Here is a 115343-nt window from a genome sequence, read left to right on the forward strand (position 1 = left end):
GCACAACCTTTCATTTGTCATTTTACTAACTTTTTAATTCAACCAACGGGTTACTTACTATCTATTATTAGAGATATAAAGAAGGTAGGTAATATAGATTCGCATAAAATGCGAACACACTTAAAAATGATACTTAAATTGGATTCTTGGAGGGCCTAACCTCCTGAAAGACAAGACAAAGATAAGTAAAATTTTTGTATTTTGCAAATATTTTGGCGGTTATTTTTCTGTAAATCAGAGATTTATAGTAAGAAATATTTCAGTAGATTTTCCTCGGTTTTTGGGATTCTCAGCGGGCCGTGCTTTTTGAATCCCATTGGATTTTTTCCCTTTATAAGGTAAATTTTAGGTCTCTCTACCAAGAATAGAGCTTTCAACAGGCTTACTGATGCACGCTGTTTGATAGTCTTGTGAAGATGGTATTTTACTATTGGAGCAGTCAGCTCTTGTATTTCCGAGGCTTTATATTTTCTGCCGATCTTGAATACCCTGAGTAAATCCCGTTTGAATGGGTGCTTATCATCCAGGGCCCAGAATACAGCGGCATTTTGGAGGTTTTTATAGGCTCTCTTATCGCTATGGCGAATTTCCCATAGATGGTCAATAAGGGTGTTTGCATCTACATATTTTTGAAGAGAATAGAATCTGTTCACAAATGCCGAGCACCCTTTACGGGATTGAAAGGTTTGTTTTTCTCCTGCTGTCAGGTGTCGAGATTTAGTGATCTCTCGTACCTCATCAATTATTTCAGCAAGTCGCCTGTCAACAGTTACTTGTAATTCTTCCTTGTTTACTTGTTCTATCTTTTTCTGTTGCTCGGACAGGGGGAATGTTCCATATCTATTCTCGAATGTTACCTTGTGCCCTTGCGCTTCCAAAGCCAGTTGCAAGTGAGCGATCGAATCATAGATGGTATTACTCAGCTTCTGACGTTCTACAAGGTAGTCAATATTCATATATGCAACCACATCCTTGCTGAAATAGTCTCTGCGAGTTAACTGGATAGGTCTCTCTCCAGAAATAGAAATCGCTCCTTTCTCCCGGATTGCAGTTTTAACTATCTCGAATAAGTCCAGTAAATCTTTATCTTGTTCTGCTAACTCGGAGGCTGATTTTTGTAGGTGAAGAAGAGCGTCAGCCTGTTTGAGCAGGGTGGCTTGGTAATCTCCATCTGCATTCTGTCGCCACTTTTCACGGGTGTTGTAAATGATGGTGTCGCTCAATATCCCATTCGAGAATCTGCATCTTCCATGTATCTGCGTCAATTTATCCGGGGAAAGCATCTAATAGTTCTGTCGGGCGTTGGAAACCGTAATAAGGTGATAGTAGTCCTCAATGTCCACTCCTGCAAAATAGCAGCTTGTGATGAAATTGATTCTTTTAGGCAGCTTGTTCCCTTCGGCCAATTCCGCATAATATGTCCCGGCTTCCTCTACAGATGAATCACTACACAGAATAGCACAATCCTTTAGGTGTTCATCGGGCAGCAGTTTGATGATATTCCTGCAATGCCGGATAGAATTGTAGGCAATCACTATCTTTTCAGTCGGAGGTAAAAATTGTATCTGCTGTGATGTCAGCGCATCCAGATTATCCGTGTAATAGAGTTGTATCTTGCGTTTGGGTGCATCTTTCCATGATAAGTTGAACTTGCATTCCTGTTGCAACTGAGGATTGGAAAACTCCCTCATAGTTGCGGTTACAAGGCATCTGTTCTTGGGTGGAAATTCAAAGTAATGGTCTATAAGAGATTCCAAACTGGGCCTGTAATTACTCTCCGACTGAATCATGTCCACCTCGTCAATCATCAGAAAATAATCCTTATAGTGCTCTTTTCCGATGATCTGCAATAGTTTGTATAGACTGTCAGCCACTACAAGGAATTTCTTGTATACTACTTTATCGTCGGACAGATAACTTTGGATTTCTTTTATGCTCGTCGTATCTCTCTCGTCATTGATTTTTCCTCCGACATAAAGAAGTTTGGTCTTATTCCGCTGCCATTTGTTGTAGGCCAGAATCTTGGTCGGAAATACAATGATGGAATTTCTTTTTGAATCAATTTCCAATGAAGTTGCTCCAATGCCTGCTACCTGCTTATCCACTATACCGTGAGGCATCTTATCCATATAAAAAGATAGCTTCAATTGTACACTATTGCTTCCAACAGGAATGGGGACAGGTGTTCCCTGTTCAAGGGCATTCATTATTTCATCCACATTGCCTGGGAAGCCGATCTCCAGGGAAAGGTCCGATAGCTGATTTATCTCGTGATCCATAAGAGCCTCCTTGTCTTCAGCGGATGATATCCACCCATCCGCTGAATCATGCAGGTCTTTATAAGTATTAGGAACAGACTGCTTGGTCGTTACTGTCGGTGCAGAAAGTTGAGGTGTTGCCACTAAAATCGTCTTCTCCTCCTTTACTGGTGCGGCCTCATCAGGAAACTCCTGTAAAACAGAAAAATTCAAATTGGAAAGGTCTAAATTCCCATTTCCCATAATATCTGCAACCTCTGCTGCGATATCATCCAGATCTTCCAAATCAATCATATCTGCTCACTTAACATTTTAATACAAAACTTATCTATCTGAGCAAATATAGCAAAAGTTAAGGGGAATATTACCGTTCCCCTTAACTTTATACAAGATGTTGCATTGCCTCGTCAATCTGTTTATTTTCAAAACTATCCAGATAAATTTGGGTGACTTTTTCAGAACTGTGTCCCAAAGAGCTGCTGATAATAGAGGTTGCAACCCCAGCTCTTCTGAGGACTGTCGCATAACTGTGCCTTGCTACATAAGTGGTCAGTTTATTTGGGATTTTCAACTCCTCGCCGATTTGTTTCAGGGCCTTGTTGGTTTTAGCAAGGGCTTTGTGAATCCGGTTGAATTTCTGCAACTCTGTTTTGTGACTGCTGTTAAGGATTGGAAATAGATATTCAGACGTTGGATTCTGGTATCGTTGTATTATCTCCAATGCTTTAGGCATCAATTTGTAAGAGAGTAATTTCCCGGTTTTATGCCGCGTGTAATAGAGCCTCCCGCCTGCAATATTTTCCTGTTTCAGCCGTGCCATGTCACCGAAATTGATTCCGGCAGTATAGTAGCTGAAAAGAAAAATATCACGGGCCAATAGGATGTATTCTGTGTTAGTGCATTGTGGGGAGTAGTTTTCTATGAGGATAATGTGTTGTTTGGCAATAGCCCGTTTATGGGTGGAGGTCCACAATTTGCCTACCTTGAATTTGATGAATGGATTGGATTTAGGACAGAATCTACCCTCTTCAACAGCCCTGTTATAAGTGGCTTTTAAGATACTGAATTTAGTAGCTATGCTATTATTTCGATTGCCCCTATTTCTTAGAAATAGTTCAAAATCATTTAGGAATTGCGTATCTATCTCATCCAATCGAATAGGAGTGGATTTATATTGCCGAAGCAGAGATAAGGCCACTTTGTGTTTTGATGCAGAGTTATATTTCCCAAAGGCTTCCAATCGCTCAATAATTTGTTCCAAGCACTCATTCATCGTAGAAGCGATAATTTCTATCTTTTTCTCATCGAGCAGGGTATTCAATATGAATTCTTTATCCAAACTGTCCAAAAGAACATGAACAATCCATTTAGGAACTGAAACTCGTGTCTCCCCATCCTCCATCCATATTTTCCTAACCCGCCCCCATGGCCCTGTATACATTTCATCCTCCATTTGATATAAAAAATTAAATGATCATCAGTAAATATAATAAAAGCCAAGGGGAAAACTTACTATTCCCCTTAACTTTATATAAGATGTTGCATCGCTTCATTCATCCGTTCATTTTCGAAACTGTCCAGATAAATTTGGGTCACTCGCTCAGAACTGTGCCCGAGAGATTCAGAAATAATAGAGGTAGGAACACCAGCCCTTTTCAGCACCGTGGCATAGCTATGCCGAGCTACATAGGTTGTGAGTTTAATCGGTATTTTCAACTCCCTGCCTATCTCGGCCAAAGCCCGGTTTACCTTGGTAATGACCTTGTGATGCCTGTTTAATTTTTGTTGGATCGTTTTATGTTCCTTTGAATAGATAGGGAACAGGTAGATGTTCCCGGAAGCATAACTTTCAATAATCTCCATAGCCCGGCTGTGAATAGGCAGATTCAACAATTTCCCGGTTTTCTGCCGCCTGTAAACCAATCTGCCATCCACAATGTTCTGCCGAGTGAGATTAGCCATGTCTGCGAAATTAATACCGCCCATCAAATAGGAGAAACTGAAAAGGTCAATGGCAAACCGGGTATAAAAATCCCGCCCCTCACATGGGAAATCCATAACGGCTTTCACCTCTGTCTTGGATATGGCACGTTTTGGAGTTTCTGCGTGCAATTTACCCACTTTGTAACTCTTGAATGGGTACTGCTCCATCTTGGCATATCCACGCTCTATGGCCTGATTAAAGACCATTCTCAGGGTTCTGAACCGGACACCTATGGTATTCTCAGCTCTACCCTGCCTGCGGAGCCACAATTCATAGCGTTTCAGCCACAAATGGTCGATGTCAGAAAAATAGACACTCAGGTGCTTATTGAATTTGAGCAACGACCGATAAACTTGCTCCACAGAGGTAGCATAACCTGTCCTGCGTTCATCCTGCAACTCCCGGATGATCTGTCCAAAGAGTTCTCCGACAGTCACGGCCTTCACAGGTTTGGAGATTTGTTCTTTAAGGGTTGTTGCGGTAAATTCCCTATTCTCGGATTTCAATTCCACAACCTTGCCTTTACACTCACATAATTTATTGGCAATCAGTTTCTCCAAATATTCCCTGTCAGGGCAATCCAATGTGGGCTGATTTCTATCAAAATCCCAATACTGAGGTGCAACAGACACTCCAAGGCTGATATACTTGGTCTTGCGGTCTTTTGTAATGCGTATTCTTAAAGGAAATTCATTGTTTTTGAGAGGCTTGTATTTGAAGCATACCACCTCGATAGTTGTGCTCATGGGTAAAACACTGGGTAAAACAAACCCTGCTTTTCGCCCGTTTTACACCAAAAAGAAAGAGAGTCACATTTCTGCAACTCTCTGATTTTTAAGTGGTACCACCAGGAATCGAACCGGGGACACAAGGATTTTCAGTCCTTTGCTCTACCAACTGAGCTATGGCACCATCCCGTCTGAATATAGATGCTATTCAGTGATTTACGCATAGCCCGTTCGCCCCTTGTTTCTGTCTTTTCGTCGCGGTTTAACTGACGGTTTAACTCTTGATTTAATCGAGATTATTAGTAATTGAATGAATTAGTATTATTGTAGTCAAAGGAAAACGCCGCATTTTTTCGGCCCTTTCTCCTTAACCTTTATAGATACGATGCAATTCAACTCCACCGAATTATTTTGCAAATTGCATCAGATAGTTTTCGCAGAATCCAGCTAACGGGAATTTCACCATCTCGTCCCGTCCGTCGGGTGTGGTGTATTGGAATAGGATTGTATCGGCTTTCACGTGGTAGTCGAACAAATTCACCTTTTCGCCCGTTCCCTCGATTTGTGCCTCGTTAGCCGTCATTGTGCCGATTATCCCGTCCATATCTTCGAGCTCGCATTTTCATCCGAATATGTATTGTCGGTTCTTTGTAAGGATAATTTCGACGGGCTTTGTTATGTCTGCCATATTAGGGGCAAACAAGTAGATAAATGTTTCGGGAAATATTTCGTCTTTGGGTTTTCCTACAAGCAGGACTATTCCCTCTGCTTGGCTCCATTTAACCGCCTTTTGGATTATCTGTTTATCCTCTCATGCGTCGGTCTTTCATTCTGTTTTCGGTTGTTTGTATCTGTTCATTTTAGCTAAAATTTAATCGTTATTTATCTTTATAAAGATAAGATTATTAGTGGAATAAACAAAATAAGAGAGTGACAAACTCTGCAAAAGGGTCTTATAGATTAACCTTTTCACAAAGTCTGTCACTCGATAGGTGGTGTATCTTATTTCTTTAGCAGACGCCTAATTTTATCTTGGTAGGCAATAATAAAATCTATTTTTTGCTGTGAGGTTAATTGTCCGAAATCAGAAGATAATCGGGCAAAGTAACTTTTAATATCTCTTGCAGGAACACCAAGTAATTTGATAATAGGGGATTTTCGCACTACCACTCTCCAGCAGGAATCATCCAATGGAATATCGTATTTATAAGCGATTTGTCGGGCTGTTTCAATCATGGATTGTGCTCCTATTCCCCGAATTTTCAAATCCTCTATGCGTTCGTACAATTCGTTAAAATCGGCCGATTGGGAAAGGCGATTGCAATTTGTTGATATAATGCGGCTCCACTCATCCCAAATTGCATTTGAAACATGTCGTAGATTATCCGTTTTGACCAACAATCCTAAATTTCCTCTGTTGTTGCAGTAAGAAATGTAATTTGCAATCAATTCTCGCCATTGGGCTTTATTTATCCTATTTTGCTTCATAGCAGTATCATTTGTCTTCGGGCATATTATCTTCTAACGCCATAAAGCTACCTTGCACGTCCCAAGAATAATTGCTCCAAAGTTTCTGATATGCATCTACATATAATTTCGGGACATATATTTTAACAGTCCAAGCATTGACGTAGTCGCCTTTTTTAAAGGGGAATCCTCCTTGGGGCGGTGTTTTTGTCCCAAAATAGAATGCAGAAGCAATATCTTCTTTGAATGTATTGTATCCAAGCGTTTCAACTTGAGTACAATGTTGCATATAAATAATCCCATCACGGTCTAAAGCGCGATAAAAAGCTTCATCTCCGACCGTTTTCAATTTCGACCCTTTTTCAAAAAATATGTAATCAAGAGATGGGTAACTCGTGACGGAATATGTCAAATTCGCAAATGCACTTTCCCCAATAGTTTCAAGTGATGCAGGAAATTTTAGAGAATATAAGCCCGAACAATGATAAAACGCCTCTTTACCGATAGTTTGTAATTTGGATGAAAAATGAAAATCCGAATGAATTTCGCTCATATAAAATGCCTTGTCGCCTATGGCAACTACTTCGTCAAACATTTGTACGGTTCTCGTTTCTGCCATATAGAACATTTCATTGCCGATTACTTTCAAAGAACGCGGTAATATAACATGGGAAATAAGGGAATTTGCAAAGGCTCTTTCAGGCAACTCTTCCAAATTTACGTCCGAAATATCCAAATAGTTCAATGTCAGCACGGATTTGAGAAATTTGAAATCCGTTTCATCGGGCTTGCCGTTAATTTTCAATTCCGTCGTTTCCAATAGATTTTGTTCTGTTAAGATTTGTTGTAATGTTCCCGCTTCGGACACAATGACGGTCGGAACAAATCCCTGTGTTATTTGTATTTCTACCGATTGTTCTCCGCTTTTGAGCGTGAATGCAGTTGAGCGGTTATCAGTTGTCGTATTGCTTGTTGCAGAAAAATCGACAGAAAAATATCGGTCTGTGCCGCTTCCGCTTTTCTGCGACGGTTCACACCAAGAAGCGCCACCCGAAAGTGTCCAATCTTGGGTGCTTTCAAAGGAAATGTATTGTGTGCCTCCCCGCCCGCTAAATTCCAGCGATGTTATATCGACGGAAAATATATCCTCTTCAGGAGGTGCAGGGTTTTCGTTCTTGGAGCATCCGCAAATCATCATTGCAGTAAGCACAAATAAAAATAATTTTTTCATAGTAAGATTTATTTAAGTTAAACAAGTGTTTCAAATCTTACCGTATCAACTCCTGCTGCGGTGGGTTATATGCAAAAAGAAAGTGTGGAGTTGTTCACCTATTTCGTCAGAGGCTCTGGAATGCCCGTAAACAAATAAGCAACACCCCACACTTGGGCAGATATATCGAAAGGATATAATCTACACAAGGTGAAGAGCGTTTGTAATGCTTATTCCTGTTTACGTGAAATTTTCCAGATTTCTGACGAGGAATATAGCGAAACACTTTCACTAATCAATATGTCTGCCACCTATTCGGTGACAATGCAAAGTTAGAAAATGTTTTTGAATTACAATGCTCTCCGTTGGGGTGTTGCCGTTAAATTTTGTTGCAAAGTTCTTGAAAACAAAGTTTCTATCCAATAGATTACGCTATGGAATCGAAACTTTGTTAGTTGTAAGTTGGGTTAATTGTTCCCGCAGATTTCTTGTATTACGCCGTCCATGTAAATCGCCTGCCCGCTGGATTGTCTGCCCCACCAGTAGCAACCGTATTCCTCGATGATAACCTCGCCTTGCGCTTTCAGTCGTTCTGCCAGCCAAGAATCAATCAGCCACCATTCCATGACATCATCCGCGAACGGATAAAGATATTCTTCGGAAATAAGGTTTGCCCGTATCATTTCCTCGATAACCGTGCTTTGATTCTTCAAAACACAATTCTGTACTATTCGTTGCGCATTCATATAATCGGTTGTTGCGAGTTCATGCGTATTAGCCATCGGTTTGCAAAATTTGTGTGGTCAGCCTGTCGTTCCTCGGCGCAATTCTCCATTCCGTTTTCTGTCGGGTACGCACTATGCGATTCAATGCGGAGAGTTTTGTTGCAGTAATAGTACGGGATAAACTGTTTTGTACTTGTGTCAAATGCAAAATTCATTTCTGTATTCTGCGCAAGTTTACCTTTAGCTTCGTAGTATTCTACCAGCGAAATAAGGTTGTACTTTCCATTGCGCCCAATCATTGCGGCACGTAAGCGTGTGTAAACTCCGTTTCCGTGGTCGATTCTGTAAGCCCGCACGGCTAACAAGGCTTGCAGAATATCTGTCGCCCTTTCATTTAATGTTTTCATGGTCTGTAAAGTTTAGAGTTATTCCCCATTACTTGTAAAAAGATAACTCCATTCATAATCAACTAAACAGGGCGGCATATCTCCATGTAAGAATAGCTTTCCGATTCTATATAATTCCGATAATTTTATGCTGTTATATGGTTTCGGGCATAAATAGGGGGTGGTCTGTTTTAGGTGGCTTCCTATTAAATGGGAGGGATGAAAATTCGGGTTTCCATCTGAAAAGGGGGAGGGGTGAAAAATAGGGAGTGTTGGCTTAAATAAGTGAAGAGGAGCTTAAAACCCCTCTTCACTTTAATCTAATTATTTTACTGACAATTAACTAGTGTCGTAATATCTGTACCTGGAAAGCCTTGTAATAGTCCGTTTTTCTGTAATAAATTATATAAATAATCAACCGAGGCTTTACGTCGTTTGTCAACAATAAATGTATTATCAGGTTGTTGGATAATATATTTCTTATCGATTAAATTATTGAATTCAGACATCCGTAGCTCGTGCCACTTTCGCTGGCCTTTGTTGTTTAGCGCTACAGAATTTTTCGATGTTATGTAACTTAAAGATTTATTGTATTTTTTTGTTAGTTCTTTATCGTTATATTTCAATGTGTTATGTATTTGTAATATTCGCTCAGCTCCATGTGCAATATAATCTTCCCTAACTATAAAATCAATTTGGGTTGAGCCTAAAATGTCTTTTAGAACTGTGGCTCTTTTTTTATTGGCTTTATAATTAGGAATCGCTTCTACGAAAATCCATAGGAGACAAATAAACAATACAAAAAACAATAAACCATAGAATAGGAATCTAATAATTTGCACATTCCATCTACCTGAAACAGCTTGATGAGATAAACTAGGGGCAATTTTAGTAATATTTTTTATATTTATCTTTTTCTGTCCTACAATTTTTCCTTCACTATCAAAGCCTGGAATTGAGTCATTATGATGAAGCATCCCAAATTTGATTATATAATAGTCATCTATATCTAAAGAAGTCCTAGGAATTTCAATAAATGCACTATCTCTTAACTTTAGTAAATCGGGATTAATCTTTCGTTGTAAATATTCTGTTGATGCAGAAATAAGAACAGGCGGTTCAATTACAAACCCATTGTGGAGATTCAGTCCAAAATTACCACTATCATATGATTCTGTGGAAATGTGCTTATCTCCATTATTCGTTATTTTAATCGTAAAGAAACTAATATTTGCATGGCTTTTTTGAACATCAAGACTATCAATAAAAATGCGCAATAGTGAAATATCCTCTTGATTATTAAATATGCTTGTTTCAGATAAGATTTCGTACTCAAAATTAGCACAATTCTTTTTTACGAAATTATCATAAAATATCCACACCACTCCAATAGTCGCAAAAATAAAAGCAACCCATTTCATAAAAGAGCTATCCAATATTGAGGTCACTGTTCTTTTTTCTTCCATTTTATATAACTCTACAAATGATTCACAAAGTTATATCTTTTTTGGTTCTTATAAAATATTGTAAAGTTTTATTTGTTATGATGTAGAAAATGAGTAAAAAATAGAGCTATTTTTGAAAAGTCAGCCAATTCTTTCCTGTTTAGACTGAATTAGTTTGATTGAAAGTAGACGATTCCATTCGCTACCCAATAAATGCCCTATTTCGCAATCATTCTGTCCCTGATAATTGTCACACACGCGGTCGGTTTACCCTCTATTCGTGTCGGTGCGTCCTTAATCTCGTATCATTGCGCAAGGTCTGTCGCTTTGGCTTTTCGTTGCAAACCCAGCGTGTCGTAAATCTCCTGCAAGCGTTCTTTGGCCTTGTTTTTGGGAATTGCTGTCTGCTTCTGAAATGCGGCGTTTATCATCTTCACGATTTTATAGTCGTCGCCGATTGAAAGTCCCTTTACCAACTCGCGGCGGATGTTGCCGACATGGTATTTCAACGCCTGCACTTTGGCCGTTCCCAACTCGTCGTAAGCCTGCTTCACCAGCGGATGCCGCTGTTCTATCACGGCGCATAGTTCGGCAGGACTTTCTACCACGAAAAATTGCTCGGTCATTGTTTTCAGTCGGCAGTATTCGTCGAACAACTCTTGAAAAGTAGTCCGCGCCGAGGGGTTCGCCGCAAGGTGTTCCACGACCTTGCTGTATGTCTGCACCGTTACCTTGTAGCCGTTTCGTTGCAGTTCGTCGGTAAGGTTTACATAGGTTGCGTAAATATGTCGGCTGATTTTGAAATTCACGATGTCCATATTGGCGAGGTTCTTTTCCACGACAAGGCGGTTATCGACTATCCGCACATATTGTTCGTTGATGTAGGGAATCTTCGACAAGGTTTTAACCCGTGTAGCTTCACTCAACGAGTTTATCTCGGCGGCATAGCTTTCGGCGTCTGCAAGCGTCCGCTGGGTAGCCGCAACAAACTCGTCGAGCGTTACGGTCTTGCTGTATTTGGTCGTAGAATAGACGTGCACGATTTGCGCCTTGTAACGGGAATCTCGGATGCGTCCGCATATCTGCGTGAAGAGCGTGGAAATATCCAACAGCGTGTGCGCCTTTCGTCCGTCGCTGACGATGAATGTAACGCCGTCGGGGTCGAAGATGTCGCACCCCTCGAAGCAGGTCGAGGTGTAAAAGTTTATCTTCTTCGCAGGGTCGGAGGGCTGGCCGATGGGATAGGCATTGCCTAATTTGCGCTGGTTTTCCTGCCTGCTCTCCCCGCTCGTGGAACAGACTACCTTAACGGCTTCGGGAGCGAGTTTGAGTGTGTCGATGACCTTTGCGATAAATTCCACGCTGTTGACGAAGATATGCAGGTTGTAGGGCAATTCGTCGCGCAGGACTTTGGCGCACTCCGACACGATGTATTTATCGGGTTTGTTGGTCTGCCGCGAACGCACCTTAACCTCCGTAAGGTCGGGTCAGTCGATTTCGCAGGTCGGCAGGTGTCGCAGTTCCTCCAACATGTATTCCCGTTCTATGGGCGTCGCCGTCATATATGTTGCCTTATCGAATTTAGCGGCTTCTGCAAGTAAATTCTTAATGGCATTATGTCGGAACGAATAGGAGTTGAACAGTACGTGCCACTCGTCCACCAGCAGGAACAGCTCTTTGTAAGGGTCTATCCCGATGCTCTGTAAAGCGGAAACGACACGCGGCAGGGAATCGTAAGTCGTGGCTATCTTTAAGGGGGAATGGGTACGGGCGAATTGCGTGATGTCCCACTCGGTAATGTCTTCGTAAACGCCCAGCACCTCTATATCGTCGGTGCGGCAGACGGTCTTGTTCTTCACCAATGCCACGTAAGGCATGGCGATAAGGGTGGGAATGGAATTGCGGATAGCCAGTTCGGTAGCCCCGCACCCCGTCTTTTTCTTGTTAAAAAGACAATTCACGGGAATTTCGGTCATAAAGTCCCGAAGTAAGTTTGCACCTTTGGGTGCGTCGATGGTTCAGTTTTGCATAAGTAATTCGTTTTTAGTAAAATAAAATCTGTAATTATTTTTAATCTTGTAATGTTATTATTAAAGAGATAGTCCATTTCGGAATCAAAAAATATTACACTCGGAAACAAGAAAAAGAGGTGCTGAAAAACACCTCCCGATTATGGACGGACTCGACATTAGGACTATTCCTTTTTCGTATTATAAAGATAGCACCTTTTTTATTGGGAACAAAGGGCGGACAGCAATTAATCCGAACATTTTTATCTATGTCTTAGATGGCATTATAGGGCTGTTTACGGGGTGGCGGAGTGTGTTCGACGGGGAAATTAATGTGCAAAATGTAGTATTAGCGGGTATTTTACATAGTCTGTTGTTCTAAAACACCTTTCGTGTCATGCAATTCAGTACTATTAGCGGTTCGGTACATGGTGCGGCTGTTCTGAAATTCCTCTCGAACATGTGTTTTAAGTGCTAATAGCGGTTTTTGCATGGTAAATAAGTGCGATGTACATGTAAAAAGCCGTAAATTTGGGTGTAAAACGCTATTTTATGAATGAAAAGGATGTCGATGCCATCCGTGAGAGTATGTATGAATCCTTACTGATGGATGAAAACGATAAGATTGTGCATTGGGATTTCGACCCGATGCGCCGTGAGTTGCGCGAGTATGTCGATATTGCCTGCGGATGTGATGAACAGACGTATGGAATCCGCACACCGCAATTCGAATATCGCTATTGTACGGGGAAGATTAAGATGCCCTTTGCCAAGTCGGATTATCTCGCTAACGACGATATAATCGCTACGGTTATGGGATTGGGGCTGGATGTCGAGAAATTCTGGTTTGCGCTGGTCTTTATTTACGATTATGTCGAAACCTCGTTTAAGAACTGCGGCCTTGTGAAACCCGCGTCTTTGGATAAGGCGGTGCAAAATCTGTTCAAAGAGTTGGGCGAGGATTTCACGGACGATGATATTGAAATAACCCTTAAAAAGAACAGAAAGAAAGTCGAGGTTCTGCCCGTTATAAAGCGTGGGATTTTGGACTGGCTGCGGGAAACCTATGAACGGGAATGCAAAGGCAGGAAGATTCACTATTACGGGATTGACACGGGTAATTTCGACGAAACCTATCCGAGTACGTCGTTTCGGATTTATCGGACTGTGGAGATGTATCGGGATATGCTGAACACCTTATTGGGGGACAACCGCCCGAAACAACCCGATAAGAGTGTTTCATTGAATCGGCTGTTGCTGATTTCGCGTATCTGCTACCTCTATGAATTTACCTATAACGACAGCTTTTTGTATAGCGACGATTCGTTAAAAGGAATAATTAAGTCCTGCAAAGGGCGCATGCCTGCAACTTATTCCGCTGTTTATCTGTAACTTGCAGAGGGAGAGTAAAAACGCCCTTTATTTCACTCCCCGTGTTTGGGGTGCGAAAAGTCAAATCTTTGTAGTGTCGAAAGGGATAAACCCGACGACCTGCAAACGCTTGGGCAAGGGATGCAGAATAATTTTAGCCCCTCCCGTAAGGGAGTACTTAAAAGATATGGCAAATGCTATCATTCCCGCAGCCGAGGTCGCTGCAACCAACCAAGTAACGGCTCCTGCCGCAACCATCCTGACTGCCCCTGCCACCGAGCAGAAAGAGCCGCAGACAAATTCGACCTCGCGCCGTCGTGCACCGAGTGCGCCGATTTGGTCGGCATTGACCGTCGCAAGGCGGATGTTCAACAACCTGCCGTCGGCCTTGCAGAACACCGAAACAAAGCGGATGTGCCTAAAAGAGGCCGCAGAACGCACCTACGGCGACCCCAAGCGGGCAAGTTACGACATTAAGAACGAAGCCCGCAAATTGACCAACCTAATGGATTTCGGGGAGTACTGCCGAAAGAACGGATTAAAGAGCGAAAACGTGGCCGAGCACGTGGTATTCGAGGGTAAAACCGTAATGCGCCGAGTGATGGAGTACGGCGTCGAGAGCGTCCTCGGCACGAAAATCCAAATGTTCGCAGAACCGCTGACCGACGGTAAGGAAAAGTCCGCCGAGAGTGAAGCAAATGCCGAGTAACGGTAAAAACAGAGGTTGCGTCAGCACAAAAAAGAATCGCAACCTTTCTCGCTTTACTCACGCAAGCAAGAGAGAAAAGGGGTGCCACGGCGAAGCCGGGCACCTCTTTTCTCGATAACGGCAGTCACAACAAGTTCTGCATCGCCGCGTCGATTTGAGAGTTCTCGAAACTATCCAAATAGATTTGGGTAACCTTTTCAGAACTATGGCCTAATGATTCACAAATTATCGACGTGCTTACACCCTCTCGTTTTAAGACTGTGGCGAAACTATGCCGCGAAACATAGGTCGTTAAGTCGATAGGTATTTCCAACTCTTTCCCTACCTCTTTCAGTCGCTCGTTCACTTTGGAAATGACTTTGTGAACGCGGTTACGTTGCTGTTGCTCGGTTTTATGAAATGCAGAAAGTATAGGAAACAAAAAGAGCGCACCATCTTGTCGGTAACGCTCTATAATCTCCTGCGCTTTGAGCTGTAAAGGTAGCCTAATCAACTTATGCGTTTTGCGTCGGGTGTAGATTAGTCGTCCATCCACGATATTATCGGTTTTGAGGTAGGCTATGTCCACGAAATTAATCCCGCCCATAAAGTAACCGAACGCAAACAAATCGACTGCAAATTGCTTGTAGAAATCATTACTGCGGTATTCGATAATCCGCATGATGTCCGCCTTACTTATGGCTCGCTTTGCCGTCGCTTGGTGCAGTTTGGAAACCTTGTAGGATTTGAACGGGTAATAATCCGCTTTCACACACTTTTCCTCAATGGCTACATTATAGACAGCCCGTAAAGTGCGGAATCGGCGACCTATTGTATTTTCTGAAAAACCTTGTCCCCGCAACCAAGTTTCATAGCGTTTCAACCAAACGGTATCAATTTCTGAAAAGTAGATATTCAGATGTCCGTTGAATTTCAACAAGGAATTGTAGACCTCTCTGTGCGAAAGCGCATAGCCCGTTCGCCCCGTTTGCTTCAAGTTCTCGATTTGTGATAAAAACACCTCGCCAACGGTGCGTTTTGCACGGGTGCCGTCTGTTAGATGTTCGGTTAGCGTTGTAGCCGTAAATTCTTTCTTCTCTGCTTTCAGTTCGATGATGCGCTCGGCAAACTCGCTACTCTTGTCCGCAATAATCTTTTCGATATATGCCTTGTTGGGACAATTCTTTTTCGGCTGGTTCTTCGTAAAATCCCAAAACTGCGGTAAAACAGACACACCAAGACTAACGTATTTCTTCTTTCCGTCTTTACAGACACGAATCATCAGCGGATGTGCGCCGTTGGCAAGAGTTTTTGATTTGTAACAGAGAATGTTAACACCTGCATCCATAGTGATTTTTGGTTTAACTCTCGGTTTAACTCAAAGCCTTAAACCACCGTAAAACCGCTACGGAAAAGACAAAAAGAAAACCACCTACATTGCTGTAAGTGGTTGATTTTCTTTGTGGTACCACCAGGAATCGAACCGGGGACACAAGGATTTTCAGTCCTTTGCTCTACCAACTGAGCTATGGCACCATCCGCGAAAAACGGGGTATTCCCTGTTATCGTGGTGCAAAGATAAGCAAAAAATTTAATACTGCAAATGCCTCATGCAATTTTGTCGGTAAATTTTTCCCGGCCCGGCAAAAAACGACCGACCCGGAAATCAGAAAAAAGTCCGCTGCCCAAACGGACAGCGGACTTGACAGGCATGATACAGAGACGCTTAATTCGTTTTATTCTGGTTCGCCTCGCCGATTTCCGGGTTGGCAATCACGACGGAACGCGGCAGCTGGAACCGCATGCCGGATTCGTTCTGCTCCCACATGGCTTTGTAAATGTGGTTGTTCGCAACGCCTGCCGCCGTCATCGCGGCATCGTCCCGACGATCAATCGGCATATTCAGACGCCGGCGGTCGAGCCACTCCAGAGCGCCCTCCATCCACATCTCGATACGTTTCTGAAGAATGATCTCCTCGACGACATCGTCGAGCGAAGCGGCCGTGATGTCATAACCCGGATCGCGGTAGGTCGTCACGTAATCCTTGAGCGTCTTCTTGGCCGCGGCGATGTTGCTGTGCGCCTCGGCTTCAGCCTTGATGAAGACGGCCTCTTCGGCGCGCATATAGATCAGATCGGTATTGTTCCAGTCGCCGTTGTAACTGCGGAACTTGACCGAGACGTACTCCGAACGCGCTTTCACGCCCGAAGCAAGCGTATTGGGCAGGTTGGAAGGCAGGAGGCAGGCATAACCGCTCGTCGCAGCGTCCGGGTCCGGATTGTCCGTCTTGTTGAGCCACCAGCCGCGACGCACGTCGGTCGGATTCAGACGCGCATAGAGGTAGGAGTGGATCGGACGCTCGGCCCACATACCCGCATAACCGCTCATGTAAGGGTCCATCTGCGAGCACCAGGTAGCCCATGTCTGGCAGTTGTCGGCCGTCATCTTGAAGCCGAAGATCAGACTCGGAACGTTCTCGATACGGTTGAAGCCGTTGTTGTAGTTCTCCTTGGAGACGAGCGTGTATTTGGCCAGAATATCGTCGGCCAACGAGACGGCTTTCCCCCAGTCCTCCATGACCAATGCGACACGGGCGCGCAGAATGGCGGCCACGCTGGCGTCGAAATCGGTCCGGGAACCGGTGTCGTCGTATCCGATCTCCTCGAAAATACGCAGCGCTTCGTCCAGGTCGTCGGTAATGCGTTTGTAGACCTGCTCCATCGTGGCGCGCGGCAGATTCTGGCCAAGGGTCTCCTCGGTGGCCAGAGGCACGCCCGGAAGGTCCTTGTTCGCCGCCGAGTAGGGATACTGGTACACGTTGATCAGGTGGTAGTAGCCGAACGCGCGGGAGGTCAGCGCACGGGCGCGGTAGGCCTTCATCGTCTCCGACTCGGCGGAAGCGTCGAGGGTCGCCGTCGCGAGAATCTCATTGGCCGTGGCGATCGGAATGTAGAACATGTTCCACACGTTGAAAGTCGGCGTATACTCCTCCTGCCAGTAGTCGTTGATGTACATGTAAAGGTTCATGCTGTGTTGCAGCAGCAGGGTCATGTCCTGCCCGGCCATGCCGAACGCAAGTTCGAATCCATTGAAACCGGTCAGCCACTGAAGGTCGTTCTTGTAATAGGTGGCATAGTGGGTGTAAATGGACGCCTCGATACCCTGAAGCACCTTGTCCGGGTCCTCCTTGGCCACCTCGTCACGGGTCTCCGAAGAGACTTTTCCCGAAGGGTCCACGTCGAAGATATCGTCGCTGCAGGATACCGCAACTGCCGCGCTCATTAAAAATATCAGTATTTTTTTCATATCAATGTCGCTGCTTAGAAGTTAATATTGAGACCTACCGAAGTGGTGCGGATCGGCGAATAATACGTACCGTCCACGCTGTTCAAAGCGACCGTCGCGCCCTGACCGCCCATGCTCGTACGGGGATCGTAGCCCTTGCGCTTCGATGCGAAGAAGACGTTGTCGCAGGCGAAGTACACGCGAACGCTCTTGATGCCGATCTTGCTCATCCAGTTCGCCGGGAAGGTGTAGCCCAGCGTGATGTTGCGCAGGTTGAAGTAGGTTTTGCTGATCAGGAAACGATCCGACGAAGCGTTGATGTTCGAGTCGTTCGTGTTCCAGATCGGCGCCGAACCTTTCCCGGTCTCCGGATTCCAGGCGTCGGCATAGTTCTTCAGACGGTTCATCGGGAAATTCGCACTGCTGAACGCCGAGAAGTCGTAATCGTAGCCGTAGCCGCCGAACTGGAAGTTGGTCATAATCGTCAGGTCGAGGCTCTTCCAACGCAGCGTGGTGTTCAGGCCGCCCGTGAAATCGGGAAGCGCGCTCTTCTCCAGCAGGTACTGCGTGGCCTCGGTAGCATCGCCGGTCGTGACTTTTTCCACGCCGACAACGTTGCCGGCGTCGTCCAGAATATCCTGATCCATGTACCAAAGCGAGTTGCCCTTCTCATCCAGACCTGCGAACTGCCGCATCTCCCAGCGGTAGATGTCCTTGCCTTCGTAAATGCGCTGGTTGCCGTTGGGCATGCCCGAGACTTTGTACTCGTCGGGCAGGTTGAGCATCTTGTTGGCATAGGTGTAACCGTTGACCGACATGTCCCAGTACCAGTCCTTTTTCTGGATGAGCTTGACGTTCAAGTCGAATTCGAAGCCCGAATTGCGCAGTTTGCCGACGTTGTACCAGTCGTAGGCGCGGCCCGTCGAAATATCCTTCGTACGCTTGAAGAGCAGACCGTCCGACACGCGGATGAAGTAGTCCATCGTCAGGTTGATGCGGTCGTTCAGCAGACCCACGTCCAGACCCAGATCGAACGTCCTCTGCTTCTCCCACGTCAGATCGGGATTGCCGTAGTAATAGATCTCCGTACCCAGCTTGCCTTCGGAAATGGTAACCGTATACTGGTCGGTATAGGGATAGTAGTTGGCCAGGTCCTCGTTACCCTGCGTACCGTACGTGGCGCGGAGTTTCAGCTCCGAAAGCCAGCTGTGCGTACTCTCCATGAACTTCTCGGCTCCGATGCGCCACGAAGCGCCGACGGACCAGAACGTGCCCCAGGGATTGTATTTGAAACGCGAGGTTCCGTCGCGGCGGATACCGCCCGAGAAATAATAACGGTTGTCGTAGTTGTACTCCAGTTTGCCGAAGAAACCCTGAATGCGCAGCACGTCCTGATAGCCGTTGATCGACCCCATCTCGCCGGCGTTGTTCAGCTGCGGATTCTTGGGATCGTAAATGTTCGTCTTCTCGACCTCGGCGTAATCGCGCACCCAGCTGTTGTACTCATGCCCGATCAGCGCATTGATATTGTGGCGTCCGACGGATTTTTTGTAATTGAGCATCTGGATCAGGTTCAGATCGTAAACGTCCGTAGACTTTTTGTTGATCCGGCCCTTGGAACCGCGTCCGTCGCCGATCGTGGGGTTATAGAACAGCAGTTCGTCGGAGGCGCGATAGCCCAGCGACATGCTCGAGGTGAAGGTGAAGTCGCGCAGGAAATAGATCTCCCCGTAAGCGCGGCCCTGCAAGTTGTTGCGTTTGATGTCGCGCGTGTCCATCTTCAGCGTGGCGATGATGTTCTGGCCCGAGGTTCCGGGACGGGTCGTCGTGCCGTCGGTCTGCCCCGTACCCAGGTCGTAGACCTTGTCGCCGTTTTCGTCATACTTGATTTTCCCCTCGGCATCGCGGGCGTAGACCGGAAAAACCGGCTCCCACGAACGCGCCGTGGCGAACGCCGACGAAGCGAGGCTGCTGCCCTCCAGAATGTTGTTCTGCACCGTGTGGGCATAGGAGAGGTTGGCGCCCACCTTGATCCACGTGCGGAGCTTGGTGTTGACGTTCACACGAGCGCTGTAACGCTCGAAATCCGATTCGATCACATAGGATTCGTCCTTGAGGTAACCCAGCGAGATGAAATAGTCGGACTTCTCGTTCCCGCCGCTGACCGAAACGTTCGTCTCGTTGCGGAATCCGGTCTTGAAGAGTTCGTCCTGCAGGCGCTCGCTGTACATGCGCCGGGCCGACGGGTCGAGTTTGCCGGTCGCAGGGTCGATCAGGTAGGTCGACAAATATTTGTAGGGGTTGTAATTTCCGTGTGCCCCCAGCACCTCCTGCGAGGCATAGAGCGCCGCGGCAGCCAGATCGCCGCCTCCCTCTTCGGGGCTTGACGCCCACTTCGTGTCGCGCATCGTGCGCCACTGCGCCTCGAGGTATTCGCCCGGATCGGTGATGATGTCATACTCGGGGACAGCGCGGGTGTTGATACCGAATCGCGTGTCGACGCTGATCGTGGGATTGTCCAGGCTGCCGCGCTTGGTCGTGATGAAAACCACGCCGTTCGCGGCGCGCGAACCGTAGAGCGAGTTGGCCGTGGCGTCCTTCGACACGGAGATCGACTCGATGTCGGCCGGGTTGATGTCGGACAGGCTGCCCTGATAGGGCGAGCCGTCGAGCACGATCAGCGCGCCGGTGCCCGCATTGAGCGAACCGACGCCGCGGACGTAGATCGCAGCGTCCGTACCGGGCTGGTTGGTGGCCGTAGTCAGCTGCACGCCGGGAACCGCTCCTTCGAGCATTTTCGAAACGGTCGAAACCTGACGCTTCGCAAGCTCCTCGCCGCGGATGGTGGCGATTGATCCCGTAAGGTCTTTTTTCGTCGTCGTGCCGAAAGCGGTCACCACGACATTCTCGATGGCCTGCGCATCTTCGTGCATCACGACTTCGACATGCGTCTTTCCGGCGACAGCCACTTTCCGGGTCTCGTAACCGATGAACGAAACCGCCAGCGTAGCGTCGGCGGGTGCGGCGATGGTGAATTTACCATCCGTGCCCGTGGTCGTACCGGTCGACGTGCCGTCGACCATAACGGTTGCGCCCGCGACAGGCTTACCCTCCGCATCGGCAACTTTACCGGAAACCTGCCGGTTTTGGGCGAATCCATATACACAAAGTCCCAAAACGGCAATTAACGATAGTAGAATTTTTCTTACCATAAGCGTTAATTTTAATAAAATTTTAAAATAAAAAACAATCGCCCCGGATTCCGGATAATAAACTGCTGGATATAGGATAATTACAGCGTTCCGGAACGCATTTTCCGAGAAATGCCTAATAGTTTGGTATTAAGCGTGTAAGATATACAGACGACACCTCCGCGCGTCCGGGTTGTGTTACCAGATAGTTACCGGACAAGAAGGGTTAAACCGTGCCGTATAAGCTATTTGGTCCAATTGATATACCGTTTGGCAGTAACTTTATCATTACCTTTATCGCGGTTTGTTTATTGTTTAAAAAAGGTTAGGAAGGGAATGAGAAACACGTTCAAAGTACTGTTTTACATCAAGAAGAATGCGCCTTTACGCAATGGAAACACGCCGATCATGGGACGCATTACGATCAACGGACAGCGAACGCAGCTGTCCACGCAACTATCCGTGAATCCGAATCTCTGGGATGTGAGTATGGGACGGGCGGCAGGGCGCAGCGCGGTTGCCTCACATGTCAACGAACAACTCTCGCAGATTCGTTTCCACATCGAAAGATGTTACAACACGCTGTTTTACGAGCATGCCCTGGTCACTCCGAAAATGGTCAAGGAGATGTATTTCGGCAACGACCAGCGCAACGAAACGCTGTTGGCCTTCTTCAGGCATCACAACGAGGAGTTCAGCCGGATGGTGGGCATCAGCCGCAGCAAAACGACCTACTATAAATATAGGTGTGTTTACAAGCATCTCGAAAACTACGTCAACGACAAATTCAACCGCAAGGATTTGCTGTTCAAAGAACTCGACAAAGAGTTCCTGACGGGGTTTCACCACTACATCGCACAGGAGTGCGGACACAAGAAAAACACGACGTGGATCTACATGATCGCGTTCAAGCACATCCTCATGCTGGCCCGAAGCCGGGGGCACATGGCCAAGGACCTCTTCGCGAATTACAAACTGCGCAGCGAATTCGTCGCGCGAAACTACCTGTCCATGACCGAAATCCGCAAGCTGATCCGTCTGGACCTCGACGACATGACCTTACAGTTGGTACGCGATGCATTTTTGTTCAGTTGCTTCACGGGACTCTCCTACATCGACCTCTGCACGCTGACCCCGCAGCATATCCAGCAGGACGGCAAACAGCTGTGGATCAGCACCACCCGCCGCAAAACAGGATCTGCGGTCAACGTGCGCATCTTCGCGATACCGTACACCATTCTGCTGAAATACAAACCGATGCAGCGGAATGCGCGGATATTCCGCCTGCCGAGCAACGGCTGGTGCAACATCTGCCTCGAACGCATTATGTCTCTGGCGGGCATTCCCCGGCACATCACGTTCCATTCGGCCCGGCACACCTTCGCCACGACGATCACGCTTTCGCAGGGAATGGCGATCGAAACGATCAGCAAGCTGCTGGGGCATAAGAATATACGGACTACGCAGATTTATGCGACCATCACCCACTCGAAACTCGACGGTGACATGGAGCGGCTCTCGAAACGCCTCGATACGCTGTACCGCGATACCGACCTGGAAAAAGTCCGGGAGCGCCTTTGAGGACCGATTCACATATACGCAGAAGTTCACGCAGCTAACACATTCGCTCAAAACACCCGAAAACACCCGAAAAGGGGATTACAATTTGTAATCCCCTTGAGATGATATTTTCAAAATCGTAACCGTTATCAACCAATCTTCTACACATATGTTATACTGGTAAATTATTTTAATAATTTATTTGTAAACGAGTTAGCAATTTCATACCTTTGCTTGTGAACTTTTTTTTTTAAAAAAAACTATTAGATTAACGCTTATGGTAAGAAAAATTCTACTATCGTTAATTGCTTTATTGGGGGGGGGAATATTACTCTCGCTGGCCCAGAGTAAGCAAATTTCCGGAACAGTCACCGGTCCCGACGGGAAACCGGTCGCCGGAGCAACGGTTATGGTCGACGGCTCGCATGTCGGCACGACCTCAAACGGAGACGGTAGCTTCACCATCACGGCTCCCGGAAACGGATCGCTGGTCGTATCCTTCATCGGCTATGAAACCCAGAAGGTGGCCATCGGAGGCAAGACCCGAATCAACATCTCGCTCAAAGAAGACGCACAGGCCATCGACGACGTGATCGTAGTGGCCTTCGGTACAGCCAAGAAAGACGCCTTCACCGGAGCGGCGAAGGTGATCAAATCCGACGATCTGATAAAAACGCAGTCTTCGAACGTCGGGGACGCCCTCGTCGGCAAAATCGCCGGCGTGCAGTTCTCCTCCGCCTCGGGCCGTCCGGGTTCCGGTCAGAAGATTTACGTGCGCGGCTACGGTTCGATGAATGCCAAAAACGACCCGCTCTGGGTTGTAGACGGCGTGCCCTACGAAGGTGACATCAACAACATCAACGCTGCCGACATCGAGTCGATCAGCGTCCTCAAGGACGCCGCGTCGAACGCCCTGTACGGCTCCCGCGGCGCGAACGGCGTAATCATGGTCACAACCAAGCGTGCGAAGGCCGGCGAGGCCACCGTGACTTTCGACGGCAAGTGGGGCATCAACACCCGTGCGTTGCAGACCTACGACATCGTGGAGGATGCGGGCGAATACTACGAGATGCACTACAAGTCGCTGTACAACTATTACACGCTCGACCAGAAGTACACTCCCCTGGCTGCCAACATCGCCGCCAACAAGCTGCTGACGTCGAACGATCCCGGCGGTCTGGGTTACAACGTCTTCACCGTGCCCGACGGCCAGAACCTCATCGGCGAAAACGGCCGTCTCAATCCGCGTGCGAAGCAGGGCCGCCTGGTAACCGACGCCAAGGGCCAGCAGTTCTACCTGCAACCCGACAACTGGCTCGACGAAATCTACAAATCGTCGTCGTTCCGTCAGGAGTACAACGTCAGCGTTTCCGGCGCGACGGACCGCGCCAATTTCTTCGCATCGCTCGGCTATCTGGACAACACGGGTATCGTCGACGGTTCGAGCAACGAGCGCTACACCGCCCGTCTGCGCGCGGACTACCAGGCCAAAAAGTGGCTGAAAGTCGGCGGTAACATGTCCTACACCCATTTCGTCTGGAACAACGGCAACCAAACCAACGACGACGGCGAAGGTCAGGGCGAAGGCAACGCCGACGGCGGAAACGCATTCGCCACGGCGATCCGCATGGCGCCGATCTATCCGGTCTACATGCGCGACGGCAACGGCAACATTATGATCGACGAGTACGGATTCAAGATGTACGATACCGGCGACGGCCGCAACGGCGGCGCACTGCGCACCAACGGCGGGAAGAGCAACGACCTGCAGGACATTCAGCTCAACAAATACATCAACGAGGGCAATGCCTTCATGGCCAACGGTTTTGCCGATTTCTCCCTGTACAAGGGCCTGAAACTGACCCTCAACGGAAGCGTGTCGCTCGACGAAACCCGCGGTACGCAGGTGTCGAACCCCTACTACGGACAGTTCGCCGAATCGGGCGGCGCCGTTTTCAAGAGCCACAGTCGGGAGATCGCCTACAACATGCAGCAGTTCCTGACCTACACCAACACCTTCGCCGACGTCCACAACCTCGACCTGCTCTTCGGCCATGAAATGTACAACCGCAAATCCTACGGTCTGTACGGCTCGAAGACCATGATGTTCTCGCCGGACAACACCGAACTCAGCGGCGCCGTCGTCGACTCGTCGCGGTCGGGTTCGTCGGTTCTGGAGTACAACAACGAGGGCTACTTCTTCCGCGGACAGTACGACTACGACAACCGCATCTATTTCTCGGGATCGTACCGCCGCGACGCATCGTCGCGCTTCCACCCCGACCACCGCTGGGGCAACTTCTGGTCGCTCGGCGCAGCCTGGATCATCAACCGCGAGAGCTGGTTCAACGCTTCGTGGGTCAACATGCTGAAGGTCAAAGCATCGTACGGTTCGCAGGGTAACGACAACCTCGGATCGAAAGCGGAATCCTACTACCGCTATACCGACTACCGCGAGATCCTGAGCAGCGGCGACGGCGTTACGAGCGTACTCTACCAGAAAGGCAACCCCGACATCACCTGGGAGACCAACGCCAACCTCAATGTCGGCGTAGAGTTCGGCCTCTGGGACAACCGTCTGTCGGGTAGCATCGATGTCTTCAACCGCAAGACCACCGACATGCTGTTCGAGCTGGCCACTCCGATCGAGTCGGGTTACACGACCATTTTCACCAACATCGGCGACATGGTCAACCGCGGTCTCGAAATCGAACTGAACGCAGACCTGATCCGGACCAAAAACCTCGTGTGGGACTTCTCGCTCAACATGACCCACTACAAGAACAAGGTGACCCACCTGCCGGAGCAGTTCAAAAACAACACGACGGCCGACGGCAAACACGTGGGCCGCTGGCAGGACACCAAATTCCTCACCGAAGGGGAATCCGTCTTCTCGTTCTACGTTCCGACCTACGCGGGAGTAGACCCCGAGACCGGAAAATCGCTGTGGTACACCTACAAGACCGATGATGCCGGCAACAAGGAGCGCATCAAGACCTCCGATTACTCGGTGGCCTCGCAGGAGGGCCGCGAAATGCACGGAGACGCCCTGCCGGACGTTTACGGCGGTTTCGGCACGTCGCTGCGCTTCTACGGCGTCGATTTCTCGATCGGCTTCACCTACCAGCTCGGCGGACAGGTTCTCGACCAGGGCTACAGGTTCTACATGAACTCCCCGGCAGGAACGTCGACCGGAAACAACTACCACCACGACCTGCTCAATTCGTGGACTCCCGAGAACTCCGGTTCGAACATTCCGCGTTTTGCTTACAACGACTCGAATCAGGCAGCCGTCTCGGACCGTTTCCTCACCAGCGCATCGTACCTGAACATCCAGAACATCACGCTCGGATATACGCTGCCCAAGCGTATCACGCGCAAGTTCCTCGTCGAGAATCTGCGTATCTACCTCGCCTGCGACAATGTATGGTACTGGTCCAAGCGTCAGGGTCTCGACCCGCGTCAGTCCATCAACGGAATCACGAACCCGTACTACTACGCCCCGATTCGCACCTTCTCGGGCGGTGTAACCGTAACGTTCTAATTTGTTAAACGACGAATATTATGAAAATGAACAACATACTGAAAACAACGGCGCTGCTTCTCGGTTCATCCGTGCTTCTTTCGGGCTGTATCAAGGAGACCTTCCCCGAAAGCGGATACGCCACCAGCGATCAGACTGCCGAATCTCCGTTCGCAAAGGAGGGTCTTATCACTGCGATGCCGACGGTGCTCATCACCAACTATATAGACCTCGGCGAGCACATCGACTTCGGCTACCCGGGCATCTTCGGCGCCACCGACCGCATGGTCGGCGAGGTGTTCCCCGTCAGCGGCAACCTGCCGGGCGGCAACCAGTACTACGACCGCTGGCAGGCATGGCTCTATCCGGGCAACTCGACCGGATTGGCAGCGAACGGCACGATGTCCCCGTTCTTCTACACCAACTATTACAAGTTCATCTTCACGGCCAATGAGGCCATCGACATCGCAAACCAGAGCGAAGGCGCAGAGGAGATGATGGGCATTGCCAAGACTTTCCGCGCGCTCTGCTACCTCGACCTGGCCCGTCTCTACGACGCGCTGCCGGCCAAGGCTCCCGAACGTCCCGCCTACGAGACCGAGCTGGAAGCCGTCAAGGGGCTGACCGTTCCCATCGTCCGGGAAGATACGAGCATGGAGGAACTGGAGAACAACCCGCGCGTATCGCGTGAGGAGATGTTCAAGTTCATCTTCGAGGACCTCAACACCGCCGAGACCCTGCTGGCCAACTATACGCCGGCAACGAAAAACCTGCCCTCGCTGGCCGTGATCTACGGACTCAAGGCCCGCGCCTACCTCTGGCTGGGCGGATTCACCGAATCGTATGCGGAAGTTCCGACCGGCGACGCCGCTTACCGTCTGGCCGCCGAATACGCCCGCAAGGCCATCGACGCTTCGGGCTGCACGATTATGACCGAAAGCCAGTGGCTCGACCCGAAGACCGGGTTCAACACGGTCAATTCGTCGTGGATGTGGGCCATGATCCAGACCACCGACACCGTGCTCAACAACCTGCTGTCGTGGTCGGCCCACATGGCGACCGAGGCTATCTGGGGTTACGGCTACGGAGCGCAGCCGGGTATCTCGGTATTCAGCTACAACCGCATTTCGTCGGGCGACTTCCGCAAAAAGAGCTTTGTCGGAGCCGACCGCTCGTTCGACGCCATCGCACCCTATACGACCCTGACCGAGGAGGAGTTCGCAACGATAGCCCCCTACGCATCGTTTAAGTTCCACGCGGCCAACGGCGAAAAACGAAACTATTCCACGGGTAACGTGACGAGCATCCCGATGATGCGTGTCGAGGAGATGTACCTGATCGAGGCCGAGGCTACGGCGCACTACGACGCCACCACCGGCAAGTCGCTGTTGCAGTCGTTCATGGCCAACCGCGATCCGGCCTATACGGTTCCGGCGGCCAACGACCTGATCGACGAGATCATTTTCCAGAAGCGGATCGAGTTCTGGGGCGAGGGCGTCATCTTCTACGACCTGAAGCGTCTGAACATCGGCATGCACAACGGCGACACCGGCACGAACGCTCCCCCGATGGCCCAGCTTTCCACGGACGGACGCGCCCCCTGGTGGAACTGCGTGTTCCCGCTGAACGCCGTACAGCAGAATAAGGCGCTTGCGGGCAAGAACAACCCCAACCCGACCCAAACGGTCAAGTCTGTTAAATAAAAAACATCGCTATTTATGAAAAGTATAAAAATATTCTTTCTGGCGACTGTCGCCATCGTCGCGGGGCTGTTCACGGCCTGCAGCGACGATGACTTCAAAGCAGGTCCCGAGGTCGACGGCGCACAGGTCTACTTCCCCGAGAATGTGACCACCCAGCATAGCATCAGCGACGACGTCTCCTCCATCGCCATCCCGGTAAAACGCATCGCCAAGGACGAGGCGCTGACCGTAGCGGTTCTCGCCAGCGACGAGTCGGGTCTGTTCACCATTCCGTCGTCGGTATCGTTCGCAGCCGGCAAGGAGACTTCCGAACTGCTGATCACCTTCGACCGCACCAAACTCGAAGACGGCAAGGAATACCCCCTTTCGTTCCTGATCAACGACGAGGACAACACGACGCCCTACGGCAACCGCAGCCTCGATATTACGGTTATGCCCTGGCCGTGGGTGAAAATGGGAACCGGCAAATTCCGCGAAGGCTGGTTGAGCGATGTATTCACCGGCAATATGTTCGAAATCGATGTCACGGTACACAGCCATAAGTCGAAAGAAGGTATCTACATGGTTGAAGAGATGCTCGGCTGGCCTTATATGACCGAATTCTTCGGAGCTACGCAAGAGGAGCTTTCGGAGCAGTTCAGCTACACTCCGTCCAATATCGTCATCGATTGCAGCAATGCGACTCAAGTGACGATTGAAGAACAATGGTCGGGTATTACCGAAAACAGTAACGGTTACGGAAACTTTATGATCGCCTCGGCGGAACCCGGCACATTGGTCAACGGCGTCATCACCTTCCCGAAGGACGGATTGACCGCAAAACTCGTCGGATTGGATCGCGAATTTCCCGCTAACAGTCAAGGTACGTTCCGCATCATGCTGCCGGGCGCCGAAATAGTCGACTATACGCTCTCCGCCGTATACGACGGCATGAAGGTCAGCGCCGACGGAGAGACGGCGAGCGCCGTCATCGACTTCACCTACGGCGCCGACGTTACGAACATCCGCTATGTTCTCGTCGAAAATGAATTGACCGAGGCCGAAACCGCTACGCTTGTCGCAGCGATCGCCGACGGATCAGCCGAGAACATCAACGAGTTGCAGGACTTCACCGTAGGCGGCGAGAAAGTCTCCGCCGAAGCCGTACTGCCTGGACCCGGAACCTATACCGTAGTCGCCCTGCCCCTTGACAAAGCGCAAAAACCGGTTTCCGGCGAAGCTTCCGCAGCATCGTTCTACTTCCCGGGCATAGGAGGGACCTCGGTTCCCAACGACATCGCCGGCTCGCTCTATAAAGTCAGCGCCTATCCCGATGCCGCAGCATATGTATCGGAGTATCCCGATTACTCATCGGCCGTGTACGAGATCACCGGCACGGAGATGAAGAAGATCAAAACCTACTTCAACAAAACTTCCATAATCGACAATATCGAGATTCAAACCGGAGGCCTGACCCTGCAGGATGTAGTCGATAAATACGGTAAAGAACTCAATGCCGATGCGATGGAAGAACTCGCAACGACCGGAAAATATTGGGACATAATGATCAATCTGACACCGGGCGCATCCTATACGCTGGTTGTCGAAGCAACGAACAACTACGGCAAGAAAAAACTGATCGTGTGCGAACCGTTCGTGACGGACATACCGCCCTATACCGGAGAGTTGATCATCGGGAAATACGGCATGTCCTACGCGGCCAGCGCTGAAGACACGTTCGAAAATGTATTCGAGGTAATACCTACCGTCGGAAGCAACACCGAATTTTTCGTGAAGGATTTCGCCGTAGAGGACGGCACCCAATGGTACGCAACCTATGACTCGGCCAAGTCGACGCTCACGATGAGCGGCGTGCAGCTCGGCCGGGAGGACAACGGCAACCTGCTCGGCAAATTCACGGAGGCGCTCACCCCGGACAAGTCCCGCGGTTACGGTATCTTCTCGTTCGCAACCGAAGAGAGCGAAGGCAGCGATCCGATCGTATTGACGATCGATCCGGCGTCGAAACAAGTTTCAGCGCTGACGACCGACGTCGAGGTTCCCGTTGCTGATTTCACCGTCAACAAGATCGTCGGAGCCTTGGCAGCATACTATGCCGACGGAACGACCATCACGAAGCAGAGCGGAACGACATCCGCAGCATCCGCAGCCAAAGTTCAGGGCGTCCGCACGAAGATCCCGTTCAGCAGCGTCCGTGTTCCGGCCCATATCGGGAAGTCGCTCGACAGCCGTGGTCTCCAGATGAACGCCACATTCGTCAGGAACAGCGACAACACGAACCACGGCGTCCGCACGTTAAGCGTGAAGACGGCGAAATGCGAGCCGCTGCCGAAACAGATCGGCCGCCGCGCCGATTTCAAAATCCGCGAAAACCTCCCGGTTTTGAAATAACCGACGCATATTGTTCCACACGACCCGACACAGTCCGAGCGACCGTGTCGGGTTCTGTGGTCCAATGAAACGAAACATCGGTCACGACATGCACTAATATTAGGATTATAAGATTATGACAAGGACAACAACTTTATGGAGCCTGCTGCTCCTGTCTGCGGCGCTCGCCCTGGGGTCGTGCACCAAGGATGCGACGGAGCAGGCGACGGGTCCCGAACCGGAAGCGAAAGCGGCCTCCAAACTCGTATTCTCGTCGGAGAACGCCGTCAGGGGCGAACTGCTGGTCTGCTTCGGCGAAGAGGCCGTAGCGGGCATCGAATCGTCGGTCATGCAGGTTACGCGTTCGGGCGGCGTCGCCACCCGTTCGGGCATCGCTGATTTCGACGCCGTGCTCGGCAGCATCGGGGTAAAGGCGTTACAGCGTCTGTTCCCGGTAGACGAACGGAACGAGGAGCGCACGCGCGCCGCCGGTCTGCACCGCTGGTACGTTGTGGAGTTCGACGCCGCCGCCGATCTCGACAAGGCGGCCCTCGACATGGCCCGGATCGCCGAAGTGAGCAAGGTGGAATTCAACCAGCAGCTGATGCACGTGCACGAAGGCCGGGTCATCCCGCTGGCCGAAACCGGCGCTGCGCCGCAGACCCGTGCGGCCGTCGGGTTCAACGATCCCCACCTGGGCAAACAATGGCACTACATCAACACCGGCGACAAGTCGATCTATTCGAAGATCAAGGCGGGAGCCGATGTCAACTGCGACGAGGCTTGGAAGCTCTGCACGGGCGACCCGCGCGTTATCGTCGCGGTCGTGGACAACTGCGTGCAGTGGGACCATCCCGACCTGGCCGCCAACATGTGGACCAACACCGCCGAGCTGAACGGCTCGGAAGGCCGTGACGACGACTCGAACGGCTATGCCGACGACATACACGGGTTCAACTTCGTCGACAATACGACGCTGACCATCAGCACCAAAGGCGATGCACCGGACCACGGCACGCACGTGGCAGGAACGGTCGCAGCCGTGAACAACAACGGCACGGGCGTCGCAGGCATCGCAGGCGGCTCGGGCAAAAACGACGGCGTGAAGATCATGTCCTGTCAGATTTACCACGACAAAGACGGCGGCGACGTGGCCATGGCGGCCAAGGCCATCAAATACGCCGCCGACAACGGCGCGGCGATCATCCAGTGCAGCTACGGCTACCCTGCCGGCTCGGTAACCTCCGACACGGCCTATTCCAGCGGCGCCAGCGCCGAGAAGCGGGCCATCGACTACTTCATCGCCAAACAGAACTGTGCGGCCGTCAGCGGCGGACTGGCCATATTCGCCGCCGGCAACGACATGACCGGCATGTCGAGCTACCCCGGCGCTTACCGCGACTACATCTCCGTAACGGCCATGTCGTGCGACTACACCCCGGCCTACTACACCAACTACGGTCCCGCCTGCAACATTGCGGCTCCCGGCGGCGACGCCTACCAGTCGTATCTGGAAAACATAAATACCGGAGCGTCCGAGGTGTTATCGACCGTCAACGGCGGAAAGTACGGCTACATGCAGGGCACGTCGATGGCCTGCCCCCACGTTTCGGGCGTGGCGGCGCTCGGGCTGTCCTATGCGCTGCAACTCGGCAAGACCTTCACCCAGAACGAATTCACGACGCTGCTGCTGACATCGGTAAACGACATCAACCAATACTGCACCGGAACGAAACAGTATTTCACAGACAAGGGCAGTCTGGCGACGCTCGACCTGTCGCAGTACAAAAAGGGAATGGGCACGGGTTACATCGACGCCTACCAGGTGCTGATGAACGTCCGCGGCATCACCTGCATCCCGATTCCCGTCGGCAGCCAGTACACGCTGAACCTGCAACCGTACCTCGGCGGCGGAAATCTGGACTTGAAGATTACGGAAATCTCCATTTCGGCCGAAGACATGAACCGGCTGGGCATTTCGGCGAACCCGACCATATTCGCCAACCAGATCATCCTCAAGTGCACCAAACCCGGTTCGGCGGTGGTCCGGATCAAGCTGCTCGCCGGAAACGGCAACAACAGCGGAATGAACGGCATGCCGATCACGAAGGAATTCGCCTTCATCGCACGTGAGGTTCATTCCCAGAACGGAGGTTGGTTATAAAACAAGGGCACATTATGAAAAACATCAAACTGTTATTGATCGGCCTCGCCGCGGCGTTCGCGCTGACCGGGTGCGGCGATTCGTCCAAGGATACGCCCGAACCCGAGGGCGACGGCAACGTCGTCGGCAGCTGGCATCTGGTTTCGTGGAGTTCGCTCCAGTCCGCCGACGTCTACCTCTCGTTCAGCGAGTCCGGTTCGTTCGACATCTACCAGCGGCTCTACAAGCCCGAATACGTCCATCTGGACGGCACGTATTCCTACGACAAACCCACGCTCAGCGGCCGGTACAGCGACAACACCCCGTGGGGAAGCGCCTCGTACCGGGTTTCGTTCAACGCGGACGGAACACGGATGACGCTGACCAGCACTTCGAGCACGAGCGACGTCTCGGTCTTCGTCAAGGCCGAAATCCCGTCGGAGATCATCTCCGGCGCGCTGGAGTCCACACCCCAAAGCAGGGCCGAAGATATGCCGCGGTTCCTCTGAACCGCCGTCCTGCCGGCATGCGCCGCAACCCTTCACCGGGTTGCGGCGTTTTGTTTCCGGGCGAAGGCCGCGCCGCGCACGGGACTCTTCCGCACCCCGGCATGCAACTTGCCGAAGCAATAAAAAAGCCGGCAGTAGCGCCGGAAAAATATTTTTCGTAAATTTGTGCCAAAACAAAACAAAAAAGGTTTATGGCAATTACCGAAATACTTCCCGGCATCCACTACGTCGGGGTCAATGACCGCACCACCACGCGCTTCGAAGCCCTCTGGTCGCTTCCGATGGGCGTGTCGTACAACGCCTATCTGGTCGCAGGCGAAAAGATCGCCCTGATCGACACCGTCGAAGAGTCCTTCGGCAGCCGCCTCGAAGCCAACATCCGCGAGGCCATCGGCGAAAGGAAGATCGATTATCTGGTCGTCAACCACATGGAACCCGACCACTCGTCGTCGATCGCGGCGCTGCGCCGCATCTATCCCGACATCGAGATCGTCGGCAATGCCAAGACGCTCCAGATGATCGAAGGGTTTTACGGCATCGCCGGGGGCACGGTCGAGGTCAAGGAGGGCGACACGCTCGATCTGGGCGGCAAGACGCTGTCGTTCCACATGATCCCGATGGTGCACTGGCCCGAGACGATGGTCACGTGGTGCGCCGGCGACCGGACGCTCTTCTCCGGCGACGCCTTCGGCACGTTCGGGGCGCTCGACGGCGGCATCACCGATTCGCAGGTCGAGACCGACCGCTACTGGGACGAGATGCGCCGCTACTACGCCTGCATCGTGGGCAAGTACGGCGGTCCCGTGCAGAAGGCGCTCCAGAAGGTCCGCACGCTGCCCGTCGGAACGATCTGTTCGACGCACGGACCCGTATGGCAGCGGCAGATCGCAAAGGTTCTGGATATTTACGACCGTCTGAGCCGCTACGAAGGCGAACCGGGCGTGGTCGTGGCCTACGCCTCGATGTACGGCAACACGGAGCAGATGGCCGAGCGCATCGCGCGCGAACTGGCCTCGCGGGAGGTCGGCCCGATCCGGGTCTACAACCTCTCCTACGCCGACCCGTCAGTGGTCCTGCGCGACGTTTTCCGTTTCGACACGCTGATCGTCGGCGGCCCGACCTACAACGGCAACCTGTTCCCGCCCGTGGCCGAACTGCTCGACCGCATCGCCGCGCGCGGCATTCCCCGGCGCAGATTCGGCTGGTTCGGTTCGTTCTGCTGGGCCGGAGCCTCGGTGCGCCTGCTCGCGGAGTTCGCCCAGAAGATGAAGTGGGAACCCCTGTGCGATCCCGTGGAGATGAAACAGGGCTACTCGCACGAGATGTGCGATCCCTGCGCAACGCTGGCGGAGGCTGTCGCCGGATGCAGGTGCGGAAAATAGAACGACGCAGGGGCGGTCTTCGGACCGCCCTTTTTCGTACTGCGGCGGGGATATTTCGAAAAAAAGACTATATTTACATTCCGAAAGAAAAAACTCCAGGAATTATGATGAAAATTGCAATCGTGGGAACGGGTTACGTAGGACTCGTATCGGGGGCCTGCTTCGCCGAAATGGGACTCGACATCACCTGCGTGGACATAGACGCCGAAAAGATAGAGGGTCTGAACGCAGGCGTTATCCCGATCTACGAGCCGGGACTTGAGGAGCTTGTGCGGCGCAACGTGGAGGCGGGACGCCTGCATTTCACCACCGACCTCACAGAGTGCCTGCCCCATGTCGAGGTGGTCTTCTCGGCCGTCGGAACCCCGCCCGACGAGGACGGTTCGGCCGACCTGAAATACGTTCTCGACGTGGCCCGCACCTTCGGTCGCCACATCCGGAAATACACCGTGCTGGTCACCAAGAGCACCGTCCCCGTGGGCACGGCGCAGAAGGTGCGCGCCGTGATCGAGGAGGAACTCGAGAAGCGCGGCTGCAAGGTCCCGTTCGACGTCGCCTCGAACCCCGAATTCCTGAAGGAAGGTGCGGCGATCAAGGACTTCATGTCGCCCGACCGCGTGGTCGTGGGCGTCGACAGCGAACGGGCGCGCAAGCTGATGGCCAAGCTCTACCGGCCGTTCCTGATCACCAATTTCCGCGTGCTGTTCATGGACATTCCCTCGGCCGAGATGACCAAATACGCAGCCAACGCCATGCTCGCGACGCGCATTTCGTTTATGAACGAGATCGCCAATCTGTGCGACCGCGTGGGCGCCGACGTGGAGATGGTCCGCAAGGGCATCGGCTCCGACGCCCGCATCGGCAACAAGTTCCTCTACCCCGGCTGCGGCTACGGCGGTTCATGCTTCCCGAAGGACGTGAAGGCGCTGGCCCACACGGCCCGGGAACACGGCTACACGATGCAGGTCATCGAGGCCGTCGAGCGGGTCAACGAGCAGCAGAAAGGGATTGTTTTCGAGAAATTGCAGACCGCGTTGGGCGACCTGCGGGGCAAGGTCGTCGCAATCTGGGGGCTGGCCTTCAAACCCGAGACCGACGACATGCGCGAAGCTCCGGCAACGGTGGTGATCGGCCGCCTGCTCGATGCCGGAGCCGAGGTGCGGGCCTACGACCCCGTGGCGATGCCCGAAAGCCGCCGCCGGATGGCCGACCTGCCGATCCGCTACGCCCAGACGATGTACGAGGCCGCCGAAGGCGTCGACGCTGTGGCCCTCCTGACCGAATGGAAGGAGTTGCGCATGCCCGACTGGACACAGCTGCGCGCGACGATGCGGGGCGACGCGGTCGTCGACGGCCGCAACATTTTCGACAAGCCCGAGGTCGAAGCGGCGGGATTCCGCTACTTCGGCATCGGAAAATAAAAAACCGGCCCGCGGAAGCGGGCCGGTTCTCTTTCAGATCACAGCATCGGAACCACCGTCACGTAGATCGCTGCGATGATGGCCGACGTGATGACGCCCATGATATTGGCTCCCAGCGCGTCGGGCAGGATCATCGACGAGGGGTTGTCGTGCGCGACGATCTTCTGCGCGACCTTGGCCGTCGTGGGCACGCAGCTGACGGCGGCGATACCGATGACGGGGTTGAAATTGCCCCGCTTGAAGAAATACATGAGGTAACCGCCCAAAATGCCCCCGATGCCCGAAATCAGCAGGGCAAGAATCCCCAGGACGAGCAGTTTGAGCACCGTGGGGTCGAGCAGCGTGTGCGCGTCGCACAGCACGCCCAGCAGGATTCCCAGGAAAAACGTCGAACCGTAGAGCATCGGTCCGCTGATGAAATCGTTCACATGCTTGAGTCCCGACTCCTTGATCACCACACCGATGAAGAGCGAGAAGAAGAGCGGAGCGGCCACCGGGAAGAGCAGGCACAGGATCACGCACATCACCACGGCGAACGAAATCTTGGTCGCGGCGCTGTACTGCTTCACCGGTTTCTTCGCCGGTTTCATCTTGATGGCGCGCAGACGCTTGGGGACCATCGCCCGCACCAGGTAGGGATAGCCGCCGTAGGTCAGGCCGAGATAGAGATAGGCGACGACGGTGATCGGCACGAAGATCTCCTTCGAGAGGTTGAGCGAAGTGAAAAGCACCATCGGCCCGTCGGCCCCGCCGACCATCGCGATCGAGGCGCTGTCGCTGGGACTCAACCCCATCGAATAGGCGATCGGCAGCACAGCGAACGTGCCCAGCTCGGCGCACAGCGCGAGGAACATGCTCTGCAAGGGCTTCGCCAGCACGAAATTGATGTCGAGCATCGTCCCGATGCCCATGAAAATCAGACAGGCTATCAGTCCGTTGCTGAACGTGAAGGTGTAGATCGGTTGCAGGAAGTCGATCTGCAAAATGTTCATCAGCTGGTCGGTTTCCGTGACCATGGGGTCCAGAAACAGGTTGCCGTGCATGCCGCCCGGAAAAATCAGCACCCCGGCGTTCACCGCCGCCATGCCCAGCCCCATCGGAATCATCACCAGCGGTTCGAGCACGCCCCTGCGCCCCAGGTAAACCAGCAGGATGCCCAACAGAATCAGCCCGATACGCGCATACATGATCGCGGAATCGGCTTGCAGCAGGGTCGAGATTCCCTGGAAAATATTGCCAAGATCAAACCGTTCCATGGTGCAGCTCGTATAAACGGGTCATCTCGCTGTCTTGCCGTGCGGCATCCCCGGGGGTGCCGAGGTGGTATTCGGCCAGAGCGTCCATCGCATGGTCCGCATCCGGATCGGCGGAAACGTCCCCGCCGATCCGGGCGACCGAACGGATGTAGCGGTCGGTACGCGCAATGTCCATGCGGTAGGCGCGGCCCCATATGCGGCCTTTTCTCAACAGCGCGGAGATCTCCGTTCCGTTAAGCCGGGAGAAGAAAAACGTCATCAGTTTGAGTACGTACGCGAAGGCCATTCCCACGATAAACGTGAAGCCCATCATCAGCGACGTCTCCCCGATCATATGCATCAAATCCATTTTTTTACATTCATCAAAGTTTTACCATCGGGTGTGCCGGAACATTCTGCGCATGCGGCAAAGCATGCCGAACGTCGTTCGCCGCACCGGCGTCGGTGCGACAGCCCGGAGTCCGCACACGGAAATCCGACGTACGATGCACGGACGGCATCATACGCTTGAAAGCGAAAGGATTTGACGGCTAAATGACCAGAACGCCGAACCGGAGGTAGTCGGCGCGATGGAAAGGCAGGGCGGTCTGCCCGCCGCGCAATAAAGAAGAGACGACGTATTTCGTGCAGCAGCCCTGCGCCAGCGGGAAATGCCGCCCGGAGCAGACGTCACGGTCGCCGCCCGACACCCGCTGCGGACCTTCCACCGGCTTGCGCAGCGACCGCACGGGGCAAGGCACGGCCGTCCGGACGGTCTCCGTCGCCACGCAGTCCCCGTATTTGAAACCGGCAAGGAAACATTCCGCCGTCTGCCGGACCGCAGCCGCAGCCGGCACTCCGGACTTCGCCCCCGAATCCATGACGGACGAGAGGGAGGAGACCAGCAGAAAGAGGAATATGAAGACCGATGTTTTCATAGCGTACGGAAATACCCGTACCACAAATTTAGTACAAATCCGGAAGACAAGCAAGTTCGCGGCGGTTTTCTTTCAATTCATTTCCGGCCAGAGGTCGGACGAAGCCGTTCTCCGCCCCCGACCGGCCATGCAGGCCAGCCGGACGGGCACAAAAAAGGCCGGGAAATCCCGGCCCGGAAGGTATGGACTGCGTCTACCTGCGCACCTTGACGATGATCTTGCGCACCGTGCCCTCGCCCACCATCGGGGCGTGCCCGTCCTCGGGGAAAAGCACCGTAAACTGCCCCGGACGCATCGTGTAATAGGTCTGCGGCACGTCGTCGAAGAGCTGGATGTCATTCTCGACGCTGAATTCGCCCAGCGGCTTCTTGAGCTCCCTGCGCTCGCTCCAGCCGAAGGACTCCTCCTCGCCCCGGATGAGAACCTGGATGTCGATGTACTCGTTGTGGATTTCGAGTTTGGCGTCGGGCTTCTGTTTCAGCTCGCGCTCCATGACGTTGACGTAGATGTCCTTGCCGTCGAGTTCGTGAATACCCGGTTCCATCGTCGTCCAGTCGGTCGAGGCGATCAGTTCGAAAGCCTGTTTCATGCGCGGGCTTACGCCGTAGTAAAGCGCGCTGTTTTTCAGAGAGTCTAAAATCATATTCTTTATTTGTTTTTCGGTTCTGCGTTCGTCCGCCGCCGAATTCTGCGACCCCGCGGAGCGAATACAAAGTTAACAAGATTTTTTGTTTTGACAAAGTGGCGGAAAAAGCATTATATTTGATGTCGGAACGTCTTACCGGACCGCACCCGATTCGGCTTGGACTCCACCCTGCTTTTGCGTACCTTTAATAAAAACATACCGATCATGGACTTTACGGAAATCAGACTTTCGGGCAAAACCCGTCGTGAACACGATCTGCTGGGCGAAATGGAAATCCCGGCGGAGTATTATTTCGGCGTGCAGACCATGCGCGCGGTGGAGAATTTCCACATCAGCCGCGTGCGGCTCAACTTCTTCCCGGAGCTGATCCGCGCCCTGGCCGACGTCAAGCAGGGCGCCGCGATGGCCAACCGTGACCTGGGACTGCTCGACCCGGCGATCGCCGACGCGATCATCCGGGCCTGCGAGGAGCTGCGCGCCGGGAAACTCGAGGAGCAGTTCGTCGTCGACATGGTGCAGGGCGGCGCCGGCACGTCGACCAACATGAACGCCAACGAGGTGATCGCCAACCGGGCGCTCGAACTCCTCGGCCATGAAAAGGGCGAATATCAGTTCTGCCACCCCAACAACCACGTCAACCTCTCGCAGTCGACCAACGACGCCTACCCCACGGCCGTGAGGATCGCACTGGTGCGCAGCATCGAGAAACTGGTGGCCTCGCTGCGCGAACTCATCGCGGCGTTCCACGCCAAGGGCGAGGAGTTCTCCGGCATCATCAAGATGGGCCGCACGCAGCTTCAGGACGCCGTGCCGATGACCCTCGGACAGGAGTTCGAAGCCTACGCCGCCAACCTCACCGAGGAGACCGAGCGGCTGACGGCCAACATGAAACTTTTCTTCGAGATCAACATGGGGGCCACGGCCATCGGAACGGGCATCAACGCCGACCCCGACTACGCCGGGCTTTGCACCCGTTACCTGCGCGAGATCACCGGACTGCCGCTCGTCGAGGCGTCGAACATGATCGAGGCCACGAGCGACACGGGCGCCTTCATTATGAACTCCTCGGCCCAGAAACGCCTTGCGGTGAAACTCTCGAAAATCTGCAACGACCTGCGGCTGCTCTCGTCGGGTCCCCGCTGCGGGCTGAACGAGATCAACCTCCCGCCGCGCCAGCCGGGATCGTCGATCATGCCGGGCAAGGTCAACCCCGTGATCCCCGAAGTCGTCAACCAGGTAGCGTTCCGCGTCATCGGCAACGACCTCACCGTGACGATCGCATCGGAAGCCGGACAGCTCGAACTGAACGTCATGGAGCCGATCATCGTCCACTGCCTGTTCGAGAGCATCGAAATGCTGATCAACGCCATGAACACGCTGCGCGAGAAGTGCATCGCCGGCATCACGGCCAACGAGGAGGTCTGCCGCCGGATGGTCTTTAACAGCATCGGGCTGGTGACTGCGCTCAACCCCTATCTGGGCTACGAAACGTCGAGCATGCTGGCCAAGGAGGCCCTCAAAACCGGCAAGGGCATCTACGACCTCGTACTCGAGCATAAGCTGATGAGCGAAGAGGAGTTGCACAAGGTGCTGCAACCCGAAAACATGGTCCACCCGCGCAAGAAGATCGGAGAGTGACCGAACGGAACAGCCCCGGCCCGATGAGCCGGGGCTGTTCATTCCGCCGGGCCGCTATTCCGCCAGCCCGTAACGGCGCATCAGGGGCTTCACGTCGGGCACGGCGCCGCGGAAACGCACGTACTGCGCCAGCGGCTCGTCATAGCCCGCTTCGGTCAGGATATGGCGGCGGTAACGGCGCGCGGTTTCGGAATCGAAAATATCGCCCGTGCCGGTGAATGCCGCGAAGGCATCGGTGTCCAGCACCGCCGACCACGTGTAGGAGTAGTACTGCGCGGGGTAACTGCTGGCGAAGATGTGGTTGTAATAGGTCGTCCGGAAGCGTAAAGCGGTATGCTCCGGGAAGTCGTAACGTTTCAGGAACGCCCGTTCGAAAGCCGCCACGTCGCACCCTTCGACCGGCCGCAGCACGGTGTGCCATTCGAGGTCGAGCAGCGCGGTGGCATAGAAATCGGTCAGGTAAAGCCCCTTCAGGAAGTTCTCCGACTCCTTGAACTTCGCGATCAGCGCATCGGGAATCGGACGCCCCGTCTTGTAATCGCGGGCGTAGTGTTTCATCACCTCCGGCTCCCAGGCCCAATGCTCGTTCAACTGCGAGGGCAGTTCGACCATGTCGCGCGGGAAGCTGCCCGTCACCTGTGGATACGGCCCGCGCGAGAGGAAACCCGCCAGAGCGTGTCCGAATTCGTGGAAGAGGGTCTTGACCTCGGAGGTCGACAGCAGCTTCGGCCTGCCTTCGGCCGCACGCGAGAAGTTGCAGCTGATGGTCACCAGCGGCAGCACCTCCCGCTCTCCGGCGCACGAATACCCGCGCAGGCGCGAGCACCACGCGCCGCCGCGTTTGCCCTTGCGGACGAAGCAATCCAGATAAAGCAGTCCGAGGGGGCGGCCTTCGGCGTCTTTCGCCTCGAAGGTCAGCACGTCGGGGTGGAAAACGGGAATGTCCGTGCGCTGCGTCAGCGTGATTCCGAAAAGACGGTTGGCCACATAGAAAACGCCGTCGTTGAGCACATTGTCGAAAAGCAGGTAGTTGCGCATGCGCCCCAGTTCGGACCCGAATTTCGCCTTGCGCAGCTTGCCCGAATAGAAGGCCACGTCCCACGGTTCCAGCCGGAAGGCCGAATCCCGCTCGTATTTCACGGCGAAAGCCTCCAGTTCGGCACGCTCCGCACGTCCTTTCCCCGCGGCAGCGTCCTTGAGCGGCAGCAGCAGTTCGCGGACCTTTTCGGGCGTCCCGGCCATGTTCGTCTCCAGCGTGTAGGCGGCATAGTTCTCGTATCCCAGCATCCGGGCCCGTTCGAGACGCAGGTTGACGATGTCGACCGACAACTGGCGGTTGTCGTACTTCCCGTCCATGCAGCGCGAGGTGTAGGCCTCGTAGAGTCTCCTGCGCAGATCGCGGTTCGTGGCCGAAGCCATGACCGACGCATAGTCGCCGTTCGTGAACCCGACGGCCCAGACGCCCTGATGCCCCTGCCGGGCCGCATTGCGGGCGAAACGCTGCCGGGTCGTCCCCGCAAGCCCGTCGAGCAGGCTGCTGTCCTGCACGTACAGGACGAACTCCTGGGTCGCCTGCGTGATGTTCTGCCCGTGGCGGATGCGTTTGAGCGAAATCTCGCGGTTCAGCTCCTTGAGCCGCACCTTCTGCCCGGGCGTGCAGAGCGCCCCGCCGCGGATGTAGCTCCGGTAGACCTTGCCGAGCGTCCGCAGCTGGAGCGAATCCAGCCCGGCCGCATCGCGCCGGTCGTAGACGGCCTTCACCAGGCGGAAGATCGCCGTGTCGAGCGTCACGGCGTCGTATGCCTCTCCGGTCAGCTGCGCGGATTCCAGAGAGATCCGGATGACGGAGTCGCCTCCGAAATTCGATTTCAGGTAACCCAGCACCGCGCGCGGAACGTCCAGCAGGCTGTCGGCACAGTCGAGCGGCACGACGACGTTTTCGAAAGTCGCCTCCGCGGGGTCCAGCGCCCTGATTTTCGCAATCCCGGCCTTGTAGGCGCGGATGCCCTCCTCAATGGCGGGCATGATGTCGGCGGCATGGATACGGTCGAAGCGGGGCGCCCCGTAAGGGGCTTCGGAAGGCATCAGCAACGGATTTCCGGCAAAAAGCCGGCCGGAGAAAAGGAACAGCCCACATACGGAGAGGAGAAGCGTTCTCCTTACGAGCGGAAGGGATCGGATCATGGCGAACGATTGGCTGAATTTTTCCACAAGATAGCAAAAAAATCGTTCCGGACAACACCTGCCGGCAAATTAAAACCGGCGGAAAGAGTGTCTCCGCCGGGGCATCCCGTTTTCCGGGTAATTCGTCAGGAACTTTTCCGAAGCCGCACGACGACGGGATGGTGGTCCGAATAGTCGACCGGAAGCACCTCGTAGGAGAGCGGTTCGAAACCGCCGCTCAACACGTAGTCGATGCGCAGCGTGTTGTAGAAACCGCGGAACGTATGCGAATAGCCCGACCCGCACTCACGGAAGGCGTCGCGCAGCCCCCGCGCCATCGTGCGGTAGACATACGACATGGGCGTATCGTTGAAATCGCCGCAGACGATCCGCCGCGTGCGCGTCGCACCCACAACCTGCGCGATACTGTCGACCTGCGCGGCCCGAAGCACGCTATTCTCGCGCAAACGGGTCACGATACTGCGGATTTTGGTCTCGCGCGCCGTGTCCGAGAGAAACTGATGGCTGGTGATGAACTGGTTGTCCGAAGCGTTGATGGCCGTCGAGCGCAGGTGGTTGTTGAAAACCCGCACGGTGTCCTCGCCCACAATCACGTCGGCCCAGACCGAAGACGAAGGCGTCAGCACGGTGTCCGAACGCAGGATGCGGTATTTGCTCAAGATGGTCAGCGTCGAGCCATAGACCGAATCCGGAGCCTGCGTGCGTCCGAAGTGCGCAATCTCGTACTTCTCGCCCAGCAGCGAAAACTCCTCGGACTGCTCCGCGAGGCGGGCATTGAACTCCTGGAGGCAGATCAGGTCCGGAGCCTGCTCCTCGATCAGGCGCAGGATGTCGTCGACGCTGCTCCGGCCGTCCTCGCCGTAGAAACTGCGCACGTTGTAGCTCATAACCTTGACAGCAGCGCGGTCGAAGGCCGTCTCCGTGGCATAGCTGCGGCGGATTTCGGGACGCCAGAAGAGCGAGACCTTGAAAAGCCCCGCCACGACGACGACCAGCATCGCCCCGGCGCACACCCAGCGCCAGCGGATGATCCAGTAGAGCGTCAGCACGACCGACGCGACGTAGACCGCCGGAGCGGCCAGCCCCAGCACGGGAAAGAACCACACGCTGCCCGGATCGACATAGGGGACGAAATAGGTGAGAACCATCGTCGCGCCCACGGCCAGCGTCACGAGCGTCAGCGCCAGGTCGACGAGCCGCATGACGAGACTGCGGCGCCGTTTCCCCGAAGGGCCTCCCCCGTATCCGTTATAGTAATCGGGAGCCATCGTCTAAAAACGGATCGTTCCCCGGCGTTTCCACCAATGCAGCAGCAGGAATCCCCACAGCATGCCGCCCACATGGGCGAAATGGGCCACGTTGCCCACGCCCCTCCATCCGAGGAACAGCTCGATGACGGCATAGATGATGACGAACCACTTGGCCTTCATCGGAATAGGCGGAATCAGCAGCATGATGACCGCATTGGGATGCATCACGCCGAACGCCAGCAGCAGGCCCATCACCGCGCCCGACGCGCCGACCAGCAGCAGCGGCAGCTCGCCGAACGCCAGCGCCGTGAGGTACTGGATCAGCGCCGCACCCACGCCGCAGACCATGTAGAAGGTCAGGAAACGCTGCGAGCCGAGTTCGTATTCGAGCGTACGCCCGAACATCCACAATGCGAACATGTTGAAGAAGATATGTTCGAAATTGGCATGCAGGAACATGTAGGTGATGAACTGGTAGGTATGGAAATAGGGCGTTCCCAGCGACAGGGCGCAATACTGCATGATCGTGTCGCCGACGGGCAGCAGCGCCGTGGCCATGTAAACCAGTACATTGATGATTATCAAATTCTTGACCACCGGAGGGGTCTGAAAATAGCGGTTCATGCGTTTTAATTTTTGCAAATGTAACTCTTTTTCCGCCGGATTATCCCAACTTGGCGCGCAAATCTTCCGGCGTGATCTCGGCGGTGATCGCCTTGCCCGAGGGCGAAAAACTGAAACTGCCCGTGTCGGCCAGCTGTGCGAGCAGCGCCGCGGCCTCCTCGCGCGACAAGGTCCGCCCCGCACCCTTGGCGCCGGAGCGGGCCATCACGCCGGCGATCTTCTCGCGCCGCACATCGGAGAGCGACACCGGAGTCGCAAAGGCCTGCAACAGGTCGAACAGCAGCCGGTCCACGGCGTCGGCGGGCATGTCGGCGGGCGTGCCCCTCACTTCGACGGTCCCTTCGCCGCAGAAGTCGATGTCGAAGCCCAGGGCAGCGAACTCCACGGCATTCTCCTCCAGCAGGGCGTATTCGTCGCCCGAAAGGACCAGCCGTTCGGGGAACAGCAACTGCTGGCTCACCGACGAGCCGTTGCCCAGCATCCGGAGGTAATCCTCGTAAAGAATCCGCTCGCGGGCGCGCCGCACGTCGACCACTACGAAGCGGCCGCCCAGCAGAGCGGCGACATAACCGCCCGGCAGCGGCAGCGCATCGGTGAATTCCGGACGCTGCGGCATGTCGAACCGCTGCTGCTCGGGAACGGCCGACGAAGGGATGAAATCCAGGGCGCTGTCGTCGAATCCGCCGCCCGAAGGGGTGATCTCGAAACCGCCGCCCGACTCGAACTCCTCGAACTCCCCGGCGTCCGCACCCGGCAGGGCGAATCCGCCCGCCGCGGCCTGCGGGAACGACGGCGCGGCGCTCCGGACTCCGCCCGTGCGCAATCCTCCGACCGCGCTGTCCGACACGACCCCGCCGTCGCGGTACGGCACGTCGAAGCCCGTGAAATCAACGTTCGGATCGGGCGCCGAAGGGTCGATATACTCCTCGCGGAAAGGGTTGTAGTCGCTGTTCGACATGGCCAGCGGCTCGCTGTACACGGCTCCTTTCTGCAAAACGGGAATCTCCACCGGGCTGTCCCGGTCGAAATCCATCAGCGGCACGGCGCCCGTTTTGGCCAGCGTCTCGCGCACAGCGGCGTTGACGATCTGCCACACGGCCTCCTCGTCGGCGAACTTGACCTCGGTTTTCTGCGGGTGCACGTTGACGTCGATACGCCCGGGATCGAGCGTCAGGTAGAGGAAATAGGAGGGCTGGCAGCTCTCGGGAATCAGCTTCTCGTAGGCTTTCAGAATGGCGCTCGTCAGATAGGTGCTCTTGAAAAAGCGCCCGTTGACAAAAAGGTATTGCTCCGTGTTGCGTTTCTTGGCGGCAGCCGGACGGCCGATATATCCCTCGATGCAGGCGATCGAAGTGTCGGCCTCGACCTCCAGCAGGTTCTGCTTGATGTGACGCCCCACCACGTCGACGATGCGTCCCGCCAGCGATCCGGCCTGCAACGTATAGACCGGAGCGTCGTTGGCGTAGAGTTCGAAGGCGATCTGCGGGTTACAGAGCGCGATGCGCTGGAACTCGGCCTTGATCTGCGACGCCGAGGTGGTGCTCTTGTCCAGAAAACGGCGGCGCGCCGGGACGTTGTAGAAAAGGTTGCGCACGAAGAACTGCGAACCCACGGGACACATCACCGGGTTCTGCGCCGCGAACTGCCCGCCGTTGATCTCGGTCTGCGTACCCACCTCGTCGCCGGCCTGCCGGGTGCGCAGTTCGACCTGCGACACGGCGGCGATCGAAGCCAGGGCCTCGCCGCGGAATCCGAACGTGTGCAGGGCGTAAATATCCTCCACGGCCCCGATCTTGCTCGTGGCGTGGCGGTCGAAGGCCATGCGCGCGTCGATGGGCGACATGCCACAGCCGTCGTCGACGATTTGGATCAGGTCCTTGCCGCCGTCGCGGAAGTTGACCTTCACCGAAGTCGCCCCGGCGTCGATGGCGTTCTCCATCATCTCCTTCACCACCGAGGCGGGCCGGTTGACGACCTCGCCCGCGGCGATCTGGTTGGCAACGACCTCGGGTAATAATCTGATCTTGTCTGCCATTTACTCCTCGTAATCGTTGGGAACGACCCTAATAGGCGCATAGGGATTGAACTCCTCCTCCCCGACCTGCTGCGTTTCGGTCGCGGGTGCGGTCCGCGCGCGCAGGAACACATCGGCCAGCTTCGGGTAGAGCAGGTAGATGAAAAGCAGCACCAGCACGGCCCCCGCGGCCATCTTCAGCACACGGATACGCCCCCGCTCCTCCTCGTTCGAACGCCGCGCATCCCGGGCTTCGCGCTGGGTGCGGATGTACTGTCCGGGCTGGTATTCGCGGTCGGCATCCTCGGCGCGCTCGCCGCGCAACTCGGCACGGCGCTGTTCACGGGCCTCCTTCTCGGGGTCGTAATAACGCGGGATGTAATTGAATTTGTTCGGGTGCCGTTTGAAAGGGGTAAAGCCTAACATGGTCGTTCTATTTTTTGTAAAGATACGAATATCTTCGCAATTTTATTGCATGACTCTCTTTATTGTGGTTGCATTGCGACAAGCCCCCGCCTCAGGCGGGGGTTTAGGGGTGGGTCAGATTTGCAAACGCGGCATTCCGCCGCCAATTACAAGCCGGAATCAATGTACGAACGATTAATAATTCATCCCGGATTATTACCTGAAGAAGCTTTTCATCCGTTCGAAAATATTCTGGTTCTTGACCGACTCCGCCTTCTGGAAAGAGGGCTGCGCGGCCAACTGCTCGACGAGTTTTCGCTCCTCAGCCGAGAGTTTCGACGGAACGGTGATGTCCACCACCACCAGTTCGTCGCCGCGACCGTAGCCGTTCACGTCGGGCAGTCCCTTGCCGCCCAGGCGCAGCACCTTGCCGGCATGCGTTCCCGGGGCGATCTTGATCTTGGCGCGCCCGTCCACCGTCGGAACCTCGACCGTACCGCCCAACAGGGCCGTCGTCACGGTGATGTTCAGGTTGTGGATCAGATCGTTGCCGTCACGCACCAGTTCGGGGTTGCGCTCCTCCTCGATCACCACCTGCAGGTCGCCGTTCACGCCGCCCTGACGCGCGGCGTTGCCCTTGCCCGTGACGGTGAGGACCATACCCTCGCCCACGCCGGCCGGGATCTTGATCTCCACGACCTCCTGCCCGCGCAGCGTGCCTTCGCCCTTGCACTTGTCGCACGACGCGGTGATCACCTTGCCCGTGCCGCCGCACGTGGGGCACACGCCCTGCGTCTGCATCCGGCCGAAGAAGGTGTTCTCCACCCGCGTCACATAGCCCGTGCCGTTGCAGGTCGAACAGGTCGAATAGGAATTGGCGTCCCTGGCTCCCGAGCCGCCGCACTTGTCGCAGGCGACGGTCTTGTTGATCTTGAGTTTCTTCGTAACTCCGTTGGCGATCTCGGCCAGCGTCAGACGGACCCGCACGCGGATGTCCGAGCCGCGGTTCACGCGCCGTCCCCCGCCGCCGTTCGACGAGCGGAATCCGCCCCCGAAATGGCCGCCGAAAATGTCGCCGAACTGCGAGAAGATGTCCTCCATCGAGAACCCTCCGCCGCCGAAGCCGCCGAAGCCGCCGGCCCCGCCGCCTGCCGCGCCGCTCATTCCGGCATGGCCGAACTGGTCGTAACGGGCGCGCTTGTCGGGGTTCGACAGCACGTCGTAGGCCTCTGCGGCCTCCTTGAATTTCTCCTCGGCCTCCTTGTCCCCGGGGTTTTTGTCGGGGTGGAACTGGATGGCCGCTTTGCGGTAGGCCTTCTTTATTTCGTCTGCGTTAGCGTTCTTCGCAACGCCCAGCACTTCGTAGTAATCCCTTTTTTCTGCCATGGTCTTACTCTCCTACAACTACTTTTGCGAAGCGCAGCACCTTCTCGCCCAGCATGTAACCCGTCTGAACGACGTCGATGACCTTGCCCTTCTTCTCGTCGCCGGCGGCGAACCGGGCAACGGCCTCCGAAAAATCGGCGTCGAACTCCTTGTCCAGCACCTCGATCTCGGTCACGCCCTTGCGGCGGAGCGCCTCGGTAAATTTCTGTGAAATGAGCGTCACGCCCGCCCGCAGCGCCTCCAGATCGTCGCTCTTCTGCATGGCGTCCACGGCGCGCTGCACATCGTCGCGCACAGGCAGCATCTCCAGCAGCACGTCGCGGCCCCCGGTCTGCACCAAGTCCATCTTCTCCTTGAGCGTGCGCTTGCGGTAGTTGTCGAACTCGGCTTGCAGGCGGACGTACTTGTCCTGCCACTGGGCCACGGCCTCTTCGAGCGCCTTGGCTGCGTCGGCTTCGGCAGCGGGTTCACCGTCTGCCAATGTGTCAGTCGCCTCGTCGGTTTCATCTGACACATTGGCACAAGGCTCCCCGTCGCACGACGGATAACCATCGCCGGGGGTGAACCCTTCGTCGCCGCTAACAGCCTCATTATAAACTTTTTCTTTTTTCATATCTTGTAATTTTTCAGTTTTCCTCCCCTTATTCGAACAAATTGCATACCAACCCGGCCAAGAGGCGGTCTTCAAGGGCAATGCCTGCATGCCGGGCATCGAACCGGCCTGCGCGCCACCGTCCCAAAGCCGCTTCGCGGCAAGGCGGCGCTTATCCGATGATGAAAATGGCCGGGCGCCTGTTCATTTCGGGCAGCTGGCGGCGGCGCCACTCCCCGGCCGTATGGGTCTCGATCCGCTCGTCCGGAGCCGTGAGGTCCACGGCGACGGTCAGGCGCGTCTGGTCTCCGAGCGTCTGCACCAACTGCTCCATCAGCTTCACGTTGCGGTACGGAGCTTCGATGAAAAGCTGCGACTGCCCCTCCGACAGCGCACGGCGTTCGAAGAAACGGATGGCCCGGGTCCGTTCGGGCGGCTTCACAGGCAGGTAGCCGTTGAAAGCGAACGACTGTCCGTTGAGTCCCGAGGCCATCACCGCCAAAATGATCGACGACGGGCCGACGAGCGGCACGACGCGGATGCCGCGGCGGTGGCACGCCCCGACGACCGGCGCCCCGGGATCCGCCACGCCCGGCACTCCCGCCTCGGAGATCACCCCTGCCGAGCGGCCTTCGAGCAGCGGCGCGATCAGCTCCTCGATTTCGCGGCCGGCCGCGGTGTGCTCGTTCAGTTCGCGGAATTCCAGTTCGCCGATGGGCCGCGCGATGCCGGCTTTCGACAGGAAACGCCGCGCCGTGCGGGTGTTCTCAACGATAAAGTAGTCCAGCGCATCCATCACGGCCCGGTTGGCCGCAGGCAGCACGTCCCACGGCGCCGTTTCGTCCGAAATCGGACAGGGAATCAGGTATAAAATTCCAAATTCAGAATTCATTCATAATGCATAATTAATTAGGTTCGCAGGCATAATTCTGAATTGTGAATTCTGAATTATGAATTGCGCTCCGCGCCTTATTCCTTGAGGTAGATTCGTTTCACACGCGACGAGACCGACGTCATAATCTCGTAGGGTATCGTGTCGAGCACCCGGGCCATCGTTTCGAGGTCGTTGCCCGGCTCGGCGGAGAAGACCGTCACTTCGTCGCCCTCGCCGACGCCCGGAATGTCCGTGATGTCGATCATGCAGCTGTCCATGCAGACGCGGCCCACGATCGGCGCAGGCCGCCCGGCCACACGCATCGACCAGCGTCCGCAGCCCAGATGGCGGTCCAGCCCGTCGGCGTAACCGATCGGCACGGTCGCCGTCACGGTCGGCCGCAGCAATTTCCCGGCGCGCCCGTAGCCCACGGCGTCGCCCGCTTCGAGACGCTTGATCTGCACGATGCGGGTTTTGAGCGCCGAAACCGGGCGCAGGCCCGCATTGTGCTCCCAGCCGAAGCCGTAAAGCCCCAGCCCGAGGCGGCACATGTCGAACCGCGCCTCGGGGAACCGCTCGATGGCCGCCGAATTGGCCGTATGGCGGATGACGGAATAGGGCAGCGACGCGGCTACGGCGGCGCTCATGCGGTCGTAGCACGCGATCTGCTCCCGGGTGTAGGCATCCTCTTCGGGCATGTCGGCGCAGTTCAGGTGCGAAAAGACCGACGCCACCTTCACGGCGGGCAATGTCGGCAGCACCTCGCACAACCGCCCGATCTCCCCCTCCATGAATCCCAGCCGGTGCATGCCCGTATCGAGCTTGATGTGAACCGGATAGCGGGTTTCGCCCGCATGCGACACCGCATCGGCGAAATCGGCGAGCGAACGGAAACTGTATATCTCGGGTTCGAGGCGGTTGGCGATCATCTGGTCGAAACTGTCGGCGTCGGCATTCAGCACCACGACGGGCATCGTGATCCCCCGCTCGCGCAGCAGCACGCCCTCGTCGGCGAACGCCACGGCGAGGTAGTCGACGCCCTGATGCTGGAGCATCTGCGCCACCTCGAAATCCCCCGCGCCGTACGAACCCGCCTTGACCATCGCCACGAGCCGGGTCCGAAAGTCGAGCTTCGAGCGGAAATAGTTTAGGTTGTGGATCATGGCGTCGAGATCGACCTCCAGCACCGTCGTGTGGCTCTTGCGCGCCAGCGCATGCGCGAGTTTCTCGAAACGGTACTCCCGCGCGCCTTTCAACAAGACGGCACGCCCGGCCACGGCCCTGCGGCCGATGCGGGAGATGCACTCGTCGGTCGAGGCGTAAAACTCCCTGTCGCAGCCGAACAGCGCGGCGTAACGCTTCAGTTTGGGACCGATGCCGACGAGCGTGTCTATGCCTGCCCGCGCGACCATTCCCGCCACGCGGCCGTAAAGTTCGTCGTCGGTCAGCCCGCTCTGCGCGATGTCCGACAGCACGAGCGTCCGGCGGCGCGACAGCGCCACGTTGTGCAGGTAGTCGAGCGCCAGGGCCAGCGAGTTGAGATCGAGGTTGTAGGCGTCGTTGATCAGCACCGAGTCGTTGATGCCGTCCTTGACTTCGAGACGCATGGCGACCTCGGGAGCTTCGGTAAACGACGGCGCGGGATAGCCCATCGCCGCGCAGAACGCCTCGACGATCCGGGCGTTGCGGCGTGACGCCTCGTTGCCGATCAGCGTCTCCGGGACCTCGGGGCATGAGGCCGCGTCGCAGAGCTTCCGCCCCGCGAAGCGCGAGGCGATCATGCGGCCCAGCGGCTCGTAATAACTGTGGTAAACGATGGTCTCGGCACGGTGGGCCAGAACCATCTTTTCGTCGCATTTCTGCTCCAGGTTGAGGAAATTCTCCTGGTGCGCGTCGCCGATCGAGGTGAAAACCACCACGTCGGGACGGATGATGCGCTCCAGCCGCGCCATCTCCCCGGGTTTCGAAATCCCCGCCTCGATCAGCGCCAGCTGCTCGTCGCCCTCGATCATCAGCACCGACAGCGGCACGCCCAGCTGCGAATTGTAGCTCTTGGGCGAACGGTAGCACTTCATCCCCGCGGGCAGTTCCTCGGCAATCCACTCCTTGATGACCGTCTTGCCGTTCGAACCGGTGATGCCCACCACCGTTCCCCGGAACTGCGCCCGGTGATAGGCCGCCAGACACTGCAAGGCCGCAATGGCGTTTTCAACAACCACGTAACCGCACTCCGGCAGGGCTTCGAGAGGCCGTTCGACCATAAAAGCCCGCACGCCGCGCGCATACATCTGCGCCACGAACGCATGCGAATCGTGGTTCGCGCCGCACATGGCGACGAACACCGGTCCCGAGCCAAGCTCGCACGTCAGCGAGCGGCTGTCGGTCACCACCGACTGCACTTCGCAGTCCGTTCCGGAGAACCTGCCGCCCACGACGGCGGCGATTTGCGAAAGACGATATTTCATAAAATACCCAATGGTTTATCTTTTGTACTTTCATTTCCAAAAGTACGAAAATATTTACAGCTCTTTGCCGCTTTCTGGTCGTCAAAAAGACTCAAGCCGCGACATAGTCGCCGGATCTTTGTACCTTTTTTCCGCAAAAAGGTTCCCAAAAACTCTCCGACGGATGCCTACGCCTACAACGGCTCCGGCATCGAGTCGGAATCACTCGCCGCAAACGGCGGAGCAGGCGTAAGACGCCTGTTTTATGAGTACTTGCGCAGGACGGAATCGGAATCGCAATAACCTACCCTCGCCCCTAAAAGCGGTTTTAAACCGCCGCATGATCGCTTGGAGCGGAAAGAGATCGTCCGATGGTCCGCGCGCCCGGAGCGGGAGGCTGGCAAAGGCGTCCGCAGGCGAGGGCAGACAGCGTGCTGTTTACCGAGCCGCCACAGTCTAAACGGCGCGTGTTTTTGCGCCGTAAAGGCTTGATCTTGCTGCGCCCGTTCAGCGCGGACAGGAGGACAATCCCGCGTAAAGCGACATGCGGAGAACTTTGGGTACCTTTTGCGGTCAAAAGGTACAAAGAACAGCAGCAGTCGCAGACTGCAAAATCACGACAGATCGAAGGTCACGATCGTAATTCCCGCACCGCCCCGGTCGGCATGTTCGTCGACCGCCGAGACGATCTCCGGCACCGTGCGCAGGTAGCGGCGAATCTCCTCCTTCAAAGCCCCCGTGCCCTTGCCGTGGAGAATCGACACCGTACCCACGCCCACCATCAGCGCGTCGTCGATGAAGTTGCGCACCTCGTCCAGCGCATCGGCGGCCCGCATGCCGCGCACGTCGATGTGATCCTTGAAGTTGAGTTTGCGCGACGAGATGTCCACCGAGAGCACCGTACGGGCCGCAACGGGCCGCGTCGCCTCGCGGTATTCGTTGTTCGAAACCACCGTCAGCAGCCCTTTGTCCACCGTCGTGAGTATCTGTCCGAACGCCACCTGCGCCCGCTTTCCCTTCACCGACTGCACCACGCCGACCATCTCCTGCCCGGCCATGCGGACTTTCGACCCGGCGACCACTTCGCGCGGCTTTTCGGGCTGCGGAGCGGCCTCCCCGGCTGCCGGCTGCGCGCCCTGCTGCGCCCTGCGCTCGGCGCGCCGTCGGCGGCGGCGTTCGATACGCTCGATCTCGCGGGCCACGGCGGCTTCGTTCCCGGCCTCGTCGGCCTTCTCGACCGCCTCGCGGAAGTCGTCCAGCTCGCGCCGCGCCAGCCGCGTCAGCTCCTTCTCGGCCTGCGCCTCGCGGATGGTTTTAATCGTATTTTCTATCTGTTTGTTGGCGTCGGCGATCAACTGCCGGGCCTCCTGCTTGGCCTTTTTCAGAATCTCCTGCCGCTCGGCGCGGATCTTCGCCAGCTGCTCGGCATAGTTCTGCTCCAACTCCTCGACCTTGCGGTCCGTCAGACGGATGCGATCGCGCTTCTGCTCCCAGTAATGCTTGTCGCGGGCGATCTCGCGCAGCTGTTTCTCGATATTGATGTGATCCGACCCGGCCTTCTCGCTCGCCGCACGGATAATATCCTCCGGAAGCCCGATCTTGCGGGCGATCTCCACGGCGAACGAACTGCCCGGCTTGCCCATTTCCAGCCGGAACAGCGGCCGGATGTTCTGCACGTCGAACATCATCGCGCCGTTGGCGATGCCCTCCACCGACGCGGCGTAATACTTGATATTGGCGTAGTGGGTCGTGATCACGCCGTAACACCCCCTGCCGAGCAGACGCTCGAGGATCGCCTCGGCGATGGCCCCGCCGATGACAGGCTCGGTTCCCGACCCGAACTCGTCGATCAGCACCAGCGTGCGGCCCGAAGCGCCCGCCAGCATGTGCTTCATGTTCAGCAGGTGCGACGAATAGGTCGACAGGTCGTTGTCGATCGACTGCTCGTCGCCGATGTCGATGAAAATGCTCTCGAAGACCGGCAGTTCCGAGACCTCGGAGACCGGAACCGGAAACCCGCACTGGAACATGTACTGCACGATGCCCGTGGTTTTCAGGCAGACCGACTTGCCGCCGGCGTTGGGTCCCGAGATGACGAGGATGCGCTTGCGACGGTCGAGCTGCAAATCCAGCGGCACGATCTCGCGCCCCGCAGCCCGCAGCGTCTGCTGCAACAGCGGGTGGCGGGCGTTTTTCAGCACCAGCCTGTCGTCCGTCGAGAGGATCGGCCGCACGCACCCGTTCTCCGAGGCCCAGCGGCCCTTGGCGCGCAGCATGTCGATCTCGGCCAGGTAGTCGCCCGAATCGGCGATCAGCCCCGCGTCGGGACGGATCGCTTCGGTAAACTCCGTGAGGATGCGCACCACCTCGCGCCGCTCGGCGTACTCCAGTTCGCGCAGTTCGTTGTTGATCTCTACCACCTCGACCGGTTCGACGTAGAAGGTTTTGCCCGTCGCCGATTCGTCGTGGATAAAGCCGTTCAGTTTGCGTTTGTTGCCCGCCGAAACCGGGATCACGGCCTTGCCGTCGCGGATCGAGATCTGGGCGTCGGCATCGACGATGCCCGCCCCCTTGGCCGCAGACAGCACGGCCTGCAACCGCTTGGCCGCCTGCCCTTCGCGTTCGCGGATGGAGCGGCGGATCTCCTGCAGGGCGGGCGAGGCGTTGTCCTTCACCTGGCCGAAGCGGTCGAGAATGCCGTCGATGCGCTGCACGATCTCCGGAAAGGCCGCAACGCCCCGCGTGCGGGCATGGAGGGCCGGATAACGCTCCTCGCGGCTGATGATGAACGAGACGATGCCGCCGATTGCGGCCAGCGCCCGGCGCAGGGTCACGACCTCCTCCACGTCGAGGAACGAACCTTCGACGCGCAGTTTGGCGACGATGTAATCGACGTCGGGGTACTCGCCCCCGGGGAAATCATGCTCCATATCCAGCAGCAGGCGCATTTCGTCGGCGAGCGCCAGCCGCCGTTCGATCTCGCGCGCAGAGGTCGAAAAGCCCTCCGCGACGAGCCGCTCGCGGGCGGCGCGCATGGTGCAACGTGCCGCGACCTGCTCGCGGAGCCGGTCGAAACCTATCTTTTGCTCGAATGTAGCAGGGTAAATCATGAGGAATGAAAAATTAAAAATGAAAAATTAAGAATTGGCCGACCGTCCGAAGATTCATTTTGCGCTCTCGATATGGCAATATGGCCGGACGGGACATGATGAAAAACATTCCTGCCGGCTCCTTTCCAATTTTTAATTCTTAATTTTTAATTCTTAATTTCACCGAGTCCCGCTCGGCCCTGGCCGCAGCTTTGGCGGCTTTGCGCTCGGCCTTCTCCTGCATCTTCTCGGGACTGCGCCCGAAAAGCGAGAAATGCACGTAGCGGCCGGGATACTGCTCGAGGTTGGCCAGCAGCGAGGCGAGATTAGCGCTGGCCTCGGTCAGCGAATCGTAGAGCGCAGGATCGTTCATCAGTTTGCCGACGGTCCCCTCGCCCGCCTCGACCTTTGCCAGCAGACCGTTCACCTCGTCCACAGCGTCCGTAAGCCTGCGGGCGAACCCGGCGTCGGCCAGCTCCCCGGTTATCCGGTTCAGGCTGCCGACGATGCTGTCCACACGCGGGGTATTCCTGCCCAGCATCGCGGAGAACTCCGTAAGGTCGTCGACGGCGGCTTTCAGGTTGCGCTTCTCGGCGTCGAGCAGGCCGGCCATGTCGCCCGTAATGGCGTTCAGGTGGCTCAACGTCCCGGAAATATTCTGCGCGTTGGCCTCCATCAGGCGATTGAGATTGGTCAGCGTGCGCGAGAGGTCGCCCGTCACCTGCGACACCTTCTGCTTGAAGAAATCCAGCTCCGACCCGGCCACGTCCATCAGGTCGCGTTCGCGCACCGAACGCAGCGTGTCGCCCTTCTGGAGATAGGTGCGCGCCGTGCCGTAGTTGATTTCGATGGCCTTTCCGCCCATCAGCCCGTTGCTGTAAATCTTGGCCTCGGAGTCGGTCGGAATGTGATACTGACGTTTGATGGTGAACTGCAACACGACGTTGTCGCTGCGCTGCGGATCGAACGAAATGCCCGTCACCGTACCGATCTTGACGCCTTTCATCATAATCGGCGACGCCGCCTGCACGCCGTTGATCTGGTCGTAGGCGGCGTAATAGACCGAATTGCGGCTGAAAATGTCGAATCCTTTCAAAAACCGGATTCCGGCCCACGCGGCAATGATCATCGTCACGCCGAAAATTCCGATTTTAACTTCCCTTTTCATATCTGTACTTTTATTTTACAATTTGCGTACCCCGGCACGCGACCACGAAGGCCCCGGGAAATACCTTGCGCACCTCGGCCAGCTTCCGCTGTGCGGCTTCACGGGTGCCGTACTCGCCCACACCGTATTTATAGGGGAACCGCCCCTCGGCCGCATACTCCTTCACCTTGCCGCGGTAGGCACGGAACTGCGCCGAGGCGAGGGGTACGGGCGACGCCGAAGCCATCACCTGAATCGTATAGCGCAGGGGCTGTACGGCCGGTTTCTCCGGGGTTCTGACCGGAGCGGCCGTCGCGGTCTTTCCCTCCGCGGGCTGCGCCGCTGCGGTCTTTTCAGCGGACTTTGCCGCAGGCTTTTCAACGCTCTTTTCCGCGGCCTTTCCGGCAGACTTTTCCGCAGGCTGTTCCGCGGCCGGTTTCGCGGCAGCGGCCTGCTCCTCCTCGGCCATCCGGGTCCCGAGCACATAGACCGAATAGTTGCGGATCGCCTGGTAGAGCGACCGGGCGATCTCGTTCTGCCCCTTATCGGACTTCATGTAGGCCAGTTCCTGCTGGTTGGACATGAACCCGATCTCGGTCAGCACGCCCGGCATGTCCGTCGCATAGAGCACCCGCAGCAGCTGCGGCTTTATGCCGCGCGAATGGCGGCCCGCCTTGAGGTAGCTGTTCTGAATGCAGCGGGCGAAAGCCATGCTGTATTCGCCGTAGGTGAACTGGAGATTCTGAATGTAAGCCCGCACGATGGCCGCCGTCCGTTCGTCGGACATGTCGATCAGATCCTCGCGGTTGTTTTCGAACAGGGCGTTCTCGTTGTAGCGCTGCTCCTTCGAACTCTCGCCCATGATCAGCGTCTCGACGCCCCGCACGCCCGTCGCCCGGGGTGCGGCGTTGGCGTGGATCGAGATGAAGAGGTCGCCCCCGGCCTTGTTGGCAATGTCGGCCCGCGCCTGCAGGTCGGCCGCCAGGTCCGCCCCCAGAGTCCTGTCCGCCGTGCGGGTGTAGACCACCTTCACGCCCGGCATCCCCTCCTCGACGAGCTTTCCGAGTTTGAGCGCCACCTTCAGCGTGAGGTCCTTTTCATAGACCCCGCCGTAGTGCGCGCCGGGGAATTTTCCCCCGTGCCCGGCGTCGATGACCACGACTTCGACGCCGTGCGCAATATTCCCCGCAGACGCAACGTTCATAAGAACAGTTGCAGCCGCGAAGGCGAATAGCAGCAAAAGTCGTGTGCGCATATTTAATGGTACCAAGTGTGAGCTTTCTATAAATTTTTACCTATCTTTGTCGGGCCGAAAACGCGGCGGGAAGGGCACAGGACCTCGATCCGGGCGTTTTTGCCGACTTGTCGGCAAAGGTATGGAAAATTTTTGGGATTTTGGATAAAATTAGGGTAAAATATCTCTTGTCGGCGACGGTGATTCTGCTGTTTGCCCAGATCGTACTGGGCGGCGGAGCGCCCCGCACGGCCCGCAATCCCGCCCCCGGGGACACCGTCCCGGTTCCGTCCCGCGCCGACGCGATACGTCCCGACACGAGCGCACGTCCGCCTTTTGTCACCCCCTCGCGGCGCGAGGCCCGCAGGCAGGCGCGCGAAGAGGCCCGGCGGCGCGAAGCGTTCAACGCACTGCCGCAGGAGGAGAAGGATTCGCTCTTTTCGGCGCAGGTCGACTCGCTCGTGGCGCAGAAGGCCGATTCTCCGGGCGCGGCACGGCCCGACTCGCTCGCCGCCGACACGCTCCGCCGCGATTCGGTGAAGACGCCGCGGCCCGCAGGGGCGTTCCTCGACGACCCGATCACGGGCAAGAACACCGACTCGCTGGTCTACGACGTGCGCAACAAGCTGGTCTACATCTACAACAAGGGCGACGTCACCTACCAGAACAGCAACCTCAAGGCCGACTACATGCGCATCGACATGGATTCGAAGATGGTCTACGCCTACGGCAAGCCCGACACGCTCGACGGCAAGGATATTGTCACCAAACCCGAATTCACCGAAGGGTCGGCCACCTACCAGATGGACACGATCACCTACAACCTCGACTCGAAGAAGGCGAAAATCAAGGGCGTGGCCACGCAGCAGGGCGACGGCTGGCTGGTGGGCGGCAGCGTGAAGAAGATGCCCGACAACACGATCAACATCGAGCACGGCAAGTACACCACCTGCGACCATACGGACCACCCCCACTTCTACCTGGCGATGACCAAGGCGAAGGTCATACCCGGCAAGAAGGTGATCACCGGCCCGGCCTACCTGGTGATGGAGGACGTGCCGATCTACTTCCTCGGCATCCCCGAGGGCTTCTTCCCGATCAACATGGGCCCCAAGTCGGGCCTGCTGATGCCCACCTACGGCGAGGAGTACTCCAAAGGTTTCTTCCTGCGCGACCTGGGCTATTACTTCACCCTGGGCGAATACGCCGACCTGGCGGTGCGCGGCGGATTCTACACGCTGGGATCGTGGGAGGCTTCGGCCGCCTCGCGCTACATCAAGCGCTACAAGTACAGCGGCAGTTTCAACATGCAGTATTCGAATGTCAAGACGGGCGAAAAGGGCGAGGACGACTACATCAAGCAGAGCAACTTCCGCATCCAGTGGACCCACTCGCAGGACCCCAAGGCCAACCCGGGTTCGACCTTCTCGGCCTCGGTGAACTTCGCCACGAGCGGTTACAGCCGCTATTCAGCCACGAACCTCAACGACATCCTCTCGACGCAGACCAACTCGACGGTCTCCTACTCGAAGAACTGGGCCGGAACGCCCTTCTCGCTGTCGGCGAACATGGCCATCTCGCAGAACTCGCAGAACAAGACCATCTCCATCACGCTCCCCACGATGGTCTTCAACGTCTCGCGCTTCTACCCCTTCAAACGCAAGGAGAAGCAGGGCAAGGACCGCTGGTACGAGAAGATCTCGATGCAGTACACGGGTAAGATGACCAACTCGGTGACCACCACCGAATCGGAGGTCTTCTCCAAGGAGACGCTTGAAAACATGAAAAACGGCATCGAGCACTCGATTCCGATTTCGGCGTCGTTCAACCTGTTAAACTACATCAACCTCTCGCCGTCGGTCAACTACAACGAGAAGTGGTATTTCAAGAAGGTCGAGTTCGAGTGGAACCCCGTCACCAACCAGACCGACACGCTGCCGACGAACTACGGTTTCTACCGCCTCTACAACTACAACTTCAGCGTTTCGGCCTCCACGACGGTCTACGGCATGTACGACTTCACGAAGAAGAGCCGCGACCGCAAGATCCAGGCGATCCGCCACACGCTGACCCCCTCGATCGGCTTCTCCTACGCCCCGGACTTCAGCGACCCCAAATACGGCTATTACAAGACCCGCCAGACCGACTCCACGGGCCGCTTCACGACCTATTCGCCCTATGCCGTCAACGCCTACGGCGTCCCCTCGTCGGGCCGTTCGATGTCGATGAACTTCTCGCTGTCGCAGAACCTCGAAATGAAGGTCCTCTCGAAACGCGACACCTCGGGCGTGAAGAAGATCAAGCTGATCGACGAACTGCGCATCAGCGGTTCGTACAACTTCCTGGCCGACTCGATGGGACTTTCGAACATCCCGGTCTCGTTCCGTACGACGCTGTTCAACAATTTCGGCATCAACCTCTCGCTGACGCTCGACCCCTACCGCGTCTCGCCCGAGGGCAAGCGTTACAACAAGCTCTTCTTCCCGGGCCGCGTCGTCTCGACGGGCTGGTCGTTCGGCTATACGTTCAAATCGCGCAACGACCGGAGCGAAACGGCCATCAACGACATCACGTCGATACCTCCGGAGTACCAGAACCCGTTCTACGACCCTTACGGGCAGATGGACCCCGTGCTGCGAAGACAGTACATGGCGCAAAGCTACTACGACTTCTCGCTGCCGTGGAACTTCGGATTCAACTACGCGGTCAACTACTCGATCTCGTACACCAACAACGGCACGACGGGCTACCGGAAGAACGTCACCCAAACCATCGGCTTCAACGGTTCGCTGAACGTCACCCCCAAGACGGGCATCACCTTCCAGGGCGGCTACGACATCAAGGCCAACAAACTGACCACCTCGTCGGTCTCGATCACGCGCGACCTCCACTGCTGGCAGATGTCCTTTTCGTGGATTCCGTTCGGCTACCACCGTTCGTGGAGTTTCAACATCGGCGTCAAGGCCGCATCGCTCTCCGACCTGAAATACGACAAATCGCAGTCGATGTACGACAATATGTATTGACGCATACCCGCTTATACATACAGGACTTTCCATCTGTAACGGCAAAACGCCGAAACAGCTATTTCCGCGTCACCGGCGCCGGCGCGCGGTCGATGTAATTGGGATAGCGGAACTGCGGCATCCCGAGGGCCATCACCGCGCAGATGCGGCGGTCGCCCAGTCCCAGCATCGCGGCCAGCTTCGCCTTCCTGTCCTGCCGGACGGCCGTCAGCACGAACCCCATGTATATCTGGCTCACGCCCAGCGCCTCGGCCATCAGCGAAGCGTTTTCATACGCCAGGTTCCCGTCCTCCGCACCGAACCGGCTTTCCCTGGGCGCATGGATGAACAGCACCGCCGTCGCGCCCCGCAGCACGCGGTCGCGGCCCTCGGCATATTCGCGCCGCAGGCGTTTGAACACCGGCACATAGCGATAAACGCCCGGCACGAGGCGGCTCAGCCACGGCCGCACGAGCGGATGCAGCAGCCGCTTTTCGAGTGTGCCGAAAATCCCGAGCGTATATTCCGTGACAGCGCGCAGCTGCGCCGCGTCGGTCACCAGCGTATACCCCAGCTGGCGGGCATTGCTCGCCGTCGGGGCGCGGTCCGCCGCCGCAACGATGCGGTCCAGCAGCTCCTGCGACACGGGGCGCGCCGAAAGTGCGCGGTTCGACCGCCGCACGGCCAGCAGCAGTTCCACCTGCTCGGGCGTGGGCATCGCGCCGTAATCCACCGCATGCACCCGCTCGGCCGGAAACTCCGCATGGTTCACCGCCCCCGTGGGGCAGGCGGCCACGCAATGTCCGCAAAGGATGCAGTTTTCGGGTTTATGCAGCGTCACGTCGCCCCCGGCTTTTTCCTGCACGAAAATCTGCGAAGGGCACACCTTCACGCAGCGGCCGCAGCGGATGCAGCTCGCATCATTCACACCGATCGTATCCATAATTTTCGTATCTTTAATGTCGTAACGGCACCTCTATAAAATAGAACGCCCGCCATGCATCCGGTCATCATCCGCCCTTCCGGCGCACTGTCCGCCAGCGAATACCCCGAAGCGGGCGCTCCCCACGTCAAAATGCTCCTGCGCGGATAAAAAAATCCGGCGGCAAGGTTCTCCCCGCCGCCGGACCGTCAGTCATCAATGTTTCACGCCCCCCATTTCGGCAGGGTTGTGCCTGTATTTGAAAACCACGGCGAAAACCACGGCCACCACGAGCGCGTACCCTGCGAAGATGAACCAAGAATCGGGCCACCCGTATGCGTCCACGACGGCGCCCGCGGCATACGAGCCGAAGAAGGCGCCGAAACCGTTGGTCATAATCATAAAGACGCCCTGCGCCGAGGAGCGGATCTCGCGGCTGGTCTCCTTTTCGACGAAGAGCGAGCCGGAGATGTTGAAGAAGTCGAACGCCACGCCGTAGACGATCATCGAAAGCACGAGGAACGCCGCACCCGATCCCGGATCGCCGATGCCGAAGAACCCGAAGCGCAGCACCCAGGCCAGCATCGAAATCAGCATCACTTTCTTAATGCCGAAACGCCGGAGGAAGAAAGGAATCAGCAGAATGCAGAGCGTTTCGGACATCTGCGACAGCGAGAGCAGGATCACCGAGTGCTTCACGATGGCCGAATCGGCATACTGGGGCATCGAGCCGAAATTCTGAATGTAGCTGTCGCCGAAGGCGTTGGTGATCTGCAAAGCGGCGCCCAGCAGCATCGAGAAGACGAAGAAAATGGCCATCCGCTTCTCCTTGAAGAGCGCGAAGGCCCGCAAGCCCAGCGTATCGACCCACGACTGCTTCTGCGCGCTGCGCTCGACGGGACACCCCGGCAGCGAGAACGAGTAGGCCGCCAGTACGAACGACAGCAGGGCCGAAACGTAGAGCTGCCACTCGGTGAGCTTGATCTGCACGCCCCCGATGTGCGTCAGGTCAACGAACCACATGGCGGCGATGAATCCCACGGTTCCCCATACGCGGATGGGCGGGAAATGCTTCACGGTATCGAGCCGGGCCAGATCGAGGGCATTGTAGGCCACGGAGTTCGACAGGGCGATGGTCGGCATGTAGAACATCACGCTCAGCAGCATGCAGCTGTACAGCGGGGCGTAAGCCGTCTGCGAGGCCGCGGCGATGAGAAACGCGCCGCTGATGAAATGGCAGATGCCCAGCAGTTTCTGCGCCGGAATCCAGCGATCGGCGATAATCCCCATCACGGCGGGCATGAACAGCGAGGCGATTCCCATCGTCGCGAAGAAGCTGCCGATCTGCAATCCCGAGAAGTCGAGTCCGCCTCCCAGGTAGGCGCCCAGCGAGATAAGCCACGAACCCCAGATCGCATACTGAAGGAAGTTCATGGCGATAAGCCGAAATTTAATTCCCATAATTTTCTGATTTTGTGTAAATTTTAAGTTTCAAGCGGTTTTTTCTGCGTAGATTGAAACAAATGTATGAAATTTTTTCCGGATTTTTCTTTGCATTTGCAAAATAAAGTTCTACTTTTGCATCACCAAAATCTATTGAGCTATGGTGTAACGGTAACACAACAGATTCTGGTCCTGTTATTCCAGGTTCGAATCCTGGTAGCTCAACGAAGCCCTGCATTCCCCGAATGCGGGGCTTTTCCGTCTCTTGCCGGCGCGCTTCTCCCCGTTCCGAACGGGCCGCAGAATCCGCGGTTCCCCTCCGGACATTCCTTTCAAACGAAAAGCCACGCCGAACGGCCCTCTCCCCAAATCGAAACACGAAAAGCAGCAAAAATGTTAAAAAACGATTATTTTTTATGCATCCTATTTGCCCGATAACAATATTTTGGTTACATTTGCTTTCGGAAATGAATCTTTTCGAAACTCATTTCCGATAAAAAAACGATCAAAATTAGAGCCGTGAATTTACTTTACCGCCGATTGTTCGATCACCACCGTCCGGTTACGGCACGAGCCTGCTCGCGCCGCAGGGGACTTGTAAATTTCCCCCCCCCCTCGCCGCGCCGAATACCCGGAGTTAAGTAAACCGTCACCGCCCGCGATTGACGCGTGCATATTGCCGTATATGGCAATATGCACGCGTTTTTCATTGTGTCCGACCGGCAGCCGACAACTTTTCACCCAACCATAAAACACGAAACTATGACCCTAAATCTACGAGAATCCCTGAACTTCATCCTGAAGCCGGCGCTGTTGCTGGCGGGGTGTCTCTGCATGGCGTGCAGCAGCGGAGACAAACATGTCGACGATCCCGACGGACCCGACAATCCGGGCGGCGGCGATGAATACGAGGACATACAGGTAGTGAACGGCAAAGTCCGTTTCTATCTCCGCGAGGCGGAAAATTCCGTCCGCAAGGCCATGGGAACCGGCGAACGGGCATGGAGCAAATCGCTCGTCTCGGTCAACGGAAAATCCTATGCCGTCGAAAGCGATGAAAACGGCCGCTACTACGTCGAGGCGAGCGCTTCGAGCTCCGGGACCTACAACGCCATCCTGACCAATTCAGGCTCCTCCGGCTGGTACGGCTCTTCGGCCTATGCCGACGTGAAACTGCCCTACTCGCAGTTCTGGGCCGCCACGGCGGCATCGCTGCAATCGTATCCCATGTACGGCTCCTACACCAAGGAGAACGGCAACAAGCTGGTGTTCGACGACGCCTTCGCCGTGCTGGACCTGGCCCTGACCGGGTCGGCCAAAATCGCCTCGGTGAAGGTCGAGAACCTCGCAGAAAGCCCCCTGGCAGGCTATGCGAATTTCCTGCCCTCGCGCGGCTACCTCTCAATCACCGGCGGTGTCGGTTTCGCCGTGCTGAACTGCACCGACAACGGCAAATGCGTCTCGCTGGAGAGCGGCACGCCGAAACATTTCTACGTGATGCTGGCTCCGGGCGACTATCCGTCGGGCCTGAAAATCACCATTTCCGATTCGGAGCACCGCGCCATGGAGCACACGCTGACGACTGCGCAGCTGACGGCGGGGAAGGCCACGTCCGTAACGCTGAAATACGCCCCCGACTCCGACCTGGTGTTTTACGAGAGTTTCGACAATTTCGTCTGGGGCGGCAACATCATGGGCGGCCAGGAGTCGACGGGATACGCTCCGACGGCCGAAGCCGTCACCCCCGGTACGGGAACCGGACGCGACGGCTATGCGGACTCCTTCGAGAAGGTCGCCTACAACAACCCCGGCTCGGCGTTCATCCAGTCGAACACGTGGGACGAGATCAGCGGCAAAACGGTCGGCACGTCCCACCTGATGTCCGATTCGTACGTCGCGAGCCGCAATATCGCCGACTATACCTATATGTTCCGCTGCCAGGAATACCAGGGCTATCTGGCTTGCGGCACAGGTAACACGGGGCGGGGCATTTTCCAGACCGCAGCCCTGAAATCCATCGACGGCATACGTTCCGTGAAGGTTTCGTTCGATTTCTGCTACCAGTACGGATCGACGGATCTCCTGCTGTTCCAGGTGGTGAACGGCGGCATGATCGCGTCGGCCTCCGTCGACGGCAAGAGCATCGCCCTGACGGCCGACAATTCGGGCTACACGAGCGCCTCGGGGAGATACATCGTCGAAAAGAGCCACGTAACGCTCCCGTCGAGCGAAGCGGCCGTCAAGAAGTGGCACAACGTGGAGGTCGTCGTAAACAACGCGACCGACGGCACGATGCTCTACTGGGCCGGCAACGACGTGAGCAGCGGCGTGCACGGCTTCTACGTGGACAATATCGAGGTCCGCGCGCTCGGCGAGATGGGCCGCGGCTCCGACAACCTGCGCGTGCTCTACTGGAACATCCAGAACGGCATGTGGTCCGACCAGGCGAACAATTACAACAACTTCGTCGCGTGGGTGAAGAAATACGATCCCGACATCTGCGTATGGTGCGAATCGGCCACCATCTACAAGGACAATACGAATTCGGCGCAAGCCTCCTCCGCCCGGTTCCTGCCCGACGGCTGGGCGGCACTGGCGGCCCGTTACGGCCACGCCTACACGGCCGTCGGCGGCTGGCGCGACAACTATCCGCAGACCATCACGTCGAAATATCCGATCGAGACGCTGCTGAAAATAACCGATTCGGACCAGGCGGGCAAGCCCGTGTCCCACGGCGCCGCCATTCAGCGGGTTACCGTGAAGGGCCGGACGATAAACATCGTGACGCTCCACACGTGGCCGCAGGCCTATGGATTCGGAGTCGGCTCGGCCGATCAGGCGGCGAGCGCCGCCAACAAGGAGGGCGACAAGTACCGCGAATTCGAGATCAAGTACATCTGCGCGCAGACCGTCAACAATCCCGCGTACGCTTCCTGTCAGGATTGGCTGATGATGGGCGACTTCAACTCGCGGTCGCGCGCCGACAACTGGTACTACGGCTATCCCGAGAACGACACCCGGCTGCTGGTCCACAACCACATTCTGGACCATACCGACCTCAAGGACATCATCGCCGAGCGCTACCCGGGAAGCTTCATATCGTCGACTTACGGCAACGCCCGTATCGACTACATGTATGCGTCGCCCTCGATGTACGCCCGCATAGTGAACGCACTGACCGTCATGGACAAGTGGACCACGGCGACCCAAAGCCCCTACGTGTCCAACTTCTACGACCCGTCGGACCATCGCCCGATCCTGGCGGACTTCGAGCTGAAACAGTAGACCTCCCGTCGATCAACCGACCCCAATAAATAAAACCCAATCTTAACCTTTTTACCAATTATGAGAAAAACATTCCTGACGAAGGGTTTCGTCCGTTTTTCACGCGGATTGGCCGGAGCCGCATTAATCGCGGCGACAATCGGCATCACGTCGTGTGAAACGCATTCGAACTCCGATCGTAACGAATCGATCAAGGTCTACGCGGACCCGATCGCAAAAGAGCCTATCGACGCCGGCATCGTCGGCGTGAAAGGCGGTCTCGCCAAACTCTACGTGGACGCCAATATCGACTTTGTCGCGACGTGGGAAGACGACGCAGCGACGCCGTGGGCCAAGGTGGTGGATTACTCTTCGACAGATCCCCAGACGGGGCTTCGCGTGATAACCCTGAAGGCCAACCGGCGCAGCACGACGTCGAGCTACTACACGCGGCGCACGGGCATGCTGATTCTGGCAGCCTCCGACGGCGAACTGAACTACAACCGGATAATCCCCATCCACCAAGGCTCCACGGCCCGCGTGAGCAATGATTTCGCGACCCTGAAGTACGGCAAGACCGACCCGCGCTTCACCGACGGCGAAACCCCGATCGACAACTGGACCACGGCCCAGAAAAACCTCGGGTTCACGTCCACGACGATCGAAGGGGAGGAGGTCGCCCACTGCTACGGCAAGAACGGCTACCTGAAACTGGGCGACGACAAGGGCCACGGAGCCGACCTGATTTCGCCCTACACCAACACGCTCCGCAGCGACTCGCTGCTGATGGTTTCGTTCCGCGCCGTGGCCTTCACCGATTACATGACCGGCGCCCGGGACGACAACAAGATCACGGTCGAGGTGCTCGGCGGGGGCGTCATCCGTGATTTCGCCCAATCCGAAAAGACCACGATCGACCTCGAAGCCGGCTATTACGACATTTCGAGCGAGGAGTTCCCCGAAGACATGTGGGAGGGTCACGATTTCCTCGTCTTCGTCGCCGGCACGAAAGCCAACCCGATTACGGCCAACACGCGGGTCCGCATCATCTGCGGCTCCCTCACGCAGAACTCCGCCGTCAACAACCGCATTTACCTCGACAATTTCTACATCCGCCGTCTGCAGAAGGTCGAAGAGGACTACTTTGCCGAAAACAACGGCAGCGGTAAGGACATCATCCTGGGAGCGCCTTTCGACGAGGAGGAACAAGAGTAAAAAAGAGGAACAAGTCGTTTCAACAAAAAAAAGCCTAAAATGAATAAAATTCTTCACTCAATAAGAGCATCCGTCCGAGTGATGTCGCTGGTGGCGGTACTGATACTGCTCGCGGCGCACACGGCGCCGGCAACGGCTCAACAAAAGGCCCAGACTGTCAGCGGAACCGTCCTCGACCCGGACGGCAACCCGCTGATCGGCGCCACGGTCGTGGTCGTCAAAGGCACGCAGGGCGCAGTCACCGATGTCAAAGGCAAATTCACCATCAAGGCCAAGCCTTCGGACAGCCTCCAGATTTCGTACCTGGGTTACAAGACCGAGACCCTGAACGTGGGTTCGCGGACGAACTTCACCGTCAGGATGGAGAAGGACTCCTCCACCGACATCGACGAAATCGTGGTCATCGGTTACGGCCAGGTCGCCAAAAAGGACCTGACCGGTTCGGTCGCGACGGTCAAGATGAACGACATCAAGGACGTACCGGTTCTTTCGGTCGACAACGCCCTTCAGGGACGTATCGCCGGAGCCGACTTCATGTCGACCACCGGTGAGCCGGGCGCCACGACCACCATCCGCATCCGCGGCACGCGCTCGATCAACGCGTCGAACGAGCCGCTGATCGTCGTCGACGGCGTGATGGACGCCATCCACGACCTGAACGACATCAACTCCGACGACATCGCAGGCATATCCGTCCTCAAGGACGCCTCCTCGACGGCGATCTACGGTTCGCGCGGCGCAAACGGCGTCATCCTCATCACCACCAAGCGGGGTCTCGGCTCCAAGGGCAAGGTCAACATCACCTTCAAGACCGACATGGGCTTCTCCCAACTGCCCCGTCAGCTCGACATTATGAACGCGTCGGAATTCGCGCAGTACCGCAACGACTACGCCTATTTCGGCAGCGACGCCAACCACCCCGACGTAGGCAAGGACACGCCCCTCTCCGGTTCGGTCTATTCCGACCCGCTCTCGCTGGGCGAAGGGACGAACTGGATCAACGAGATCACCCGCACGGCCCTCTATTCCAACTACGCCCTCTCGCTGTCGGGAACCAGCGACAAATCGTCGTATTACGCTTCGTTCTCCTACAACGACACCGAAGGTATCATCCAGGACAGCGGCCAGCAGCGTTTCACGGGACGTATCAACCTCGAACGCCAGTTGTTCAAATGGATGAAAGTCGGCTATACGGGTTCGTACACCTGGCGTCACAACGACCAGAACAAATCCTCCATCGGCGGAACGGCCTGGTACAGCAGCGCCCAGTATCTGTCACCGCTGCTCAAGCCGAACGACACGTATAACCCGCTGTATTACAACGGGCAGAAGATCAACACGCAGCGTGCGCTGATCGACCTGAACACCTATTACCTCGAACGCCACTCGAACAACCACGCCTTCACGCTGAAACTGGAGCCGGTGAAGAACTTCACGATCAACAGCACCTTCTCCTACTATCTCTACCAGCGGCATACCTACCGTTACTATCCGGGAACCCTTCCCCTGAAAGGCGAGAACGAAGGCGGCGAGGCCTACCGCGCCGAGTGGGACGAGCACTCGTTCTCGTGGGAGACCACGGCCGGCTACAAGTTCGAGAAGAACGGCCATTCGTTCGACGTTCTCGGCGGTTTCTCGGCTTACAGTTTCGCCTCGCACGATTTCAACCTGAGCGGCAAAGGCTACATGGACGACGCCATCCTGTGGAACAACATGAACGCCGTGCAGGACAAAGAGACCTATTCGGCGGGCACTTCCTACTCGAAGAAAACCAAAACATCGGTCTACGCGCGTCTGAACTACAACTGGAAGTCGCGCTATTACCTGACCGTGACGGGACGTTACGACGGAGCCTCGAACTTCGCGGCCAACAACAAGTGGGCGTTCTTCCCGTCGGCCGCCCTCAAGTGGAACATTTCGAACGAGAATTTCCTGAAGGACTGCAACTGGATCGACGACCTGTCGCTGCGCCTGAGCGCCGGTCTGACGGGTAACGACGCGATCAGCACCTACCGTTCGCTCGCCACCCTCTCCTCGACGACGGGCGGCTATCTGTTCGACGGATCGCAGCCCGTGGCGTTCTACCGCAGCCGCCTGGACTCCCCGGACCTCACGTGGGAGAAGACCACGGCCTACAACGTGGCGATCGACTGGTCGATGTTCAAAGGCCGCCTGAACATCACGGCCGAAGCCTACAAATCCAAAACGACCGACCTGCTGATGTCGCTGGCCGTTGCGGCCCAAACCGGTTACACGTCACGCTGGACCAACATCGGCTCGACCTCGAACAAGGGTATCGAGCTGTCGGTCGAGAGCCACAACATCGTCCGCCCGAAGTTCCACTGGTCGACGACGCTCACCCTGTCGCACAACGAACAGAAGGTCGACGACATCGGTTCCGAGGACTTCATTTCGGCCTACAACTCGCCGGGCAACAACCCCTACATGATGTACGGCTACGTCAAGGGCTACCCGCTCAACTCGCTCTGGGGATTCAAATACGGCGGCACGTGGAAGAGCGCCGAGGAACGCGAGGAAAACGCGGTGACGAAAACCTACGTCAGCCCGGCCAACACCGACGGAGGCCCGCGCTACTACGACACCAACCACGACGGCGTGCTCTCGCGCGAAGACCTGATCTACCAGGGCAACGCCGACCCGTATCTGTACGGAGGTTTGCAGAACACGTTCTACATCCACGGTTTCAAGCTGGGCGTCTACTTCGCCTACTCGCTCGGCGGCAAGATCTACAACTATTCGGAGATCTACATGGCCGGTTCGCAGTTCGCTAACCAGTACCGCTACATGCTGAACGCCTGGCATCCCGTCCGGAACCCGAATTCCGACATTCCGCGGGCCGGAGCGAAAAGCGACGCCGCGCTTCCGAGCGACTTTATGATCCACGACGCTTCGTACCTCCGGCTGAAGAACATCACGCTGTCGTACACGTTCGACCTCAAGAAAAAATGCTCGTGGATGAAAGACCTCACCCTGAGCGTATCGGGCGAAAACCTCTTTCTGTGGAAAAAGTACAACGGATTCGACCCCGACGTTTCCAGCGAGGGAACCTCGTCGACGCTGCGCCGTATGGACCTGGGCGCCTATCCCAAGCCCCGCACCATCATATTCAGCCTTCAGTTGAGATACTAACCTAACAGAATTAAGACGATGAAACTCAAACATATATTCTACACGGCCGCGGCCATGGCCATGCTTTCGTTTCAGGCATGCACGCTGGACGAAGACACATCGGGCATCTCGAATCCCGACGACTTCTTCCGCAAATTTTCGGAATGCCAGTCGGTCGTAAACGGATGCTACATTCCGATCAAGTCGATCTACACCTATACCTACATGATCGCCACCGAGTGTGTCACCGACATCGCCTACTGCCCGTCGGGAACGCTCGACGCCAGCCTGGACATCTCGCCCGCCGTGCCGCGCATGGGTTCGACGGTCTGGCGCAACGGCTACCTCGGCGTACAGCGCTGCAACTTCGCCGTCAACGGCATCGAGCGCGCCTATAAAAACGAGGTGATCAGCGAGGAGCAGTACCACCAGCTGCTTTGCGAAGCGAAAACCCTGCGGGCGTTCTTCTACTGGACGCTGACCTGCTTCTTCGGCAACGTTCCGTTCTATTTCGACGACGTTACGGACAACGAGGTTTTGAGCCGGATTCAGGTGCTGCCGCGCATGGACGCCAACGAGACCCGCAACAAGGTCATCGAAGACCTTCAGTCGATAGCTCCCCTCGCCGCCCAAACCCGCACCTACGACAACGAGGCCAATCGTCTGGGAGCCTCCTGCGCCTACATGCTCATCGCCAAGATGGCCATGTGGAACAAGCAGTGGGACGTGGCGCTGGACGCGCTGGAGCAGATCGAAACGATTTACGGTCCGCTGTCGCAGTACGACTACGCCGAGAATATCCTGTTCCGGAACAAGAACACCCCGGAGTCGATCATGGAAATTCAGCACACCTACACCCAGGGCGCCCTTACCTACACGTCCAACGTGGCCTGCATCTGCCAGCCCTACCCGCGTGCGGCCAATTCGGCGATCTACGACGGCGTGGAGATTCCCGAACTGGGCGACCAGGCGACCGTCTGGTCGGCGATGCGTCCGAACGTCTATTTCAGCCAGGGTCTCCAGTCCAAAATGGGCAAGGACATCCGCGCCAAGTACAACATGGCATGGGGATACGAGGACAAGACGTTCAACAGCACCAACACCCGCCCGTGGTGCGGACCGAAGTTCTGGTGTCCGAACATGCAGTCCTCGGCCGACGGCAACAACTACAAGGTCTTCCGCTATGCCGACGCGCTGCTGATGATGGCCGAGTGCTATTTCTATAAGGAAAACTACGAAAAGGCGGTCGAATACCTCGACATGACCCGCACGCGCGCCAATCTGTCCAAGTACACCTTCCGCACCCCCGCGCGCCTCGAGGAGGAGATCCGCAACGAGCGCGCCCGCGAGCTTTTCGGCGAATTCCAGCGCAAGTACGACCTGGTCCGCTGGGGTATCTGGTACGAAGCCGTAACGGACAACAGCGACTACGCCTATCTGCAACTCAACACGGCTAACAGCCGGATCAAACCGTGCCACCGCTACTACCCCATTCCCGACACGGAGGTCACCTACTCGAAGAACAACCTCGACAACAACGAATACAAGGCTTACGGCTTGTAATAATCCGAAACTTTCAGACGAATGAAAACAATATTCAATAAACAGAAAAGATCGGTCGCCGGCGTACTGATCGCCCTGACGGCCCTGACGACGGCCCTGACCGGCTGCCAGGAGGATTTCGAGCTGGACCTGCCTCTGGCGGTCTCGGCGCGCGAACTTTCCCTGACCAAGGATGCCGGTTCGACGCACGTGCTGGTCTACTCGAACGGCGACTGGACGGCGCGCTTCACGCGTCCCGTGAAGTGGGCCTCCCTCAACAAACTCCAGGGATACGGCAATAACGAAATCGTATTCACCTATTCGGCCAACTACGGCATTTCGAGAAAGATCGGCGTCGTGTTCGAGAAAGGTTCCCTGACCGATACGGTGATGTTCTCGCAGGCCGGAGCCATCACCGACGCTTCGCTCTCGTTCTCGAAACCGGCGGTTACGCTGCTGAAGTCCCGGTCGCAGATCTTCACGCCGATCAGCACCAACCTGCGCTACTGCATCGACGATCTGGAAGCCAGCGTCACCTATTACGACAACGACGGCCTGCCCAACGATCCCGTCACCGTCCTGACCCGCGCCGAAGAGGGCGAAGAGGGCGGCGAAGGCGAAGGCGGCGACGAACCGCAGGCGCAGCCCGTCGAACCGTGGATCTCCAACGTCTCGGCCACCTACAAGGGAATCACGTTCGAGGTCACGGACAACGACTCCGGATTCGCGCGCATCGCCGATCTGACCCTCTTCATCGAAGACGCCAAGGGCGAGATCACCAAATCGGTGCTCACCGTCACGCAGGGCATCGCCCTGCCGGCGCTCAAGCTGGACAGCAATGCCGAAACGTACGAAGGTTACGCCCAGGATTGCGCGGTTCCGGCCACGACCAACAACCTCGTGCCCTACTCCGACCAGATCGGTTACGACGTGGCGTACGACGTTCCCGTCGCGGAGGGCGCCGAGTGGATTCTGAAGCCCGCGATCACCGACGACGGCCTGACGTTCTCGCTGGCCAAAAACGAGGGTTCGGAGCCGCGCACCGCCACGATCCGGCTCAACTTCACCGACGAACACGGCAACTCCGTTTCGGCCTCGTGCAAAATCACCCAGAAGCCCTACCCGACCGCTGCCGATTTCGCCGCGGTGCGCGCCCTGACTCCGGGCGAGATCACGCTCCAGCAGTATATCGAAGGCTACATCGTCAGCGACCCCGACAGCAAGAACGTCGTTTCGAGTCCCCAGACCCAACAGTTCTTCTTCGACCGCGGCGAAAACGACCGGACGGCCTATATCGAGAGCCTCGACGGCAAGTGGGGCTTCTGCCTGAAATTCGCCTCCTCCGAAGACAACACGCCGGCCCGCTTCTCGAAGGTGCGCCTCTCCCTGAACGGGGCCACGCTCGAAAAGAAGAACTCCCCCGAGTGCTACACCATCACGGGACTTACTGCGGCCAACATCCTCGAAACCTCGACGCCCGACGAGTTCAAGATTCCGGTCAAGACGAAGACGATCGGCGAACTCACCGACGACGACATCTTCACGCTGGTGTCGGTCACCAACCTCGAAATCATGTGCAAGGACGGCGCCTACACCAACTGCACCGACGGCTATTCGTTCAAGGACAACATCAACCCGATCGGCACGGCTACCGCCCCGCGCTGGGACGTGGCCCCGCTGATGTGCTACGACAACACGGGCCGGACCATCTACATGCTGACCAATACGGCCGCTCCCTGGCGGCGTTTCAGCTCGGGCCGCGACCTGGATTTCAACTCCGTCGTACCGCAGGGTTCGGGCACGTTCCGCGGCATCGTCGTGGCTGACGACGTCGCCCCGATCCGCTTCGGCGACCTGGGCCGCTACCAGTTGCGCGCCATGACCGCCGAGGAGATCGCGCTGACCGACGAACCGTTCTCGAAAACCGTCGTCGAGTGGAACTGGAACGACCGCAAGACCGACCTCATACCGGAGATCGGCGAAGGCGAGATCAATAAATACGGCGCCACGCAGGGTGCCGCAGCGGACTTCAACAACGTCGTCTGCTCGGGCAAGGGAGGCGCCTCCTCCGAACAGAAAGGTCTGGTGGCAAACGGCGGCATCACGTTCACCCAGCAATGGTGGGATTTCGACGCCGACAAGGGCAAATACTTCGACATTTCGTTCTCCACGCAGGGAATCAGCGGTTCGAACATGGTCTTCGGCATCGTCTGGGGCCACGGCTCGATGAGCAACACGACCCTCTCCGGCCCGGCGCACTGGAACCTGCTCTATTCGGTCGACGGCGGAGCGACGTTCCAGGCCGTTCCCGACAGCCCGATCATCAAGAAGCGTTCGATCACGTGGTGGTCGACCACGTCGCAGGATTCGACCCCGGGCTTCACCGAGCACCTGCGCAAACTGCCCGCCGACTGCTTCGGCCGGGAGAAAGTGGTTCTGCGCTTGCAGGTGGCCGACAAGGTTACCGACATCGACCCCAAAGCCACGTCTTCGAACTACCTGACGGCGCTGGGCATCGAGAAGGGAACGCTGACGCCGTCCGTTGCGGCCGGTAACAGCCAGGCCCGTATCGGAACGATAACGGTACGCTACAACTAAACGAATTGCGGTCGCGCGGCGGATGCACCGTCCGCCGCGCACGGCCGGAACAAACAACAACGAATAAAACGTATAGAATATGAACTGTCGTAAATCGATATTTAAATTTTTAGGCATTGCGGCCGTATGCGCAGCCTCGGCGGCCTGCAGCGTCGACGACGCCGACGATCTGGCCCTGGTCAAACTGGGCGCGCTGAAGAAGGAGTTCGTCGTCGAAGCCGATGCGAATACGTTCGACATCGACATCTACGCCAACAGCGCCTTCCATATCGAGCGTATCAACCAGGCCGACTGGATCAGCCTGACCTGCGGTGAGACGGAGGACGGAAAGGGCGCCATCACCGCCGAATGCGAATTCAACGAAGGCTTCAAACGCAAAGCGGGCTTCGTGCTCTGCTCCGACGTGGACGCGCGCCGCGACACGGTCTACGTCAAGCAGAAGGCGCTCGTGGACGCCAAGATCGAGTTCGCCAACTCGTCCGTCATCGTCGCCGGAGCCGGCGGCGAGAACATCTCGCCGATCGAGACCAACATTCCCTTCTCGGAGATCACGGTCGACATCGAGTATGCCAAGGCCGACAACGCCGATTGGATCGAGAGTCTCGAAATCGTGGATTCCGAGAGCGAAAATCGCAGTCTGGCCATCACGACCGAGGCGAACGCCGCAGATGAAATCCCGCGTTCGGCTACCGTGTCGCTCTCCTTCACCGACGGCTGGGAGGAGACCGTCTCCGTCGAATTCAACCTCCTGCAGCGCACGGCGAAGGAGACCCTCGGACGTCAGATCACATTCGAGGAGTTCCGCCAAACGTATGCCATGAACAAGAAGGTCGAAGACTACGTCATCCTCGAAGGCATCGTGGTGAGCAACACCAAGAGCCACAATGCGGGCGAGAACACGCAAAGCACGACCGCAAAGATCGACTACAGCATATCGGAGCGGACCGTCTACCTCGAAACCTACGACGGCAAATACGGCATCGCCGTCCAGACCGCCACGGCCGAAGACAACGTCTTCGAACAGTACGACCACGTGCAGATTCTCATTCAGGGCGCCTCGGGCTACCTGGTCGAGACCCCCGACCGCTATGAACTGCGCAACGTCACCAAGGCGATGGTCATTTCGCGCATCGCGGGTTCGGCATCGGACGTTCCCGTGAAGGAGAAGTGGATGAGCCAGCTCACCGACGACGACATCTACACCTACGTCACCCTGAAGGACGTCGAGTTCCCCGTACGCAAAGGCGCAATCACGCCCATCAACGAGGGCTATGCGATCGGCACGGGCGCAAGCCGCATCAGCAAATACCCGCTGCTCGTGCGCGACATCAACGGCGATGACATGTACATGCTGACCAACACCAACTGCGCCTACCGCAGCGACGGCACGCGCCTGCCCTACGGCTCGGGCAAGATTTCGGGCGTCATCGTCCACGAGCGTTTCTCGCGTTTCGAATGGCGCGACGGAGCCGACCCGGCCGAAATGGACGACGATCCGACGCTCGGCTTCATCGGCCGCTACCAGATCCGCCACCAGACCAAGGGCGACATCTGGGACAACATGCAGAACAGCGTCGAAGACAGTTTCTCGGCCCTGCTGACGGAGTACCGCTACTGGAATCCCGACAAAGAGAACAAGGTCCAGAAACCCACCTACGGAACGAACGGCTACCTGACGCACACCTATCAGGAGAAGTACACCGGCTCCGCCAGCAAAGAGTACCTGCAGGCCACCTTCCAGCAGCACATGTGGGGCGGCGGAACCTACGAATACCTGGGTCCCGTCGGCAACAATGCCTCCTATATCTTCGGAGCCAACTTCGGCAACAAGAACGGCATCGGCGTAGTGATCGACCCCGCGAAGGAGAGCTGGAATCCGCTGATGGACGATCTGGTGAGCCGCAATCCCGACGGAACGCTGGAGTGGTGCGGTCCCTATGCCAAGGATAAAAACGCGGCAAACGGCACGGGTGGCTGGCCGGGCAACAATGAGATTGCGACGAATTCCACGCAAATCAACTACAACGGCAGCACGGGTATGCGCGGCAAGGGGAATGTATACGGTTCCTGCTACACCGCCTTCGCCAACCACTTCTGGTGGGACGACGACACCGACCGCCCCTACGCCTGGCTGATCAACTTCTCGACCGAAGGCATCACGACATCGCATATCTCGATGCAGATTTCCGTTATGAACACGCAGCAGAGCTTCTTCTCGCCCCGTTTCTGGTGTGCCGAATGGTCGCTGACCGATTCGCAGGCCGCAAAGGACGACTCGCAGTGGAATCTGATCGGCGAATACACCATCCCCGACGTTTCCGTCTGGGCGAACACGCTCTATTCGTCGTGCGTAGCCTACAAAAGCATCGACTTCGAGCTTCCCCAGGAGATTCTCGGCCACGAAAACGTCTACATCCGGCTTCGCCCGACGAGCGACCTCTGCAGCGACGGCTCCGACTACGCCAACGCGCGCCTGAACCAGAGCGCCAGCGGCGCTGCCCTGGCCGCGGAACACGCCAGCAGCCTCGAATATTTCGCCATCCGCTATAACAAATAGCGGCGTGTAACGAACGGTCGAAGCGGGGAGAGGACGACCGTCCTTTCCCCGCTTTTCCCGAAAGCCGTCCCATGCCGCAAACCGCAAAAACCGCAACCATGAAAAAACTGTTGCTTTTATTGGCCGCCCTGCTCGCAATATCCGCCGGCGGCATATGCTGTTCGGGTTCGGGCGACGATCCCGGAGAACAGGAAAAACCCGTCGATCCGCCCCCTTCGCCCGACGACGGCGTCGACTGGTCGAAGATCGACCCGAAAGCCACCGTGCGCGGGGTCGTGACGTGCGCCGGCGCCGCCGTGCAGGGCGTCGTCGTGACCGACGGCGTGAACATGACGCGCACGAACAAACAGGGGGCCTACGGGCTGCGCACGTCGTCCGACAAGTCGAAACTGGTCTACCTGACCGTCCCGTCGGGTTACGAGGTCGAATCCACGCGTGGGTTCATCCCCCGCTTCTACCGCAGGGTCACCGCTCCCACGAGCGTGGAGCAGGTGCAGCGGCACGACTTCACGCTGAAAAAGGTGAACAACGACCGCCACATTATGATCGTGTCGGCCGACATGCATATCCGCAACCGGGCGATGATCAAGACCACATCGTCGGCCACGCCGTCGATCTGTCCCCCGAAGGGCGAACTGGACTCCACGACGTTCCGCCGCACCTACCTCAAGACGCTGCGCGACTACGTCAAAGCCCTGCCCGCAGGCGTGCCGGTCTACGGCATGAATCTGGGCGACATGACGCAGGAGTCGCACTGGACCAACGCCAACAAGGCGACGCTGGCCAATTTCGTCAACGTCTGCGAACGCGGGGGCATGCCGATCCAGACCTTCCACGCCATCGGCAACCACGACCACGACATGGCCGTGCAGAACATCGCCGGCGACGACGACTCGGCGGCCGAACTGGCCTATATCTCCGCGCTCGGGCCGACATACTACGCCGTCAACATCGGCAAGGTGCACTACGTCGTGTTCGACAATACGCAGTATGTCAACACCGGCGGCGACCGGTCATTCGCCGTCCGCCTCAACCGGCGTCAGATGGACTGGGCGCAGAAGGACGCCGACTACATGCCGTCGGACGTCGAGCGCATCGTAATCGCGTGGCATTGCCCGGCCTTCCGCCGCAACCCGGGGGCCTCGTCGCCCAACCCGATGGACAACGCCGACGAATTGCTCGACATCTACAAGGACAAGCAGCTGCCTGTCACGATCTGGTCGGGGCACAACCACATCGCCGAAACGGTCACCGTACCGCGCAGCGACATGAGCGTGACCGAGTACACGCACCCGTGCGTATGCGGCGCATGGTGGTATTTCCCGCTCTGCCACGACGGCGCCCCGGCGACATTCACCCGTTACGATTTCAGCGGCGGAACGATCACGGAGCGGCGGAGCGTGAATTTCAGCGACAGCGACGAGCAATACTGCCGGGTCTACAACTCGGGGCTGAAAAACGCCGAAGGCAGGCCGGTCGTGCGCCTCAACGTCTGGGACTGGCATCCGACGTGGAAATTCGAATGCCGCGAAAACGGAGCCGCGGTTCCCGCCTCGCAGCTGAAGGCGGTCCGGGAGTACGACGACTATTACGTCACGGTCCACGACGCCTGCGGCAACGACATCTCCTCGTTCAGCTTCCTCGACAAATACCGCACCGACCACATGCTCGAATACACGCCCGTAACGCCGTCCGCCGAGATCCGGATAACCGCCACCGACGAATACGGCCGCCAGCTCTTCACCGTCACCACCAAGGCGGAGAACTGACCGGACGCAATCCGGCCTGTAACGAAGCGTCCCGGAGCGAATGCTCCGGGACGCTTTTCAATCATCGGGCAATCCCTACTTCGTCACACAGATATCGTCGATGAACCAGCGCGAGAACTCGCCCGAAGCGGGTTCGCTCGTAAAGCGCAGGGCCGTGGAGGCCGTCGCGCCGTCGATCGTCAGCGAATAGGTGTTGAACGCATCGGTCGCCAGTCCCGACACGACCTTCTTCGTCGCGCCGTCGATCGTTCCGCCGCCGATCACCTCGACGACGATCTCCGTCAGATCGCCCTTCTTGTCCTTGGGTTCGGTCGCCTTACCCTTGGGGCGATCCGAACAGGTCTTGTAGGCCATCGCGCGGAAAGAGAGGTTCAGATCGCCCGTTGCGTTCAGCGCCGGCGTGAGCAGTGCCCCCGCCTTATTCTCATACTCTGCCCGCTTCACGGCCTGCGACTCGACATAACCGATCTGGGCATAACCCGGACGCTGATGAACGTTGGTGCCCGAAAGTCCGTTTTTCAGCACGGCGTCCCATTCCGAGATGTCGCTGCCGCAATAGTTCAGCATGGCAGCCAACTTATCGCCGTAGAGGTAGTCCAACCCTTCGGTCAACCCGTCGAAAGGCTCGAAATAAACCGCTCCGACCGGTTTCGGTGTACTGAATTTCGGCACGGCCTCAATCGCGACGCACGAATGCAGGCGCGAATCCGAATTGTATCCAGCCGTACCGCCGTTGCAACTGACGTTGTCTGTCGGATAAAGTTTCAGTAGCAGCGTCTGGCCCTTCATCAGCCGCAACTGCGGCGTCAGGGTCACCGTAAAATAATAGAAATAGCCGCTGCTCGCAATCGCCCCGGGAATCGAGATGGCTGTCGAGCCGTCGGAGGGAGTGACGTACTCCGTGCCGTCGGTCGAATAGGCCACCGCCCAGTTCTTCGGAGCGCCGCCCGTTCCCGACATACCGAATGAGATGCGGAACGATGCAGGCATATCCTCGGCCAAAGGCACGGTCAGCAGGAAATAGGAGTCCTGACCGTAAACCATCGACTTGGCCGGAATGTTGTCATGCGCGGCCTCATCGGCCCAGTGCGTCAGCCGGAAATGGCTGCTGTTCGACGTCGGGGCCACCTTTGCCGTCAGCACGACGCATTTGGTGACATCCTTGTCCTCGACCTTGAAGTCTGCCCCCAATTTGTCGAACGTGCCATCGGTCACCGTCACGTACTTGCAATCCTTGTTGGCCTGCGAGGCGGCGTAGAACGAGAAGACATAGGGCAGCCTGATTCCAACCTGGGCGCCGAAGCGCAGCCCGGTGAGTTCCTTGTCCCCGGCCGTGCAGGGGCGGATCGCATAGGCGCCGTCCTGCGGCACAACGATTCCCTTGAGCACTCCGCTACCCGTCGGCGCAGGATCAATGCCAAACGAGGAAGCCTGCGAAGCCACCAGCCGGAAACGGTTGTTGTCGGGGTCCTGCATCGACAGATCGTCCTTGAGCGTTATACCGTTCAGCGAACCGCCTTCCGGCACGTAGACCTGGGAATAAATGCCTGCATACATCGACTCGTAGGCTCCCGACCGAAGCTCCTCGTAGGTGATCTTCAAGGCTTCGATCTTCACCTGCGTCGTCTCCGTGCGGCTCACCTTGTCGTCCGCGGCGGGTTTCACCTCCATCACGCCGGTTTCGGGATTCACCCCGACGACCGCCCCCTTCAGGTCGATCTCCAGCTCCTCGCCCGGCTTGCGGTAGAGCACCTCGTCGGTGCGGAGCGTAATGCCGCAGTTGGCTTTCAGGGCGCTCTGGAGCGCGATGCAGTTGTCGTAATAGTTATTGTCCTGGACGCTCGACACCACGATTCCGCGCATCTTCACGTCCTGCGTCACGGAGTAGTCGCCGTCGGCGGCCAGTTTCCGCAGATCGGGGATCGAGAGATACCCCTCGGCCGTCGCCGAAGCCTGCACGAAGGACAACTCCTCCACGACCGCGGCATTCCGTTTGGCCGCAACGCGTATCGTCAGCGCACGGGAGCCGGAAGTATTGTTTTCGGCAATGGACACCGCCACGGTCGCCATGCCCGTGGCCTCGGTCTGCGAGAGTTCGGCCCACGAGGTGTCGTCGCCCGCGACGGAGATCGTCCAGTCGCAGTTGGCCTCGACGTCGAACGAGAGCGTCGTGGCGAACGACGGCGCGAGAATCGCGTGCGTGTTCAGCGCTACCCGCTGCATCGGCAGCGCCACGTCGTCCTTGCACGCTCCGGCCGCGAGCAGCAGCGCGAAGGCCGCCGCCGCCCGGAAAAAGCTATTCAAGAGTCTGTTTTTCATAATCGCTTACTTTTTGAGGTCTACCAGTACGGGAAGGTGGTCGGAGACCGTCATCACGTTGATCTCCTCGTACGAGGGCACGGCGGTGCGCAGCACCTCGTACGACGGCGAATTGCCCGTGTAGACGAGCACATAGTCGATGCGCGACGGCGAAGAGGTGTTCACGAAGGTATTGGCCGAGGTGCTGATGATCTTCCACGATTCGAGCGCCGCTGCCGGAAGCTTCGACGTGTTGAGGTCCCCCGCCAGGTAGATCGGCTTGGTATAGGCGGCGTAGTTGGCGGCGATATACTCGGTTATGATCTCGAACGACCGCTGGCGGTTCTCATCGCTCTGGTGGCAGAAGTGCGTGGCGATGAAGATGTAGCCGTCGAACTCCGCGAGGAAGAACTTCCGCGCCTCGGTTCCCGGCAGATCGCCCGCATAGGTGTTTTTAGGCGCCGTCTTGCAGAGGATGCCGATGCCGTAGTCGCCGCCGCGGTAGCTGATCGTCTTGCAGTAGTAGGGCCGCATCCCCGTGCGGTCGGCCAGTTCCTGCAACTGGTCGGTCTGATGCCACGTGGTGTTCTTGTCCAGTTCCTGCAACGCGATCACGTCGGGGTCCATCAGCGAGATGACCTTGGCCGTGTTGTTGTAGTTCGCGCGGTCGGTCCCGGAGTTCTGGGTCCATCCCTCGCAGCGGTGGGTGTTGTAGGTCGCCAGCCGCACCGAGTTGGGCAGGCGGTCGTAACCCTGTCCGTCGTAGGGATTGTCGGGTGCGTCGGAGGTCATGTCCCCGAAATCGAAGTCGGAGTTGTCGCCCTCCAGCCCGGAGCAGGCCGCCCCGGACAACGCCAGGCAGCAGCCGGAGAAGGCGAGCAGTATGAATCGCTTGATTTTCATAATCATTCTTTTTTTCAGGTTAGAAATTCAGGCCGTCGTTCCAGCCGGGGTTCTGCGTAATGGCGCCCTGGGTCAGCACCCGGTCGTCGGTGGGCACGGGATAGAGGTAATCGCGCTCCTCGTTCCACGAACGGGCGTAATCCGTATGGATAATGATGTAGCCGCTGTCGCCCCCGCTCAAGAAGATCTCCTTGTTCAGTTCGTAGACCGCCGGGGCCGAGGTCGCGGGCTTCGAGCCGGACCAGATGCAGACGTCGTCCACGCCGTCGTTGTTCAGGTCGTAGGACCCCGTGCCGGGGAAATACAGCCCCGTGAAGGGTTTTTCGAAACGCTTGCCCTCCTTCCAGCGCATGATGTCCCAGTAGCGGAGGTTCTCCATCAGCAGTTCGACGGTGCGTTCGCGGCGGATTTCGAGGATCACGCCCTTGTTGTCGCCCGTCACGTTGGCATAGCCGGTCTCCGGCGAAGCCAGATAGGGGTCGGGCGAAGCGTTGGCCTTCGTGAGCGAGAGGTTGGCGACGCCCGCACGGTCGCGCAGCGGCTTGATCGCAAGGTCGATGTCTTCCTGCGTGAGGGTTCCCAGCTCGGCCTTGGCCTCGGCGTAGTTGAGCATCACCTCGGCGGCGCGCAGCAGCGGCAGGTCGTTCGTCGAAGCGTTGTACGAATCGTACTTGGCCGACTGGAGGTACTTCACCAGCTGGTATCCGGTCATCGTCGCCGCAAGGTTCGGGGCCGACAGCGCCGTGTCGTCGATGCGCTTGTACCCGGGCGTGCGGACCGTCTGTGCGAAGCGGCCGTCCCGGTTTTTGCTCTCCTCGGGGAGCTGCATCGTCTCCCAGCCGGGCTGCGAGGTGAAGGGTGTGCCGTCCTTCATCAGATACATGTTGGCGATGTTCTTCAGCAGGCCGGGGCGTCCCATCGTGATGCTCGTGAGGTAGCCGTTGACGTCGTGCTTCAGACCGATAGCCGTGTTGTAGGCCCGGGCGAGCACGATTTCGGTGTCGAGGGCCTTGAGCGACGAGAAAAGGTTGAGATACGGCGTCGTTCCCGTCGTGTAGACCGAGTATCCGCTCTCGTCGATGAAGCGCTTCGACGCCGTCGCGCAGGCCGTGAGATAGCTTTCCCAGTCCTTCAGCCCGTGATACTTGCGGAAGGTTCCCTCGAACAGGCAGACGCGGCTCTTGAGCGCCAGCGCCGCCCAGCGCGTCACGCGGTAGACCGACCTTTCGACGGGCAGGTTGGTAACGGCGAAATCGAGGTCTTCGATCACCTTCTGCATCACCATCTCGCGCGGATCGCGGCCCTTTTCGAAGAGCAGCGGGTCGCCGGCGTCGATCGGACGGTCGACCCAGGGCACGTCGCCGTAATGCTTCACCTTCTCGAAGTAGAACCACGCCCGGAAGAAGCGCGCCACGCCCTCGTACTCGAGCCGCACGTGCTCGTCGGCACAGTTGGAGGAGTATTGGAGGAAGAAATTGATGTCGCGCAGCTTCTCCCACTTCCAGGAGCCAGCCGTCGCGGGCACGGTGCGGTTGCCCAGCACCTCGCTCGTGAGCGTGGTCTTGGCGATGATGTCGGCCGTCTCGCCGTAGATGGTCCCGGCGGAGGGAAACATCGTGTAGAAATCGTTGGTGTAGAGCTGGCACTCCTCCTCCGTGTGGAAGAAGTTATCGGGAGTGAGCCGGTCCTTCGGGTAGCGGTCGAGCGCGTCCTCGCAGCTGCAAAGTCCGCACGCCGCCACACCGGTCAGTATATAAAGAATGTATTTTTTCATAACGGCAATCGCTTTAGAAGGTTAAGTTCAGACCCACGGAATAGGTCCTGCACCAGGGATAGACGTTCGACTTCTTGTCCGAATCGGCGGCAGCCTGCTCGGGATCGAGGAAATCGTTTTTCAGGGCGCTCCACGTGGCGAGGTTCTCGCCGCTGAAGTAGACACGGCACTCCTTGATGCCGACCTTCGAGGTCAGCCGCTTGGGAATCGTGTAGCCGAGGGTGAGGTTTTTCAGCCGGCAGTAGGCCAGATTTTGCAGGTAACGGTCGTTGGTATAGTAGGCCGTGCCCTGCGTCGAGTTGAGCGACGTATAGGCGCGGGCGCGCGGGAGATAGGCGTCGGGATTGCTCTCGCTCCACACCTGACTCATAAAATTTTTCGGAATGAAGGTCGCATAGGGACGGCTGTACGGCCCCCAGAAGCGCAGGTTGTCCGCGCCGGGATACCAGTCGAGCCGGCCGATGCCCTGCATGAACACCGAGAGGTCGAATCCGTACCACGAAAGGTTGAGCGTGAGTCCGTATTGGTAGCGGGGCGACGAGTTGCCGATCACGCGGCGGTCTCCCGGGTCTTCCAGCGTTCCCTTGCCGCCGTCGACGATACCGCTTCCGTCCAGGTCGAGGTACTTGATGTCGCCTCCGCGAACGCCCTTTCCATAGGCTCCCGTCGCGGAATAATATCCTGCGGCGACCTTCGAAAGGTCCACGCGCGAAGCGTACTCGGCGGCCTCCTCGTCGTTGCGGAACAGCCCGTCGACCTTATAGCCCCAGATTTCGCCGTACTTCTTGCCCACATAAGGGTCTCCGATCAGCCCCGAGGGGTTGTCGCACTTGGTGTACTCGGCCGTGTAGTCCGAGAACGTCCCCGTGATGCCGTAGCTGAAGGTGCTTCCGGCGAGTTTGAACGAGTCGCGCCAGCCCAGCACCAGTTCGTAACCTTTCGTACGGAGGTTGTTCGAGTTGACCTGCGGTTCGTTGGCGCCGTAGATCGAGGGCAGCGACTTGCCCTTGCCCAGGATGCCCTTCGTGTCGCGGATGTAGAAATCGGCCGTCAGCGAGAGACGGTTGCTGAACATGTTGAGATCCGCGCCGAGGTTCTTCGAGATGACCTTCTCCCAGGTCTGGTTGCCCGATACGGGATCGCTCACCGTGGCGTGCTGGCCGAGAATCGTACCGTCGAACGAATAGTCGCCCATCGAGCCCTTGGTCGTGATGGTCTGGATGAAGTCGTAGTAACCGATCTGCTGGTTGCCGAGCGAACCGTACGAAAGTCGGATCTTGAGGTTGTCGACCGTCTTGCGCAGCGGTTCGAAGAACGCCTCCTCGCTGATGCGGTATGCCGCCGAGAACGAGGGGAAGAAGCCGTAACGCTTGCCGCGCGGGAAACGCGACGTACCGTCGTAGCGTCCGTTGACTTCGGCCAGGTACTTGCCCTTGTAATCGTAAGCCGCGCGGTAGAACCAGCCCATGATGGCGTATTCGTTGCGGCCTCCGTTGAGCGTGAAGTTGGTCGTGCCCTTGGCGAGGTTGAAGTCCGAGAGGTCCTCGGACAGCAGTCCGTCGTTGGCCGCCGTGAGGTCGCGGTAATACTTGGCCTCGTAGTTGTAACCGGCGATCAGCGTCAGGTTGTGCTTCTCGCTGAAGGTCTTGTTGTAGGTTCCGTAGACGTCGGCCACATAGTAGTTCTGGTCCCAGACGACCTCCTTGTACTTGTTGGGGAAGCTTCCTTCGGGTTCGGTCATCACCTCGCCCGGATACTGCGAATACTGGACATTGACGCTGCGGTAGTCGTTGTGGAGGTATCCCTGCGTATAGCTGAAGTCGGCCTTTACGTTGAAGTTTTTGTGCAGTTTGAACGTGGCTTCGAACGTCGTGGTGATCTCCTGCGTCTTCTTGTTGCCGAAGCTCTTGCCCTTCTGCATCATGGCGCTGTAACCGTCCATCAGGTAGTGGGTCGACGACTGGGTCATCGAGGTGTGCGACACGGCCGTACCGTCGGGATTCACCGGCACGAACGACGCCAGGGCGTGCAGCGTGGGTTTGCGGAAGTTGTTATACTCGTCCTCGTAACCGTAATACTTGTAGTTCGACTGGAAGAACTTGGTGTTGCTGGCGATGGTCAGCCAGGGTTTGATCTCGGCCTGGAGCTTCACGCGGAAGTTGTAGGACTTAAACATGTCCGGCTCGATGCGGTTGACGCCCTTCTGCTGGTAATAGCGTCCGCTGACCATGTAGGAGAGCGCCTTGGTTCCGCCCTTGATGTTGATGTTGTGGTCCCACGTCGGGCGGCTGTCGTCGTAGAGGTAGTTGTACCAGTCGAAGTTGGCCAGATAGACGTACTGCTGACGGCCGTTGCGCCTGTCGGTGACGACCCACGGACGCGCCGGGTTCTCGGTCTTGTCGTTGCGCCGCTCCCAGAGAGCCTTGTAGTCGGCCTCGGTGTAGGAGGTGTAGGGGGTGTTCTGCGTGGCCATCATAAAGAAGTCGGCGATCTTGGCCGAGTAGTATCCGCGCGTCTCGTAGTCGGTCGAGGTCGTGGGGCTGGAGACGGAGAAATAGCCGTTGTACGACACTTCGGCCTTCTCGTTGTACTTGCCGCTCTTGGTGGTGATCAGGATGACGCCGAAGGCTCCGCGTGCGCCGTAGATGGCGGCGGACGAAGCGTCCTTCAGGACCGTGATCGACTCGATGTCGTTCGAGTTGATGCGGTCGGGATAGGTCTCGACGCCGTCGATCAGCACCAGGGGGCTGCCGCCGTTGGGCGAGGTCGTACCGCGGATGTTGTAGGTCGCTCCGGCTCCGGGCTGTCCCGACGAGAGCGTCACGTTGAGGTTGGGGATCACGCCCTGCAAGGCGCGGCCCACGTTCGACACGGGACGGTCTTTCAGCTCCTTCTGCGACACGGTGGCCACGGCTCCCGTGAGGTTGGCCTTCTTCTGCACGCCGTATCCCACCACGACCACCTCGTCGATGCTCTGCTGGGCGTAGGTCAGCACCACGTCGAAGAACGTGCGGCTTCCGACCGCCGATTTGTAGGTGTCGAAGCCGATGAACGACACTTCGAGCATGGCTTCGGCCGTAAGCGCCGGGAGGGTGAGCGTGAAGCTGCCGTTCATGTCGGTCGATATGCCCCGGGTCTGCCCGGCATCGGTCACGAGGACCGTGGCGCCGATCACGGGCGCGCCCTTCTCGTCCTTGACGACGCCCTTCACCGTCTGGCGCTGGGGCGCGGCGTCCTTGACGAGGATGATCCTCCGGTTCTCGAAACGGCACGAACAGTCGGGCAGCATCTGCCGCACCACCTCGGACACGGGCTTGCGCACGGCCGCGACGGACACGATCCGCTTGAGGTCGAAGTCGCCGTTATTGTAGAAAAACGTGTAATTGGTCAGTCGCTCTATCTCTTTCAAAACCTGTTCGACAGAGACGTTTTCCTTGGCAATGCTAACCGTGGGGGGGGGAGTTTGCGCCCGTCCTCCCGTGGTCAGAAAAAGCAATAGCAGGGCTGCACCAAGGATTTTAGCTTGGATAAGTTTACGCATGGGTTTGTAATTTAGGTAATGGTCGAAACGGCCGGAACGGATTCTGCGTTCCGGAAGTGAAAGCGGGAAAGTCCGGGTCCTTTTTACATAGGCGCGTAATTTTTAGGAATTTTTCGGTTGTTTGGGAATGATCGTTATGCGCCGCCCTGCGCAGACGTAGTCCATCTCCACGACGAGCGACATGGCTTTCAGAATCTCCTCGATACTTTCGTTGCGGATCAGCTTGAACGACATGCGCACCTGCCGGGTCCACGCCTCGGGAGCGTCGATCTCGACGGCGTACCAGCGTTCGAGGTTGGTGAGAATGTCGGCCAGCGAGGTGTCGTCGAACGACAACGAGCCGCCCATCCACTGCGAGTAGTTGCGCGTCGAGACCCGCGAGCGCGAGGCGCGCCCCTCCTTCCTGTCGAACACCAGCCTGTCGCCGGGTTTCAGCGTCACGGGCGCCGGCAGACGGCCGCCGTAGGCGCGGATGCTGCCGTTGCAGAGAATGGCCTCCGTGGTCGCGAACTCGGCGTAGTTGATCACGTCGAACTCCGTGCCGAGCACCTCGATGTTCATATCCTCCATCTGCAGGATGAACGGACGGTCGGCATCGTGCCGGACCTTGAAGAAGCCTTCGCCGTCGAGTTCCACCACCCTGCGGCGCCCCGTCAGGTCGCCGTAGTACCGGAGCACGCTCCCGGCGTTGAGCCAGATATGCGTACCGTCGGGCAGTACGTACTCGCCCTTGTCGTGGGCCGAGGTGACGATGTTGGTTTCGATCTTCGTGCGCAGGTAATCCTTCACCACGACGTAGTTCGTTCCGGCGGCCAGCAGCACGACGGCGGCCGCGGCTGCGACGTTGCGCCAGATGCGGCGGACGCGGAACCGCTCGCCGCGGCGCATCGCCTCGTGGAGCCGTTCGAGTTTGCGTTCACGGCCTCCCGGCTCTTCGGCCCGGAGTCCGTTCCAGTAGTTTTCCAGCGCCCGCTCCTTTTCATCGCGCGAGGCGGGGTCGCGCAGCCACTCCGCGAAGCGCTGCTGCACCTCCCCGGGCATGTCGCTGCCGAGGAAGGTTTCGATAATGGTTTTTATTCGATTTACAGACATAACGATCTTTCCCGTTTCACCAATAAGACGGTTCACGCGGCCGTTACGCACGCCCGAAAGGTGAAAAAAGTTTTTAGAAGAAAAACAGGATCAGCGTGACGAGTTTGCGCAGTTCGGACAAGGCCCTCGAAATCTGATTTTCGACGGTGCGCGTGGAGATGCCAAGACGCCGGGCGATTTCGTCGTTGGCGATGCCCTCCTCACGGCTCATGCGGAAGATGCGCTGCCGCTGCCCGGGCATCTTCTCCACCGCCAGCTGAATCAGCAGCAGCAGGTCGCGGTTGTCCACGTCCGGAAGTTCGTATTCGGGCAGCAGATTGGTCTGCCGGGCGAAGTTGGTCCGCACCGCGCGGCTGTCGAAACGGTCGTATACGGCATTGCGGGCCATGCGGAACAGGTAGGAGCCGAAGGCCGTGACGCCGGCCATCGTGCTGCGGTTCTGCCAGATTTTCAGGAACAGGTCGTGGGTGATGTCCTCGGCCTCTGCCCGGTTCTTGAGCATGCGGCACAGAAACTCCTCGGTCTTCGCCGCATACCTCATGTAGAGGGCGTCGAACGACGCGCGGTCGCCGCGGGCAAGTTTTTCGAGCAGTGTTCTTTCGTCTTCCATGGGAAATAGCCGGTATGAACGGGGACGGGGTAAAAGTAGTAATTTTTTACTACTTCGTCGCGGCCCGTGCAAAATTTAGTCGTTTTTTCATTTCTGCGGCGGGCGGAAGCGGCGTTTCGGATTCCAGACGCCGGAGGCCTTTCGTTTCGATAATCGAAACGCCGCCTCCCGGAATAACCGATTATCGAAACCGGAGCGGCGATAATCCGTTCGATACACGAAATTAGAACATCGCATTTCGGATTGTTTCGATTTCCGTCTTGGTTCGTCCGCCGAAATGGCGTACGTTTGTATCAGTTCCGAAAGGGGCTATGAAGAATTCAGTTTGCATGTAGTGACGCCCACAGAAGTTGGAAGGATTGCTTGACAGTGACGCAACTATGTTCCGCACATCCGGAGGCTTCGAGGGGAGGGTTGTGAAACCCTCCCCTTTCTTTTTGTGCCCGCCGGAGAGACTCCGCATCGGGAACGGGGCGTCAGCCCAGCTGGGCGACGATCTCGCGCTGACGCTTGAAATAGTGGATGCGCCGCAGCTCTCCGCTGCCGGATATGAGCGTCGAAAACCGGCTCTGGGTCTTGATCCATTTCTTCACGTATTCGTACATCAGCGGATCGGGCGTCCGCAGTCCGTTCAGCGAGAACATTCCGATGTTCACGGCCTGGTGTCTGCTGGTCGTGACATAGCTGTACGACGACTCGAGGTCGATGTCCGAAAGATAGAGGAAGATCCTGTTGCCGTTCTCGAACTCCCCCTTGACCGCCACCGTCTCCATCTCGTCGAGCATGGCGAAGAGTTCGTCCCGGAGCACGCGAACGCTCTCCTGCGAAATCAGGTGCATCTCCCGGTAGGCGCGCAGGGCGTTGAGCCAGTGCTTGAAATTGCTGTCGTCGAAGATCAGGTAGGTCGTCGCGACCGACTGCACCCACCGGACATACTCCCGGCAGTTGCGCTGCAATTCCGCGGGGAGCTTCAGCTCCTCGAAGGTCCTCACGGCGGGGTTGCCCACTTCGTGCTGGTAAAGCCATTTGAAGAGCTTGAACCGGTTCAGGTTGTCGTATTTGCCGTAGAACTCCGCCGGCAGCGAATTGGTCGCCGTGGCAAATTCGGTCGTGGGGTCTGACGCCACCTCGCGCATAAAGGCGATGTCGCGTTCCAGAATCTCGTTATAGGTTTCGAGCAGCGCGGTGAACTCCTTGAACTTGAGCTGGAATGACAACTTGTCCGTAGCCGCCAGCCCCACCACCCGGTCGAGCGAGAAGTGCATCCGCGCGCACAGCGCGCTGGCTTCGCCGAAGGTGAACGGCACCTCGCCGCGCAGCCTCCTGTAAGCGGCCTCGCGGCCTATGTTCAGCATGTCCATCAGCAGCGAAGCCGGATTCGAATGCTGCGGCGTATGCGCATGGATCGCCTCGATCAATGCGGCATTCGATTTTTCAAGCATAGATATAGTCAACAAAAAATTCTCTTCCCAAGTCGCAAAGATACGAAAAAACCGGACGGTTGCAAAACTGAATCGCGCCCGGCGGGGGGGGGCGGACAGACGCGTCGGCGCCCGCGGCGCCGAAGATCCGAATGCCCGACCCGGAACCGCAGCCTGCCGTTCCGGTCCCCGGGATACGAAAAGAGGAGGGCCTGTGCAGGCCCTCCTCCGGAATCGGTGAACGGATCGCTTATTTTCCCAGACCCATCTTTTCGATGAGGGCGCGGGTTTCGGGCTTGTGGCCGCGGAAACGCACGTAGAGTTCCATCGGGTGCTCCGTGCCGCCCTTCGAGAGGACGTTCTCGCGGAACGACGAAGCCGCCTCGCGGTTGAAGATGCCCTTCTCCTTGAAGAGCGAGAAAGCGTCGGCCTCGAGCACCTCGGCCCACTTGTAACCGTAGTATCCGGCGGCGTAACCGCCCGAGAAGATGTGGCCGAAGGCCGGAGCCATCGCCGTTCCGGAAACGACGGGCAGCACCTGCGTCGGGGCCATCGAGACGGCTTCGAACTGCTCCACGTCGCCCTCGAACGGCTCGGTGAGCGTATGCCATGCCATGTCGGTCATGCCGAACGACAGCTGGCGCACGTTGGCGTAAGCCGCCAGATAGTTCTGCGCGGCGACGATGCGGTCGACGATCTCGGCGGGCATCGGCTCGCCGGTCTCGTAGTGCACGGCCCACAGGTCGAGGAACTCCTTCTCGGTCGCCCAGTTCTCCATCAGCTGCGAGGGCAGTTCCACGAAGTCGCGGTAGACGTTCGTGCCGGTCTGCGACTCGTACTTGCCCTCGCCCAGCATGCCGTGCAGGGCGTGTCCGAATTCGTGGAGGAAGGTCTCCAGCTCGTCGAACGTCAGCAGCGACGGAGCCGTTTCGGAGGGCTTGGTGAAGTTCATCACCAGCGACACCAGCGGACGGATCTCCTTGCCGTCCTCGATCTTCGTGCCGCGGAACTCGGTCATCCACGCCCCCGAACGCTTCGACTCGCGGGGGAAGAAGTCGAGGTAGAGGACCGCCATGAAGCGTCCGTCGGCGTCCGTCACGTCGTAGGCCGTCACGTCGGGATGGTACACCTCGATCTTGTCGTCGGGCGTGAAATTCAGCCCGTAGAGCTTGTTGGCCAGCATGAAGACGCCCTTCTTCACGTTTTCGAGTTTCAGGTAGGGTTTCACCAGCTCGTCGTTCAGGGCATATTTCTCATCCTTGTATTTCTCGGTGTAATAGGACCAGTCCCAGGGCATCAGCTGTCCCTTGAAACCGAGCGTAGCGGCGTAGTCGCTCACCGTGCGGTAGTCGGCGTCGGCATAGGACTTGGTCGCGGCCAGCAGTTCCGCGAGGAAGTCGTTGACCGTTTTCGTATTCTCGGCCATGCGGCGTTCGAGCACGTAATCGGCATAGCACTTGTAGCCCAGCAGGTTGGCGATCTTCAGACGCGTATTGGCGATTTTCTTCACGATCTCCGTGTTGTCGAACTCGCCGCCCAGCGCCCTCGAATTGCTGGCTTTCCAGAGTTTCTCCTTCAGTTCGCGGTTCGAGGAATAGGTCATAAACGGCAGGTAGCTGGGATGTTGCAGCGTCACGGTCCAGCCCTTCTCGCCGCGGGCCTTGGCCTCGGCGGCCATGCCTTCGCGGACGAATGCGGGCAGCTCGGCCACCACCTTCGGATCGGTGATGTTGAGCGTGAATGCGTTGGTCGCGGCCAGCGCGTTCTGCCCGAACCGGAGCGTCAGCCCCGAGAGTTCGGAGGTGTACTTGCGGTAAAGCTCCTTGTCGGCGTCGGAAAGGGCCGCGCCGCTGCGAGCGAAACTCTGATAGGTGTCCTCGAGCAGTTTCCTGTCCTCTTTGCGAAGACGTCCCGGATGCTCGTAAACCTGTTTCACCCGGGCGAACAGCTCGGGATTGAGCGAGATGTCGTTCGACAGTTCGGTCAGCTTGGGCTGCACGCGCTGTGCGATCTGCTGCATTTCGTCCGACGTGTCGGCTTCGAGCAGGTTGAAGAAAAGCCCCGCGATGCGATTGAGCAGCTCGCCCTGACGCTCCAGCGCCACGATCGTATTGCCAAAGGTGGGTTTCTTGGGGTTGTTCACGATCGCGTCGATCTCGGCGCGCGAGCAGGCGATCGCGGCATCGAACGCCGGTTCGTAGTCCGCGAGTTTTATCTCGGAGAACGGCGGGGTCTCATGGGGCGTATCCCATGCGGCCAGCAGGGGATTCGACAGATCGAGTTCGGGCAGCTGCGCTTTGGGGATCGAATTGTCGGCGCAGCCTGCCGCCATAGCGGAAACGGCCATAATAAACAGTACTTTTTTCATTATCATATCAAATTAGCGGTTTCTTTTCCGATGGGTTCGAGTTTCAGTTTTCCCGGGCGGCGGATGCCGTTTCGGCGGCGGGAGCGGCGTCCTCGCCGGACGGTTCGGGTTCATTCAGAAGCCCCCGGCCGCGAAGCATCGCCCGCTTGTCGGGGTCCTTGCCGCGGAAGTCGCGGTACATGGTCATGCCGTCCTCCGAGCCGCCGCGGGCGAGGATCTTGCGGCGGAAATCGCCGGCGATCTTCTTGTTAAAGAGGTCGCCGCTCTCGCGGAAGGCCTCGAAGGCGTCCTTGTCGAGCACCTCGGCCCACGTATAGAAATAGTAGCCCGCAGAGTAGCCGCCGTCGAAGATGTGCGAGAAATAGGGGTAACGGTAGCGCGGCTCGATCTGCGGGATCAGCCCGCGTTTTTCGGTCAGGGCCTTGCGCTCGAAGGCCATCGGGTCGAACGGCTCGTATTCGGTGATCGAGTGGATGTCCATGTCCGAAAGCGACGCGGCGATCAGCTCGGTGGCCATGAAACCCTGGTTGAAAAGTTCGCTGCGGCGCAGTTTGTCGACGAGGTATTTCGGAATCACCTCGTTCGAACGGTAATGCACGGCATACTGCTTGAGCACCTCGGGATCGAACGCCCAGTTCTCCATCAGCTGCGAGGGCAGCTCCACGAAATCGCCCTCGACCTCCGCGAGTCCGCGGTACTTCACGTCGTGGAACAGGAAGTGGAGCGCATGCCCGAACTCGTGGAACAGCGTCTCGGTCTCGTCGAGGGTCAGCAGCGCGGGATTGCCCCCCGCCGGGCGCGTGAAGTTGCAGACGACCGACACCACGGGCGCCACGCGCTTCCCGTCCTCGTAGGTCTGCTCCACGTAGTTGCCGCACCACGCGCCCTGGCTCTTTCCGTCGCGCGGGAAGTAATCGAAATAGAGCACGCCCAGATGCGACTGGTCGACGTCGAGCACCTCGTAAGCGACCGCCTCGGGGTGGTACAGCGGCACGACGATCGGGCGGAACGTGATGCCGTAGAGCCGGTTGGCGAGGAAGAAGATGCCTCCCTGCACGTTCTCCAGCGAGAAATAGGGCCGCAGCATCTCCTCGTCGAGGGCATATTTCTGCTTGCGGACCTTCTCGGCGTAATACCACCAGTCCCACGACGCGAACTCTCCCTCGGGGAAATCCTTCCGGAACAGCTCCTCCATCTCGGCCAGCTCGCCCTTGGCGCTTTCGAGCGCCGGGGTCCAGATCTCCTCCAGCAGGCCGTACACGGCGTCGGTCGTTCCGGCCATCTCGTCGTCCACGACGTAGGCGGCATACGAGGGATAGCCCAGCAGGTGGGCCTTCTCCGTGCGCAAGCGGATGAAATCGTTGATCAGCTGTTTGTTGTCATACTCGTCGCCGTTGTTGCAGCGGTTGAGGTAGGCCTTGTAGATCTGCTCGCGCAGTTCGCGTTTCGACGAGTAGGTCAGAAACGGGATCAGGCTGGGCTTGTGCAGCGTAAAGACGTATTTGCCCTTCCGGCCCATCGCCTCGGCCTTTTCGCGGGCCAGATCGCGGGCCGTGGCCGGAATGCCGTCCAGATCGGACGAGGCGAGTTCCAGCGCATAGTTGTTGTTCTCGGCGAGGAGGTTCTGCCCGAACTTCACGGCCGTGAGCGACAGCTCCTCGTTGATCGCCTTCAGACGCGCCTTCCGCTCGGCGTCGAGCAGCGCTCCGGCGCGCACGAAACTGCGGTAGGTCTTCTCCAGCAGACGGCTCTGCTCGGCGTCGAGTCCCAGCGCGGCGCGACGGTCGTAGACGGCTTTGATCCGTTCGAAAAGTTTCCCGTTGAGACGGATCTTGTCGGCGTGCGCCGCCATCCGGGGCATAATCTGCTCCTCCAGCGCCTGCATTTCGGAGGTGTTCTCCGCGGCGCAGAGCATCCCGAAGATCAGCTCGACCTGCGAAAGCATCTTTCCCGAAGCGTCGTAGGCGAGGATGACGTTCTCGAACGTCGGCGCGTCGTTGTTCGACGTGATGGCGTCGATCTCGGCCTCGTGCAGCGACATGCCGCGTTCGATCGCAGGCAGGAAGTGCTCCGGTTCGATCTTGTCGAAGGGCGGCACGCCGTATGGGGTCTCCCATTCGGCGAAAAAAGGATTTTCGCCCACGGTTTTCCCGGACTTGCAGGATATGAATGTCATAGCCAGAAAAAGTGTTAATAAAGCGGTGATACGTTTCATCGATCGTGTTATTTTAGTAACTTTGTCGCGCATTATTCGACAAAGTTAGGGAAAAATCTGTAAATAGAATAAATAATAGGTCTCCAATCATGCAACTTTTCTACGCGCCGGACATCGTCCCCCCGCTTCATACGCTGAACGAGGAGGAGTCGAAACACTGCATCCGCGTACTGCGGCTCCAGTGCGGCGGGCGCATCCATATAACTGACGGACGGGGCAATTTATTTTGCTGCGAAATCACCGACGACAATCCCCGGCGCTGCACCGTGCGGGTCGTCAGCGCCGAAACCGGATTCGAAAAACTGCCTTACGCGCTGACGATGGCCGTCGCGCCGACCAAGAATTCGGAGCGTTTCGAGTGGTTTTTGGAAAAAGCCACCGAGGTGGGCGTCACGGCCGTCGTGCCGCTGGAAACGGAACACAGCGAACGCCGGGTCTTCAAGCCCGAGCGGGGCGAGAAGGTCGTCACCGCGGCGCTGAAACAGTCGCTCAAGGCCTACCGCCCCGTGCTGCATCCGCTCACCCCCTTCCGCGAAGCGGTGCTGTCGGCCCCCGAGGGGCGGAAGTTCATCGCCCACTGCGCCCCGGCGCAGTCGCCCGCCGGGAAGGCCTACCTGGCCCGCGCGCTCCGTCCGGGCGAGACGGCCACGGTCTTCATCGGTCCCGAAGGCGACTTCTCGCCCGGCGAAATCGCCTTCGCGCTGGCCAACGGTTTCGAAGAGATCACCCTCGGACGACAGCGTCTGCGCACCGAGACCGCGGCCCTCGCGGCGGTGGTCATGGCATCGGTGGTCAACGGTTAAGAATACGATAAATTTCTGAAATATGCTTTTTCTCTACCTGCTAATCGCCCTGACGGCGGTGGCGGCGGCCATTTTCGCCACGCCGCTGCGGCGCAAGGTCTGGACTGCGCTGGCCCTCACGGCCGCCGGCGCCCTGTGGTGCTCGGCGCGCGCCGTCGGCGTGCTGGCCGGAGCGGACAGCGGCCCCGTGTGGTCGGTCCCCGGTACGCTTTTCGGCGGCGACACCGGCTCGATGGACGGGCTTTCGGCGCTGTTCGTCGTGATCATCTCGGTCGGCGCCGTCGCCGCCGTGCTCTACTCGCGGGGCTATCTGGCCCACTGCCTTGCCGAGAAATCCCCGGCCCACATCTCGCTGCACTACACGGCGCTGGTGGCGATGTTCTACGCCATGCTGGGCGTGGTCCTTTCGGACGGCGGCTTCTCGTTCCTCTTTTTCTGGGAACTGATGACCGTGGCGTCGTTCCTGCTGATCCTCTTCGACGCCCAGCGGCGCGAAGTCCGGCGCGCGGCGCTCTCCTACCTGATTATGATGCACATCGGCTTCGTGCTGCTCGTCATCGGCTTCGTACGGCTCGACGCGGCCTGCGGCGCCGCCACGTTCGGCGCGCTGGGCGACTACTTCCGCACGCAGCCGGGACTGCCGCTGCTGCTGGTGTTCCTGGCGGGCTTCGGCATGAAGGCGGGACTTTTCCCGATGCACGTCTGGCTTCCGGAGGCGCACCCCGCAGCCCCGTCGCACGTCTCGGCCCTGATGTCGGGCGTGATGATCAAGACGGGCGTCTACGGCATCCTGCGCGTGACGGCCGCGCTGGGCGAACAGCCTCTCCTGCACACCGCCGGAGTGATCCTGCTCGCGGCGGGCGTCGTCACGGGCCTGTGGGGCGTGATCCTCGCAGCCATGCAGAACGACGTGAAACGCCTGCTGGCCTACTCCTCGATCGAAAACGTCGGCGTCATCCTCATCGGACTCGGCGTCGCCGCGCTGGGCAAATCCTCGGGCAACCAGCTCGTCGCGCTGTGCGGCGTCACGGGCGCCCTGCTGCACACGCTCAACCACTCGCTGTTCAAGAGCCTGCTCTTTTTCGGCGCGGGCAACATCCTCTCGCAGACCCATACCACGTCGCTCGACGCGCTGGGCGGGCTTGCGAAGCACATGCCGCTCACGGCGATCCTCTTCCTCACGGGCACGGCGGCCATCTGCGCCCTGCCGCCCCTCAACGGCTTCGTCTCCGAACTGCTGATCTACCTCGGGATGCTCGACGGCATCGCTTCGGGCAGCAACGTGCTGGCGTCCGCCGCCGGACTGGCCGCGCTGGCGCTGATCGGCGGACTCGTCGTCCTGGCCTTCACCAAACTCTACGGCACGGTCTTCCTCGGCTCGCCCCGCACCCACGAGGTCGCCGAGTCGTCCGAGGCCGACACCTTCCGCATCGCGGCGATGGCCCTGCCGCTCGCAGGCATCCTTTTCGTAGGGCTGTTCCCCCGGGCGGCCGTCTCGGCCGCGACCCGTGCCGCGGGCTTCTTCCTCCGCACCCCGGCCGACGCCGCCGACTGGCTGCTCTCGCCGCCGCTCGCCGCCGCGGGACGCACGGCTTGGATTCTGATCGCCGTGGTGTGCCTGCTGCTGTGGCTCCGCCGCCGGACGCTGCGCACGCGCACCGTCGCCAAGGGTCCCACATGGGGCTGCGGCTTCACGGCGCCGAACGTCCGGATGCAGTACACGGGCGAATCCTTCTCCGAAGGGCTTCAATCCATCGCCACGTCGCTGACCCAGAACAGCGGCCAGGGCTCCCCCGTGGGCAAAGGCGAAATCTTCCCCGCGGCCCACTCGTTCGACATCGGCCACCGCGACCGCATCGGCCGGCTGTTCGCCGCCTGGTGGGTCGAACTGCTGCGCGTGATCAACCAGCGCGTGATGCGCCTGCGCACGGGCAAGATCAACCATTACATCCTTTTCGCACTGGCTTTCCTGGGGCTGGTGTTCCTGTTGTCGGTATTTAACGCGATTTAAGATGGCAGCACTCAACACACTCCTTTTTCTGTTGGCGGCCCTGGCGATTCCGGGACTGATCAACCGCACCCGCGCGCTGCTCGCGGGCCGCAAGGGCATCCGCTTCGCCCAGCACCTTTACGACGTGCGCCTGCTGCTGCGCAAGGGCGCCGTCTACTCCCCCACGACGACCGCCGTGTTCCGCGCGGCCCCGTCCGTCACGCTCGGCACGGCCCTCGTCGCCGCGCTGTTCGTCCCCGTAGGCGACCTGCCGTCCGCGCTGTCGTTCGAAGGCGACCTGATCGCCTTCGCCTACCTCCTGGCTCTGGGCCGCGTGGCCCTCATCCTCGCGGCGATGGACACCGGAAGCTCGTTCGAGGGCATGGGCGCCAGCCGCGAAGCCCTGTACGGCGCGCTGGTCGAACCGGCGCTGATGCTCGTCTTCGGCACGCTGGCCCTGCTGTCGGGCTACACCTCTTTCGACGCGATCTTCTCGGGCGACGCCGTGAACGGCATGCAGCTGGTCGTGGTGCTGCTGCTGGCGGCCTACGTGCTCGTGAAGATCGTCTTCACCGAGGCCGGGCGCGTCCCGGTCGACGACCCCCGCACGCACCTCGAACTGACGATGATCCACGAAGTGATGTGCCTCGACTACTGCGGCGTCGACCTGGCCTATATCAAGATGGTCGGATGGCTCAAGACCGCCGCGCTGTCGGTGCTCGCCGCCGACGCCGTCGCCGCGACCTGCTGCCCCCGCTGGTGGGCGGCGGCCCCGCTCGCGGTGCTCGTCACGGGGCTTTCGGTGGGCATCGTCGAATCGACCCAGGCCCGCAACAAACTCGCCCGCAACACCACCTTCATCCTCACCGTCGCGGCGCTGGCCGTCCTCGTGTTCTTCACGGGCTACCTGCTGCAACTTAACATCGGTCTGCAATGATACTTCCGCTGATCATCCTCTACGTCGTGACGCTCGTCTATCTGGCGATCACCGAGCGTTTCCGCAATTTCGCCTCGCTGATCGGCCTTCAGGGGTGGCTGCTGTTCGCCGTCGCCCTGGTGCGGCTGCACGCCATCAACCCCGCCGAACTGGCCTTCATCTGCCTCGAAACCCTGCTTTTCAAGGGCATCCTCGTCCCGGGACTGCTTTTCGCCGTCATCCGCCGCACGAAGATCAACCGCGTCTCGCGCTCCGGCTCCACGCAGTCCGGCTCGCTGCTGCTGTCGCTCGTGGCGCTGGCCGTGAGCGCCTCGGTCACCTATTACATCGCCGACACGACCATCGACCTGGTGTTCTTCGGCGTGGCCTTCTACTCGCTGCTGAGCGGACTGATCCTGATCGTCATGCGCCGCCGGATCTTCTCCCACATGGTCGGCTTTCTGGTCATCGAAAACGGCGTGTTCCTCTTTTCGACGGCTATCGGCGTCGAGATGCCGCTGCTGATCAACTTCGCCATCCTGCTCGACATCCTCATCTCGGTGCTGATGCTGGGCATCTTCTTCACCAAAATCGACGGCAAGCTCCATGCCGACGACGCCGATTCACTCACCAACGTAAAGGACTGACGCCATGATCTGCTACCTCATTTTCAGCGTCCTCATCGCGGCAGCGGCCTTCACGGTCCGCCGCCGGAGCCTGCTGCGCCTCACGGGCGCGGCCTTCTACGCCGTGCAGGCGGCCTTCGCCGTTCGGATCGTCGCCGGAGGGCTTTACGGCGAGACCTCGGCCGTGTGGTTCGCCTTCGACGCCGCGGGCACGCTCTTCTACTGCCTGCTCTGCATCGTCTCCGCCTTCGCCTTTTTCCACTCGAAGGCCAGCCTCCACGACTGCGACCTGCGCCAGACCCGCACCTACGCGGGCCTGCTGATGCTCCTGACCACAGCCATCGCGGGAGCCTATTTCGCCTCGAACCTCGCCGTGACGTGGATCTTCCTCGAAGCCACCACGCTCTGCTCGGCGGGCATCGTCTACCACCGCCGCACGGCGCAGGCGCTGGAAGCGGCGTGGAAATACGTCTTCGTCTGCTCGACGGGCATCGCCATGGCCTACCTGGGCATCCTGCTGCTGGCCGCCGCCACCGACTGCGAGTCGCTCGACTACGCCACCGTCGCCGCCGCGGCCCCGGGCGGCAGCGCCCTCTACCTGAAGACGGCCTTTCTGCTGATCCTCTGCGGTTACAGCTGCAAGGCCGAGCTGTTCCCGCTCTACACCGTGGGCGTCGACGCCAACTTCGCCGCCCCGGCCCCGGCCTCGGCGCTGATCTCCACGGGACTGGTCAACGCCGGGTTCCTGGCGTTGCTGCGGGTCTACAAACTGCTCGCCGCGACCGAAGTCTTCCCATGGGTGAAATCCGTGCTGCTGCTCGTCGGCGTGCTGTCGCTGGTGGTCGGCGCGCTGTTCCTGCGCCGCACCAACAACTACAAACGCTTCCTCTCCTACTCCACGGTCGAGAACATGGGCATCGCGGCCATCGGGCTGGGCATCGGGGGCATCGGGGTCTGGGCCGCCGTGTTCCACGTCGTCTGCCATACGCTCATCAAGAGCAGCCTGTTCCTCCAGATCGCCGTCGTGCGGCAGGTCTACGGCAACTACCGCATCAACCGCATCGGCGACTACATCCACATCAACCGCGTGGGGGCCGTGGGACTGCTCACGGGGATGGTTGTGCTGGTGGCCTTCCCGCCCTCGCCGCTGTTCCTCTCCGAGCTGATGATCCTCAAGCAAACCATCGCCGACGGCCGCTGGTGGCTCGTCACGGGCATCATGTTGCTGCTGTGCCTGGTCATCTACTTCTTCTGCTCGCGCCTGCTGCGCCTCTGCTACCAGCCCCGGCAGGACGAACTGCACCCCTCGGCGACCGACCGCGCACTGTCGTGGTCGGCGCTGTCGCTGCTCGCCGCCGCCATCGGGCTGGGGCTTTGGCAGCCCGCATTTTTCCGGGAACTGATCGACCGAATCGCATCGCTATGAATTACTACGTAACCGACAATACCGGCGCCTCCGTCGCGCTGAACGACATCCCCGAAGTCTCCTACGCCGCCTTCTACGAGGACCTTCGCGTAAAACTCTCCGACGCAGGCTACCATGCGGCCCACTATTTCGCCCTCCCGTCGGGCGACCGCATGCGTTTCTTCCTGCTGCTGCTCGACGACGCCGAGCGCCGCGTGCTGATCACTTCGCACGCCACGGACTACTACGACGAGACGGCGCTCCCCTCGCTCACAGCCCTGCACCCGCAGATGCACCCCTTCGAGCGCGACATCTCGGAACGCTACGGCATCCGTTTCGACGGCATGCCGTGGCCCAAGCCGCTGCGGTTCCCCGCCGGGCGTTACGACCGCCGCAGTTCGATCGAGAACTACCCCTTCTACACGATGGAGGGACGCTCGCTGCACGAGGTCAACGTCGGGCCGATCCACGCAGGCGTCATCGAACCGGGGGCCTTCCGCTTCATCTGCAACGGCGAGCAGGTCCTGCACCTCGAAATCGCGCTGGGCTACCAGCACCGGGACGTCGAGACGGCCTTCGAAACGACCGCGAACCGCCTGCGGCAGATGTGCCTTGCGGAGTCCGTCGCCGGAGACAGCGCCGTGGCGCACGCCACGGCCTTCGCCCGGGCCGTCGAGAAACTCGCCCGCCGCGAAATCCCGGCCGCGCTGGAGTGCGAACGCGCCGCGGCCCTCGAACTCGAACGCATGGCGATGCAGATCGCCGACACGGGCGCTCTCTGCATGGACGTGGGCTACCAGCTGGGGCAGGTGGCTTCGGAGGCCCTGCGCACCATGACTATCAACACCACGCAGGCGTGGTGCGGCAACCGCTTCGGCAAGGGGCTGATCCGGCCCCTCGGCACCGACCACCCGCTGACGGCCGAAAAGGCGGCGATGATCCGTGCGAACGTGCGCGAAATCGCCCGCCGCTACGACCAGGTGCGCCGCGACATCAAGTCGTCGCCCTCGCTGCTGGCCCGCTTCGAACAGTGCGGCATCGTCCCGCGCGACGAGATGCAGCGCATCGGCGGCGTGGGTCAGGCGGCCCGCGCGAGCGGTCTGGCCCGCGACATCCGCACGTCGCACCCCTGGGGCGTCTTCGCCGGGGCGTTGCGCCACGAAAGCATCGTCAAAACGCATGGCGACGTGATGGCCCGGCTGATGGTGCGCTGCCGCGAGGTGCTGCAATCGGCCGAATACATCGACCGCCTGCTCGACCTTCACGGACAGGAATGCGGGAACGCCGGACACCCGTGCCCGGACTATGCGGCGCCGCTGGCCCCCTCGTCGCTCGCGTTCGGACTGGTTGAGGGATGGCGCGGCGAGACCTGCCACGTTCTCCTGACCGACGCCGAGGGCCGCATCGCCGCCGCCCGCATCAAGGACCCGAGCCTCCACAACTGGCTGGCGCTGGCGCTCGCCGTGCGCGGCGAAGGGATCTCCGACTTCCCGATCTGCAACAAGAGTTTCAACCTCTCGTACTGCGGCCATGATCTGTAATCGCACCGTTTGGCAACCCTCATACACTCCGTTCGCTGCGTACCGCCGCGTTTACAAACCGGACCCAACTCCACCCCGCCCCGGCGGGGACTTAATGCCCGGAAAAGAATTGGCCGTCACGAGGCTTTTCGTTAATTTTGTTCAATTATTTATTCAAAAATGATCCTCCCAAAAATACGCGTACTGCACAGCCACGGACGGCAGGCGATCCCCGACCTCGACGCCGTGGAGCTGACCCCCGAATTCCGGGGCCGTCCCTGCCTGACCGAGACCCGGGACGCCGACGACGCCGAGCACGCCGCGGCCGTCTGCCCCACGGGAGCCTTCACGGCCGCGCCCCTTGCGCTCGACCTGGGCCGCTGCCTCTTCTGCGGCGAATGCGCGCGCATCGCGCCCCGCAACGTCCGTTTCACCAACGACTACCGCATCGGCTCGCCCACGCGCGAAGGACTTGTCGTCCGTCCGGGCGACCCCCGCATAGCGTTCGACGCCGGAAAGGTGCGTCCCGAAATCCGCCGCTGCTTCTCCCGCGCATTGCAGCTGCGCGAAGTCTCGGCCGGGGGCGACGCGTCGGTCGAAATGGAGCTGGGGGCCACGGGCAACGTCAATTTCGACCTCGGCCGCTTCGGCATCGGCTTCACGGCCTCGCCGCGCCATGCCGACGGCGTGGTGGTCTCCGGCCCCGTCACGGCCAACATGGCCGAGGCGCTGGAAATCTGCTACGACGCCGTCGCGGAACCCAAAATCCTCGTCGCCTGCGGTTCGGAGGCCTGCTCGGGCGGACTTTTCGCCGACAGCCGCGCCGTCGACCGCACGTTCTTCGACACCCACACCCCGGACCTCTGGCTGCCCGGCGCACCGACCCACCCGATGACCTACATCGACGGGATGATGAACCTGCTGGGCCGCAAAACCCGCCAATGACGATGCAACGGCTGACAACCATATTCGTCTCGTTCCTGAAAATCGGGATGTTCACCTTCGGAGGCGGCTACGCCATGCTGCCTCTGATCGAACGCGAGCTGATCACCAAACGCAAGTGGATCGAGCAGAAGGAGTTTTTGGACCTGCTGACCCTCGCGCAGTCGGTCCCCGGCCCGATCGCCGTCAACACCGCGGTATTCGTAGGCTACAAGGTCCGCGGACTGCGCGGCGCGGCGGCGGCCCTGCTGGGCACGGTGACGCCGTCGTTCGTCATCATCCTCGTGATCGCCATCTTCTTCGCCGGCATCCGCCAGAACCCCGTCGTCGACGCGGCCTTCAAGGGCATGCGCCCGGCGGTCGTGGCGCTGATCATCGGCCCGGTGCTCACGCTCTCCCGCGGCATGCACTGGACGATGCTGGTCGTCATCGCCGCCTCGGCCCTGGCCATCTGGTGGCTCGACTGGTCGCCGATCTGGATACTCGCCGCGGCCGCCGCGCTGGGCATCGCCTGGGAGTTGACAATGGCAAAAAAGGTGAAAGGTGAAAGGTGAAAAGTGAGTTTTGCGGTTGAGCGAGGGCAGAGACCGCCTGCGGGACATGCCGACTCCCAATTTTTAATTCTTAATTCTTAATTAGCGCAGCTATGATCCTCTGGCAACTCTTCATATCCTACCTCAAGATCGGATTCTTCGGATTCGGCGGCGGCTACGCCATGCTGTCGCTGATCCAGAACGAAGTGGTCGTGCAGCACCAGTGGATGACCGCCGCCGAATTCGCCGACATCGTCGCCGTGTCGCAGATCACGCCCGGTCCCATCGCCATCAACTCGGCGACCTACGTGGGTTACAGCGTCGGCGTCCAGACCGGACACACCTGGTGCGGCATCCTGGGTTCGGCAATCGCCACTTTCGCCGTCTGCATGCCGTCGCTGACGCTGATGATCCTCGTGGCGCGTTTTTTTATGAAACTCAAAGGGAACCGGCTGGTCGAAGGGGCCATGCGGGGCATGCGGCCCGTGGTGATCGGCATGATCGCCGCCGCGGCTCTGCTGCTGATTTTCCCCCACGGCGACAACCCCGACGACCGGAACTTCATCGACGCCTGGAGCTGGGCGCTCTTCGGCGGTGTTTTCGTGGGTTCGTGGCGCAAGGTCAACCCCATCCTGCTGATCGTCCTCTCGGCCGGGGCGGGAATCTTGATTTATTACGTATTCTAATCCGACACACCATGAAGAAATCCTTAAAAAACCGGTTTAAAAAGTGGAATATCGGCGACTATGTCCGCCAATTCTCGATCGTTACGGGCGGCGTGCTGCTGACGCTGTGGCTGACGGCCAAAATCGCCGACTCGGCAAAACAGAGGGAGGTGCGGCAGGCCATGCAGCTCGTTGCGCTCGAACTGCGCGACAACCTGCAAGTTATACAGGATTACAAATGGATGTACAACGACGAGAAACGGGTCGCATACCGCCTGAAGGAGCATGATTTCTCGCTCGACGGCCTTCCCGCCGATACGGTAGCTTACTATACCCGGCGGATCACCGGCAGCATGGGAAAACCCTACCGCTTCCTGACCGACACGCTGGAGATGTTCAAGACGACGGGCATCGCGTCCGACATCGCCGACAAACAGGTCGTCATCGACCTTCTGCGCTGCTACAACGAACTCGGGGCATTCGACAACTCGATGAATATCTACTACGACCAGCGCATGAAAGCCATCCTGCCCGAACAGATGGGGGAAACCTTGTGGTCTGCGGATACGAATATCGACAAGGCATTCGGCAAAATGCTCGCCAGCAAAAAGGTGCGGAACTGGCTCGGTATGATTCCGAGGGCTTTCGACTCACGCTACTTCGAGACGAATGAAGAAAAGCTCGAAACAATGATTGCCGAGCTGGAAAAACGCTACCAGTAGATCAAGTGTCCGCGGATCGGTCAAAAGCCCCGCGATCAGTCCTACCGGCGGTGTAAAGATCACGCCGACGAGGAGTGCTCAATCGCCGTAGTCGTCCCGGTGGGCATACCCGACCGGTTCTTCCACTTCGGTGGAAGAACCTTCTTTGAGGAATATCCCGGAATCGAAGCGCCGGGCGGCCTGATGCAGGGGTATGGACATCTCCGTTCCGGTTTTCACAGGGCCAGCAGCATGGCCCCGCCCGTCAGCGCCAGCAGCAGGAACGCGGCGAAGAACAACAGCCCCAGAATGGCGACGACGGTTCCGACACAACCCCATCGCTGCCCTCCGCCGGGCAGCGGATCGGTCAGCAGGGCGACGATCAGCCCGACGAGCGGCGTGAAGATCAGGCTTATCAGAAACGCCCAGCCGAAGCCGATACGGCGGTGGCTGCCGATGATGCCCACCAGCACGGCGAGGAAACAGCCGCTCAAAATTCCGAATATCACTGCAAGAATACTCATATCACGTGTTTTAAGGTTGATAGAATCCGTCTAAACTCACGGGCGCAGAACCGAAAGGAAAAAGGAACGAAGCCTCCGGGAGCTCCTAAAACCGGCGGGCCTCCGCAGGCCGGAGCTGCGGCCTGCCAACTTGCCCCGGCAAGTTGAAACCGATTTCTTATGCCCTTTTCGGCCGCTGCAATTTCGCAGTCTGCAACTGCCGTTCTGCGCTCGTATTCATAGAACCGGCGTCTTACGCCTGCGCCGCGGAACGCGACACGGGATTCCGACTTGAGGACGGCTGCCAAAAACACAGCGCATCCCCCGCGCCCCCCCGCAAACCCTACCGCGTAAACCGGTAATAGGTTCCCAACGGCAGCTGCTTGCCGGCCCGGTCGGTGAAACACAGCTCGCCCCACTGCTCCTCGCGCGGCGCGCCGAACGCCTGCCTCACAGCCGTGCGTGCCAGCGTCGACGAGAGGCCCATCGAGTAGAGGTTCAGCACCAGAAACGCCCCCCGGGGTTCGAGCAGCTGCGCGCAGCACTCCAGCATCTCGCCGATGTTGTCCTCCAGAATCCACCGCTCGCCGCCGGCCCCGCGCCCGTAAGCCGGGGGATCGAGGATGATCCCGCGGTAAAGGCTCCCGCGGCGCACTTCGCGCCGGACGAATTTCAGCGCATCCTCGACGATCCACCGCACGCCCTCCAGGCCGCTCAACTCCATGTTCTCGCGCGACCAGGTCACCACCTGCCTGACCGAATCGACGTGCGTCACCTCGGCCCCGGCGGCCCGCGCCGCGAGCGTCGCCCCGCCCGTATAGGCGAAGAGGTTCAGCACCTTGGGGGCGCCACCTCGCGCAACGCCCGAACCGACAGCCGCAACACGCTCGCCATCAGTAGGTCCGTCTCCGGCCAAAGCCCGGCAGTTGTCGTAGATGAAATTCCAGTTGGCGGCCTGCTCGGGGAAGATGCCCACATGCTTGAACGACGTAAGCCCCAGCCGCATGCGCAGCCGCATCCGCTTATAGGCATACTCCACCACCCAGCGGTCGGGCATTCCGGGCGCGAGACGCCATTCGCCCCGCTCGTCGCTGCGCGCATCGCGCCGAAACGAAGCGTCGGCCATGCGCCGCCACTCCTCTTCGGCGAGCGAGCGCCTCCAGATGGCCTGCGGCTCGGGACGGCGCGTCACATAACGCCCGAAGCGTTCCAGTTTCTCGAAATCCCCCGTGTCGAGGAGTTCATAATCCCCGAAATCGGGCGTCAGCTGTTCCTGCATACATTATTTTATAAATAGTTACACACCTTCCGGCTCCCGCTTTTCAAGCGGATCGACCAGCGACATTTCGCAGGCCTCGCAGTCGAACGCCAGCCGGTAACGGTAGGCGCCGTGTTCCAGAAACAGGTCGCCGCGCAGCCGCGGATGCTCCCGAAGGCATTCGCCGATCTCGCGGCGGATACAGTAGGCCGAACGCAAGACCACATGCCCGGCGGTCGTCGACGCGAGGTCCAGCCCCCGTTCGATCTGCCGCACCCCGTGGTCGCGGTAGAACGCCTCGGCCAGCCGGTTGGTGACGTTCTCCTCGGCCGCAAGCCGTTCCGACGGGTATTTCGCGGCGGGATTCTCGGGCAGAATGCGGTGTTCCGGCCGCCGTTCGCGGCGCGCTCCGGCAAGTGCCGCCAACGCTTCGCGGCGCAGTTCCGCAGCCAGCGACGCCGGCACGAACCACTCCGCGCCCCGCACTTCGGCTTCGCGGACCGCGAAGATCGTGTCGCCCGACTTCATCGCCTGCGCACGCAGTGCGGCGGCATTGGCGTCGGGATTCTTCGCCGGGTCGAGCCGCACGGCCCGCACGGCCGAGGCCGCAACGCCCTCGCAATCCGTATAAGTAAGTTTCAGCCCTTCGGCCGTCGCCTCCGCCGCGGCCTTCGCCGGAATCACCCGCCGCGTGCGGCTGCGCTCCACGGCCAGCGTGAAACGGCGGTCGAAATTGCGGCGGACCTCCGCCCCGGGCGTGATCCCCTCCATGCGATTGGGCGTGATGCGGCGACCCTCCACGGCGTTGACGTTGGTCCCGGTCACGCCGCGCGGCGTCAGGAAACAGATGCCGTCGCCCGGCGCAAGATCGTGCGCACCGTCGAGCGTGAACGTGCCGCCCGAAACGCCCGCCACGCGGCCCACCCGTTCGCCGACCGCCTTCGGGGTGTCGAACGACGCCACTCCGGCGCGCTTTCCGTCCAGAAAATAGTCGGACTCCCCGCGTGTAAAACTCTTCGACGGATCGGGCGTGAAATCCGGGACGCTCTCGCCGACGGACGACCGCACCAGCCCCGGCCGCAGGGCCAGCGCCTCGTCCACCGCCCGGCGGTAGTGGGCCACAACGTTCCGGATATAAGCGAGATCCTTGAGCCGACCTTCTATCTTGAATGAAGTGACGCCCGCATCCAGCAGATCGCCAATGCGTTGCGAAAGATTCATGTCGCGCACCGACAGCAGATGCTTCCCGGCAATCCAGGTCCGGCCCTTTCCGTCGGTGAGGTCCCACGTCAGGCGGCAGGGCTGGCTGCACGCCCCGCGATTGCCGCTGCGCGCGGACATCGACCGCGAGAGGAAACAGCGGCCGCTGTACCCCACGCAGACCGCCCCGTGGACGAAGCATTCGACCTCGGCCGCGGTGGCGGCGCAGATGGCCCGGATCTCCTCCAGCGTGAGGTTGCGTTCGAGAATCACCCGCGCAAACCCCGCCTCGCCCAAGAACCGCGCCCCCTCGGGCGTGCGGTTCGAAACCTGCGTCGAGGCGTGCAGCTCCACCGGAAGGTCCATCCGCCGCAGAGCCATGTCCTGCACGATCAGCGCATCGACGCCCGCGTCGATCAGGCTGCGGGCCTGCCGTTCGGCGGCCTCCAGTTCATCGTCCCACACGAGCGTGTTAAGCGTGGCGTGGACCCGCACTCCGAAGCGGTGGGCATACTCCACGACCCGGGCGATCTCCTCCGCGGAGTTCCCCGCGGCCTGCCGCGCGCCGAACCGCGCGCCGCCGATATAGACCGCATCGGCGCCGTAGTCCACGGCGGCCGCGGCCGCAGCGTAATCTTTGGCAGGAGCTAACAGTTCGACGAGTTTCATTTTTTTCTTTTTGCAAAAGTAACAAAAAGCGGTCAATATCGGGACGCCGCGGACGGAAAATCGAGGGAACCGCCGCCGGGACGGACATTATCAATTATCATTCAACGGCTTACGCCCCAAATGGTCAATATATAACAAACTCACATTTTTTTACCGGACCGGAAATATCCCTGCGATGACAATATCCGACAAACAAAACAATTGCAGCCGCAAAACGGCTGTCATTCTTCAAAATCATTAAAACTCAACCTTATACACACGCATAACACCGAAAAACAAACAATAAGAAAAGACTTTTACGACAATATTTTCAGGATTTCCAGAAAGCATTCGGGCAAATTTTCGTATATTGTGCCGCAAATAAACAAGTCCAAAAATTTCACACGATGCAATTTTCAGCAAATACGGTTCTCCGGAAACGGGATACCGTACCCATTCATTTTTTATTCCTAATCCAATTTTTATGAGAAGATGCTTTACGCTATTGACGGTTCTCGTCCTCTGCGCCTCAAGCGGCTGCGACGACAAGAACAAAGAGGAGGTCGCGGATGTGATCGTCCTCTCGCGAAGTAGTGTCGCGTTCGCCCAGAAAGGCGGAACGACCACCGTCGCGGTAGCCACGCCCTCCGACTGGAAGGTGAGCTGTCCGGACGATTGGGTGACGCTGGCCTCCGAAGAGGGCCTGCTGACCATCTCCGCGGCAAGCAATACGACCGACAATGTCCGCAACTCGAAAATCACCGTGGAAACGGCCGGCGACAAACAGGAAATCGCCGTTCACCAGGCATTCTCGTGGGAAACGGTCCTGCTGTCCACCACCGCTTCGGAGGAAATTTCGCTGGATTCCGAAGGTGAGAGCGTCCTCTTCACCGTGGTCTCCAACGGCCAGTGGAGCGTCACGAGCGACGCCGACTGGGTTTCGGTCGAAAGCGACCCGGTCAGCGGAACGGTACGCGTCGGCGCCCCGCGCAATCCCGACGCCCACCGCAATGCGACGCTCACCGTCCGGGCGACCAAAGGCTCCGCTACGGAATCCTGCAAAGTGACCGTTTCGCAAATCTCACGCGAGGAAAACCCCTACTACCAAATGCTGGGATATTACGGACTTCATGCGGAAAACTGGTATTACGGCCGTGAACCGATCGGCGTGAGCGGCACGGGTACGTTCTGCACCGTCGAAGAGAAAGAGTACCGCAAGAGTTTCTACATCAAGAACCTGTTCCTGACGGGCACGGTCGTGGAAGCCACCTACGACAAAAACACCCAAACCATGTCGATCGAACTGGGCAGGCTCTGCTACACCCGCGAGATCTCCCCGACGGTCTCCCGCTTCCACTACCTGTACTCGATCAACATGCAGGGCGGAGGTTTCCACAACGGCATGCTGACCGGCAGGCTGGGAGAGGGCTACAACGACGACGCGGACGAAACCCGCAAGGCGATCCTCCTGAACGGTTTCGAATCGCCGTACACCACGCTGGGCATCATCGGATACCAGGAGCAGCAGTGGCTGTCGTTCGGCGACCTCTACTACGCCACCGGCACGATGTATCTCGTAGACTGGGACATTCCGGCCGACACCGGCACGGCCCCGACCTCCGTCACCCGGGCCGCCGACGGCATCGCACCCTCGGGCAGCACCTTTCCCGTATCGAAACATTAAACCGCAGCACACATGAAAAAATTATATGCACTGACAGCTTTACTGCTCGGCATGATGGGGTGCTCCGAAGAGACGATCACCTACACCAACCCCGTCCCGGGCGACGAACCGTCCGGCATTGCGGCCGAACTGGGCATCTCGTCGAAAAACACATGGTTCGCCGCTGAAGACGAACGCAACGCCTCGATCGGCTTCAAGAGCCTGGGCGGAGAGGTCGTCGTGGACATCCAGACCAACACGACGTGGAAATACGACGCCGTCAACGCCGGCTGGCTGACCATCGAGAAAGACGACGTCGCCGACCAGCTCGTCCTGAACTGCGAGGGCAACAAGGTCGAGGAGCAGCAGCAGGCTACGATCACCATTACCGCCGGCGACAAGACCGCGACCATCTCCGCCACGCAGAACGCGTACGGCACGCTCGAAATCGCCGCATCGAAAAACAACTTCCAGATTCCCGCCGTCGGCGAACTGACCGCCGAATTCGAAGTGCAGTCGACCGACGAAGACTGGATCTTCGAAACCAAAGACTGCCCGTGGCTGCTTCTCGAACAGCAGGGCGACAAAGTCACGATGACGCTCGACCCCAACGAGGAGATCGAGGACCGCGAAACGACCTTCGTGCTGATTGCCGGCGAGGGGGGGGGTAATCCCGTCTCTGAAACGATCCGCGTCACGCAGGACCGCGCCGTCTACGTCAACGTTTCGCTAAAAACCATTCCCCTCTCGCCCACTCCCACCGAATCCGACAAAAAAGAGTTGGGAATCAGATCCAACTACGACTGGGAGTACACGCTTTCCGAAAATTCCGACTGGCTCTCCGCCACGAAAACCGAGCAGGGACTTACAATCACCGCAGAGACCAATTCGAGCGGATCGTCCCGCACCGCAACCATCACCGTATCGGCCGGCGACGGCAAACAGAACCAGACCGAACAGGTCGTCACCGTCTCCCAGACCGGCCTGGACCTCGACGCCTTCATCCTCGGAATCGACATCACCTCGTCGAGCCTGAAGACCTATCTGCCGTTCGACAAGGCCATCGACGCCACCATCGACTGGGGCGACGGCAGCATCGAGGAGAACGTCACCTCCGCCTACCCCTCGCACACCTACACCGACCCGGGCTACTACATCGTCTCGGTCAAGGGCAGCGTGACGTCGCTCAACTCCTACGACATCCCCGACTACGGACTGGGCAACCAGTTCAAGGAGGTTTACAACTGGGGCCGCACGGGGCTGACCTCGATGGCGCGCGCATTCCAGAACTGCCGCGAGCTGAAACGGATTCCCTCCGACAACACCGAAGCCTTCGCCAAGGTCACCACCTTCCACTATGCATTTGCCGACTGCCGCGTCCTCGAAGCCGTTCCCGACGGGCTGTTCGACCATGCAACCGAGGCGGAAACCTTCGCCTACTGCTTCCAGAACTGCAACATGGTCACCGAAGTGCCCGCCGACCTGCTTTACAACTGCACGAAGATCACCTCGGTAGGTTCGCTCTTCTCCGGCACGGCGATCACCCAGATCGACGAGGATTTCTTCTCTCGCAACACGGAGCTGACCGACTGTTCGATCATCTTCTCGAACGGCAAACTGAAGACGGTTCCCGAAAAACTCTTCGCCAACAACAAGAAGGTGACGACCTTCAACTCGCTGTTCGCCAACACCGAGTCGTTCGAATTCGTCCCGGCCGGCCTGTTCGCCAACAACCCCGAGGTCGACTCGTTCCGCATGCTCTTCTCGGGAACAAGCCTGAAATCCGTCCCGGCCGGCTTGTTCGCCAACAACCACAAGGTCACCAATTTCCAGAGCGCATTCAGCAAAACGGCCATCCAGAGCGTTCCCGCCGACCTGTTCGCAGGCTGCGACAAGGTGACGACCTTTATGAGCTGTTTCACCGGATGCAGCGAACTGCAAAGCGTCCCGGCCGAGCTGTTCAAAAGCAGCGGAGCCTTCACGACCGTGACGAAGACCGCCTTCAACAACATCTTCAAGGACTGCACCTCGCTGACCGAAGTGCCCGCAGGGCTGTTCGACGGCTTTACCCTGGTCACCGCCTTCAACGACGCCTTCAACGGCTGCGCGTCGCTCACGACGCTCCCCGCAGGGCTGTTCGCCACCAATACGGCGGTCACCTCGTTCACCAATGTCTTCAAAGGCTGCACCTCGCTCAAAAGCATCCCCGAAGGCGTCCTCGGCGGACTTTCCAAAGTCACCTCGTTCTCGGGCCTGTTCGCAGGCTGTACGGGGCTTGAAGAGATCGGCGCCAACATCATCTCCGGCTGCGCCGCCTGCAAGAATATCTCCTCGATGTTCAAGGACTGCGACAACCTGAAAACCGTTTCCGCGGAGGCTTTCGCCGGCGCACCCGCGATCACCAGCATCGGCAGCCTGTTCGAAAACTGCACGCTGCTCGAAAGCGTTCCGGAGGATATTTTCGCCGGGATGCCGAATCTGGCGATCGCCACCAGCGTATTCGCGGCGTCGGGACTGAAAACGGCTCCCGCCGGTCTGTTCAGCCGCAATCCCTCCGTCACGACCTTCGGCAAGGTGTTCCAGAACTGCGCCGCACTGACGACGCTGCCCGACGGACTGTTCGCCGGCAACCCGAAAGTGACGACCTATTCCAACGCCCTGGAGAACTGCACGGCCCTCGAATCGGTCGGCCTCCTCTTCGGGAAGAGCACGGCCTCGGCCAAATGCGACCGCCTCTTCGCAGGGGCCACGGCGCTGAAGAGCGTGCCCGCCGGAATCTTCGACGGACTGACCGGGGCGACGGCCTTCAACAACACATTCTCCGAATGCTCCGCCCTGGAGACGATTCCGGCAGGGCTCTTCGCCAAGAACGTCAACGCGACCACCGTGGCCCAGTGCTTCCTGAACTGCACCCGCCTCACGACGGTTCCCTCGCGCCTGTTCGAAGCCAACACCAAGACGAAGACCCTGACGGAGATGTTCTCCGGCTGCTCGGGAATCGAAAGCATCGCGCCGGACGCCTTCACGGGACTGAACGGCACGTCGCTCAATTTCCAGAAGGCATTCCTCAACTGTACCTCACTCCGGGAGATCCCCGACGGGCTGCTGAAAACCACGCAGATTTCAACCTACACCAGCCTGTTCGCCGACTGCACGGGACTGGTCCGCGTCGGGTCGGAGGTGTTCAACTGCGCTTCGGCCACCATGTTCAATTCGGTCTTCGACGGTTGTACGTCGCTCGAAGAGGTCGGCAAGAACATGCTGGTCAGCCCCGTCAAACTGACCAGCGTCGCGAATCTCTTCCGCGATTGCGGGATGCTCAGGAGCGTTCCGGTGAGCCTGTTCGACGAAGCCGTGAAGCTCAAGACACTGACTTCGACCTTCCAGGGCTGCGCGTCGCTCGAAGGCGAATCGCCCTACACGGTCGTCGACGGCGTGAAATACCACCTGTACGACCGCACGGCGGAGAATGCCGCCGCCTCGGGACTCACCGCAATCACCGCCGCCAAGAGCAGTTTCGCGGGATGTACGAAACTCTCGGACTACGACAAGATCCCCACCACATGGAAGGAATAGACGAACACAAAACGATCCCGAACATGAAAAATATGATAATATGCAGCATCGCAGTGCTGTCGGCCGCACTGCTGGCAGCCTGCACCGAAACCACCCGGATATGGCCGGAGGAGGGCGAAAGCAAGGCCTACGTGGAGGTGTCGAGCCAAAAAGTGATCTTCGACGCCGACGGAGGCAACGCCGTGATCACCGTGGCGACGAACGCCGACGGCTGGGACTACGCCGCCGAAGGCGACTGGTTCACCGTCGCCCGGCAGGACGGCAACGCCCTGCTGGTCGAGACCCTGATCAACGCCGGAGCCGAAACCCTGACGGGCAAACTCACGGTCAGCGCCGAGAAGAACGGGGAGACCGTTTCGCAGGAGGTCGCACTCGTACAGCGCGCCGAACGGAGCGTCAACCTGAGCGCCGAAGGCACGGCCAACTGCTACATCGCCCGGACCGGCGGCGTCTACAAATTCGACGCATCGGTCAAGGGCAACGGCGGCGGCGACGGAGTCAGCGACTACATCGCCAACTACGGACTCGCCATCGAGGACGGCGCCTTCGCCGAACTGCTCTGGGAATCGCGCCACGACGGCGACAAGACCATGTCGCGCGAAATCATCGACGGCGCGCCGATCTACCGGGGCGGCTACGTGACCTTCTCGACGGGGCGTTCGGAGGGCAACGCCGTGATCGCCGTGAAGGACATCAAAGGCAACATCGTCTGGAGCTGGCACATCTGGGTCTGCAACGACGAAATCACGGCGCACGACCACATCGACTCGGAAGGCAAAGTCGCCGCCGTGATCATGGACCGCAACCTCGGAGCGCTGAACAACACCCCGATGGACGTGGGCAACCGAGGCATGTTCTACGAATGGGGCCGCAAGGACCCCTTCACGCCTTCGTGCTCGCCCTACCACGCGGATACCGACGGCAACAACGTCCCGGCCTACAACGAACCGAACACCGCGATCGGCGACGGAACGGGAACATGGGTCTACAACGCGCAGGCCGCCGTGCTCGCCACGCCGCCGGCCAACATTCCCAATTCGATCCTGAACCCGATGACCTACCTGCAATCGCCGTACAACGGCCACGCCGACTGGTACTGCACGGGAACAGACCCGAAGGCCACGCATCCGGGACTGTGGGGTCCCGAAAAGACCATTTTCGACCCCTGCCCTCCGGGCTACAAGGTCCCGGGACCCGATCTCTGGGGCATTCCCGCCGGAAACAACTCGATCACCAACGGCGGCGCAGCGGCGGATTACGACGAAACCGGCGTCAGCGCCAAATGGGACTGGAACGCCTACGAAGACTGCGGGCGCCGCTGGAAAAACACCGGCGACTACTACCCGATGGCCGGCAACATCTACTACACGGACTACATCTCGGTGAGCATCTGCAACTACACGGGCGGCATGGCATTCTACTGGACCGCCCAGGCTACTCCCGACGCGACGAAGTCATCGGCCTACTTCGTGAACTTCAACCCCAACTGGTGCAATTACAGACTCGGCGAGCACGACTGTTCCGCACAGATACGCTGCATCCGGGAATAACACTAAAAACTGATCGTCTATGAAATATCCATTCAAATCGCTTCTCCTGGCGGCAACCGTCCTCGCGGCGGCATCGTGCGCCAAGGACGACACGCAGAGCGGCGGCGAAGAGACCGCGG

Annotated in this window: 79 protein-coding genes and 3 tRNA genes (1 of these 82 running past the window's edge); 34 read left to right on the top strand and 48 right to left on the bottom strand. The window is 58.1% G+C overall.

Annotated elements, in window-relative coordinates:
• Positions 1 to 242 precede the first annotated feature (242 nt).
• The 13 genes from DWW03_RS16795 to DWW03_RS00055 form a co-directional block, all read right to left on the bottom strand.
• On the bottom strand, positions 243 to 1223 hold the full coding sequence (locus tag DWW03_RS16795) for a hypothetical protein (protein WP_240046671.1): 981 nt from the start codon (positions 1221 to 1223) through the stop codon (positions 243 to 245).
• 60 nt (positions 1224 to 1283) lie between these two features.
• A complete protein-coding gene (locus DWW03_RS16800) occupies positions 1284 to 2552 on the bottom strand; it encodes a DEAD/DEAH box helicase family protein (protein ID WP_022061193.1) in 1269 nt (422 codons plus the stop codon).
• 88 nt (positions 2553 to 2640) lie between these two features.
• Positions 2641 to 3711, bottom strand: coding sequence for a tyrosine-type recombinase/integrase (locus DWW03_RS00010; protein WP_229104412.1), 1071 nt, complete (start codon positions 3709 to 3711; stop codon positions 2641 to 2643).
• A 74-nt stretch (positions 3712 to 3785) separates the two neighbouring features.
• A complete protein-coding gene (locus DWW03_RS00015; protein WP_022062253.1) occupies positions 3786 to 4988 on the bottom strand; it encodes a site-specific integrase in 1203 nt (400 codons plus the stop codon).
• A gap of 93 nt (positions 4989 to 5081) precedes the next feature.
• Positions 5082 to 5154: transfer RNA gene (locus tag DWW03_RS00020), tRNA-Phe, on the bottom strand.
• A gap of 222 nt (positions 5155 to 5376) precedes the next feature.
• Positions 5377 to 5574, bottom strand: a complete 198-nt coding sequence (locus DWW03_RS00025) for a hypothetical protein (protein WP_118406054.1) — start codon at positions 5572 to 5574, stop codon at positions 5377 to 5379.
• A gap of 398 nt (positions 5575 to 5972) precedes the next feature.
• Positions 5973 to 6458, bottom strand: a complete 486-nt coding sequence (locus DWW03_RS16400; RefSeq protein ID WP_138265282.1) for a hypothetical protein — start codon at positions 6456 to 6458, stop codon at positions 5973 to 5975.
• Positions 6459 to 6465: 7 nt separating this feature from the next.
• Positions 6466 to 7668 carry a leucine-rich repeat protein gene (locus tag DWW03_RS00030; protein ID WP_118406055.1) on the bottom strand — a complete coding sequence of 401 codons (1203 nt, stop codon included), beginning with the start codon at positions 7666 to 7668 and terminating at the stop codon, positions 6466 to 6468.
• Between the two features lie 446 nt (positions 7669 to 8114).
• Complete coding sequence (locus DWW03_RS00035; RefSeq protein ID WP_118406056.1) at positions 8115 to 8393, bottom strand: hypothetical protein; 279 nt, start codon at positions 8391 to 8393, stop codon at positions 8115 to 8117.
• Entirely contained in the window at positions 8390 to 8779 is a 390-nt protein-coding gene (locus DWW03_RS00040) for a DUF6908 domain-containing protein (protein WP_118406057.1), read from the bottom strand. The genes DWW03_RS00035 and DWW03_RS00040 overlap by 4 nt, the downstream gene beginning before the upstream one ends.
• Positions 8780 to 9087: 308 nt before the next feature.
• Positions 9088 to 10224 carry a hypothetical protein gene (locus tag DWW03_RS00045; protein ID WP_147344278.1) on the bottom strand — a complete coding sequence of 379 codons (1137 nt, stop codon included), beginning with the start codon at positions 10222 to 10224 and terminating at the stop codon, positions 9088 to 9090.
• Positions 10225 to 10508: 284 nt separating this feature from the next.
• A complete protein-coding gene (locus tag DWW03_RS00050; RefSeq protein ID WP_259301960.1) occupies positions 10509 to 11669 on the bottom strand; it encodes a hypothetical protein in 1161 nt (386 codons plus the stop codon).
• 21 nt (positions 11670 to 11690) lie between these two features.
• Positions 11691 to 12179 carry a hypothetical protein gene (locus DWW03_RS00055; RefSeq protein WP_042493733.1) on the bottom strand — a complete coding sequence of 163 codons (489 nt, stop codon included), beginning with the start codon at positions 12177 to 12179 and terminating at the stop codon, positions 11691 to 11693.
• 585 nt (positions 12180 to 12764) lie between these two features.
• On the opposite strand from DWW03_RS00055, the gene DWW03_RS00065 reads away from it, so the two are divergent.
• Positions 12765 to 13604: a hypothetical protein gene (locus tag DWW03_RS00065; protein WP_042493735.1), complete on the top strand. Its 840-nt coding sequence runs from the start codon at positions 12765 to 12767 to the stop codon at positions 13602 to 13604.
• Between the two features lie 166 nt (positions 13605 to 13770).
• Positions 13771 to 14292, top strand: a complete 522-nt coding sequence (locus DWW03_RS00070; RefSeq protein WP_147344279.1) for a hypothetical protein — start codon at positions 13771 to 13773, stop codon at positions 14290 to 14292.
• Positions 14293 to 14416: 124 nt separating this feature from the next.
• On the opposite strand, the gene DWW03_RS00075 is transcribed toward DWW03_RS00070, so the two are convergent.
• The 4 genes from DWW03_RS00075 to DWW03_RS00090 form a co-directional block, all read right to left on the bottom strand.
• Positions 14417 to 15619 carry a site-specific integrase gene (locus tag DWW03_RS00075; RefSeq protein ID WP_022061721.1) on the bottom strand — a complete coding sequence of 401 codons (1203 nt, stop codon included), beginning with the start codon at positions 15617 to 15619 and terminating at the stop codon, positions 14417 to 14419.
• A gap of 115 nt (positions 15620 to 15734) precedes the next feature.
• Positions 15735 to 15807: transfer RNA gene (locus DWW03_RS00080), tRNA-Phe, on the bottom strand.
• 190 nt (positions 15808 to 15997) lie between these two features.
• Positions 15998 to 17554: a RagB/SusD family nutrient uptake outer membrane protein gene (locus DWW03_RS00085; RefSeq protein ID WP_022062252.1), complete on the bottom strand. Its 1557-nt coding sequence runs from the start codon at positions 17552 to 17554 to the stop codon at positions 15998 to 16000.
• A 38-nt stretch (positions 17555 to 17592) separates the two neighbouring features.
• Positions 17593 to 20769, bottom strand: coding sequence for a SusC/RagA family TonB-linked outer membrane protein (locus DWW03_RS00090; protein ID WP_022062251.1), 3177 nt, complete (start codon positions 20767 to 20769; stop codon positions 17593 to 17595).
• Between the two features lie 315 nt (positions 20770 to 21084).
• Between DWW03_RS00090 and DWW03_RS00095 the strand changes: the two genes are divergently transcribed.
• The 8 genes from DWW03_RS00095 (at position 21085) to DWW03_RS00130 (ending at position 35359) form a co-directional block, all read left to right on the top strand.
• A complete protein-coding gene (locus tag DWW03_RS00095) occupies positions 21085 to 22329 on the top strand; it encodes a site-specific integrase (RefSeq protein ID WP_022062250.1) in 1245 nt (414 codons plus the stop codon).
• A 256-nt stretch (positions 22330 to 22585) separates the two neighbouring features.
• Positions 22586 to 25852, top strand: a complete 3267-nt coding sequence (locus tag DWW03_RS00100) for a SusC/RagA family TonB-linked outer membrane protein (RefSeq protein ID WP_044054535.1) — start codon at positions 22586 to 22588, stop codon at positions 25850 to 25852.
• Positions 25853 to 25872: 20 nt separating this feature from the next.
• Positions 25873 to 27534 (top strand): RagB/SusD family nutrient uptake outer membrane protein, encoded by a 1662-nt coding sequence (locus tag DWW03_RS00105; RefSeq protein WP_022062248.1) that lies wholly within the window; start codon positions 25873 to 25875, stop codon positions 27532 to 27534.
• A 15-nt stretch (positions 27535 to 27549) separates the two neighbouring features.
• Positions 27550 to 29925, top strand: coding sequence for a hypothetical protein (locus DWW03_RS00110; protein WP_022062247.1), 2376 nt, complete (start codon positions 27550 to 27552; stop codon positions 29923 to 29925).
• A gap of 115 nt (positions 29926 to 30040) precedes the next feature.
• Positions 30041 to 32068: a S8 family serine peptidase gene (locus tag DWW03_RS00115; protein ID WP_118406062.1), complete on the top strand. Its 2028-nt coding sequence runs from the start codon at positions 30041 to 30043 to the stop codon at positions 32066 to 32068.
• Positions 32069 to 32082: 14 nt separating this feature from the next.
• Positions 32083 to 32556, top strand: a complete 474-nt coding sequence (locus tag DWW03_RS00120; protein WP_015547636.1) for a hypothetical protein — start codon at positions 32083 to 32085, stop codon at positions 32554 to 32556.
• Positions 32557 to 32747: 191 nt separating this feature from the next.
• Positions 32748 to 33938: an FprA family A-type flavoprotein gene (locus tag DWW03_RS00125; protein WP_118406063.1), complete on the top strand. Its 1191-nt coding sequence runs from the start codon at positions 32748 to 32750 to the stop codon at positions 33936 to 33938.
• A gap of 107 nt (positions 33939 to 34045) precedes the next feature.
• On the top strand, positions 34046 to 35359 hold the full coding sequence (locus DWW03_RS00130) for a UDP-glucose dehydrogenase family protein (RefSeq protein ID WP_181989595.1): 1314 nt from the start codon (positions 34046 to 34048) through the stop codon (positions 35357 to 35359).
• 38 nt (positions 35360 to 35397) lie between these two features.
• On the opposite strand, the gene DWW03_RS00135 is transcribed toward DWW03_RS00130, so the two are convergent.
• From DWW03_RS00135 to DWW03_RS00150, 4 genes are all read right to left on the bottom strand, one after another.
• Entirely contained in the window at positions 35398 to 36615 is a 1218-nt protein-coding gene (locus DWW03_RS00135; protein ID WP_022062242.1) for a sodium ion-translocating decarboxylase subunit beta, read from the bottom strand.
• The gene (locus DWW03_RS00140) at positions 36602 to 36964 is read right to left on the bottom strand and encodes a hypothetical protein (RefSeq protein WP_118406064.1); all 363 of its coding nucleotides are present in this window, start codon (positions 36962 to 36964) and stop codon (positions 36602 to 36604) included. Before DWW03_RS00140 ends, DWW03_RS00135 begins: the two co-directional genes overlap by 14 nt.
• A gap of 181 nt (positions 36965 to 37145) precedes the next feature.
• A complete protein-coding gene (locus DWW03_RS00145; RefSeq protein ID WP_022062240.1) occupies positions 37146 to 37532 on the bottom strand; it encodes a hypothetical protein in 387 nt (128 codons plus the stop codon).
• 193 nt (positions 37533 to 37725) lie between these two features.
• Positions 37726 to 38175, bottom strand: coding sequence for a YhcH/YjgK/YiaL family protein (locus tag DWW03_RS00150; protein ID WP_022062239.1), 450 nt, complete (start codon positions 38173 to 38175; stop codon positions 37726 to 37728).
• Positions 38176 to 38382: 207 nt separating this feature from the next.
• On the opposite strand from DWW03_RS00150, the gene aspA reads away from it, so the two are divergent.
• Positions 38383 to 39816, top strand: a complete 1434-nt coding sequence (aspA, locus tag DWW03_RS00155) for an aspartate ammonia-lyase (RefSeq protein WP_022062238.1) — start codon at positions 38383 to 38385, stop codon at positions 39814 to 39816.
• A gap of 54 nt (positions 39817 to 39870) precedes the next feature.
• Here aspA and DWW03_RS00160 read toward each other — a convergent pair whose 3' ends face one another.
• From DWW03_RS00160 to DWW03_RS00215, 12 genes are all read right to left on the bottom strand, one after another.
• Complete coding sequence (locus DWW03_RS00160) at positions 39871 to 41901, bottom strand: M3 family metallopeptidase (RefSeq protein WP_022062237.1); 2031 nt, start codon at positions 41899 to 41901, stop codon at positions 39871 to 39873.
• A 224-nt stretch (positions 41902 to 42125) separates the two neighbouring features.
• Entirely contained in the window at positions 42126 to 43268 is a 1143-nt protein-coding gene (locus DWW03_RS00165; protein ID WP_015547630.1) for an endonuclease/exonuclease/phosphatase family protein, read from the bottom strand.
• Positions 43269 to 43271: 3 nt separating this feature from the next.
• A complete protein-coding gene (locus tag DWW03_RS00170; RefSeq protein WP_022062236.1) occupies positions 43272 to 43874 on the bottom strand; it encodes a rhomboid family intramembrane serine protease in 603 nt (200 codons plus the stop codon).
• A 40-nt stretch (positions 43875 to 43914) separates the two neighbouring features.
• On the bottom strand, positions 43915 to 45909 hold the full coding sequence (mutL, locus tag DWW03_RS00175) for a DNA mismatch repair endonuclease MutL (protein ID WP_022062235.1): 1995 nt from the start codon (positions 45907 to 45909) through the stop codon (positions 43915 to 43917).
• Positions 45910 to 46314: a hypothetical protein gene (locus tag DWW03_RS00180; protein ID WP_015547627.1), complete on the bottom strand. Its 405-nt coding sequence runs from the start codon at positions 46312 to 46314 to the stop codon at positions 45910 to 45912.
• Between the two features lie 195 nt (positions 46315 to 46509).
• Entirely contained in the window at positions 46510 to 47679 is a 1170-nt protein-coding gene (gene dnaJ / locus DWW03_RS00185) for a molecular chaperone DnaJ (RefSeq protein WP_015547626.1), read from the bottom strand.
• Positions 47680 to 47683: 4 nt separating this feature from the next.
• Positions 47684 to 48292 (bottom strand): nucleotide exchange factor GrpE, encoded by a 609-nt coding sequence (locus DWW03_RS00190; protein ID WP_022062234.1) that lies wholly within the window; start codon positions 48290 to 48292, stop codon positions 47684 to 47686.
• A gap of 151 nt (positions 48293 to 48443) precedes the next feature.
• Complete coding sequence (locus DWW03_RS00195) at positions 48444 to 49163, bottom strand: SAM-dependent methyltransferase (protein ID WP_118406066.1); 720 nt, start codon at positions 49161 to 49163, stop codon at positions 48444 to 48446.
• 77 nt (positions 49164 to 49240) lie between these two features.
• A complete protein-coding gene (gene alr / locus DWW03_RS00200; RefSeq protein ID WP_022062232.1) occupies positions 49241 to 51610 on the bottom strand; it encodes an alanine racemase in 2370 nt (789 codons plus the stop codon).
• A gap of 593 nt (positions 51611 to 52203) precedes the next feature.
• A complete protein-coding gene (locus tag DWW03_RS00205) occupies positions 52204 to 54699 on the bottom strand; it encodes an endonuclease MutS2 (RefSeq protein WP_118406067.1) in 2496 nt (831 codons plus the stop codon).
• Between the two features lie 139 nt (positions 54700 to 54838).
• A complete protein-coding gene (locus DWW03_RS00210; protein WP_022061496.1) occupies positions 54839 to 55846 on the bottom strand; it encodes an MlaD family protein in 1008 nt (335 codons plus the stop codon).
• A 10-nt stretch (positions 55847 to 55856) separates the two neighbouring features.
• Entirely contained in the window at positions 55857 to 57080 is a 1224-nt protein-coding gene (locus DWW03_RS00215) for an N-acetylmuramoyl-L-alanine amidase (RefSeq protein ID WP_022061495.1), read from the bottom strand.
• A 140-nt stretch (positions 57081 to 57220) separates the two neighbouring features.
• On the opposite strand from DWW03_RS00215, the gene DWW03_RS00220 reads away from it, so the two are divergent.
• Positions 57221 to 60085 (top strand): putative LPS assembly protein LptD, encoded by a 2865-nt coding sequence (locus tag DWW03_RS00220; protein WP_118406068.1) that lies wholly within the window; start codon positions 57221 to 57223, stop codon positions 60083 to 60085.
• A 58-nt stretch (positions 60086 to 60143) separates the two neighbouring features.
• Here the strand turns inward: DWW03_RS00220 and DWW03_RS00225 are convergent, their stop codons facing one another.
• Both DWW03_RS00225 and DWW03_RS00230 read right to left on the bottom strand, forming a co-directional pair.
• Positions 60144 to 61007, bottom strand: a complete 864-nt coding sequence (locus DWW03_RS00225) for a nitroreductase family protein (protein WP_022061493.1) — start codon at positions 61005 to 61007, stop codon at positions 60144 to 60146.
• 195 nt (positions 61008 to 61202) lie between these two features.
• On the bottom strand, positions 61203 to 62447 hold the full coding sequence (locus tag DWW03_RS00230) for a nucleoside permease (RefSeq protein WP_022061491.1): 1245 nt from the start codon (positions 62445 to 62447) through the stop codon (positions 61203 to 61205).
• Positions 62448 to 62583: 136 nt separating this feature from the next.
• On the opposite strand from DWW03_RS00230, the gene DWW03_RS00235 reads away from it, so the two are divergent.
• The 8 genes from DWW03_RS00235 (at position 62584) to DWW03_RS00270 (ending at position 78503) form a co-directional block, all read left to right on the top strand.
• Positions 62584 to 62654, top strand: a tRNA-Gln gene (locus DWW03_RS00235).
• A gap of 537 nt (positions 62655 to 63191) precedes the next feature.
• On the top strand, positions 63192 to 65714 hold the full coding sequence (locus DWW03_RS00240; protein WP_022062056.1) for an endonuclease/exonuclease/phosphatase: 2523 nt from the start codon (positions 63192 to 63194) through the stop codon (positions 65712 to 65714).
• Between the two features lie 60 nt (positions 65715 to 65774).
• Positions 65775 to 66908, top strand: a complete 1134-nt coding sequence (locus DWW03_RS00245; protein ID WP_022062055.1) for a hypothetical protein — start codon at positions 65775 to 65777, stop codon at positions 66906 to 66908.
• Positions 66909 to 66989: 81 nt separating this feature from the next.
• Positions 66990 to 70058 (top strand): SusC/RagA family TonB-linked outer membrane protein, encoded by a 3069-nt coding sequence (locus tag DWW03_RS00250; protein ID WP_015547618.1) that lies wholly within the window; start codon positions 66990 to 66992, stop codon positions 70056 to 70058.
• A gap of 18 nt (positions 70059 to 70076) precedes the next feature.
• Positions 70077 to 71600, top strand: coding sequence for a RagB/SusD family nutrient uptake outer membrane protein (locus DWW03_RS00255; protein WP_015547617.1), 1524 nt, complete (start codon positions 70077 to 70079; stop codon positions 71598 to 71600).
• A 21-nt stretch (positions 71601 to 71621) separates the two neighbouring features.
• Entirely contained in the window at positions 71622 to 74177 is a 2556-nt protein-coding gene (locus tag DWW03_RS00260) for a BACON domain-containing protein (RefSeq protein WP_022062053.1), read from the top strand.
• A 79-nt stretch (positions 74178 to 74256) separates the two neighbouring features.
• A complete protein-coding gene (locus DWW03_RS00265) occupies positions 74257 to 76734 on the top strand; it encodes a DUF5689 domain-containing protein (RefSeq protein ID WP_022062052.1) in 2478 nt (825 codons plus the stop codon).
• 98 nt (positions 76735 to 76832) lie between these two features.
• Positions 76833 to 78503 carry a metallophosphoesterase N-terminal domain-containing protein gene (locus tag DWW03_RS00270; RefSeq protein ID WP_022062051.1) on the top strand — a complete coding sequence of 557 codons (1671 nt, stop codon included), beginning with the start codon at positions 76833 to 76835 and terminating at the stop codon, positions 78501 to 78503.
• 75 nt (positions 78504 to 78578) lie between these two features.
• On the opposite strand, the gene DWW03_RS00275 is transcribed toward DWW03_RS00270, so the two are convergent.
• The 9 genes from DWW03_RS00275 to DWW03_RS00315 all read right to left on the bottom strand — a co-directional run bounded on the left by DWW03_RS00275 (position 78579) and on the right by DWW03_RS00315 (position 94686).
• On the bottom strand, positions 78579 to 80822 hold the full coding sequence (locus DWW03_RS00275; RefSeq protein ID WP_022062050.1) for a DUF5689 domain-containing protein: 2244 nt from the start codon (positions 80820 to 80822) through the stop codon (positions 78579 to 78581).
• A gap of 6 nt (positions 80823 to 80828) precedes the next feature.
• A complete protein-coding gene (locus tag DWW03_RS00280) occupies positions 80829 to 81704 on the bottom strand; it encodes an endonuclease/exonuclease/phosphatase family protein (protein WP_015547613.1) in 876 nt (291 codons plus the stop codon).
• A 19-nt stretch (positions 81705 to 81723) separates the two neighbouring features.
• A complete protein-coding gene (locus tag DWW03_RS00285; RefSeq protein WP_022062049.1) occupies positions 81724 to 83478 on the bottom strand; it encodes a RagB/SusD family nutrient uptake outer membrane protein in 1755 nt (584 codons plus the stop codon).
• 13 nt (positions 83479 to 83491) lie between these two features.
• Complete coding sequence (locus DWW03_RS00290; RefSeq protein WP_022062048.1) at positions 83492 to 87019, bottom strand: SusC/RagA family TonB-linked outer membrane protein; 3528 nt, start codon at positions 87017 to 87019, stop codon at positions 83492 to 83494.
• 102 nt (positions 87020 to 87121) lie between these two features.
• A complete protein-coding gene (locus DWW03_RS00295; protein ID WP_022062047.1) occupies positions 87122 to 88111 on the bottom strand; it encodes a FecR family protein in 990 nt (329 codons plus the stop codon).
• 73 nt (positions 88112 to 88184) lie between these two features.
• Positions 88185 to 88721 (bottom strand): RNA polymerase sigma-70 factor, encoded by a 537-nt coding sequence (locus tag DWW03_RS00300; protein WP_015547610.1) that lies wholly within the window; start codon positions 88719 to 88721, stop codon positions 88185 to 88187.
• A 476-nt stretch (positions 88722 to 89197) separates the two neighbouring features.
• Positions 89198 to 90163 carry a hypothetical protein gene (locus DWW03_RS00305; protein WP_015547609.1) on the bottom strand — a complete coding sequence of 322 codons (966 nt, stop codon included), beginning with the start codon at positions 90161 to 90163 and terminating at the stop codon, positions 89198 to 89200.
• Between the two features lie 229 nt (positions 90164 to 90392).
• Entirely contained in the window at positions 90393 to 92474 is a 2082-nt protein-coding gene (locus tag DWW03_RS00310; RefSeq protein ID WP_015547608.1) for a M3 family metallopeptidase, read from the bottom strand.
• A gap of 79 nt (positions 92475 to 92553) precedes the next feature.
• Positions 92554 to 94686 (bottom strand): M3 family metallopeptidase, encoded by a 2133-nt coding sequence (locus DWW03_RS00315; protein WP_015547607.1) that lies wholly within the window; start codon positions 94684 to 94686, stop codon positions 92554 to 92556.
• A 128-nt stretch (positions 94687 to 94814) separates the two neighbouring features.
• Between DWW03_RS00315 and DWW03_RS00320 the strand changes: the two genes are divergently transcribed.
• From DWW03_RS00320 to DWW03_RS00365, 10 genes are all read left to right on the top strand, one after another.
• Complete coding sequence (locus DWW03_RS00320; protein ID WP_015547606.1) at positions 94815 to 95528, top strand: RsmE family RNA methyltransferase; 714 nt, start codon at positions 94815 to 94817, stop codon at positions 95526 to 95528.
• Positions 95529 to 95550: 22 nt separating this feature from the next.
• Positions 95551 to 97539: a proton-conducting transporter membrane subunit gene (locus DWW03_RS00325; protein WP_118406070.1), complete on the top strand. Its 1989-nt coding sequence runs from the start codon at positions 95551 to 95553 to the stop codon at positions 97537 to 97539.
• A 1-nt stretch (position 97540) separates the two neighbouring features.
• The gene (locus tag DWW03_RS00330) at positions 97541 to 98455 is read left to right on the top strand and encodes a respiratory chain complex I subunit 1 family protein (protein ID WP_022062090.1); all 915 of its coding nucleotides are present in this window, start codon (positions 97541 to 97543) and stop codon (positions 98453 to 98455) included.
• Positions 98452 to 99081 (top strand): hydrogenase 4 membrane component (E), encoded by a 630-nt coding sequence (locus tag DWW03_RS00335; protein WP_015547605.1) that lies wholly within the window; start codon positions 98452 to 98454, stop codon positions 99079 to 99081. The genes DWW03_RS00330 and DWW03_RS00335 overlap by 4 nt, the downstream gene beginning before the upstream one ends.
• 4 nt (positions 99082 to 99085) lie before the next feature.
• Positions 99086 to 100486 carry a hydrogenase 4 subunit F gene (locus DWW03_RS00340; RefSeq protein ID WP_015547604.1) on the top strand — a complete coding sequence of 467 codons (1401 nt, stop codon included), beginning with the start codon at positions 99086 to 99088 and terminating at the stop codon, positions 100484 to 100486.
• Positions 100483 to 102006 carry an NADH-quinone oxidoreductase subunit C gene (locus DWW03_RS00345; protein WP_022062091.1) on the top strand — a complete coding sequence of 508 codons (1524 nt, stop codon included), beginning with the start codon at positions 100483 to 100485 and terminating at the stop codon, positions 102004 to 102006. Before DWW03_RS00340 ends, DWW03_RS00345 begins: the two co-directional genes overlap by 4 nt.
• Positions 102007 to 102165: 159 nt before the next feature.
• Entirely contained in the window at positions 102166 to 102930 is a 765-nt protein-coding gene (locus DWW03_RS00350; RefSeq protein ID WP_022062092.1) for a ni Fe-hydrogenase III small subunit, read from the top strand.
• A gap of 2 nt (positions 102931 to 102932) precedes the next feature.
• Positions 102933 to 103481 (top strand): chromate transporter, encoded by a 549-nt coding sequence (locus DWW03_RS00355; RefSeq protein ID WP_118406216.1) that lies wholly within the window; start codon positions 102933 to 102935, stop codon positions 103479 to 103481.
• 92 nt (positions 103482 to 103573) lie between these two features.
• Positions 103574 to 104146: a chromate transporter gene (locus DWW03_RS00360; protein WP_015547601.1), complete on the top strand. Its 573-nt coding sequence runs from the start codon at positions 103574 to 103576 to the stop codon at positions 104144 to 104146.
• Positions 104147 to 104157: 11 nt separating this feature from the next.
• Entirely contained in the window at positions 104158 to 104847 is a 690-nt protein-coding gene (locus DWW03_RS00365) for a hypothetical protein (RefSeq protein ID WP_118406071.1), read from the top strand.
• 78 nt (positions 104848 to 104925) lie between these two features.
• On the opposite strand, the gene DWW03_RS00370 is transcribed toward DWW03_RS00365, so the two are convergent.
• From DWW03_RS00370 to DWW03_RS00385, 4 genes are all read right to left on the bottom strand, one after another.
• Positions 104926 to 105048 carry a hypothetical protein gene (locus DWW03_RS00370; protein ID WP_259301961.1) on the bottom strand — a complete coding sequence of 41 codons (123 nt, stop codon included), beginning with the start codon at positions 105046 to 105048 and terminating at the stop codon, positions 104926 to 104928.
• 14 nt (positions 105049 to 105062) lie between these two features.
• Positions 105063 to 105350, bottom strand: a complete 288-nt coding sequence (locus DWW03_RS00375; protein ID WP_118406072.1) for a hypothetical protein — start codon at positions 105348 to 105350, stop codon at positions 105063 to 105065.
• A gap of 322 nt (positions 105351 to 105672) precedes the next feature.
• Complete coding sequence (locus tag DWW03_RS00380) at positions 105673 to 106608, bottom strand: class I SAM-dependent methyltransferase (RefSeq protein WP_022062094.1); 936 nt, start codon at positions 106606 to 106608, stop codon at positions 105673 to 105675.
• Positions 106609 to 106626: 18 nt separating this feature from the next.
• Complete coding sequence (locus DWW03_RS00385; protein WP_118406073.1) at positions 106627 to 108456, bottom strand: peptidase U32 family protein; 1830 nt, start codon at positions 108454 to 108456, stop codon at positions 106627 to 106629.
• A 463-nt stretch (positions 108457 to 108919) separates the two neighbouring features.
• Here DWW03_RS00385 and DWW03_RS00390 point away from each other — a divergent pair, with 463 nt between their 5' ends.
• The 4 genes in view from DWW03_RS00390 to DWW03_RS00405 are tightly spaced (at most 23 nt apart) and all read left to right on the top strand, a layout consistent with a single transcriptional unit that may run on beyond the window.
• Positions 108920 to 110119: a BACON domain-containing protein gene (locus DWW03_RS00390; RefSeq protein ID WP_083810243.1), complete on the top strand. Its 1200-nt coding sequence runs from the start codon at positions 108920 to 108922 to the stop codon at positions 110117 to 110119.
• A 12-nt stretch (positions 110120 to 110131) separates the two neighbouring features.
• Positions 110132 to 113674, top strand: a complete 3543-nt coding sequence (locus DWW03_RS00395) for a BACON domain-containing protein (protein ID WP_259301962.1) — start codon at positions 110132 to 110134, stop codon at positions 113672 to 113674.
• Positions 113675 to 113697: 23 nt separating this feature from the next.
• Complete coding sequence (locus DWW03_RS00400; protein ID WP_022062099.1) at positions 113698 to 115224, top strand: BACON domain-containing protein; 1527 nt, start codon at positions 113698 to 113700, stop codon at positions 115222 to 115224.
• Positions 115225 to 115243: 19 nt separating this feature from the next.
• Positions 115244 to 115343: the 5' end (the start) of a S8 family peptidase gene (locus DWW03_RS00405; protein WP_022062100.1), read on the top strand. 1820 nt of this gene lie beyond the right edge of the window; only the first 100 of its 1920 coding nucleotides appear in the window; its start codon is at positions 115244 to 115246; the stop codon falls past the right edge of the window.

The sequence above is a fragment of the Alistipes sp. AF14-19 genome, assembly GCF_003461645.1.
GTDB classification, from domain to species: Bacteria; Bacteroidota; Bacteroidia; order Bacteroidales; family Rikenellaceae; genus Alistipes; species Alistipes shahii.

What these genes read in the sequence shown, in the direction of transcription:
- DWW03_RS16800 (WP_022061193.1), bottom strand. Translation starts at nt 2,552, where the DNA reads ATGATTGATTTGGAAGATCTGGATGATATCGCAGCAGAGGTTGCAGAT.
- DWW03_RS00010 (WP_229104412.1), bottom strand. Translation starts at nt 3,711, where the DNA reads ATGGAGGATGAAATGTATACAGGGCCATGGGGGCGGGTTAGGAAAATA.
- DWW03_RS00015 (WP_022062253.1), bottom strand. Translation starts at nt 4,988, where the DNA reads ATGAGCACAACTATCGAGGTGGTATGCTTCAAATACAAGCCTCTCAAA.
- DWW03_RS00025 (WP_118406054.1), bottom strand. Translation starts at nt 5,574, where the DNA reads ATGGACGGGATAATCGGCACAATGACGGCTAACGAGGCACAAATCGAG.
- DWW03_RS16400 (WP_138265282.1), bottom strand. Translation starts at nt 6,458, where the DNA reads ATGAAGCAAAATAGGATAAATAAAGCCCAATGGCGAGAATTGATTGCA.
- DWW03_RS00030 (WP_118406055.1), bottom strand. Translation starts at nt 7,668, where the DNA reads ATGAAAAAATTATTTTTATTTGTGCTTACTGCAATGATGATTTGCGGA.
- DWW03_RS00035 (WP_118406056.1), bottom strand. Translation starts at nt 8,393, where the DNA reads ATGAATGCGCAACGAATAGTACAGAATTGTGTTTTGAAGAATCAAAGC.
- DWW03_RS00040 (WP_118406057.1), bottom strand. Translation starts at nt 8,779, where the DNA reads ATGAAAACATTAAATGAAAGGGCGACAGATATTCTGCAAGCCTTGTTA.
- DWW03_RS00045 (WP_147344278.1), bottom strand. Translation starts at nt 10,224, where the DNA reads ATGGAAGAAAAAAGAACAGTGACCTCAATATTGGATAGCTCTTTTATG.
- DWW03_RS00055 (WP_042493733.1), bottom strand. Translation starts at nt 12,179, where the DNA reads ATGACCGAAATTCCCGTGAATTGTCTTTTTAACAAGAAAAAGACGGGG.
- DWW03_RS00065 (WP_042493735.1), top strand. Translation starts at nt 12,765, where the DNA reads ATGAATGAAAAGGATGTCGATGCCATCCGTGAGAGTATGTATGAATCC.
- DWW03_RS00070 (WP_147344279.1), top strand. Translation starts at nt 13,771, where the DNA reads ATGGCAAATGCTATCATTCCCGCAGCCGAGGTCGCTGCAACCAACCAA.
- DWW03_RS00075 (WP_022061721.1), bottom strand. Translation starts at nt 15,619, where the DNA reads ATGGATGCAGGTGTTAACATTCTCTGTTACAAATCAAAAACTCTTGCC.
- DWW03_RS00085 (WP_022062252.1), bottom strand. Translation starts at nt 17,554, where the DNA reads ATGAGCGCGGCAGTTGCGGTATCCTGCAGCGACGATATCTTCGACGTG.
- DWW03_RS00090 (WP_022062251.1), bottom strand. Translation starts at nt 20,769, where the DNA reads ATGGTAAGAAAAATTCTACTATCGTTAATTGCCGTTTTGGGACTTTGT.
- DWW03_RS00095 (WP_022062250.1), top strand. Translation starts at nt 21,085, where the DNA reads ATGAGAAACACGTTCAAAGTACTGTTTTACATCAAGAAGAATGCGCCT.
- DWW03_RS00100 (WP_044054535.1), top strand. Translation starts at nt 22,586, where the DNA reads ATGGTAAGAAAAATTCTACTATCGTTAATTGCTTTATTGGGGGGGGGA.
- DWW03_RS00105 (WP_022062248.1), top strand. Translation starts at nt 25,873, where the DNA reads ATGAAAATGAACAACATACTGAAAACAACGGCGCTGCTTCTCGGTTCA.
- DWW03_RS00110 (WP_022062247.1), top strand. Translation starts at nt 27,550, where the DNA reads ATGAAAAGTATAAAAATATTCTTTCTGGCGACTGTCGCCATCGTCGCG.
- DWW03_RS00115 (WP_118406062.1), top strand. Translation starts at nt 30,041, where the DNA reads ATGACAAGGACAACAACTTTATGGAGCCTGCTGCTCCTGTCTGCGGCG.
- DWW03_RS00120 (WP_015547636.1), top strand. Translation starts at nt 32,083, where the DNA reads ATGAAAAACATCAAACTGTTATTGATCGGCCTCGCCGCGGCGTTCGCG.
- DWW03_RS00125 (WP_118406063.1), top strand. Translation starts at nt 32,748, where the DNA reads ATGGCAATTACCGAAATACTTCCCGGCATCCACTACGTCGGGGTCAAT.
- DWW03_RS00130 (WP_181989595.1), top strand. Translation starts at nt 34,046, where the DNA reads ATGAAAATTGCAATCGTGGGAACGGGTTACGTAGGACTCGTATCGGGG.
- DWW03_RS00135 (WP_022062242.1), bottom strand. Translation starts at nt 36,615, where the DNA reads ATGGAACGGTTTGATCTTGGCAATATTTTCCAGGGAATCTCGACCCTG.
- DWW03_RS00140 (WP_118406064.1), bottom strand. Translation starts at nt 36,964, where the DNA reads ATGGATTTGATGCATATGATCGGGGAGACGTCGCTGATGATGGGCTTC.
- DWW03_RS00145 (WP_022062240.1), bottom strand. Translation starts at nt 37,532, where the DNA reads ATGAAAACATCGGTCTTCATATTCCTCTTTCTGCTGGTCTCCTCCCTC.
- DWW03_RS00150 (WP_022062239.1), bottom strand. Translation starts at nt 38,175, where the DNA reads ATGATTTTAGACTCTCTGAAAAACAGCGCGCTTTACTACGGCGTAAGC.
- aspA (WP_022062238.1), top strand. Translation starts at nt 38,383, where the DNA reads ATGGACTTTACGGAAATCAGACTTTCGGGCAAAACCCGTCGTGAACAC.
- DWW03_RS00160 (WP_022062237.1), bottom strand. Translation starts at nt 41,901, where the DNA reads ATGCCTTCCGAAGCCCCTTACGGGGCGCCCCGCTTCGACCGTATCCAT.
- DWW03_RS00165 (WP_015547630.1), bottom strand. Translation starts at nt 43,268, where the DNA reads ATGGCTCCCGATTACTATAACGGATACGGGGGAGGCCCTTCGGGGAAA.
- DWW03_RS00170 (WP_022062236.1), bottom strand. Translation starts at nt 43,874, where the DNA reads ATGAACCGCTATTTTCAGACCCCTCCGGTGGTCAAGAATTTGATAATC.
- mutL (WP_022062235.1), bottom strand. Translation starts at nt 45,909, where the DNA reads ATGGCAGACAAGATCAGATTATTACCCGAGGTCGTTGCCAACCAGATC.
- DWW03_RS00180 (WP_015547627.1), bottom strand. Translation starts at nt 46,314, where the DNA reads ATGTTAGGCTTTACCCCTTTCAAACGGCACCCGAACAAATTCAATTAC.
- dnaJ (WP_015547626.1), bottom strand. Translation starts at nt 47,679, where the DNA reads ATGGCAGAAAAAAGGGATTACTACGAAGTGCTGGGCGTTGCGAAGAAC.
- DWW03_RS00190 (WP_022062234.1), bottom strand. Translation starts at nt 48,292, where the DNA reads ATGAAAAAAGAAAAAGTTTATAATGAGGCTGTTAGCGGCGACGAAGGG.
- DWW03_RS00195 (WP_118406066.1), bottom strand. Translation starts at nt 49,163, where the DNA reads ATGAATTCTGAATTTGGAATTTTATACCTGATTCCCTGTCCGATTTCG.
- alr (WP_022062232.1), bottom strand. Translation starts at nt 51,610, where the DNA reads ATGAAATATCGTCTTTCGCAAATCGCCGCCGTCGTGGGCGGCAGGTTC.
- DWW03_RS00205 (WP_118406067.1), bottom strand. Translation starts at nt 54,699, where the DNA reads ATGATTTACCCTGCTACATTCGAGCAAAAGATAGGTTTCGACCGGCTC.
- DWW03_RS00210 (WP_022061496.1), bottom strand. Translation starts at nt 55,846, where the DNA reads ATGAAAAGGGAAGTTAAAATCGGAATTTTCGGCGTGACGATGATCATT.
- DWW03_RS00215 (WP_022061495.1), bottom strand. Translation starts at nt 57,080, where the DNA reads ATGCGCACACGACTTTTGCTGCTATTCGCCTTCGCGGCTGCAACTGTT.
- DWW03_RS00225 (WP_022061493.1), bottom strand. Translation starts at nt 61,007, where the DNA reads ATGGATACGATCGGTGTGAATGATGCGAGCTGCATCCGCTGCGGCCGC.
- DWW03_RS00230 (WP_022061491.1), bottom strand. Translation starts at nt 62,447, where the DNA reads ATGGGAATTAAATTTCGGCTTATCGCCATGAACTTCCTTCAGTATGCG.
- DWW03_RS00240 (WP_022062056.1), top strand. Translation starts at nt 63,192, where the DNA reads ATGACCCTAAATCTACGAGAATCCCTGAACTTCATCCTGAAGCCGGCG.
- DWW03_RS00245 (WP_022062055.1), top strand. Translation starts at nt 65,775, where the DNA reads ATGAGAAAAACATTCCTGACGAAGGGTTTCGTCCGTTTTTCACGCGGA.
- DWW03_RS00250 (WP_015547618.1), top strand. Translation starts at nt 66,990, where the DNA reads ATGTCGCTGGTGGCGGTACTGATACTGCTCGCGGCGCACACGGCGCCG.
- DWW03_RS00255 (WP_015547617.1), top strand. Translation starts at nt 70,077, where the DNA reads ATGAAACTCAAACATATATTCTACACGGCCGCGGCCATGGCCATGCTT.
- DWW03_RS00260 (WP_022062053.1), top strand. Translation starts at nt 71,622, where the DNA reads ATGAAAACAATATTCAATAAACAGAAAAGATCGGTCGCCGGCGTACTG.
- DWW03_RS00265 (WP_022062052.1), top strand. Translation starts at nt 74,257, where the DNA reads ATGAACTGTCGTAAATCGATATTTAAATTTTTAGGCATTGCGGCCGTA.
- DWW03_RS00270 (WP_022062051.1), top strand. Translation starts at nt 76,833, where the DNA reads ATGAAAAAACTGTTGCTTTTATTGGCCGCCCTGCTCGCAATATCCGCC.
- DWW03_RS00275 (WP_022062050.1), bottom strand. Translation starts at nt 80,822, where the DNA reads ATGAAAAACAGACTCTTGAATAGCTTTTTCCGGGCGGCGGCGGCCTTC.
- DWW03_RS00280 (WP_015547613.1), bottom strand. Translation starts at nt 81,704, where the DNA reads ATGAAAATCAAGCGATTCATACTGCTCGCCTTCTCCGGCTGCTGCCTG.
- DWW03_RS00285 (WP_022062049.1), bottom strand. Translation starts at nt 83,478, where the DNA reads ATGAAAAAATACATTCTTTATATACTGACCGGTGTGGCGGCGTGCGGA.
- DWW03_RS00290 (WP_022062048.1), bottom strand. Translation starts at nt 87,019, where the DNA reads ATGCGTAAACTTATCCAAGCTAAAATCCTTGGTGCAGCCCTGCTATTG.
- DWW03_RS00295 (WP_022062047.1), bottom strand. Translation starts at nt 88,111, where the DNA reads ATGTCTGTAAATCGAATAAAAACCATTATCGAAACCTTCCTCGGCAGC.
- DWW03_RS00300 (WP_015547610.1), bottom strand. Translation starts at nt 88,721, where the DNA reads ATGGAAGACGAAAGAACACTGCTCGAAAAACTTGCCCGCGGCGACCGC.
- DWW03_RS00305 (WP_015547609.1), bottom strand. Translation starts at nt 90,163, where the DNA reads ATGCTTGAAAAATCGAATGCCGCATTGATCGAGGCGATCCATGCGCAT.
- DWW03_RS00310 (WP_015547608.1), bottom strand. Translation starts at nt 92,474, where the DNA reads ATGGCGGCAGGCTGCGCCGACAATTCGATCCCCAAAGCGCAGCTGCCC.
- DWW03_RS00315 (WP_015547607.1), bottom strand. Translation starts at nt 94,686, where the DNA reads ATGACATTCATATCCTGCAAGTCCGGGAAAACCGTGGGCGAAAATCCT.
- DWW03_RS00320 (WP_015547606.1), top strand. Translation starts at nt 94,815, where the DNA reads ATGCAACTTTTCTACGCGCCGGACATCGTCCCCCCGCTTCATACGCTG.
- DWW03_RS00325 (WP_118406070.1), top strand. Translation starts at nt 95,551, where the DNA reads ATGCTTTTTCTCTACCTGCTAATCGCCCTGACGGCGGTGGCGGCGGCC.
- DWW03_RS00330 (WP_022062090.1), top strand. Translation starts at nt 97,541, where the DNA reads ATGGCAGCACTCAACACACTCCTTTTTCTGTTGGCGGCCCTGGCGATT.
- DWW03_RS00335 (WP_015547605.1), top strand. Translation starts at nt 98,452, where the DNA reads ATGATACTTCCGCTGATCATCCTCTACGTCGTGACGCTCGTCTATCTG.
- DWW03_RS00340 (WP_015547604.1), top strand. Translation starts at nt 99,086, where the DNA reads ATGATCTGCTACCTCATTTTCAGCGTCCTCATCGCGGCAGCGGCCTTC.
- DWW03_RS00345 (WP_022062091.1), top strand. Translation starts at nt 100,483, where the DNA reads ATGAATTACTACGTAACCGACAATACCGGCGCCTCCGTCGCGCTGAAC.
- DWW03_RS00350 (WP_022062092.1), top strand. Translation starts at nt 102,166, where the DNA reads ATGATCCTCCCAAAAATACGCGTACTGCACAGCCACGGACGGCAGGCG.
- DWW03_RS00355 (WP_118406216.1), top strand. Translation starts at nt 102,933, where the DNA reads ATGCAACGGCTGACAACCATATTCGTCTCGTTCCTGAAAATCGGGATG.
- DWW03_RS00360 (WP_015547601.1), top strand. Translation starts at nt 103,574, where the DNA reads ATGATCCTCTGGCAACTCTTCATATCCTACCTCAAGATCGGATTCTTC.
- DWW03_RS00365 (WP_118406071.1), top strand. Translation starts at nt 104,158, where the DNA reads ATGAAGAAATCCTTAAAAAACCGGTTTAAAAAGTGGAATATCGGCGAC.
- DWW03_RS00370 (WP_259301961.1), bottom strand. Translation starts at nt 105,048, where the DNA reads ATGTCCATACCCCTGCATCAGGCCGCCCGGCGCTTCGATTCCGGGATA.
- DWW03_RS00375 (WP_118406072.1), bottom strand. Translation starts at nt 105,350, where the DNA reads ATGAGTATTCTTGCAGTGATATTCGGAATTTTGAGCGGCTGTTTCCTC.
- DWW03_RS00380 (WP_022062094.1), bottom strand. Translation starts at nt 106,608, where the DNA reads ATGCAGGAACAGCTGACGCCCGATTTCGGGGATTATGAACTCCTCGAC.
- DWW03_RS00385 (WP_118406073.1), bottom strand. Translation starts at nt 108,456, where the DNA reads ATGAAACTCGTCGAACTGTTAGCTCCTGCCAAAGATTACGCTGCGGCC.
- DWW03_RS00390 (WP_083810243.1), top strand. Translation starts at nt 108,920, where the DNA reads ATGAGAAGATGCTTTACGCTATTGACGGTTCTCGTCCTCTGCGCCTCA.
- DWW03_RS00395 (WP_259301962.1), top strand. Translation starts at nt 110,132, where the DNA reads ATGAAAAAATTATATGCACTGACAGCTTTACTGCTCGGCATGATGGGG.
- DWW03_RS00400 (WP_022062099.1), top strand. Translation starts at nt 113,698, where the DNA reads ATGAAAAATATGATAATATGCAGCATCGCAGTGCTGTCGGCCGCACTG.